Raw genomic sequence first — 115,343 nt, 5'->3', positions numbered from 1 at the left:
GACCACCGAAGACGAACGAGACGAGGAAGCCCAGGGCGAACACCATCGGCGTTTCGAAGGTGATGGATCCACGCCACATCGTGCCGATCCAGTTGAAGATCTTCACACCCGTCGGGACCGCGATGAGCATCGTCATGAGCGCGAAGAACGGCAGCAGGACGGCACCCGTGACGTACATGTGGTGAGCCCAGACCGAGACCGACAGCGCGGCGATCGCGATCGTCGCGTAGACGAGCGTCTTGTAGCCGAAGATCGGCTTGCGACTGAAGACCGGGAAGATCTCCGACACGATGCCGAAGAACGGCAGCGCGATGATGTACACCTCGGGGTGCCCGAAGAACCAGAACAGGTGCTGCCAGAGGAGGACGCCACCGTTGGCCGGGTCGTAGATGTGGGCGCCGAGGATGCGGTCGGCCGCCGCAGCGAAGATCGCTGCCGCCAGAACCGGGAAGGCCATCAGGATCAGGATGCTGGTGACCAGCGTGTTCCAGCTGAAGATCGACATGCGCCACATCGTCATACCGGGCGCACGCATCGTCATGATCGTGGTGATGAAGTTGACACCACCGAGGATCGTGCCGAAACCGCTCATGCCGAGGCCCAGCATCCAGAGGTCACCACCGGCACCCGGGCTGAAGCTCTCGCTCGCCAGCGGCTGGTAGGCGAACCACCCGAACGCGGCGGCACCCTGCGGGGTGAGGAAGCCGGCGACGGCGATGGTCGACCCGAACGTGAAGAGCCAGAAGGCGAAGGCGTTCAGACGCGGGAACGCGACGTCGGGCGCTCCGATCTGCAGCGGCAGCAGCACGTTGGCGAAACCGGCGAACAGCGGCGTCGCGAACATGAGCAGCATGATCGTGCCGTGCATCGTGAACAGCTGGTTGTACTGCTCCTTCGTCGGCACCACCTGCATGCCCGGCTCGAAGAGCTCGGCGCGGATGATCAGCGCCATCACGCCGCCGAGCATGAAGAACAGGACCGACGCGATCAGGTACATGTACCCGATGGTCTTGTGGTCGGTGGAGGTGATCCACTTCACCACGATGTTGCCCTTGTGCTCGACGCGCGAGCGGCTCAGCAGCGCCGCCTGGCGAGGGGGAAGGGTCTGTGCCGGAGGCGTGATGGTGGCCATCAGTTGTTCTCTCCCTCGGCGGCAGGTGCGCCGGTGCCCGGTGCGTTCTGCTGACGGTCAAGGACGTCATCGATGTCGCCGGTCTGGCCCTTGGCCTCGAGCGACGCGATGTACGACTGGTATTCGGACTCGGAGACGACCTTCACGTTGAAGAGCATCATCGAGTGGTACTGGCCGCAGAGCTCGGCGCACTTGCCGACGTACTCGCCCTCCTTGGTGGGGACGAACGACCAGTAGTTGTCACGGCCCGGGATCATGTCCTTCTTGTAGAGGAAGTCCACGATCCAGAACGAGTGGATGACGTCGCGCGACTCGAGCTGCAGCGTCACCTTCTTGTCGACCGGCAGCACCAGCTCGGGGAGCTCGTTGGTGATGTTGCCCTGGGCGTCGGTCTGCGCCTGGACACCCATGGTCCAGACGGACTCTTCGGTGTCGTTGCAGTCGGAGCCGTTGTACTGGAAGTCCCAGGCCCATTGCTTGCCGATCGCGGTGATGCAGACATCGGGGGTCTCGTGCTGTTTCTCGATGATCGTCTGGTCGCGGGCGGTGAACGCGAAGAAGCCGAGCACCAGGATGACCGGCGCGATCGTGAAGAACATCTCGATCGGCATGTTGTAGCGCAGCTGCACCGGCAGCCCTGACTGGCCCTTGCGGCGCCGGTAGGCGATCGCGGCCCAGCCCATGAGGGCCCAGGTGATGACGCCGACGGCGAGGACGACGATCCACGACGTGGTCCAGAGGCCGGCGATCATCGACGTGCGGTTCGTCGCCTGGCCGCCCTCCTCATCGAAGCCGGGGAGGAAGCCGTTCGCTGTCGTGGGGCTGCAGCCCGCCAGCGCGACCGCGGAGGCGATCGTGAGCGGGAGAGCTACCCAACGGAGTCGGCGGTTGACGCGCACGGTGCACCTTTCGGGGACATGAAGGTCAGACTCATGCCAGTCTAGGGCAACCTCTTACAAAGTTCCGGCCATCCGCTCAGGATGCCGGGACCGATGGAGGCGACCCGGGATGGATCAGTGGAAGCTGTCGCCGCAGGCGCAGCTGCCGGCGGCGTTGGGGTTGTCGATCGTGAAGCCCTGCTCTGAGATCGTGTCCTTGAAATCGATCTTCGCGCCGTCGAGGTAGGGCACCGACATGTCGTCGACGATGACCTCGACGCCGTCGAAGTCGACCGTCTTGTCGCCGTCGAGATAGCGCTCGTCGAAGTACAGCTGATAGATCAGACCCGAGCAACCGCCCGGCTGGACGGCGACGCGGAGCCGGAGGTCGTCACGGTTCTCCTGCGACAGCAGGCTCTTCACCTTCTCGGCAGCGGCCTCGGTGAGGGCGACGCCGTGGGCGGGAACGGTCTCGGTGGACTGCGTGGCGATGTCGGTCATGACTCTCCCCATGGTCGGGCCGCCAGTGCTCTTGAGGAACGGGGGCGGCGTGTTCTCTCGATTCTACGTCCCGGTGCGCCTCTCGGCCCGGCGACGCGGGTGATCGTGCCGCCGTTCAGTCGGAGGCGTCGAGCGAGGCGAGCAGCAGCGCCTCGGTCACCAGGGCGTTGCGGAACGTCTCGACGTGCAGCGACTCGTTGGGGCTGTGGGCCCGGGCGTGCGGGTCCTCGACACCGGTCACGAGGATCTCGGCCCCCGGGAACTCCCGCACGAGGTCGGCGATGAAGGGGATCGACCCTCCCACGCCGATGTCGACCGGAGTGCGGCCGTACCCGCTCTCGAGGGCGGCGCGCGCCGCTTCGACGGCGGGGCCGGACGTGTCGACGAGGAACGGGTCGCCGAAATCGACGTCGCGGAAGGTCAGCCGCGCCCCGAACGGCGCATGGCTGCGGAGGTGCGCCTCGATCGCGGCGAACGCGTCGGCGGCGGCCTGCCCCGGGGCGACCCGGGTGCTGATCACGACCGAGACCTTCGGTGTCAGCGTGTTGGACGCGTTCCGGACGCTCGGGGCGTCGATGCCGGTGATCGTGATCGACGGCTTGTTCCAGATGCGGCTGAGGATCTCGTCGCGCCCGATCGGCGACACCCCCTCGGGAAGGCCCGCCTCGCTGCGGAGGGTCTCCTCCGAGTACGGCGGGGTGGCGGCAACCCGGGATTCCAGTCCGGCGACGGCGACGGCACCGTCCTCGTCCCAGAGGGTCGCGAGAAGGGTGACCGCCGCGAGCATCGCGTCAGGCACGGCGCCACCGAACATGCCCGAGTGGGAAGCGTGCTCGAGCGTCTCGATGTCGAGGGTGAAGCGGGCATTGCCGCGCAGCGACACCGTCAGGGCGGGCGTCTCGGAATCCCAGTTGCCGGAATCGGCGACGACGATCACGTCGGCGCGGAGCGCATCCGCGTTGTCGCTGAGGAACTGGGCGAAGGATGCCGACCCGGCCTCCTCCTCCCCCTCGAAGAAGAGGTTGACGCCGAGGTCGAAGTCCGTGCCCACGGCGTCGACGAGCGCGCGCAACGCCCCGATGTGGGCCATGATGCCGGCCTTGTCGTCGGCCGCGCCGCGACCGTAGATCCGGCCGTCGCGCAGAGTCGGCTCGAAGGGCGGCGACTCCCACAGGGACTCGTCCCCGACGGGCTGCACGTCGTGGTGGGCGTAGAGGAGGATCGTCGGGCGACCGTTGCGGGCGGGGCGCGTCGCCAGCACCGCCGGCATCCCCTCCTCCCCCGTCTCGGGGACGACGGCGGTCGCGATCTCGACGCGTTCGAAGATGCCGAGGCCCTCGACGAGCGTCTTCACGGCCTCGGCGCTGCGCTGCACCTCGGCCCGGTCGAACCCGGGGAACGCGATCGAGGGGATGCGGACGAGCGAGCCCAGGTCGGCGAGGGCGGCGGGCACCTGGGTAAGGGCCGCTTCGCGCACCGCAGCGGACCGGGTGGTGTCGGAAGTCATGCGGGTAATCTTATGTCGCACGCCTTTTTCGCCGATTCCGAGGAACCGCCCCGTGGCAAAGACACCGCCCCCCGCCGACACCGCCCCCGACGCCCCCACCGGCGCGGGGAAGAACCGCCCGACGCCCACGCGCGCCGAGCAGGAAGCGGCGCGCAAGCGGCCCCTCGTCGCGAACACGAAGGAGGCGCGCGCCCGCGCCAAGGCCGAGCTCGCCGCCCAGCGCGAAAAGGCCCGGATCGGCATGGCCAACGGCGACGAGCGTTACCTCACGCCCCGCGACCGCGGGCCGCAGCGGCGGTTCGCCCGCGACTACACGGATGCGGGCTGGCACTTCGGCGAGCTCGTCATGCCGCTGCTGGTGATCGTCATCCTCTTCGCCCTGGTCCCGAACACCGCCGTCGTCTTCTACGCCTACATCGGCCTCTGGGCCTACCTCCTCTTCGTCGTCGCCGACATGATCATGCTCTCGCGCAAGGTCAAGAAGCTCGCCGCCGCGAAGTGGGGCGACCGCCGCGAGAAGGGCCTCGGCTGGTACGCGGCGATGCGCTCGGTGCAGATGCGGTTCATGCGTCTGCCCAAGCCCCAGGTCAAGCGCGGCGAGTACCCGAGCTGAGTCCGAGATCCGCAACGGGCCCGCACCGATAGGTGCGGGCCCGTTCTCGTGCGGGGCGGATGCCGAAGCTCAGCGCACCAGGCCGCGGTTGATCTCGCGCGCCCAGAGGGGGCCGCGGTACACGAACGCGCTGTAGCCCTGCACCAGGTCGGCACCGGCCGCGAGCCGCTCGCGGACGTCGGCCGCCGTCTCCACTCCCCCGGCGGCGATGACGCAGAAGTCGGCGGGGACGGCGGCACGGACCCGGCGGAGCACCTCGAGCGAACGCTCGTGCAACGGCGCGCCGGAGAGCCCGCCGGCGCCCATGGCCTCGACACGTGCGGCATCCGTCGTGAGGCCCGTCCGGGCGATCGTCGTGTTGGTCGCGACGATGCCCGCCAGCCCCGTGTCGACGGCGAGGGCCGAGATGCCGTCGATCTCGTCGTCGGTGAGGTCGGGGGCGATCTTCACGAGGAGCGGGGTGCCGCCGGCGGCATCCTTCACCGCTGACAGCAGCGGACGGAGCGTCTCGACGGCCTGCAGGCCGCGGAGCCCGGGCGTGTTCGGGGACGACACGTTCACGACGAGGTAGTCGGCGACCGGGGCGACGAGGCGCGTGCTGGCGACGTAATCGGCCGTCGCGTCGGCGACGTCCACGACGCGCGACTTGCCGATGTTCGCGCCGAGCACCGGACGCTTCGTGCGACGGCGCATGCGCGCGAGGCGGCCCGCCACGACGGCCGCGCCCTCGTTGTTGAACCCCATGCGGTTGATCAGCGCACGATCGGCGGGCAGCCGGAACAGCCGCGGCTTCGGGTTGCCGTCCTGCGGGATCGCGGTGACCGTGCCCACCTCGATGTGGCCGAATCCCAGCGTGTGCAGGCCGAGCGCTCCGATGGCGTTCTTGTCGAAGCCGGCGGCGACGCCGAAGGGCGAGTCGAAGACGAGACCGAGGGCCTCGGTGCGCAGCTGCGGGGCCGGGCGGGTGAGGGCGCGGGCGATCCACGAGAACGGCGGCACCGCGGCGACACGGATGACGACCATCCCGAGGTGGTGGGCCGTCTCGGGGTCCAGGCGGCGGAGGACGAGGTCGAAGAGGAGTCGGTACATCGGCTCCCAGCCTAGGGCGAGGGGCGCACCCCCGTGATCAGGCCTCTTCGCGCTGGGCCCGCTGCGCGTGATCCGCCCGCAGCAGCGCGATCGCCTCGTCGAAGTCGTCGAGGGTCTCGAACGCCTGGTAGACGCTCGCGAAACGCAGGTAGGCGATCTCATCGAGCTCGCGCAGGGGCCCGAGGATCGCGAGTCCGATCTCGTTCGTGTCGATCTGCGAGACACCGGTCTGACGGACCGCCTCCTCGACGGCCTGCGCCAGCATCGCGAGATCCGCCTCGGTGACGGGACGGCCCTGACACGCCTTGCGGACGCCCGACATGACCTTCTCGCGACTGAACGACTCGATCACGCCGGACCGCTTGATGACGTTCAGGCTCGCCGTCTCGATCGTCGAGAACCGACCGCCGCACTCGGGGCACTGACGACGGCGACGGATGCTGAGCCCGTCGTCGCTCGTGCGGGAGTCGATGACACGGGAATCGGAGTGACGGCAGAACGGGCAGTGCATGGCGGCATCCAGCCTACGCGTCGAAGCGCGCCGTGACGGCTTCACCGTGCGCGGGCAGGACCTCGGCGTTCGCGAGCGTGACGATGTCGTCGTGGACCGCCTTCAGTGCGTCACGGTCGTACACGATCACCTGCTGCGGACGCAGGAAGGTGGATGCCGACAGTCCCGACGCATAGCGCGCCTGACCTCCCGTGGGCAGCACGTGATTGCTGCCGGCGAGGTAGTCGCCGAGGCTCACCGGGGTCCACGCGCCGACGAACACGGCACCGGCGTTGACGTACTCCTCAGGGCGCGGGTCGCGCAGGTGCAGCTCGAGGTGCTCGGGAGCGTAGGCGTTGCTGAACGCCGTCGCCGTGGCGATGTCGTCGACGAGCACGACGGCGGACTGCGGCCCCGACAACGCCTGCGCGACGCGGGCGGCGTGGTGCGTCGCGGCTGCGCGCTTCTCGACCTGGACCACGACCGCCTCCGCGAGCGCCGCGGAGTCGGTGACGAGGACGGCCGCCGCCTGCTCGTCGTGCTCGGCCTGGCTCACGAGGTCGGCGGCCACCAGCCGGGCGTCCGCTGACTCGTCCGCGACGATGAGGATCTCGGTCGCGCCGGCTTCGGAGTCCGTGCCGACCATGCCGGCCACGACGCGCTTCGCCAGCGCGACGAAGTTGTTGCCGGGGCCCGAGATGACGTCGACCGGGTCGAGACCGAGGGCCGGGACACCGTGGGCGTAGGCGCCGATCGCCCCCGCGCCGCCCATCGCGTACACCTCGGTGATGCCGAGGAGGCGAGCCGCGGCGAGGATGACGGGGTGGACCCGGCCGCCGTGGTCGCGCTGCGGCGGCGAGGCGAGGGCGACCTGTGCGACGCCGGCCACCTGCGCGGGGACGACGTTCATCACGACGCTCGACGGGTAGACCGCCTTGCCGCCGGGGACGTAGACACCGGCCCGCCGCACGGGTCGCCAGTGCTGCTCGACGCGGGCACCGGGACCGATGTCCGTCACGACGGATGCCGGGACCTGCGCGGCTGAGGCGCGCCGGACCCGGTCGATCGCGTTCTCGAGCGCCCGACGGATCGCCGGGTCGAGGGCGTCGAGCGCCTCCTCGAGGTGCGCGGCCGGGACGCGGACGTCGTGACCTTCCACGCCGTCGAAGCGGGCGGCCTGTTCGCGCAGCGACGCCTCCCCCCGCTCCGCGACGTCCGCGACGACGGCGGCCGCCGTCGCCAGCGCCTCGTCGCGGGCAGCGGTGGCCCGGGGGACGGCAGCGAGGAGGTCAGCCGGAGTGACGGCGCGACCCCGGAGGTCGATCGTGCGAAGCATCCCTCCAGGGTACCGGCGCGTCAGCCCCGGGTGACGCCCGAGACGTCGGTGAGGTAGCCGATCCGACCGTCCTCGTGGCGCACGACGAACGAGTCGCCGCGGTCCTCGATGACGAGGGCCCAGGCGGTCGGGCCGATGCGGAACAGGGGCGCGCCGTTCTCGTCGACGACGTCCCGTTCGACGGGTGCGAGCGCCCAGAACGCCTGCTGCGCCGAGGCCGGAGCCGGTGCCGGCTCGTCGTCGTCGATCGGGTCGCCGAGCGGTGCCGGATCGGGGTCGACGGACGGGGCCGCCATCGTGAAGCGGGCGTCCGAGATCGGACGGGCGACGACCGGGCGGGCACCGCGGGCGACGCGGTGCGAGACCGTCTCGCTGCGGTGCAGGAAGTCCTCGTGGAACGGCGGGATGAAGGGGGCGACGACCGTGAGGGCGACACCCGCGGCCATCAGGATCACCTCGACCCAGACGACCCAGCTGCTCAGCCAGACACCCGTCGCGGCGCCGCGGGCGATGTTGATCCAGAGCCAGCTGAGCCAGAGCACCGCCGAGACCGAGAAGGCGACGGAGGCGAACTGGTCGATACCCAGGGAACCGACCCGGCGGATGCCGGTGGGCGAGAAGCGACGCAGGACGATGAGGAACACCGCGGCCGTCGGCACGCCGATGGCGAGGATCCAGTCGATGCCCGAGCCCCAGACGTTCCCGCCGCCGAGGAGCTGCGTGTACGGGCCGTCGCTGTAGAGCGGGAAGAACGAGAAGAGGAAGGCGAGCACCCAGACGCCCAGCAGCGACACCTCGCGCAGCGAGAACGGGCCGATCCCGTACTGCGGCGGGACGTGGCCCGCCTCGGGAGCGTGGTCGACATCGGCAGGGGCGGCCTCGACGTGCGACGCAGGGGCCTCGGCGGCCGCCGGGGCGTCGTCCACGGGGGCGGATGCCTCGGCTGCCGGCGCGTCGGCTGCGGCCGGCGCGGAGGACGCCGCATCCGTCCCGAAATCGTACGCCTCGGTCTCACTGTCGACGCGGGACGCGTCGTACACCGCGGTCTCGGGCTCCCGGACGACGGTGATGTCGAGGTCCTCGACGGTGCCCCCCGTCTCGTCGGGCGTTTCGGGGGTCGGCTTCTGGTCGGTCACGATGCTCCTTCCGCACAGCGCCGGGGGGGGCGCCGCCTGCGATCCTACCCCGCGGGCTGTGGGCGACTCAGCCGAGACACTGGGGTCCCAGCAGACCCTTCAACTCGCCGTAGAGGTCGACCGTCACGCCCACCTGCGCGGGCACCTCGAAAACCTTCGCGACGCCGCCGCGGTGGAGCTTCAGGGTCACCTCGGTGCTGCCCGGATGCCGGTCGAGGACGGCGGCGAGCTGACCGATCGTCGTCTCGGTCGCCCGGTGCTCGGGGAGCAGGAGGACGAGCGGGCCGGCGGCATCCACCGATCCGAGGTCGGGGACGAACGCGGACTGCCCGTGGAGGTTGCGCCCGTCGTCGCGCTGCGAGACGCGTCCGCGCACGACGAGGATCGAGTCGGCCTGCAGCATCGACTGGAACTCGGTGTACGTCTTGCCCATGAACATGACGGTCACCTCGCCGTCGAAGTCCTCGACGGTGATCATGCCGTACGGATTGCCGCTCTGCTTCGCGACGCGGTGCTGCACGCTGGTGACCAGGCCCGCGATCGTGACGATGTCGCCGTCGGAGATGTCCTCGGAGACGAGCAGGTCGTGGATCGAGGTCGACGCGTGTTTGGCGAGCGGGATCTCGAGCCCGGCGAGCGGGTGGTCCGACACGTAGAGCCCGAGCATCTCGCGCTCGAAGGCGAGCTTGTCCTTCTTGGTCCACTCGGGACGCTCGGGGACGCGAGCGACCTGCTGCGGCTCGTCGTCGCCCCACAGGCTGTCGAAGTCGAAGCCGACCTCGCCGTTGGCCTCGCGCCGTTTGTCGAGCACGGCCTGCTCGGTGGCGTCCTCGTGGATCTCCATGAGCGCGCGCCGCGTCGACCCGAGCGAGTCGAACGCGCCGGCCTTGATGAGGGACTCCACCGTGCGCTTGTTGGCGACGTGGGCGGGGACCTTCGCCAGGAAGTCGTGGAAGCTCGTGTAGGGGCCGTCGGCCCGCGCCGCGACGATGCCGTCGACGACGTTGCTGCCGACGTTGCGGACGGCGCCCAGACCGAAACGTATGTCCTCACCGACGGCCGCGAAGTAGCGGATGGACTCCCCCACGTCGGGCGGGAGGACGCGGATTCCCATGCGGCGGCACTCGTTGAGGTACACCGCCATCTTGTCCTTCGAGTCGCCCACGCTCGTCAGGAGGGCGGCCATGTACTCGGCCGGATAGTGGGCCTTCAGGTACGCGGTCCAGTAGGAGACCAGGCCGTACGCCGCGGAGTGGGCTTTGTTGAAGGCGTAGTCGGAGAACGGCAGCAGGATGTCCCAGAGGGCCTTGATCGCTGCCTCGCCGAAGCCGCGTTCCTTCATGCCGCCCGAGAAGCCCTCGTACTGCTTGTCGAGCTCGGACTTCTTCTTCTTTCCCATCGCGCGGCGCAGGATGTCCGCCTGACCGAGCGAGAAGCCGGCCACCTTCTGCGCGATGGCCATGACCTGCTCCTGATAGATGATCAGGCCGTAGGTCGTGTCGAGGATCTCGCGCAGCGGCTCTTCGAGCTCGGGGTGGATGGGCGTGATCGGCTGCACGCCGTTCTTGCGGAGTGCGTAGTTGGTGTGCGAGTTCGCGCCCATCGGACCCGGTCGGTACAGCGCGATGACGGCCGAGATGTCCTCGAAGTTGTCGGGCTTCATGAGGCGCAGGAGCGAGCGCATCGGGCCGCCGTCGAGCTGGAAGACGCCGAGCGTGTCGCCGCGGCTGAGCAGGTCGTACGCGGCGCGGTCGTCGAGTTCGAGGTGCTCGAGGTCGAGTTCCTCGCCGCGGTTGCTGCGGATGTTGTCGAGGGCGTCCGAGATGATCGTGAGGTTGCGGAGCCCCAGGAAGTCCATCTTGATGAGCCCGAGGGTCTCGCACGACGGGTAGTCGAACTGCGTGACGATCTGGCCGTCCTGCTCGCGGCGCATGATCGGGATGATGTCGATCAGCGGTTCGCTCGACATGATGACACCGGCCGCGTGGACACCCCACTGCCGCTTCAGGCCCTCGAGGCCGATCGCGCGGTCGAAGACGGTCTTCGCCTCGGGATCGGTGTCGATGAGCGAGCGGAACTCGCTCGCCTCCTTGTACCGCGGATGCTTCGGGTCGAACATGCCGCCGAGCTCCATGTCCTTGCCCATGACGGGCGGCGGCATGGCCTTGGTGAGCCGCTCGCCCATGGAGAAGGGGAAGCCGAGGACACGACCGGCATCCTTCAGCGCCTGCTTCGACTTGATCGTGCCGTACGTGACGATCTGCGCGACGCGCTCGGAGCCGTACTTCTCGGTCACGTAGTCGATGACCTCGCCACGGCGACGGTCGTCGAAGTCGACGTCGAAGTCGGGCATCGAGACGCGGTCGGGGTTGAGGAACCGTTCGAAGATCAGACCGTGCTCGAGCGGGTCGAGGTCGGTGATGCGCATGGCGTACGCGACCATCGAACCGGCACCGGAACCGCGGCCGGGACCGACGCGGATGCCGTTGTCCTTGGCCCAGTTGATGAAGTCGGCGACGACGAGGAAGTACCCCGGGAAACCCATCTGGAGGATGATGCCGGTCTCGTACTCCGCCTGCTTGCGCACCCGGTCGGGGATGCCGTCGGGGTACCGGTAGTGGAGGCCGGCCTCGACCTCCTTGATCAGCCAGCTGTCCTCGGTCTCGCCCTCGGGCACCGGGAAGCGCGGCATGTAGTTGGCGGAGGTGTTGAACTCGACCTCGCAGCGCTCGGCGATGAGGAGCGTGTTGTCGCAGGCCTCGGGATGGTCGCGGAAGAGCTGACGCATCTCCTGGGCCGTCTTGATGTAGTACCCGTCGCCGTCGAACTTGAAACGGTTCGGGTCGTCGAGGGTCGAGCCGGACTGCACGCAGAGGAGGGCGGCGTGCGCGTCGGCCTCGTGCTGATGCGTGTAGTGCGAGTCGTTGGTCGCGACGAGCGGGATGCCGAGGTCCTTCGAGAGCCGGATGAGGTCGGTCATGACCCGACGCTCGATCGACAGCCCGTGGTCCATGATCTCGGCGAAGTAGTTCTCCTTGCCGAAGATGTCCTGGAACTCGGCGGCCGCGGCACGGGCCGCCTCGTACTGCCCGAGACGCAGGCGGGTCTGCACCTCGCCGGACGGGCAGCCGGTCGTGGCGATCAGTCCCTTGCCGTAGGTCTGCAGCAGCTCGCGGTCCATGCGCGGCTTGAAGTAGTAGCCCTCGATGCTCGAGAGCGAACTGAGCCGGAAGAGGTTGTGCATCCCCTCCGTGCTCTGGCTCCACATCGTCATGTGGGTGTAGGCACCGGAACCCGAGACGTCGTCGCTCTTCTGGTCGGGCGAGCCCCAGGCGACGCGGGACTTGTCGCTGCGGTGGGTGCCCGGGGTGACGTAGGCCTCGAGACCGATGATCGGCTTGACGCCGGCGGACTGTGCGGCACGGTAGAACTCGAAGGCCGCAAACGTGTTGCCGTGGTCGGTGACGGCGATCGCCGGCATCCCGTACTCGGCTGCCGCCTGCGTCATCGCGCCGATCTTCGCGGCCCCGTCGAGCATCGAGTATTCGCTGTGCACGTGCAGATGGACGAAGGAATCGGATGCCACGGATCGAGTCTACGTTCCGGGTCCGACACGGGACCTAGGCTGGTCGGCATGGCCACTCCCGAGTTCGTCCTCGCGCTCCGCGAGAAGATCGGCACCGCTCCCCTCCCCCTCGTCGGCGTCACCGCGATCGTCTTCCGTGACGAGAAGGTGCTCATCGGACGGCGAGCGGACAACGGCTCGTGGCAGCCCGTCTCGGGCATCGTCGACCCCGGCGAGGAGCCCGCCGACGCGGCCGTCCGCGAGTGTCGCGAGGAGGCGGGGATCGTCGTCCGAGCGACCCGCCTGGCCGCCGTGCAGCAGATCCCACGCATCGAGTACGCCAACGGCGACCAGGTCGACTACCTCGACCTCGTCTTCCGCTGCGACTGGGTCTCGGGCGAGCCGCATCCCGCCGACGGAGAACTCACCGACGTCGGGTGGTTCGGGCTCGGCGAGCTGGTCGACGTCGATCAGACCCACGTCCGGAAGATCGCGCTCGCGATCGCGGAGGACGACCCCGCGAGCTTCGCCGGCGGCCGCTGACCGTCAGCGCAGATCGAACAGGCTTCGGGTGCCGACCTAGGCCATCGTGAGGTCGACCTTCTCGCCCCTGTCGTCGACGGGGTACCCCCGATCGCCGGCGCACCCTGCGACCTCGCGAACTCCACCACGCCCGCCAGCAGGGCGTGGGAGATACCCTTCCCGCGACGCCCCGGGGCGGCCCCTCCGCCTCGAGGTCCCGCACCCGCGCGCCGCGTGCCGGACCGGAGAGCGGCCGATGCTCGGGACCCGGAAGCCGGTAGGTGAGGCACCAGCAGACGTTGGCGTCGGGACGCTTCGGTGCCACCATCTTCGCGACGTCGTCGAAGGAGGTGGCGGGGGGGACGTCGACGGTCACGACAGCGGGATGCCGCGAGCCGCCGACGTCCGCACCCCCTTCCGCCGAGTCGGCTCACCCGTGGTCGCGCAGCACCTCGAGAGCGTGGGCGAGGTCCGCCGGGTAGTCCGAGCGGAACGTCGACCAATCCCCCCTCGCGGGGTGGGCGAACGACAGTTCGTGGGCGTGGAGCCACTGCCGCGTCAGGCCCAGGCGCTGCGCGAGCGTCGGGTCGCCTCCGTAGAGGGGATCGCCGACGCACGGATGACGGTGGGCGGCCATGTGGACGCGGATCTGGTGCGTGCGCCCGGTCTCGAGGTGCACCTCGAGCAGCGAGGCACGGGGGAATGCCTCGAGCGTCTCGTAGTGCGTCACCGAGTCCTTGCCGTCGGGCGTGACCGCGAACTTCCACGAGTGGCTGGGGTGACGGCCGATGGGCGCGTCGATGGTCCCCACCAGCGGGTCGGGGTGGCCCTGCACGACCGTGTGGTAGATCTTGTCGACCTCGCGTTCCTTGAACGCCCGCTTCAACGCGGTGTAGGAGCGCTCGGTCTTCGCGACGACCATCAGGCCGCTCGTGCCCACGTCCAGGCGGTGCACGACGCCCTGACGCTCGGGTGCGCCGGAGGTCGCGATGCGGAACCCGGCGGCGGCGAGGGCGCCGACGACCGTCGGACCCTCCCATCCCAGCGAGGGGTGCGCGGCGACACCGGCGGGCTTGTCGACGACGACGATCTCGTCGTCGTCGTGGACGATGCCGAGGTCGGGTACCGCGATGGGGACGATCTCGGGACCCCGCTTGTCCTCCCAGTCGACCTGCAGCCAGCCCCCGGCGACGAGCTTGTCCGCTTTGCCGACGGTGCGCCCGTCGAGTTCGACTCCCCCACCCTCGGCGACCTCGGCAGCGAACGTGCGTGAGAAGCCGAGCAGCTTGGCCAGCGCGGCGTCGACCCGGGTGCCGTCGAGGCCGTCCGGGACGGGGAGGCTACGGCTGGGCATGGGGATCGGCGGATGCCGGCTGATCCTCGTCGTCCGCCGTCGCCGCGGCATCCTTCTCCCGCGACCCGTCGAAACGGACGCCGAGCAGGACCAGGATCGCGACGGCGAGCATCATCGTGACGATGAAGGAGTCGGCGACGTTGTAGATGGCCGACGGGAAGCCCAGCCAGAGCCACGGCGTGTGGATGAAGTCGACGACGTGTCCGACGAGGAACCCGGGTGCGCGGAACAGTCGGTCACCCAGGTTGCCGAGGATGCCGCCGAGCAGCAGCCCAAGGACGATGGCCCACGCCCGCGACCGCACGCGGGTCACGGCGAGGACGATGATCGTGACGGCCGCGGCGGCGAGCACGAGGGTGAAGACCCAGGTGACGCCCTCCCCGAGCGAGAAGGCCGCGCCGGGGTTGAAGGTCAGGTAGAGCTGGAGGAAGTCCCCAAGCACCGGGACGGCCTGCCGCTCGGGCAGGTTCTCGAGAGCGAGGAACTTCGTGAACTGATCAGCGGCCAGCACCAGCACCGCGAGGATCGCGATGGTGGTGCCGGCCGCTGCGGCGCGCAGTGTCGTCCGCGACGCGGACGTTCGGCTCGACAACGTGCGAGCGGTCAGGACGCGGGGATGGGCGTCGAGCCCGAGGTGCCGGCGACGTCGAGATCGCGCAGCTTCTCCTCGATGAAGCCGCGCAGCTGGACGCGGTAGTCGCGCTCGAACTGACGCAGCTCGCTGATGCGACCCTCGAGGGTGCCGCGCTCGCTCTCGAGGCGGGTGAGCTCGTCCTTGGCCTTGGTGCGGGCCTCGTTGAGGATGGCGTCGGCCTCGGCCTGCGCCTCGGAGATGAGCTTCTCCTTCTGCGCCTTGCCCTCGGCGACGTGCTCGTCGTGCAGGCGCTGCGCCAGCTCGATGATGCCGGCGGACGCGGCCGCAGGAGCGGTCGCTCCGGCTGCGGGGGTCTCGGCGACGGGCTCGGCCGGAGCCGGGGCCTCCCCGACGACCTCTTCCTCGGCGGCGGGGGCGGCGGCCTCCGGAGCGGGGGTCTCGCCGGACTCGTACGCGGCGAGCTTCGCCTTCAGCTCCTCGTTCTCGGCGATCGTCTTGCGCCACTCGACGACGATCTCGTCGAGGAAGTCATCGACCTCGTCCGGGTCGAAACCCTCCTTGAAACGAACATGCTGGAACTGCTTGGTGACGACGTCTTCGGGAGTCAAAGGCATGTGTCTTTCCTCTTTCGGGGCTCAGGAAGCGGGCCGGTCAAAGAAGACCCGCGAGGCGCGAGCCGTACCCCGACAGCATAGTCCGCGGCTGTCGTGGGTGCGACGACGACGACCTCACACGCGGCTCAGCACCTGCGTGACGGACAGGAGCACGAAGCAGCACAGCATCGTGATCGGGAAGGCGAGATCGAGCGCGATGGGACCGATGCGCAGCGGCGGGATGAAGCGGCGGAGGAACTTCAGCGGCGGGTCGGTCACGGTGAACACGACCTCGGCGAAGACGAGCCAGCCGCCGCGCGGACGCCACTCCCGGTTGAACATCGGGATGTACTCCAACACCAGACGTGCCAGGAGGAACAGCACGTAGATGAGCAGGAGCGCGTTGAGGATCCCGGCGATGAGGCCGATGGCCGACACGACGTCAGTGCGTGAAGGGGGCGGAGTCGGCGTCGCCCTGGGCGATCGCCCCCTCGCCGGATACCGCGACGTTCTCGGGCGAGAGCAGGAAGACCTTGCTCGTCACGCGCTCGATACGGCCGTACAGACCCAGCGAGAGTCCGCTCGCGAAGTCGATGAGGCGGCGGGCGTCCGCATCGCTCATCTGCGAGAGGTTGATGATGATGGGGATGCCGTCGCGGAAGTTCTCGGCGATCATCTGCGCGTCGCGGTACTGCTTCGGGTGCACCGTGACGATCTCGCTCACGGTGGCCGGTGCGGGCTGACGCACGACGGCCGGACGGTGGATGGGCGTCACCGGGGCGGTCTTGTTCTCGACCTGCTTCTCCCGGCTCTCGCGGCGGGGAGCCGGCTCCTCGTAGACCTCTTCCTCATCGGCGAGGCCCAGGTACACCATGGTCTTCTTGAGCGGGTTCGACATCGCATCCTCCGTATTGCTCGTCTGTGATGAGGCTAACCGTGCAGGGGCCTCGGGCCTGTGATTGCCGAACCGATGCGCAGGTGTGTCGCACCCGCGGCGATCGCCTCGGCGAAGTCGCCGGTCATTCCGGCGGAGATCCAGTCGGCATCCGGCACCACACGGCGCAGCCGTGCGGCATGATCCGCGAGCCGGGCGAAGGCCGCGGCGGGGTCCTCGTCGAGCGGGGCGACGGCCATCACGCCCCGCAACCGCAGCGAGGCGCAGGATGCGGCGACGTGCTCGGCGAGCTCCTCGACACCCGACGGCTGGACTCCCCCGCGACCGGGGTCGTCGGTGAGGTTGACCTGGATGAGGACGTCGAGCACGCTCTCGTCGCCTTCGGCGCGGGCGCCGTGGAGCGCGTCGGCGAGCCGCGCGCGGTCAAGGGAGTGCACCGCGTCGGCATCCCGACGCACCGCTTTCGCCTTGTTCGTCTGCGCCTGGCCGATGAAGTGCCAGCGCAGCGCCGGGCCGTCGTAGTCGGCGCGTTTGGCGCTGAGTTCCTGCTGCCGGTTCTCGCCGACGTCGGTGACGCCGAGGGCAGCGAGACCCTGCACGAGCTCGACGGGGTGGAACTTCGTGACGACGATCCGCGTGATCGTCGCGGGATCGCGGCCCGCCGACCGAGCGGCATCCGAGATGCGCGCGTCGATGTCGGCGAGCCGCGAACGAAGATCCACGACGGCGTTACTTCAGGAAGTCGGGGATGTCGAGGTCGTCATCGCCGAAGGCCGAGTCGTAGTCGCTCGACGACGACGCGGGCGCCGACACCGACACCGACTCGCGTCCGCTGTTCTCCGCCGCGGCGAGGTCGCGCGCGACCGTGTCGGCGGGCAGCGGCGGCAGCACGGGAGCGGATGCCGGGCGGCTGGCCGTGATCGGCTCGACCTTCACCTGGGGCTCGCCGCCGTCGAAGCCGGCCGCGATGACCGTGACCCGGACCTCGTCGCCCAGGGTGTCGTCGATGACGGTACCGAAGATGATGTTGGCCTCGGGGTGCGCGGCCTCCTTGACGAGCTGCGCGGCGTCGTTGATCTCGAAGATGCCGAGGTTCGAACCACCCTGGATCGACAGCAGCACGCCGTGCGCGCCCTCGATCGACGCCTCGAGCAGCGGCGACTCGACGGCCAGTTCGGCGGCCTTGATCGCACGGTCGGCGCCGCGGGCCGAGCCGATGCCCATGAGCGCGGAGCCCGCGCCCTGCATGACCGACTTGACGTCGGCGAAGTCGAGGTTGATGAGACCGGGCGTCGTGATGAGGTCGGTGATGCCCTGCACACCGGCGAGCAGCACCTGGTCGGCCGTGGCGAAGGCCTCGATCATCGAGATGCCGCGGTCGCTGATCTCGAGCAGGCGGTCGTTCGGCACCACGATGAGGGTGTCGACCTCTTCCTTGAGCTTCGAGACGCCCGCCTCGGCCTGCGTCTGGCGACGACGGCCCTCGAAGGAGAAGGGCTTGGTCACGACACCGATGGTGAGGGCGCCGATCGACTTCGCGATCCGCGCGACGACCGGGGCGCCACCGGTACCCGTACCGCCGCCCTCGCCGGCCGTGACGAAGACCATGTCGGCACCCGCGAGGGCCTCCTCGATCTCCTCGGCGTGGTCCTCGGCGGCACGACGGCCGACCTCGGGGTCGGCGCCCGCGCCGAGACCGCGCGTGAGCTCGCGGCCCACGTCGAGCTTGATGTCGGCGTCGCTCATCAGCAGCGCCTGGGCGTCCGTGTTGACGGCGATGAACTCGACGCCGCGAAGGCCGAGCTCGATCATGCGGTTGACGGCGTTGACACCGCCACCACCCACGCCAACGACCTTGATCACAGCAAGGTAGTTCTGGTTCTGGCTCACGCCGGCCTCCGTATCGTCCTGAACCTCGAGTGCAAACCTTCAACCTCAACCAGAGGTTTAAAGAATTGCCGAGTATGCAATTCCCGATTCCGAACGTAGGCGGCGCAGCGCCGCTCAGCCGCAGCGTCGTGGGCGTGTCGCGCGATCTGATTCCGCGTCAGCGGATGACGACCGCGTCCGGCGACGAGATGTCGTACTCGTCGACCTCGGACGGCGGCTTCGCGGTCATCGCGGCCTGCAGGACGCGAGCCTTCTCGACGGGGTCGGCGGAGCTCCCCCACACGACCTCCGCCCCCTCGATCGTAAGGGTGACATCGTCGGGTGTCGTCGCCGCCATCGCCGTCACCTGCGTGCGCAGGTCGGCCGGGAGCGAGCGGTAGACGGCCCCCACGGCGCGGAACGCGCGCGACCCGGCGCCGCCGGTCGCCTCGATCACCGGGTACCCCTCGGGCGCCTTTTCGCTGGTGGAGAGGACGACGCCGGCCGCATCGACGAGCGAGAATCCGCCGCGCGTCGACACCACCCCCACGGGGGTGCGTTCGATGATCTGGACGACGAGCTCCTGCGGCGGACGCGCTTCAATGGAGTAGCTCTCGACGAGCGGGAACCCGACCAGCGCGGCCTTGACGGCGCTGGAGTCGACAAGGGCGAGAGGGGTGCCCTTCTCCCCCGCGAGCGCCTGCTCGACGGCACCGCGGTCAAGCCGATCGGTGCCCAGGACGGTGATCTTCGAGACGGCGAACAACGGGCTGTAGGCGGTCGCCACGGCGCCGAGCCCGACGAGCACGACGGCGGCGAGCGACGCCAGCCACGCGTAGCGACGCCGCCGCTGACGGACGGTGAAGCGTCGGACCTCGCGGCGGAGGGCACGCCGGCGGGCGCGGGCCGCCGCCCAGACGTCGCGCAGACCGAGCGGGCGGTCGCCCTCGGCATCCGGAGTCCGTTCGCCGGGCTCCACGTCGTCGACCTCGACCACCGGCTGAGCGAACGGGACGAGGCGGCCCGGCCGCGAGGGCTCGATGACCTCGGTGACCTGCTCCGGCGCTGGTTCGGGATCGTGCACGGGCTGTTCCGCCCGAGGCCGCGGGACGGGCTCCGACTGCGGAGCCGCCGTCGGGGCGGATCGACGTGCCGGCGGCGTCGTCGGCAGGGGGGACGGCCGCCGCACGGTCAGTCCTGCCCGAGGGCGTCGAGGACCTGCGGGATGATGCGGTACACGTCACCGCAGCCGAGGGTGATGACGTAGTCGCCGGGACGGGCGATGGATGCCGTGTACTCGGCCGCCTGCTGCCAGTCCGCCACGAAGCGCACCCGGTCCTGATCGGCGAAGGCACCGCTGACGAGGGCGCCGGTCACCCCGGGGACGGGATCCTCGCGGGCGCCGTAGACGTCGAGGACGACCGCGTGGTCGGCGCGGGATTCGAGGACCTCCGCGAACTCGCGGTACATGGCCTGCGTGCGGGAGTAGGTGTGGGGCTGGTGGACGGCGATGATGCGTCCCTCCCCGACGACGGTGCGCGCCGCGCCGAGGGCGGCGTCGACCTCGGTCGGGTGGTGCGCGTAGTCGTCGTAGACCGACACGCCCGCGCGGACGCCGTGCAGCTCGAACCGGCGGATGGTGCCGCCGAACTGCTCGACCGCGCGCAGCGCCGGCTCGAGCTCGTATCCGAGGGTGAGGAGGACGGCGACCGCGCCGGCCGCGTTGACCGCGTTGTGCGCCCCGGGGACGCTCAGGGCGCCCGACGCCGAGCGTCCGTCGTGGTGGAGGGTGAAGGAGACCGGGCCCTCGGTGACGATGTCGCTCACGCGGACGTCCGCCTCGGCGGCCGTGCCGAAGGTGACCACGGTGCGGTGCGACAGCGACGCGGCGACCTCGCGGGCGCCGGGGTCGTCGGAGGAGATGACGACGGCCTGGGATGCGGCATCCGCGAATCGGACGAAACCCTCGTAGAAGGCCTCGCGCGACCCCCAGTGGTCGAGGTGGTCGGGGTCGACGTTCGTGATGAGGGCGACCGCGGTGTCGTACAGCAGGAACGAGCCGTCGGACTCGTCGGCCTCGATGACGAACAGGTCGTCGGAGCCGGTGCCGCTCGAGACGCCGAGGGAGGCGATGACGCCGCCGTTGACGAACGTCGGGTCGGCGCCGATCGCGCGCAGGCCCGTGACGATCATTCCGGTCGAGGTGGTCTTGCCGTGCGCGCCGGCGACGCTCACCAGGCGGCGACCGCCGACCAGCCAGTGCAGCGCCTGCGAGCGGTGCAGCACGGGCACGCCCCGCTCCTTCGCACGCAGGTACTCCGGGTTCTCGGGCCAGATGGCGCCCGTGAACACGACCGCATCCACGTCGTCGGGGAGATTCGTCGCGTCGTGGCCGACGTGGACCTCCGCGCCGCGCGCCGCGAGCGCCTGCATGGCCGCGCTGTCGGAGCGGTCGGAACCCGACACGCGGATGCCGCGATCGAGGAACATACCGGCGAGGCCCGACATCCCGGACCCGCCGATCCCGATGAAGTGGGCGGCGGTGATGTCCGCGGGGATGGGGAGCGTGAGATCGGGGCGAATCATGGCCCGACAAGTCTAGGTCGGGGTGGGCGGCGGGGACGCCGCGGCGCGCTGTGCCGGGCTGCTCAGCGGGCGAGCGCGCGGTCGATCAGTCCGACGACGTTCTCACTCCCCGAACGGGTGCCGACCTGCGCCGCGGCGGCGCGCATGCGCTCGAGCGACGCCGCATCGGACAGGAGCGGCACGACGGTCGAACGGATGCGGTCCCCGGTCAGCTCGGCATCGGGGATCAGCACCGCCGCCCCCGCCGCGACCGCGGAAGCGGCGTTGAGGGCCTGCTCGCCGTTGCCGACCGCGTAGGGGACGTAGACGGCCGGGATTCCGAGCGCGCTGAGCTCGCTCACGGTTGCCGCCCCCGACCGCGAGACGACGGCGTCGGCGAGGGCGAACGCGAGGTCCATGCGATCGATGTAGGGCACGATCCGGTAGGACGGGTCGTCAGGGTCGGCGATGTCGTTGCGCTCCCCCGCGGCGTGCAGGATCTGCCACCCCGCCGCGACCACGTCCTGCCACGCATCGGCGAACGCCCGGTTGAGCCGCACCGCCCCGAGCGACCCGCCGAAGACGAGGAGGACCGGCCGGCCGGCATCCATCCCGAAGGCCGCAGCCGCCTCCTCGCGCAGCGCGCCGCGGTCGAGGTTCACGATCTCGGGGCGCAGCGGCATCCCGACGACCTCGGCACCGCGCAGCGGCGTTCCCTCGAAGGCGACACCGGATGCCGCGGCCCCCCGCGCGCCGAGCACGTTGGCGAGCCCCGGCTTGGCGTTCGCCTCGTGGACGACCACGGGGATGCGGGCGCGGCGGGCGGCGACGTAGGCGGGCGCCGAGGCGTACCCGCCGAAGCCGACGACGACGTCGACGGCGCGCTCGCGGATGTGGTGCCGGACCTGGCGCACGGCGCGGGCGAACCGTGCCGGGAATCGGAGCGCCGCGGCATCCGGTCGACGCGGGAAGGGGACCTTGTCGACGAACAGCAGCTCGTATCCCCGCTGCGGGACCAGTCGGGCTTCGAGGCCCTCACGGGTGCCGAGGACGAGGACGGTCGCGCCCGGATCACGGGCCATCAGGGTGTCGGCGACGGCGAGCAGCGGATTGACGTGGCCCGCGGTGCCACCGCCGGCCAGGAGGTACGTGGTCACCGGATCGAGCCTACCGGCGGGTCGGAGCGGTGCCCGGCACCGAGGTGGGCAGCGTCCGCGCGAAGGCGAGGAGCACCCCGCACGCCATCAGCACCGAGACGAGCGACGTGCCGCCCTGCGACATGAACGGCAGCGGCACACCCAGCACCGGGAACACCCGCAGCACGACCCCGATGTTGATGAGGGCCTGACCGACGATCCAGACGGTGATACCGCCGGCGGCGATGCGGATGAAGGGGTCGTGGGTCTTGCGGATGACGTGGAAGGCGCCGACCGCGAACAGCGTGAACAGCGCGAGCACGACGATGCACCCGATGAGGCCGAGTTCCTCGCCCACGATCGCGAAGATGTAGTCGTGGGATGCCGCGGGCAGCCACGCGTACTTCTCCCGCGAGTTCCCGAGGCCGAGACCGAAGACACCGCCGCTGGCGAGGCCCCAGATCCCGTGGAGAGGCTGGTAACAGCCGTCGTAGTAGTCGTCGATGCAGTTCGGGTCGAGGAAGCTCGTGATGCGCGCCATGCGGTTCGCACTCGTGAGCGCCAGGACAGCGACGACGACGGCGGCGGCGACGACCGGGATGATGAACACCCGGAGCTTCACTCCGGAGAAGAACAACGCCCCCAGCAGGATCAGCACGAGGATCATCGCCGTACCGAGGTCCTTACCTGCCAGCACTGAGCCGATGACCATGATCGAGACCGGGACGACCGGGATGAAGACGTGACGCCACAGGCCGAGGAGGGTGTGCTTGCGATAGAGGACGTACCCGAGCCAGAGCGCGAAGGCCAGCTTCAGGAACTCCGACGGCTGCGCCTGGACACCTGCGATCGAGATCCAGTTGCGGTTCCCGTCGAAGTCGTAACCGAGCCCGGTGAACACGAGCAGCTGGAACGCCTGAGCGAGGCCCAGCGCGATCCACGAGATCCGCTTCCAGAAGAGCACCGGCAAGCGACTGAACACGAACATCAGCGGCACGCCGAGGATCGCGAACATGGCCTGCCGCATGACGGTCTGGAAGGGCCCGCCCTCGCCGGACGTGGCCATCGTCGCCGACAGCACCATGACGAGTCCGAAGATCGTGAGGATCAGCGCCGTCGAGGCGATGAGCAGGAACTCGCTCGGGACCGGCGCGAAGACCTTGCCGAGGGCGACGCGCGCCGTGAAGGCGGAGGAGCCGCGGTCAGCCGGATCCGACGGGGCCGGACGGTCGGTCGTGGTCGTCACCGGCGTCCTTTCCCATCCGTGCGTTCACCGCGTCGGCGAAGCGCCGGCCGCGATCCGAGTACGAGGCGAACTGGTCGAACGATGCCGCAGCCGGAGCGAGGAGGACCACGTCTCCGTCCTGCGCGACGTCTGACGCCAACGCGACGACCTCGGTCATGACGTCCTCAGTCTGAGCGTGATCGACCTCGAACAGCGGCACCGCCGGCGCGTGTCGCGCGAATGCCGCGACGATCGTGGACCGTTCGACGCCGATGACGATCGCGGCCTTCACCCTGGGACCGCGCGCGGCGACGAGGTCGTCGATGTCGACGCCCTTCAGCAGCCCGCCGAGGACCCAGACCGCGCCGGGGTACGCCTGGAGGGAGGATGCCGCGGCGTGCGGATTCGTCGCCTTGGAGTCGTCGATCCAGGTGACACCATCGGCGACGCCCACGACCTCGATCCGGTGCGGGTCGAGGCGGAAGCCACGGAGAGCGTCGCGGATCGCCGCGGGCGGGACGTCGAGGGACCGGGCGAGCGCGGCGGCAGCGAGGATGTTCGCAACGACGTGCGGAGCGGCGAGCCCGGCGTCGGCGAGCTCCGCCACGGTCGTGAGCTCGAGCGCGTTGGTGCGCCGCTCCTCGAGGAACGCACGGTCGACGAGGATGCCGTCCACGACGCCGAGATCACTCGGCCCCGGGACGCCGAGATCGAAGCCGATGGCGCGGCATCCTTCGATCACCTCCGCGTCCTCGACCATCTCGCGGGTCGCAACGTCGCTCTTGTTGTAAACGCAGGCGACCCGGGTGAGCTGGTAGACGACGGCTTTCGCGTCGCGGTACGCGTCGAAGGAACCGTGCCATTCGAGATGGTCGGCGGCGAGGTTCAGGCAGACGCTGGCGTACGGCGAGACGCGGTCATCGCCGTCCTGCAGACCGAGGTACCAGAGCTGGTGGCTCGAGACCTCGATGACGAGCACGTCGAACCCGGCCGGGTCGCGCACCGCGTCGAGCACCGGGACGCCGATGTTGCCGCACGGCGCTGCCCGCAGGCCGCCGGCGACGAGCATCGTGGCCGTCAGTTGCGTCGTGGTGGTCTTGCCGTTCGTCCCCGTGATGAGCACCCAGTCCGCGGGCGACCCGTCGGCGCGCAGCACCTTGTCGCGGACGCGCCAGGCGAGCTCGATGTCGCCCCAGACGGCGACACCCGCCTCGCGGGCCCACGTGACGACGGGGTGGTGCGGCGGGAATCCGGGCGAGGCCACGACGACGTCGGGACGGTGCGCCGTGAGCTCCTCGGGGACGGTGTCGAGCGGGCCCTGCCACATCCGCGCCCCGATGACGGGAACCAGTCGGGCGTACTCCTCGGCGGCGTCCTCGGTCACCACCAGGACGTCGGCGCCGAGCTCGGCGAGCGTGTCGGCGACGGAGAATCCCGTCATCGACAACCCGAGGACGACGACCCGGAGCCCCGACCAGTCGGCGTGCCAGCTCGTCAGCCGGCTGAGGTCGGCGGTCATACGGCGGCCAGCCAGCCGACGTAGAAGAGGGCGACACCGAAGATCGCGAAGATGCCGGCGATGACCCACATCCGGACGACGATCGTGATCTCGGGCCACCCGCGCATCTCGAGATGGTGGTGGAACGGGCTCATGAGGAAGAGGCGTTTGCCACCGGTCGCCTTGAAGTAATACCGCTGCAGGATCACCGAGGCCGGGGCGATGATGAAGACGCCCGCGAGGATGACCGAGAGGATCTCGGTGCGGCTGAGGACGGCCATCGCGACGATCACACCGCCGATCGCCATCGAGCCCGTGTCGCCCATGAACAGCTTCGCCTTGGGCGCGTTCCACCAGAGGAAGCCGACCAGGGCTCCGACGAAGGATGCCGCGACGATCGTCAGGCCCATCGGGTCGCGGGTGTCGTAGCAGGCGGCGGTGTACTCGGTGGCGAGCGCGGCGGAGTGGCAGCGCTGCTGCAGCTGCCAGAACGTGACCAAGCTGTACGCCGAGACGGTGAAGATCCCCGCACCGGTCGCCAGACCGTCGAGGCCGTCGGTGAGGTTCGACGCGTTGGACCATGCCACCGACATGAACGAGATCCACAGAAGGTAGAGGATCCAGCCCGCAACCGCCCCGAGCGCCATGAAGGAGAGCGTCGGGATGTCGCGGAAGAAGGAGATGTAGGCGGAGCCCGGGGTCTCGCCGTACTGGTTCGGGAAGTTCAGTGCCATGACGCCGAACGGGACGGCGACGGCCACCTGTCCGACGATCTTGCGCCAACCCGAGAGCCCGAGGCTGCGCTGCGACCGGACCTTCATGTAATCGTCGATGAAGCCGATGATGCCGAGACCCACCATCATCCAGAGGACGAGCAGGCCGGACACGGTGGGTTCCGTGCCCCCCGTGTAGCTGCCGACGAAGAAGCCCACCATCGTCCCCACGATGAAGACGATGCCGCCCATCGTGGGCGTCCCGCGCTTGGTGTGGTGGCTCGGGTTGTTGATGTCCTCCGGCGTGCGGATGACCTGGCCCCACCCGATCTTCCGGAAGACCCGGATGAACAAGGGCGTGAGGAACAGGGTGAATGCCAGCGAGATCGTCGCAGCGGCCAGCAGGGATCTCACGAGAACGATTCTCCCAGACGATCGCCCAGGAACCTGAGCCCCGCCGCGTTCGAGGACTTCACGAGAACCCGGTCGCCGTCGCGGAGCTCGGTCATCAGGTAGTCGTAGGCCTCATCGGCGGTCTCGAAGAACACGGCCTCACCGTCCCAGGAGCCTTCGCTGATGGCGGCGAGGTACAGGCGCCGGGCGGCGGAACCGACCACGACGATGCGCTCGTAGCGGAGGCGGACGGCCTGGAGTCCGATGCGGTCGTGCTCCTCCCCCGCCTGCTCACCGAGTTCGGTCATCGCCCCGAGGACGGCGACCTTGCGCTGCCCGGGTGCGGCGATCTGCGCGACGGTACGGAGGGCTGCGGCCATGGAGTCCGGGCTGGCGTTGTAGGCGTCGTTGATGACACGCACGCGCTCGCTCCCGAGCGGCTGCATCCGCCAGCGCTCGGCGATCTCGACCGTGCCGATCCGTTCGATGGCATCGGCGGGGTCCACCCCCAGCAGTTGGGCGACGGTGATGGCGGCCAGCGCGTTCATGACGTGGTGCTCACCCAGCACCCGCAGGTGCAGCGGCAGGCGCCGACCGTCGACGAGGATCGTCGCGGTCGTGCCGGATGCCGTGACGTCGACGTCCTCGGCGCGCACGTCGGCCGACGGGCCCCGCCCGAACCAGCGGACGGCGACGGCGCGCTCCTCGGCGACGGCGGCCATCGCCGCGACGCGGGCGTCGTCGGCGTTGAGGACGGCCGTGCCGCCGGGACGGAGCGCCTGGACGAGTTCGGTCTTCGCCTTCTGCGTCGCCTCGACACCGCCGAACCCGCCGGCGTGGGCGAGGCCCACCATCAGGACGGCACCGATGTCGGGCGTGATGAGCCCGGCCAGTTCGGCGATGCGGCCGGGACGGGACGCCCCGAGCTCGCTCACCAGGAAGCGGGTATCTTCCGTGACGCGCAGCATCGTCACCGGAGCGCCGACCTCGTTGTTGAACGACGCCCGGGGGGCGACGGTGGGGGCTTCGTCCTGCAGGATGCGGGCGAGCAGGTTCTTCGTCGTCGTCTTGCCGTTCGACCCGGTGATCCCCACCACCTGCAGGCCTCCGTGCGCGCGGACGCGGGCGACCACCTCACGGGCGAGGGCGCCGAGGGCGGCGACGGCGTCGGGCACCACGATCTGCGAGACCGGCGCGCCGACGGGGCGCTGCACGATCGCGAGGGACGCCCCCGCCGTGACGGCGGCGTCGACGAACAGGTGGCCGTCGGTCGCGTCGCCGGGCTTGGCGACGAAGACGGAGCCGGGCCCCATCTCGCGGGAATCGGTGTCGACCGTGCCCGAGACGACGGTCTCCGGGGTGTCGGTGCCGTGGAGCTGAAGGGTGCCGCCGACGGCGTGCGTCACCTCGGCGAGCGTCATCCGGATCATGCTGGGGTGTCTCCTCGTGCGCTCGGGTTCAGCCTGTGACGGGCAGGAGGGGGGTCTCCGAGCCCGACGGCATGACGCGGTAGTGCGTGAGCACCTGCGCCATCGCCTTCTTGAACACCGAGCGGTTGGCCGACGACATCCGCTGCTTCTTGGGCTCGTCGAAGACCGTCAGGACAACATACTTCGGATCCTCGGCGGGAGCGAAGCCGACGAGGGACGTGAAGTACAGGTTCGGCTTGTATCCGCCCTTGCCGTCGGAGATCTGCGCCGTACCGGTCTTGCCGCCCATCCGGTAGCCGGGGAGGGCGATGTCGTCGGCGAGCGTCCCCTGCGCGAAGACGTTCTCGAGCATGAGCGAGACCTCGTCGGCGGTCTCCTTCTTGATGACCTGCTCAGGGGCGGCGAGCTTCGGCTCGACGACGGTGCCGTCGGGCTTCGTGCAGGACTCGACGAGCGATGCCGGCATCCGCAGACCGTGGTTGGCGAACGTCTGGTACGCGCTGGCGACCTGGACGGCGGTGACGGTGAAGGCCTGCCCGAAGGTGGTCGCGTAATTCGTCTGGTTGTCCCACGTGTCCGCGGGGGCGATCGTCGTCTTCGGCTCACCCGACCAGTCCAGACCGGTCGGCTGACCGGCGCCGAACTTGGTCAGGTACTCGTACCGCGTCTGCGGGTCGACCATGCCGCCGAATTGCGACATCGCGACGTTCGACGAGGTGACCAGACCGCCGTTGAGCGTCAGGTTCTCGGTCGCGTGGTTCTCGGAGTCGTTGACGACCGCGCCGTTGTCGAACACCATCCGGTCGGGCACCCTGACCGTCGATTCCGGCGTCACGCCGGCCTGCTCGATCGCCGTCGCCGCAGTGACCGGCTTGAAGGTGGAACCCGGCTCGAAGGAGAACCGGAGCAGCCGCGATCCGCGGTCCTCAGGCTCGCTGGCGCCGGGATCGTTCGGGTCGACCGTGGGGGTCTCCGCGAGCGCGCGGATCTTGCCCGTCGCGACCTCCATCACGATGATCCCGCCCCAGTCCGCCTGGTAGCGCGAGGTCTCCTCGGCGATGAGCTGCTGCATGTACCACTGCAGGTCGGCGTCGATCGTGAGGGCGAGGGTGCCGCCGTTCTTCGCCGGCTGCTCGACCGCCGTTCCGGGGATGACCACCCCGTCGGCGCCCTTCTGATAGCGGATGCTGCCGTCGGTGGGTGCGAGGCAGGAGTTCTGGAGCGACTCGACACCCTCGAGGGGCTTGCCGTCGGAACCGACGAAACCGAGGATGTTGCCCGCGACCGCACCGTTCGGGTACGAACGCGAGGCGATCGGTTCGAACGAGATGAACGGGATCTGCAGATCGGCGAGCTGGCGGAACTCCGCCGTCGAGACGAACTTCTTCACGTACTCGAACTGGTCGGCCGGGTCCTTCGCGAACGCATCGTCGGCGATGGCCTGGACCTCGGCGGCATCCTGACCCGTCACCTCGGCGATCTGCGCGGCGATCTCGGGCCACGTCACCAGCACCGTCTTGTCGTTCTCGTCCTTGACGAGCGAGCCGTTCTCGTCCCGCAGGGACATCCCCTTCTCGGCGAGCTTCGGGTTCACGACGACGTGATAGCGCAGCAGGCTCGTCGCGAGCGGAACGCCGTTCGTGTCGACGATCGTTCCGCGCGCACCCTCGAGTTTCGAGGTGACCCGCATCCCCTTGCTGAAGGCGTCGCCGACGTGCTGGCTCGCATTGACGATCTGGATGTCGACCAGGCGGACGACGAAGGAGACCAGGACCACCAGGACGACGGCGAGGGCGACGACGGTGCGACGGCGCGGGCCTCGGGTTGCTCGTGTCGTCATGTTCTCAGTGTGTGCTGGGGGTCGGCAGTCCGTCGGTGATCGAGGGGGGTGTTGGCGTATTGGCCAGCAGATCCTCGTCGATGGACACACCCGAGTCCAGGCTCGCCTCGGGGTCCGTCACGAGCGGGACACCCGCGACGAGGGCGTTCGAGACCGCCGCCCGCGACAGCGCCTCGATCGACGAGGCATCCGATGCGCCCTTCTGCGGACCGAGTGTCGCGCCGTCGCTCAAGCGCAGGTAGTTGGGCTCGCCGCCGGCGACCAGGCCGAGGGCGGCGGCGTTGGCGGCGAGGAACTGCGGCGAGCTGAGCCCCGCGATCTCCTCCTCGAGGATCTGCTTCTGGTAGTTCGCGTCCCGCTGCTGCGCCGTGAGGTCCTTGACCTCGTAGGCACCCTGCGTCGTGACGATCGACAGCCCCATCTGCACACCGGCGATGGCGAGGGCGCCGGCGACCGCGACGAGGCCGAACACGAGCCGCGGACGGCGTCGCGGCTGCGGCGCGATGCCGACGCCGGGGCGACCCAGCGGACGGAGGACCGGTGCCGCCGAACCGAGGACGACCTCATCGCCTGCGCTGTCGATGGCAGTGGTGGCCAGGGCCGGAACGGTCATGACGCCTCCCTCACTCGCTCTGCCGCACGCAGACGCACCGGTGTGGCGCGCGGGTTGCGGGACTTCTCTTCGTCTGATGCCACTTCGGCGCCCTTGGTGAGGAGGCGGAAGCGGGGGGCGTGCTCGGGTGGTTCGATCGGCAGGCCCGCCGGCGCCGTGGACCGCGTCGCCTCGGCGAACACCCGCTTGACGAGGCGGTCCTCGAGGGACTGGTACGACATGACGACGATGCGACCGCCGACGGGCAGGATGCCGAGGGCCTCGGGCAGGGCGCGTTCGAGCACCGCGAGCTCGCCGTTGACCTCGATGCGCAGCGCCTGGAACACACGCTTGGCGGGGTGACCGCTGCGCTCGCGCTGCACGGCCACCGGCGTCGCGGCGATGAGGATCTCGACGAGGCGGGCGGACCGGTCGATGGGCGCCTCCTCGCGCGCGGCGATGATGGCTCGGGCGTACCGGCCGGCGAGCTTCTCCTCGCCGTACCGCTCGAAGATCCGGCGGAGGTCGCCCTCACCGTAGGTGGCGACGATGTCGGCCGCCGTGGTCGCGGCGGTCTGGTCCATCCGCATGTCGAGCGGGGCATCCTTCGCGTAGGCGAACCCGCGGTCCGCCTCGTCGAGCTGGAGGGAGGACACCCCCAGGTCGAACAGGATGCCGTCGACCGTCGTCGCTCCGGCGCTGCGCACCGCGTCGGCGATGTCGTCGTACACGGTGTGGACGAGGGTCACGCGGTCCCCGAACCGGGCGAGCCGCTCCCCCGCGATCCGAAGGGCGTCGGTGTCGCGGTCGAGGCCGATCAGCCGCACCTGGGGGAAGCGCTCGAGGAGCGCTTCGGAGTGGCCGCCCATGCCCTCGGTGGCGTCGACGACGACGGCGCCGTCGCGCTGGAGCGCGGGTGCGAGCAGCTCGACGCAGCGGTCGAGGAGGACGGGGGTGTGGATGTCGTCGTAGGCCATGGTGCGTTCGGTTCTGCAGAGGCCCTCGGCCCCGATCCCCATCCGCTCCGACCTGGCGCCGGGGAAGTGCGTCAGGGCGAGCGGCTGGGAGTCGCGGTCGAGGATCAGAAGAGTCCCGGGATCACCTCCTGCTCCATGTCCGAGTACGTGTCTTCGTTGCTGTCCGCGTAGGCGTTCCAGGCATCGGCGTTCCAGATCTCGGCGTGCGCGCCGACACCCGTCACGACCAGTTCGCGCTCCAGAGCCGCGTAGGTCCGAAGGTGCGGCGGGATCGTGATCCGGTTCTGCGAATCGGGCTTCTCCGCACTCGCGCCGGAGAGGAACATGCGCTGGAAGTCGCGCGCCTGCTTGTTGGTCAAGGGGGCTTCGCGGATGCGCTCGTACACCCGCTCGAACTCCGCCGAGCTGAAGACGTAAAGGCAGCGCTCCTGGCCGCGGGTGATCACGACGCCGGGGCCGAGGTCGTCGCGAAACTTCGCCGGCAGGATGACCCGACCTTTGTCGTCCAGCTTCGGGGTGTGGGTGCCCAACAACATCGCTCGGTCACCCCCTTCGTCCGGCCCGCTCCAGGATGACGCCACTTTACTCCACTTTCCTCCACTCCGCGACAGATTCCCGCCCCGATGCGCTCTCGTCTGCGCTCATCGGGGTCGGCCACGCCGAGCGCCCCCGCCCGGGCACCCTGCGAGGGCACAAAAAAAGCACCGACCCGGAGGTCGGTGCTTCAGAAGTGGAGGGGTGTGGAGGAACTCAGATCATCGATCGTCGTTGCGTCGATCCCACCGGTCGTTCATGCGGTCCATGAAGGAGGCGGATGCCGGCGCCTTCGCGGCGCGCGGCTTGCGCGACCCCGTCGCGGCCCGGGCGGCAGCGGCACCCTTAGCCGGGGTGAAGGCGAGGACGACACCGCCCACCATCACGACAAAGGCGATGACGCCGATGACGACGAGGGATGTGGCCACGCCGACGACGAGCCCGGCGATGCCGAGGAGGACGATGACGGACCCGTAGACGATGTTGCGATAGCTGAGGGGGGCCGCGCCCCGGTCCGCGCTGACAACATCGGCGTCGTTGCGCATGAGATGGCGTTCCATCTCGTCCAGCAGACGCTGCTCCTGCTCTGACAGTGGCATGCATCCCCCTCGGGTCGGTCCATCAAGTGTACGCGTGCGCGCGATCACTAGGCTAGGCCCGTGTCCTCTTCCCCCGACCCGATCGTGGCCGTTTCCCAGCGAGTCGAGAGGTTCCTGCAGGCGCAGCGCGATGCGGTCGCGGATTTCGGCGAGGAAGCCCGGTCGTTCGTGGATTCCGGCGCCGCCGCCGCCACCGGTGGGAAGGGCTTTCGCGCCCGCTTCTGCCTCGCCGGATGGCGCGCGGTGGCCACGGCCGAGGCGCCCGCGCCCGGCCACGTGCCGGAGGTCGTGACCGCGGCATCCGCGGCATTGGAGGTCTTCCACGCCGCCGCCCTCGTGCACGACGACGTCATCGACCGTTCCGACACCCGCCGAGGGCGCCCCGCCGCCCACCGCGCCTGGGAGGCGGCGCACCGCGCAGGTCGCTGGGCGGGCGACGCGGCGGGCTTCGGCACGTCGGCGGCCATCCTCCTGGGCGACCTCCTGGTGGCGTGGAGCGACGACCTCCTCGAAGAGGGCCTGCTGGCCGCCGAACCGAGCGCCGCCGCCCGCGCGCGCGCCGAGTTCGCCCGCATGCGCCGGGAGGTCACCGTCGGTCAGTTCCTCGACATCGCCGAGGAGGCGGTCCACGTCGTCGCACCCGTCGACACGCACCCCGACCGCGCCCTGCGCGTGGCGTCGCTGAAGTCCGCGCGCTACAGCGTGCAGCATCCTCTCCAGCTCGGCGCGGTGCTCGCAGGCGCGGACGACGACCAGTACGCCGCCCTCGCCGCGTTCGGTCACCCCGTCGGCCTCGCCTTCCAGCTGCGGGACGACGTGCTCGGCGTCTTCGGCGACACGACCGTCACGGGCAAGCCCGTCGGAGACGACCTGCGCGAAGGCAAGCGGACGCTCCTCGTCGCCTACACCCGGGCCGCCCTGGCACCGGGGGCCCTCGCCGTCTTCGACGAGCTGATCGGCGACCGGGACCTGACGCCCGAACAGGTGTCGCACCTGCAGCAGACCATCGTCGACACCGGTGCGCTCGCGCGCGTCGAGGATCGGATCGCGGGATGGGCGGCCGAGGCCGACCGCGCCCTCCGCGGCGCACGCCTGGGGCACGCAGCCGTCAGCGAACTCCGCGACCTGGCGCGTGCGGCGACCGTTCGCACCGCCTGAGCGACGACCGCCTCGGCGTCAGACCCCGCGAGGGGTCAGGCCAAGGTCTGCGCGACGCGACGGACCTCGCTCTTGCGGCCCTGTCGGAGGGCATCGATCGGAGCGACGCCGATCGAGTCCTCGGGCGCCAGCAGCCAGTCGATCGCCTCGTCATCCGAGAACCCCGCGTCCTGCAGGACGATGATCGTCCCCCGGAGTGCGGAGATCGGCGCTCCGTCCACGAGGAAGACGGAGGGGACGCGGGGCGCCCCGAATCGCCGCGACGCGATCAGCTGGTGCTCGTCGAGCATCCGGCGCACGCGTCCGAGGGGTTCGCCGGTCAGCTCGACCAGCTCGGGAAGACTCAGCCAATCAGTGGACACGGTCTCGTCAGAACTCACCCCTCCACTATCGCATCCGCGCCGACGCGGCGTTCATCACACAAGTCACATGCGCCTCATCAATTGACACCAGCAACACGGCCGTGACACGGTTCTGCGGGGGGATCGACGAGCTGGGACCGAACGAAGGAACACCTGTGCGCCGTAACGACCTCCTGTCCACCGCCCTGCGCGACAAGCGCACCCCTGCCGTCATCGGCTCGATAGCACTCTCGATGTCGCTCCTGCCGATGGACGCCGCACAGGCCGAAGAGCTCCGGCGGAACACCCCGGAACCCGTCACGGCCAGATCCGCGACCGAGTCCGCCACCGCGGCCACCGTCGTCGGCAGCCCGGCGGCGCGGAAGGCCGTGAAGACCCACGTCGTCGCCCGGGGCGACACGGTCAGCGCCATCGCCGCGGCGAACGGCGTACGCACCGCCGACGTCCTGGCCTGGAACGGCCTGGGCTGGCGGTCGATCATCCGACCCGGTGACGTCCTCCGTCTCGGACCGAAGAGCTCGGGGCGGGATGCCGGGCGCACACCGGCAGCGGCGGCTCCGGCATCCACCTACACGGTGAAGCGGGGCGACACCCTCTGGTCCATCGCCACCCGCCACGGCATGGGCGTCGCCGCCCTCGCTCGGGCCAACGGACTGGGATCGTCGACGATGATCCACCCGGGGCAGAAGCTGACGATCAGGTCGGTGGCCGCCACTCCTGCCGCCGCCTCCCGCCCCAGCGCACCCCGACCCGAGAAGGCCGGCCCCGTGCACGAGGTGTCCGCGGGCGAGACGCTCTGGGCGATCGCGCAGCGCAGCGGTGTCAGCCTCGGGCGACTGCTCGCCGCCAACGGCCTGGACGAGGGCTCGATCATCTATCCGGGACAGAAGCTCCGCATCCCGACCGCCGCGGCGCCCTCCCCCGCCTCGAGTGGCGCGGCTTCCGTCGCCCTGGACGCCGAGCAGATCGCCAACGTCAAGACGATCATCGCGGTCGGACGCGAGCGCGGCGTCTCGCGCGACGGCATCGCGATCGCCCTGGCCACGGCGATGGTGGAGTCCTGGATCCGCAACCTCGACGGCGGCGACCGCGACTCGGTCGGCCTCTTCCAGCAGCGCCCGAGCGCGGGCTGGGGCTCGGTGGCCGAGATCCGCGACCCGCGACGGTCCGCGGCGGCGTTCTACGGCGGCTCCGCAGACCCCAACGGCGACCGGACCCGCGGCCTGCTCGACATCGAGGGGTGGGAGGACATGGCCTTCGGCGACGCGGCCCAGGCCGTGCAGATCTCCGCCTACCCCGAACGGTACGGACCCTGGGAGGCGCAGGCGTACCGCTGGCTCGAGACGTACGGGTGATTTCGTCGGCCGACCGGCTCCGGGGGTGAGGCGTTACCCGGGCTCGCAGGGTCCGCTCCGTAGACTTCTGACGTGAACGCCACCCCGCAGACCGACCCGCTGATCGGCCGCCTGGTCGACAGCCGGTACCGGGTCCGCGGGCGCATCGCCCGAGGCGGCATGGCCACCGTGTACGTCGCGACGGACCTGAGGCTCGAGCGGCGCGTCGCGCTCAAGGTGATGCACGGCCACCTCTCCGACGACACCGTCTTCCAGAACCGCTTCATCCAGGAAGCACGGTCGGCCGCGCGGCTCGCCGACCCCCACGTCGTCAACGTCTTCGATCAGGGCCAGGACGGCGAGATGGCCTATCTCGTCATGGAGTACCTCCCCGGGATCACGCTGCGCGAGCTGCTGCGCGAGCAGAGGCGCCTCACGCTTCCTCAGACGATCACGATCATGGATGCGATCCTGTCGGGTCTCTCGGCGGCGCACCGCGCGGGGATCGTGCACCGCGACGTGAAACCCGAGAACGTCCTGCTCGCCGAAGACGGCCGGATCAAGATCGGCGATTTCGGCCTTGCCCGCGCGTCGAGTGCGAACACCGCCACCGGACAGATGCTGCTCGGGACGATCGCCTACTTGGCGCCCGAGCTGGTGACGCGGGGGACGGCGGACGCCCGCAGCGACATCTACGCGCTCGGCATCATGCTTTACGAGATGCTCGCGGGCGAACAGCCCTACAAGGGCGAGCAGCCGATGCAGATCGCCTACCAGCACGCGACCCACTCGGTTCCGCGCCCGAGCGTGAAGAACCCCGCCGTGCCGGAGCAGCTCGATGAGCTCGTGCTGTGGGCCACCGAGCGCTCGCCCGAGGACCGTCCGAACGACGCGCGCGAGATGCTCGACCGCCTGCGCGAGATCGAGAAGCAGCTGGGCGTGTTCCCGCAGGTGGTGCGCTCCACCCCCACCGGGACGAAGGTCGTCGTCGACGACTCGCTCGACTCCGACGAGGTGACCCGCGTCATGCCCGGCACGTTCACGGCACCGAGCGTCACGACGGAGGTCGACAACGCCACCCGCCTGCGGCGACGCACGCACCGCAACGCGGTCAAGGGCGGTTGGCTGCTCGCCGTGGTCCTCGTGCTGGCCGCCGGTGCCGGCCTGGCCGGATGGTGGTTCGGCAGCGGTCCCGGTTCACTCGTCGCCGTCCCGACGGTGGTCGGGATGAGTTTCGACGACGCCGAGGACCTGCTGGCCGAGAACACCCTCGTCGCGCGCCGCAGTGACGTCCACAGCCTGGAGGTCCCCGCCGGGGAGGCGATCGGGACGGACCCCGGCACCGGCGAGTTCGTCGACCGCGACTCCCCGGTGACGGTGCAGATCTCCGCCGGTCCCGCCACCGCCGAGTTGCCGGCCCTGCAGGATCGGGCGCGCGCCGAGGCCGAGTCGCTCCTGGCGGAGAACAACATCACGGTCGCCGAGACCAAGAACTACTTCACGAGCTTCGCCGCGGACCGGGTCGTTCGCGTCTACGTCACTCAGGCGGGAACGCCGGATCCGGTCGAATGCACCGAGGGCTGCTCGGTCCTTCAGGGCTCGACGGCGGAACTCCGCGTCTCGCTCGGCCCGCTCCCCGACGTCGCCGGAACGCCGGCGGACGAGGCCGCGAAGACCCTCCGAGACGTGGGGATGGAGGTCGAGGAGACCCGCGAGTACAGCAACGACGTCGCCGACGACCTCGTCATCCGCGTCGCCGATCGACCGGGCGGCGGCTCCTGGCAGCAGGGCGAGAAGCTGACGCTGGTCGTCTCCGACGGCCCGCGCCCCGTCGAGGTGCCCAACGTCGTCGGCGAGACGGTGCGCACCGCCGTCGACCGGTTGCAGTCGGCCGGCTTCAAGGTCAACCCGAACATCGAGGACCTCGAGCTCCCGCTCGGCGGACGCTACTGGGACGTCTACCGGGTGCAGGCCATGACGCCGGACGGCGGGACGCTGCAGCGCCCCGGGACGACCGTCAGCCTCACACCGCAATTCCAGCCCTTCGGCTGATCCCCGGCATCCGTTCTTCGCCAACGACGAGGGCCCGGCGGTCGATCACCGCCGGCCCCTCGTGTCGCCTCGTCAGCGGTTGCCGAGCTCCTCGGCGACGAGGAAGGCGAGCTCGAGCGACTGCATGTGGTTCAGGCGCGGGTCGCACAGCGACTCGTAACGCGTCGCGAGGGTCGCCTCGTCGATCATCTCGGAACCGCCCAGGCACTCGGTCACGTCGTCGCCCGTGAGCTCGACGTGGATGCCGCCCGGGAACGTACCGACCGCGCGATGCGCCTCGAAGAAGCCGCGGACCTCGTCGACGACGTCGTCGAAGCGACGCGTCTTGTAGCCGGTCGGCGTCGTGATCCCGTTGCCGTGCATCGGGTCGGTCACCCAGAGCGGCGTGGCACCGGCATCCTTCACCGCCTCCAGCAGCGGCGGGAGGGCGTCGCGGATCTTGCCGGCGCCCATCCGCGTGATGAAGGTGAGCCGCCCCGGCTCGCGCTCGGGGTCGAGCTTGTCGATGAGGGCCAAGGCGGTCTCGGGCGACGTGCTCGGTCCGAGCTTGACGCCGATGGGGTTGCGGATCTTCGAGAAGTAGTCGACGTGGGCGCCGTCGAGGTCGCGGGTGCGCTCCCCGATCCACAGGAAGTGCGCCGACGTGTTGTACGGCGTGTCCGTGCGCGAGTCGATGCGCGTCATCGGGTGCTCGTAGTCCATCAGCAGACCCTCGTGACCGGTGTAGAACTCCACGCCGCGCAGCTCGTCGAAGTTCGCCCCCGCGGCCTCCATGAACTTGATGGCCCGGTCGATCTCGCCCGCGAGACGCTCGTAACGCTGGTTCGCGGGGTTCTTCGCGAAGCCCTGATTCCAGCTGTGCACCTCGCGGAGGTCCGCGAACCCGCCCTGCGTGAAGGCGCGGATGAGATTCAGCGTCGACGCCGCGGTGTGGTACCCCTTCAGGAGCCGCTGCGGGTCGGCGGTGCGCGAGGCCTCGGTGAAGTCGTAGCCGTTGACGATGTCGCCGCGGTACGCGGGCAGGGTGACGTCGCCGCGCGTCTCGGTGTCGCTCGAGCGCGGCTTGGCGAACTGACCCGCCATGCGCCCCATCTTCACGACCGGCATCGATGCGCCGTAGGTGAGGACGACCGCCATCTGCAGGACCGTCTTGATGCGGTTGCGGATCTGCTGTGCCGTGGCACCCGCGAAGGTCTCGGCGCAGTCGCCGCCCTGCAGCAGGAAAGCCTGGCCCGCGGCGGCGTTCGCCAGGCGGGCGCGGAGGTTGTCGACCTCGCCGGCGAAGACGAGGGGCGGAAGGGTCGCGATCTCGGCGGAGACGGCGGCGACCGCATCCGCGTCGGGCCACAACGGCTGCTGCTTGATCGGGAGCGAGCGCCAGTGGTCGAGAGGAGTGGGCATCCGCCAATTCTAGCGGCGGCGGACGGCGCCCCCGGCCGTGTGACGGGGGGCCGCGACGGCGCAGCGAGAGCTCAGGACGCGGATGCCGGGCGCCGGTGCTTCACGGTGGAGGCGTAGACGTCCTCGTACTTCTGCTCCCCCATGCGCTGAAGGGCCACCATGATCTCGTCGGTCACCGAGCGCAGGACGAAGCGGTCGGACTCCATGCCGTGGAAGCGGCTGAAGTCGAGGGGCTCGCCGATGACCATGCCGACCCGCCCGACCCGCGGGATCGACCGGCCGATCGGCATGACGTCGTCGGTGCCGATCATGACGACCGGGATCACCGGGACGCGCGCCGTCAGCGCCATCCGCGCGAGGCCCGTCCGACCGCGGTACAGCTTGCCGTCGGGGCTGCGGGTGCCCTCGGGGTAGATCCCGAGCAGGTCGCCGCGACCGAGCACCTGGAGTCCGGTGTTCAGGGATGCCTCGGAGGCCTTGCCGCCCGTGCGGTCGATCGGGATCTGGCCGGTGCCCTGCATGAAGACGCGGGTGGCCCAGCCCTTCAGCCCCTTGCCCGTGAAGTAGTCGCTCTTGGCGAGGAAGGACATCGGCCTGTCGATCATCAGCGGCAGGAAGATCGAGTCGCTGACCGACAGGTGGTTGCTGGCGATGATGGCGGCCCCGGTCGCCGGGATGTTGCTCCGACCCACGATCCACGGACGGAAGATCGCCTTCACGATCGGTCCGATGATGAGGTACTTCAGGACCCAGTAGACCATCTCAGACCCGGCCTCCTGCGAGGTCGGCGACGCCGATCAGGCCGGCGTCGTTGCCGAGGGTGGCGATGGCGAAGGATGCGACCGGCCGCTCGCCGTAGCCCGGCAGCGCCGTCGCGTAGGCCTCGCGCACCGGGTGGAGGAGCCGCTCCCCCAGGTCGGCGACACCGCCGCCGATGACGAACAGGGCCGGGTCGAGGACGGCCTGGAAGCCGCCGCACGCCTCACCGAGGGCCGTCGCGACGCGGTGGACCGCCTCGAGGGCGCCGGCGTCGCCGTCCGCGATGAGTCGCTCCATGGCCGCTGCCGGCACGATCCCGTCGGCGGTCCGCGCGGCGGCGAGGCCCGCGCCGAGGGCGCCGGATGCGGCGATGTCCGCCGCTTCGCGCTGCAGGGCACGCCCCGACGCGTACTGCTCGAGGCATCCGTTCTGACCGCAGCCGCAGGGGCGGCCGCCGCGCTCGAAGCGGATGTGGCCGAGCTCGCCGCCGATGCCGTTGCCGCCGACGAGCAGCTCGCCGTCGATGATCGCCGCGCCGCCCACGCCCGTGCCGAGGGTGATCATCACCATGTCGCGGACGTCCCGACCGGCACCGAAGCGGAACTCGCCCCACCCGGCCGCGTTGGCATCGTTCTCGAGGGTGACGGGACGTCCGATGCGTCGCTCCAGCTCGTCGCGGAGCGGCTCGTCGGTCCAGTCGATGTTCGGGGCGTGCAGGATGACGGACCGGCTCGCATCGATGAAGCCGGCCGCGGCCACGCCCACGGCGTGCACCACCCGGTCGGTGACGAGGTCGTCCACCATGGCGGCGACGGCGTCCGCCAGCGCGTGGGGATCGGCGGGGGTGGGGACACGGCGCCGGTCGACGATCGTGCCGTCCGGGTCGACGATGCCTCCCGCGATCTTGGTTCCACCGATGTCGATGCCGACGTTGAGCACACCACTCCCCTCCGCGCGTGCGGGCGCACGGCATCCGTGAGTCTAACGGGGTGCGACGGGCCGCCGCGGCCGTGGGATCGAGGCTCACGATGGCCTAGACTCGGTCGCACCTGACGCCACCCGGTACCGAAGGAGTTGCCGCCCATGAGCGCCGTACAATTCGACGTCCCCGCCATCGTGCCCGCCGACCCGACCGCGAACACCTCGGACATCCTCGTCGAGCGGGTGAAGGCGACGCCGTCGCTGGCCCTGTTCGCCGTCCCGGACGGGGACGGATGGCGAGACGTGACCGCAGCGGAGTTCCACCGCGAGGTGATCGCGCTCGCGAAGGGATTCGCGGCCAGCGGCATCCAGCCCGGCGACAAGGTCGCCTTCCTTGCACGGACGACCTACGACTGGACCCTCGTCGACTTCGCGCTCTTCTTCGCAGGAGCCGTCATGGTGCCGGTCTACGAGACCAGCTCCGCGTCGCAGATCAACTGGATCCTCGCCGACTCGGGCGCCGTCGCGATGGTGGTCGAGAACGCGACCCACGCCGAGCGTGTCGCCGAGATCCGCTCGGAGGTCCCGCTCGTGCGCGAGGTGTGGACGATGGGCACCGGGGACCTCGACAGCCTGCGCGCACGGGGCACCGAGATCACCGACGACGAGATCGAGCGCCGCCGTTCGCTGGCCAACGCCGACGACATCGCGACCCTCATCTACACGTCGGGGTCGACCGGCCGGCCCAAGGGCTGCGTCCTCACCCACAAGAACTTCGTCGAGCTCTCCCGCAACTCCGCCAAGGCGCTCCACGAGGTCGTCGAGCAGCCCGGGGCCGCGACCCTCCTCTTCCTCCCCCTCGCGCACGTGTTCGCACGGTTCATCTCGATCCTCAACATCCACGCCGGGGTGAAGACGGGCCACGAGCCCGACACGACGAAGCTGCTCGCCGGACTCGGCTCGTTCAAGCCGACGTACCTGCTCGCGGTGCCGCGTGTGTTCGAGAAGGTCTACAACTCGGCCGAGCAGAAGGCGGAGGCGGGCGGCAAGGGCAAGATCTTCCGGGCCGCGGCGGCCGTCGCCGTCGAGCACTCCCGCCGCCTGCAGGACGGCGAGAAGATCCCGCTCGGGATGAAGATCAAGTTCGCGCTCTTCGACCGCCTCGTCTACAGCAAGCTGCGCACTGCGATGGGCGGGCGTGTGACGCACGCCGTCTCGGGATCGGCGCCACTCGGGCCGCGCCTCGGTCACTTCTTCCACAGCCTCGGCGTGCAGATCCTCGAAGGCTACGGGCTCACCGAGACCACCGCGCCGGCGACCGTGAACCTCGCCACGAAGTCCAAGATCGGCACGGTGGGCCCCGCGCTCCCCGGCGTCGGCGTCCGGCTGGGCGAGGACGGCGAGATCGAGGTCCGCGGCATCAACGTCTTCAAGGAGTACTGGCGCAACCCTGAGGCGACCGCGGAGGCCTTCCACGACGGCTGGTTCCGCACGGGCGACATCGGGACCTTCGACTCCGAGGGCTACCTCACCATCACGGGGCGCAAGAAGGAGATCATCGTGACGGCCGGCGGTAAGAACGTCGCCCCCGCCGTCCTCGAGGACCCCATCCGCGCGAACCCCATCGTCGGACAGGTGGTCGTCGTGGGCGACCAGAAGCCGTTCATCGGCGCCCTCATCACGCTCGACCGCGAGATGCTGCCGACCTGGATGTCCAACAACGGACTCGCCGCCGACATGCCCATGTCGCAGGTGATCACGCACCCGAAGGTGCTCGCCGAGGTGCAGTCCGCGGTGGACCGCGCCAACAAGGCGGTCTCGCGCGCGGAGTCGATCCGCAAGTTCGTGATCCTCGACACCGAGTGGACCGAGGCATCCGGTCACCTGACGCCGAAGATGAGCATCAAGCGGAACGTGATCCTCTCGGACTTCGCCGACGACATCGAGGAGCTGTATCAGGCGAACGTGTCCACCACGAACATCTCCCTCGGGAACTGACCCGCACCCCCTCACATGACGAAGGGCCCCGGCGATCCGGGGCCCTTCGTCATGTGCGCGTCAGAACCAGTCGGACTCGCGCACTTCGCGCATCGCCTGGCGCCGGACGTCCTTCGGCAGGCGGTCGAGGTACAGCATCCCGTCGAGGTGGTCGCATTCGTGCTGCAGCGCCTGTGCGAGCAGCCCCTCCCCCTCGATGACGAGCTCGTCACCGTGCAGGTCGATGCCGGTGACTCGCGCCCAGGGGTGGCGGAGGGCGTCGTGCCAGAGACCGGGGACCGAGAGGCATCCCTCCCCCGTCGGCACCGGATCGCCCGCGACCTCGAGGGTGGGGTTCAGGATGTACCCGATGACGCCGTCGACGTTGTAGCTGAAGGCGCGGACGCCGACGCCGATCTGCGGCGCCGCGACGCCGGCACGACCCGGTTCGGCGACGGAGTCGACCAAGTCCGACACCAGGCTGACGACGCCCTCGTCGATGTCCTCGATGGGGGCGCACACCGACCGCAGGACGGGGTCGCCGAACAGGCGGATGGGACGGACCGCCATCAGCGCACCGTTCCCGCCGCGCGCAGCCCCTCGACGACGACGGCCGCCAGCTCGCGGGCGGCGAGGCGCGTCGCGCCGGCCAGCTCGCGGAACGAGATCGGACCGCCGGTCGCGATGTGCGCGTCGTACGGAATGGTCACGACCGCGCGCACGCGGCTGCGGAAGTGGGATTCGAGCTCGCTCGGCTTGATGAGGCTCGCCCCCGGCCGGGAGGTGTTGAGCACGACCACCGCGTTGCGGGCGAGCTCGCCGTACCCGTTCGTCTCGAGCCACGACAGCGTCTCGGAGGCCAGCTTGGCCTCGTCGACGCTGCGTCCGGCGACGATGAGGATCTGGTCGGCGAGCTCGAGGGTCGCGTCCATGACGGAGTGCACGATGCCGGTGCCGCTGTCGGTGAGGACGATCGAGTAGTAGTGGGCGGCGATGGCGGCGACGTCGTGGTAATCGCGGTCGCTGAACGCCTCGGACAGGTGCGGGTCAGCATCGGAGGCCAGGATGTCGAGGCGCGTCTCGTCCCGCGCGACGATCCCGGAGAGGTCGTTGAACCCGGTCACGTCGGCGCGCGCACGGACGAGGTCGCGCACGGTCTTGCCGCTCGTGCGCTCGATCCGCTCGGCGAGGGTGCCGCGGTCGGGGTTCGCGTCGACGGCGATGATGCGGTCCTCGCGCGCGTCGGCGAGGGCCATCCCGAGCAGAGTGGTGACACTCGTCTTCCCGACGCCGCCCTTGCGCGAGAGCACGGGCACGAACTTCGCTCCGCCGGTGAGCGGCGCGGTGATGCGGCGGTCGAGCTCCTTGCGTGCGCGGACCTTCGGGCTCTCCGCGAGGAGGACCCGACGGAAGCTCGCGGCGTAGACGAGACGCTGCCAGGCGCCTTCGGGCTCGGGCGCGGCGACGCGGGACCGGTCGATGAGCCGATCGGCGGTGAGCAGGTCCGGGCTCTCGCGGTCGGCCGAGAGCTGGTCGAGACGGCGGGACTGCAGGGGTTCTTCGTCGACGCGGACCCCGCGCACACGCTCGAGGGCGTGCTTGTCGGCTCCCGCGGGATGGTGGATCGCACGCCGGGTCACCCCCGTCGCCGGCGGGACCGTCGCCGGGACGACCTCCGCGTCGACGATGTCGTCCTGGGTGTCGGCTGTCGGGGCAGGAGACTCGTCCTCGGGCCGCGATGCGGAGACGACGGATGCCTCGTCGTGGCCGTCGTCCGAGGTCCGCTCGGCCTCGTCATTCCCGACCGGGGCGATGTCGTCGTCGTCGACGTAGTCGTCGTCATCGTCCGCGAGCGCCGGGAGCGTCAGGTCGATCTGGGCCGTCGTCCCGTCGACGATGCCGATGCCGGTCGTCTCGAGGTTGTCGGTGCGCTCCAGCACACCGTTGTCGACGTCCTCGGACATCTCGTTGTCGCGCTCACGCATCACGGGGGTCACTCCTGGTGGATCTGGGGCCTCGCAAAGCCCGACGCACCAGGTTAGTCCGCGGGACGGACGACGAGCAAAAGGTCACCCGCCTCCACCTGCGCGGTGGGGGCGATGACGATGCGCTCGACGACGCCGTCGATGGGGGCGGTGATGGCCGCCTCCATCTTCATCGCCTCGATGGATGCCACGGGCTCCCCCGCGCGCACCTTCGCGCCCTCGTCGGCCTTCACGGTGACGACACCCGAGAACGGTGCGGCGACCTGACCCGGCTTCGACGTGTCGGCCTTCTCGGCCTGGCGGGCCTCGACGGCGACCGAGCGATCGCGGACGGTGACCGGGCGCAGCTGACCGTTCAGGGTCGCCATGACCGTCCGCATCCCCTTGTCATCGACCTCGCCGATCGCCTCAAGACCGACGTAGAGCTGCACGCCCCGCTCGATCTCGACCACATGCTCCTGGCCCGGCTTCATCCCGTACAGGTAATCGATGGTGTCGAGGACGCTGAGGTCGCCGAACGTGTCACGGACCTCATGGAACGCCTTCGTCGGAGCGGGGAAGAGCAGCCGGTTGAGCTTCTCGCGTCGCGTCGCCGAGTCCGCGTCGAGAGCCGCGGCATCCTCTGCGGAGATGTCGGTCACGCCCACCTTCACGGAGCGTCCCGCGAGCACCTTCGACCGGAAGGGCTCCGGCCAGCCGCCGGGCAGGTCGCCGAGCTCGCCGGCCATGAAGCCGACGACCGAGTCCGGCACGTCGTACTTCTCCGGGTTCGCTTCGAAGTCAGCCGGGTCGGCCTTCACGGCCGCGAGGTGCAGGGCGAGGTCGCCCACGACCTTCGACGAGGGCGTGACCTTCGGGACCCGGCCGAGGATCCGGTTGGCCGCGGCGTACATGTCCTCGATGAGCTCGAAGTCCTCCGACAGCCCGAGGGCGATCGCCTGCTGACGCAGGTTCGAGAGCTGGCCGCCGGGGATCTCGTGGTGGTAGACGCGCCCGGTGGGGCCGGGCAGACCCGACTCGAACGGTGCGTAGAGGTTGCGGACCGCCTCCCAGTACGGCTCGAGGTCCGAGACCGCCTGCAGGTCGAGTCCGGTGTCGCGCTCCGTGTCCGCCAGCGCGGCGACCAGCGCCGACAGCGAGGGCTGGCTCGTCGTGCCCGACATCGGCGCGGCGGCCGCGTCGACGGCATCCGCTCCGGCCGCACTGGCCGCGAGGAGTGTCGCCAGCTGACCGCCGGCCGTGTCGTGGGTGTGCACGTGGACCGGCAGGTCGAAGCGCTCCCGCAGGGCCGACACGAGCCGCGCCGCGGCAGCCGGACGCAGCAGCCCCGCCATGTCCTTGATCGCGAGGATGTGGGCGCCGGCATCCACGACCTGCTCCGCGAGGCGCAGGTAGTAGTCGAGCGTGTACAGGTCCTCGGCGGGGTCGAGCAGGTTGCCGGTGTAGCAGATCGCCGCCTCGGCGACGGCGGTGCCGGTGGCGAGGACCGCCTCGATCGCGGGCCGCATCTGACTGACGTCGTTGAGCGCGTCGAAGATGCGGAAGATGTCGACACCGGATGCCGCGGCCTCCGCGACGAACGCATCCGTGACCTTCGTCGGGTACGGCGTGTAGCCGACAGTGTTGCGACCGCGCAGGAGCATCTGGATCGCGACGTTCGGCAGGGCGGAGCGGAGCGCGTCGAGACGCTCCCACGGGTCCTCGCCGAGGAAGCGGAGGGCGACGTCGTAGGTCGCACCTCCCCACGCCTCGACCGACAGCAGCTGCGGGGTCAGCCGGGCGACGTGCGGGGCGACGCGGACGAGGTCCTTCGTGCGCACGCGGGTCGCGAGCAGGGACTGGTGTGCGTCGCGGAAGGTCGTCTCCGTGACGGCGAGTCCGTCCTGCGCGCGGAGCGCCTCGGCGAAGCCCTTCGGGCCGAGCTCGAGCAGACGCTGCCGCGACCCGGGGGCAGGGGCTGCATTCAGGTCGACGACCGGCAGCTTCGCGGCGGGGTCCGTGTGGACGGGGCTGTCGCCGTTCGGGCGGTTGACCGTCACGTCCGCGAGCCAGGACACGATCTTGGAGCCACGGTCCTTCGACTCACGACCCTGCACGAGCTCGGGCCGCTCGTCGATGAACGCCGTGCTCAGGTCGCCGGCGGCGAAGGCCGGGTCGTCGAGCACCCGCTGCAGGAACGGGATGTTCGTCGACACACCGCGGATGCGGAACTCCGCCAGCGCGCGACGGGAGCGGACGACCGCGGCCTCGAAGTCGCGCCCCCGGCACGTCAGCTTGGCCAGCATGGAGTCGAAGTGCGGGCTGATCTGCGAGCCGGCCGCGGTCGTCCCGCCGTCCAGACGGATGCCGGCACCGCCCGGCGAGCGGTAGGTCGTGATCTTGCCGGTGTCGGGGCGGAAGCCGTGCGCGGGATCCTCCGTCGTGATGCGGCACTGCAGGGCGGCGCCGCGCAGGTGGATCTGCTCCTGGCGCAGGCCCAGGTCCTCGAGGGTCGCGCCCGCGGCGATGCGCATCTGCGACTGCACGAGGTCGACGTCGGTGACCTCTTCGGTAACGGTGTGCTCGACCTGGATGCGGGGGTTCATCTCGATGAAGACGACCTCGCCCGCGCGGGGACCGGCGGTCTCGAGGAGGAACTCGACGGTTCCCGCGTTCACGTACGAGATGGACTTCGCGAACGCGACGGCGTACGCGTAGAGGTCGCGGCGGATCTCGTCCGAGAGGCCCGGCGCGGGTGCGATCTCGACCACCTTCTGGTGGCGACGCTGCACCGAGCAGTCGCGCTCGAACAGGTGGACCGTGTTCCCCGCCGCATCCGCGAGGATCTGCACCTCGACGTGACGCGGCCGCTGCACGGCCTGCTCGAGGAAGACACGCGGATCCCCGAACGCGCTCCCCGCCTCGCGCATCGCCTCCGACAGCGCGGGCGGGAGGGCGTCGGGGTGCTCGACCCGCCGCATCCCGCGACCGCCGCCGCCGGCGACGGCCTTCACGAAGATCGGGAAGCCGATATCGGATGCCTGCGCGACCAGCGCGTCGATGTCGTCCGACGCCTCCGTCGAACGCAGCACCGGCACACCCGCGGCGATCGCGTGCTGCTTGGCGGTGACCTTGTTGCCGGCCATCTCGAGCACCGTCGAGGACGGACCGATGAAGGCGATCCCATGGTCGGCGGCCTTCGCGGACAGCTCGGGATTCTCCGACAGGAATCCGTAGCCCGGGTAGATCGCATCGGCGCCGCTCTCGAGCGCGACGCGGATGATCTCGTCGACGTCGAGGTACGCGCGGACGGGGTGGCCCACCTCGCCGATCTGGTACGCCTCGTCGGCTTTCAGCCGGTGCAGCGAGTAGCGGTCTTCATACGGGAAGACGGCGACCGTCCGCGCCCCGAGCTCATACGCGGCGCGGAATGCGCGGATGGCGATCTCTCCGCGATTGGCGACCAGAATCTTGCGAAACATGCTCTTCACCTCACTGGGTGCGGGGCCACTCCGTCGGGGCCGCCGAGGTACGGGCTGAGTACCCTCACAGCCTAGGGGACGGTAACGTGGTCGCTTGTGCACGTACTCTCCGTCAGCTCCCTCAAAGGTGGCGTCGGCAAGACGACCGTGACCCTGGGCCTCGCCTCCGCGGCGTTCGCGCGCGGGGTGCGGACCCTTGTCGTCGACCTGGACCCGCAGTCCGACGTGTCGACGGGCATGGACATCCAGGTGGCGGGTCGGCTCAACGTCGCCGACGTCCTCGCCAACCCCAAGGAGAAGGTGGTCCGTCAGGCCATCACCTCGAGCGGCTGGGCGAAGGTGCACCCCGGCACGATCGACGTCATGATCGGCAGCCCCTCCGCGATCAACTTCGACGGTCCGCACCCGAGCGTCCGCGACGTGTGGAAGCTCGAGGAGGCCCTCGCGACCATCGAGGCCGACTACGACCTGGTGCTCATCGACTGCGCGCCATCGCTGAACGCCCTCACGCGCACCGCGTGGGCGGCATCCGACCGCGTCGTCGTCGTGACCGAGCCGGGTCTCTTCTCCGTCGCGGCAGCGGACCGTGCGCTCCGCGCGATCGAGGAGATCCGCCGCGGCCTGTCCCCCCGCCTGCAGCCCCTCGGCATCGTCGTCAACCGCGTCCGTCCGCAGTCCATCGAGCACCAGTTCCGCATCAAGGAACTGCGCGACATGTTCGGGCCGCTCGTGCTGACCCCCCAGCTCCCCGAGCGCACCTCCCTGCAGCAGGCGCAGGGTGCGGCGAAGCCGCTGCACATCTGGCCCGGCGACTCCGCGCAGGAACTCGCCGCCGACTTCGATTCGCTGCTCGACCGGATCGTCCGCACGGGTCGCATCCCCGTCTCGGGCGCCGCCTCCCCCGCCTGACCGTCCGGCACCCGGGCGCGCGAGAGCATCCTCCGCGCGTGCGGGAATGCGGCGTGCGTCAGGCGGAGCGCGCGGCCCGACGAGCAGCCAGCTCGTCGACCTGTTCCGGCTGCTGGGCCTCGAAGTCGACCAGGGTGGTCTCGACCTCGCGGAGGACCTTGCCGACGGCGATGCCGAAGACGCCCTGCCCGCGGCTGACGAGGTCGATGACCTCGTCGTTGGAGGTGCAGAGGTACACCGACGCACCGTCGCTCATGAGAGTCGTCCCCGCAAGATCGCGGATACCCGCCGCGCGCAGCTGATCGACGGCGATGCGGATCTGCTGGAGCGAGATCCCCGTGTCGAGGAGCCGCTTCACGAGCTTCAGAACGAGGATGTCGCGGAACCCGTAGAGCCGCTGCGATCCCGAACCGCTCGCGCCGCGGACCGTGGGCTCGACGAGCTCGGTACGGGCCCAGTAGTCGAGCTGCCGGTAGGTGATGCCGGCAGCCCGTGCCGCCTGGGCTCCGCGGTAACCGACTTCGTCGTCCATCTCGGGGAGGCCGTCGGTGAACAGGAGTTCGGTCGAGAACTTCTGCTCGCCCAGCGCATCGTGCGCGGTCATCGGGGCCTCCTGCGGGTGATCGGTGATTCCACGCTAGAGGACCGAGGTGCCTCCGGCAACGACATCCGACTCGCCGCGTCCGGCGTGTCGCGGACGGTCACGGGGTCAGACGATCGAGCGCTGCGGCGACGAACACCTGTCGGATCTCTTCAAGTCGACGGGCCAGTTCGGGCGCGATCTCGTTGGCCTTCGCTCGGGAACCGGCATCCGCGCGGCGCAGCAGCGGGGCGATGGCGCTCTCGATGAGCGACACCTCGCGCTCGGCGCTCTGCCGGATGGTGCGGATGTGGCGGGGCTGGATCCCGTGCGCGTCGAGCGCGACGAGGGAACGGAGCACGCCGAGCGCACGCTCGTCGAACGAGTCGGAGGGCGCGATGAGACCGGCGGACACCGCTTCGTTCAGCAGCGTCGCCGAGGCGCCGGCGGTGCTGAGGAGCTCGTCACGACGGTAGCGACGCGAGGTCTGGACGATGGATGCCGGCGGGACGGGCGCCACGTCGTCGCCGTGTTCCTCGAGGTACTCGCGGATCCGCGCCAACGGGATGCCGAAATCACGCTGCATGCTGAGGGCCGTGCGCAGCCGCTCCACGTCGGCGGCGGAGAACTTGCGGTACCCGGACTCGGTGCGGACGGGCGTGACGATCCCCTGCACCTCGAGGAAGCGGAGCTTGCTCGCGGTGAGGGCGGGGAACTCCGGGCTCAAACGGGCGAGGACCTGGCCGATGCTCAAGGACCCCGAGGACGCAGCTCGTCCCCGGGTGGCGGCGGCCGGGCTCACGCGCCGATCGCCCGCTCTGCCGGAGCGACGAAGAAGTTGAGGCGGAACTTGCCGACGCGCACCTCGGCCCCGTCGGTGAGGGTCGCGCGGTCGACACGCTCGCCGTTGACGTAGGTGCCGTTGAGCGAGCGCTGGTCGATCAACTCGAACGTGGCGCCCGTGCGGGTGATTTCCGCGTGACGCCGGGAGACGGTCACATCGTCGAAGAAGATGTCGGCCTCGGGGTGGCGGCCCACGGTCGTCACGTCGGTGTCGAGCAGGTACCGCGCGCCCGCCGTCGGCCCAGACCGGACGATGAGGAGCGCGGCACGCGCCGGGAGGGCGTTGATCGCCTCGACCTCGGCGGCCGTCAACTCGGTGCCGAAGGGCACGAAGGAGAGGTCCGAGTCGTGCCCGAACGTCTGCGTCGAATCCACAAGACGCGGGTGCGCCGACGTCTCGGCACCCCGATGGATGTCGCCGCCCGGTCGCTGATTCTCGTCCACGATGTCCTCCTTCTCCCACAGTAACCGATCGCTCCCGCTCACGGTGGCCGGGTCCACGCCGAGGCGACATGGTAGCGGGCCCGTGGCGCAGACGACAGGGCCGGGGAGCGGCGGCATGCGTTCGATTAGCGTCGCCACCATGTCGACGTCCACGAACCCCCGCATGCGCCGTCGCGGTGGCGCGATCGCCGCCGCAGCGGTCGCCGCCGCGCTGCTGCTCGCTCCCGCCTCCCCCGCCGCGGCCCACGACGAGTTGCTCAGCTCCGATCCGGCCGCCGACGCCGTCCTCGGAACCACCCCGGAGGAGATCTCGCTGACGTTCAGTGCGACGCCCTCGACGGAGTCGGGTGCGACGGTCGTGGCGGTCTACGACGAATCGTGCCGTTCGCTGGCCGCCGGGGATCCCGAGGTCGCGGACAACGTCGTCACCCAGGCGGTCGACGGACCGGTCGAGGGGGCGGTCCTCGTCCAGTGGCGGATCGTCTCGAGCGACGGGCATCCTCTCTCGGATCAGTTCACGTTCTCGGTGGGTGAGGACGGGAAGGTCGCGGCGGTCGAGGAGTGCGGCGAATCGGCCGGCGAGCAGGCGGAAGGGTCGTCGGAAGGGTTCAACGCGGTCCCCTACGCGGTGGGCGGAGGCATCATCTTCCTCGCCGTCGGCGTCGTGATCGCGGTCGCGATCGTCCGCGGTCGACGGGGCGAGACGAAGGAGTGAGGCCACCGGCAGCGGACTAGGCTGGACGCATGCCTCACTACGACGTCGTCATCCTCGGTGCCGGCCCCGGCGGCTATGTCGCGGCCGTCCGCTCCGCACAGCTCGGACTGTCCACCGCCATCATCGAAGAGAAGTACTGGGGCGGTGTCTGCCTCAACGTCGGGTGCATCCCCTCCAAGGCGCTCCTGAAGAACGCGGACCTCGCGCACACCTTCACCCACAAGGCCGACCTCTTCGGCATCAGCGGTGACGTGAACTTCGACTTCGGCACCGCATGGGACCGCAGCCGCAAGGTCGCCGAGACCCACGTCAAGGGCATCCACTTCCTCATGAAGAAGAACAAGGTGACCGAGTACCAGGGTCGCGGCTCGTTCATCGACGCGAAGTCCATCGAGGTCACGAAGGAGGACGGCTCGAAGGAGACCGTCACGGCCGACAACGTGATCATCTCGACCGGCTCGACCGTGCGTCTGCTGCCGGGTGTCACCCTCAGCGAGAACGTCGTCACCTACGAGGAGCAGATCCTCACGCGCGACCTGCCGAACTCGATCGTCATCGTCGGTGCCGGCGCGATCGGCATGGAGTTCGCCTTCGTGATGAGCAACTACGGCGTCAAGGTCACGATCATCGAGTTCCTCGACCGCGCTCTCCCCAACGAGGACGTCGAGGTCTCGAAGGAGATCCAGCGGCAGTACAAGAAGTACGGCATCGAGATCCTCACCTCGACCAAGGTCGAGTCCGTCGTCGACTCGGGCGACAAGGTCACCGTGTCGTACTCCGCGAACTCCGACGGCGCGAAGGGCCAGATCGAGGCGGACAAGGTCCTCATGTCGATCGGATTCGCCCCGCGTGTCGAGGGCTTCGGGCTCGAGAACACCGGTGTCAAGCTCACCGACCGCGGTGCCATCGAGATCGACGACTACATGCGCACGAACGTCGACGGCGTCTACGCCATCGGCGACGTGACCGCCAAGCTGCAGCTCGCGCACGTCGCCGAGGCGCAGGGCGTCGTCGCCGCCGAGACGATCGGCAAGGCGGAGACGCAGACGCTCGGGGACTACCGCAACATGCCGCGTGCGACGTTCTGCTCGCCGCAGGTGGCCTCGTTCGGCCTCACGGAGCAGCAGGCGCGCGACGCCGGCTACGACGTCAAGGTCGCGAAGTTCCCCTTCTCGGCCAACGGCAAGGCCAACGGCCTGGGCGAGCCGGTCGGGTTCGTGAAGCTGATCGCGGATGCCGAGCACCTCGAACTGCTCGGTGGCCACCTCATCGGCCCCGACGTGTCGGAGCTCCTGCCCGAGTTGACGCTCGCGCAGAAGTGGGACCTCACCGCCCTCGAGGCCGCGCGGAACGTGCACACGCACCCGACGCTGTCCGAGGGCCTGCAGGAGGCCTTCCACGGCCTCGCCGGCCACATGATCAACCTCTGATCAGACAGGGAAGACCTATCGGAACGCATGGGTCTTCAGTAACCTGACCATCACGACTGACGCCGCCCCGAACGAAGCCGGGGGCGGCGTCAGTGCGTTGCGGCCTGCGCGAGTCAGAGACCGAGGGCGCGTTCGAGCTTGGAGCCCGACCCCGACACCTCTCCCCCGACGGCGCGGACGAGCTCGTCCGCCGCGGCGAAGAGCGCGTCGCGGGCCGCGGCATCCGTCGGCGCGGCCGGACCGAGCTCGAGCTCCCACTCGCGCCAGGACGTCTCGACACCCCGGCGGACGTCGGTGGCGGTGACCCTGTCGTCGACGAACTCCGCGAGGAGATTCCCCTCCGCATCGAGGAGCGCATACGCGGTGCGGGCGTTGCGGATGCGCGCGAGCGGCGCGAACGGGGGCGATGCGACAGGGGCGAGGACATCCTCGATCGCCGCGGGCACCACGATGGCATCGGAGCCCGCGGCATCCAGCGGCCAGCGCGACTCCGCCTTGCCTTCCGGCGTCACGCGCTTGATGTGCCAGCCTTCGTCCGGTCCGCCGCTCCGACGACGCAGCGCGACCCGCGCGCGCCCGAGCGCGCCGTCCGCGGTGTCGAGGTAGTGCGCGTCGAGGTCGCGCGGCTCCGGCGGGCCGACGGCGGCGACGCCGGGAAGCCTGGCCCAATCGGGCAATGGCGTCCCGGCGTCGACGTCGTAGGTGCGCTCGATCTCGAGCGAGTGCTCCGGCTCAGTCGTCAAGGGTCGAACGGTCGTCACGCTCGTCGGCGGACGGGTCGATGTCGTCCTGCGCGGCGACGAAACGGAAGTCGGCGGACGTCGGTCCGTCGCCCTCCCCGGTGTTCTCGTCGGCGCCCGCGCGCTCGTAGGTGATCTGCGTCTCGCTGTAGGGCAGGATCAGTCGATCCGTGTCCTCCTCGAGCGGGATGACCTGGCCGTCGAGCGGGCCGCCGTGAAGTCGTGCGATTGCCATGATGTACCTCCGACACCGACTTTAGCCCGGCACCCCACCGGCACCGCCGCGCCTTGTCAGCCCGCCGACGCGGTGATATCCGCGGAGGTCAGACGAGCGGCGGCGTGTGCCAGATGCGGTCGATGTAATCGCGCATGGACCGGTCGGACGAGAAGAACCCGCATCGCGCGACGTTGAGGATCGCGGCTCGGGTCCAGGCATCCCGATCCGCGTACAGTTCGTCGACCCGCTTCTGCGCCGCGACGTAGTCGGTGTAGTCCGCGAGGGCCATGAACGGGTCGTGGTGGATCAGGTTGGACACGACCGGTTCGAACACCGACGCATCGCCGCCCGAGAACGCCCCCGAGGAGATGAGGTCGAGCGCCCGCGACAGGTTCTCGTCGGCGCGGACGAAGTCGATCGGGTGGTAGCCGCGCGTCTGCAGGTCGGCGACCTCCGGCTCGGACATCCCGAACAGGAAGAAGTTCTCGTCACCGACGAGCTCGCGGATCTCGACGTTCGCGCCGTCGTCCGTCCCGATCGTGAGTGCGCCGTTGAGGGCGAACTTCATGTTGCCGGTGCCCGACGCCTCCTTGCCGGCCAGCGAGATCTGCTCGGAGAGGTCGGCCGCGGGGACGACCCGCTCGGCGAGGGTGACGTTGTAGTTGGGCGGGAACAGGACCGCGAGGCGCCCCTCGACCCGCGGGTCGGAGTTGACGACGCTGCCGACGGCGTTGATGAGGTGGATGATGCGCTTGGCCATCGCGTAGCCGGGAGCGGCCTTGGCGCCGAACACGAAGGTGCGGGGGGTGACCTGGTCGGGTGTGACGCGGCCCGAGGCGATGGCGTCGTACTCCGTGATGATGTGGAGGAGCTTGAGCGTCTGGCGCTTGTACTCGTGCAGGCGCTTCACCATGACGTCGAGCAGATGGTCGTCGGCCACGGCGAACCCGTCGCGGTCGGCGAGGGTGCGGGCGAGCACGCGCTTGTTGGACGCCTTCACCGCGCGGAACGCGGCGTGGAAGGCGGTGTCGTCGGCGTAGTCCTCGAGCTCGCGCAGCCGGTCGAGGTCGGTGAGCCAGCCCGGTCCGATCGTGTCGGTGATGAGGCGCGACAGTCCGGGGTTGGCGAGACGGATGAACCGGCGCGGCGTGACCCCGTTCGTGACGTTCGTGAACTTGCCGGGGAAGAACTCGTCGAAGTCCGGCAGCACCTTCTCGCGCAGCAGCTGCGAGTGCAGCTCGGCGACGCCGTTGACCTTGGACCCGGCGACCGTGGCGAGGTACGCCATCCGCACGGAGCCGTCGGGCGAGATGATCGACATCCGCCGGACGCGGTCCTCGTCATCGCCGAAGCGCTCGCGCACCTCTTCGAGGAACTCGTCGTTGATCCGGTAGATGATCTCGAGGTGCCGCGGCAGCAGGCGCCCCAGCAGGTCGGCCGGCCACACCTCGAGCGCCTCGGGCAGCAGGGTGTGGCACGTGTAGGCGAAGCACTGCCGGGTGATCTGCCAAGCGGCATCCCATTCGAGCTTCTTCTCGTCGACGAGGACGCGCATCAACTCGGGGACACCGATGACGGGGTGGGTGTCGTTGAGCTGGAAGACGACCCGATCGGGCAGCTTCGCGAGGTCGAAGTCGCTCGGCAGGATGAGGTTCACGAAATCGCTGATGGATGCCGCGACGAAGAAGTACTGCTGCTGCAGGCGCAGCTCCTTGCCCTGCGGGGTGGAGTCCTCGGGGTAGAGCACCTTCGAGATGTTCTCGGCGTAGGTCTGCGCGCGCACGGCCTCCTGATAGTCGCCCGCGTTGAAGACGCGCAGGTCGAAACCCTGGGTGGCCTGTGCGCTCCACAGGCGCAGCGTGTTGACGCGGCCGTTGTGGTAGCCCGGGACCATGTAGTTGTACGGCACGGCGAGGACGTTCCACGACGGCACCCAACGCGTGCGCGTGACGCCCTCGTCGTCGTACTGCTCGGTGTGGCCGCCGAACGAGATGGTCTGCGCGGCTTCGGGGTGGGGGAACTCCCACGGCGAGCCGAGCGCGAGCCACGAGTCGGCCTGCTCGACCTGCTGTCCGTCGACGAAGGTCTGACGGAAGATGCCGTACTCGTACCGGATGCCGTAACCGATGCTCGGCACGCCGAGCGTCGCGAGCGAGTCGATGAAGCAGGCCGCGAGGCGGCCGAGACCGCCATTGCCGAGTCCCGGCTCGACCTCGAGCGCGCGGACGTCCTCCAGGTCGAGACCGCATGCGACGAGGGCCTCGGCCGCGATGTCGGTGAGGCCCGTCGCGAGCAGGTTGTTGTCGAGCTGCCGACCGAGCAGGTATTCCGCCGAGAGGTAGGCGACGCCCTTGGCCTGGGTCGACCGCTGCCGACGCACGTCCTCGAGCCACCGCGCCATGAGGTAGTCGCGCACGGTGGCGGCGAGCGCGAAGTAGCGATCGTTGGCCGTCGAGGTCGACAGGGCCACGCCGCGGCCGTTGTTGAGATTGCGCAGGTACTGCGTCACGAACCCGTCGACGGTGGGCTCGGGCGACTGCACGGGCGCGAGGGCGATCGGGTGGGTCGGCTGAAGTCGCGGGTTCTTCACGGTACGAAGGTACACACCCGGACTGTGCGCATCGAGTGGATGCGCCAGAGTTCACACAGCGGTGACGACGCGGTGACGAAGGAGCCCGTCAGTCCGCGGAACGCTCGGCCGCCAGCGCTTCGCGCGCGGCCTGCAGCTCGTCGGCCGCCGCCTTCACCTGATCCTCGGCGGTCTGGACGCGGCGCTCGATCAGCGTCGTCGCGCCGTGCACGCGACGGACGCGGTCCTCGCTCTCGAGCGTGGCCGCCACGATGTACGCCGAGGCGATGAGGATGACCTGGCACGACAGGTTGATCCACAGCAGCAGCGCGATGAGCGAGGCGAAGGTGGCGAGCAGCGGGTTGGAGCCGGCGCCCCCGACGAACAGGCTCGACAGCTGCTGCAGCACGGTCAGTCCGAAACCGCCCAGCAGAGCCCCGGTCCAGAGCGCCCGCGCGGGCGCGCGCACACCCGAGAGCGTGCGGAACAGGAGCGCGACGACCGCCGTGTCGAGGACGAAGGTGACGAGGATGCCGACCGCGGCACTCAGGCCGACCGTCACCGGGCTGTCGGCGGAGACGCCCAGGACGTCGGCGACCAGACCGACGCCCGCGGTGCCGAGGACGGTCGCGGCCGCTGCGGCGGCCAGCCCGACCCCGATGGCGACGGCCAGGACGAGATTGCGGCCGAGGACGATGATGAACAGGGTGTCGTCGTGGACCTTGTCGGCGATCACCCGCAGCGAGGTGCGCAGCGACCCGATCGCACCGATCGCCGCGAGGACGAGACCCACGAGGGAGAACACGCCGGTGAGCGAGAACGCGATCGGTTGACCGAGGTCCTTCGTGTCGATGACGCCGCCCTCGCCCACGAGACCGGGGATCACGCCGTCGACCGCGTCGATGAGACTCTGCCAGGCCTGCGGGTTGCCCGACAGCCAGAGCGCTGCGACGGAGAAGCCGAGCAGGACTCCGGCGAACACGCTGAAGAGCGTGCGATAGGTCACGCTGTCGGCCAGGAGGGGACCGCGCCGCTCGCTGTAGCGGAGGTAAGCCCGCACGATCCGCCATGACAGCGCGCGGGCGATCAGGCGCGGGACGAGCGGGGTCTTCGTGCGATCGGCCATGTTCTCACGGTAGCGAGGCGGACGCACCGGCCCCGCTCCCCTTGCATCGTCGAGGCGGATCTGGCACGCACCGCCCGCGACGTCACAGGCCGAGACGGTCCGCCACGTCGGCGCCGAGGAGGATGCCGGTCCAGGCGCCCAGCAGCATCCACGGTCCGAAGGCGACGGCGGTGCGCCGGGAGGCGCGTCGGGTCGCGAGCAGCAGCGCGCCGTACACGCCGCCGAAGACGAACCCGGCCACGGCCCCGACGGCGAGCGCGTACCACCCCGCCCACCCGAGCGCCATACCGAGGACGCCGGCGAGTTTCACGTCTCCCCCGCCCATCCCGCCCCCTGCCGCGCGCAGCACGAGGTAGAAGACGAACAGCGCGGCGCCTCCGACGGCGGCGCGCAGGAGGGACGACCACGGGGCTCCGGCGAGGCACGCAACGAGCAGCAGCCCGCCGAGCACGGGGTAGCCGGGGAGCACCCACGCGTTGGGCAGCCGGTGCGTGCGGACGTCGATGACCGCGAGGACGACCGTGGCGACGGCCAGCCAGGCGTAGGCGAGGACGACCGCGACGATCGCGACCGGGTCCGAGAGTGCGGCCCAGGGCACGGACACGGCTCAGCCGTCCTGGACGTCGAGACGGACGGAGACCGTGTCGCCCTCGGAGATCCCCTCGCGCTCGCGGACCGAGCGCTTGAGCGGCAGGACGTACCCCCCGCGCGCCGCGTCGGGGAAGATCGAGGTCCGCCAGGACGACGACCCGACCGTCACCCCCACGGGGATGGATCCGAATCCCCGCCCGGGTCGCGGTACCTCGCGGATGTCCGCACTCACCTCCGCCGGGAGGGGGATGAAGTACCAGTCGTCCCTCCGCGACTCCCAGCGGAACAGCACCCCGGAGGCCTCGACGATCATGCCCTCACGGTAGCGATGTCGCACGCACGGCGGCGCGCGGCATCCCCACCCCGATCACCACTGCGGGTGGATGTCCGCGCGGAGCCGGCGGTCGTACACGTCGACGACGGCGGCCGCGAACGTGTCGAGGACGGCGGGGTCGATCGCGCCGGCGTCGGCGTTGCTCTGCGCCTGCGCCGTCGTGCGCGCGCCCGGGATGACGGAGGTGACGCCTGGACGGGACGCGATCCAGGCGAGGGATGCCGCCGGCAGTGACACGCCGTCGGGCAGCGCCGCGCTGAGCTCATCCACCGCGACGAGCCCCGTCTCGAAGTCGACGCCCGAGAACGTCTCACCGCGGTCGAACGCCTCGCCGTGCCGGTTGAAGGTGCGGTGGTCGTTCGCCGCGAACGAGGTCGACGCGCTGTAACGCCCGCTGAGGAGGCCCGAGGCGAGCGGCACCCGGGCGAAGATCGCCACGCCGGCGGCCTCGGCGGCCGGCAGCACCTCGTCGAGCGGCTTCAGCCGGAACGGGTTGAAGATGATCTGCACGTTGGTCACCCCGGGCCGCGAGATCGCGGAGAGGGCCTGCGCGCAGGTCTCGACCGAGACGCCGTACGCGGCGATCGCACCGCTGTCGACGAGGGCGTCGAGGGCGTCGTAGGTCTCGTCGGCGTCGATCACCGCCGACGGCGGGCAGTGCAGCTGCACGAGATCGAGCGTGTCGACGCCGAGGTTGCGCCGTGACCGGTCGGTCCACGCGCGGAAGTTCTCGGGGGTGTAGTTCTCGGGTTCCTGCGCGAGGCGCCGCCCCATCTTGGTCGCCACGGTCACGCCGTGGCCCGGGTGCGACGCCAGGAAGCGGCCGATGAGGGTCTCGCTGCGACCGTCGCCGTAGACGTCGGCGGTGTCGAACAGGGTGACGCCGGCCTCGACGGAGACGGCGAGGACGTCGAGCGCATCGGCTTCGGAGACGTCCCCCCAGTCGGCACCGAGTTGCCATGTGCCGAGGCCGATGGCGGAGACGGAACGGCCGGTGGAGGCGAGAGGTCGCTGCTGCATGGGGCTCACCCTACTTCGCCGCGGGGACCTCCGGGCCGGGTGCCGTCATGTCGCCGACCGCGGCGGCGAGGTGCGACAGCACGGTCGCGACCGCCGGCACCCCGGCGGCCCCGCGGGCCGAGACCGCGTGCAGGTCGCGCCGGTCCCCCGACGCCAGCGGGCGGGTGATCACGCCGGCGACGAGGGGGAAGGACGCCACCGCGAGCCGCGGCAGCGTCGCGACGCCCACACCCTGCGCGACCAGCTGTTCGACGGCGGCGACGTTGTCGGTCTCGAAACGGATGCGGGGCGCGAATCCCGCGCGTTCGCAGGAGTCCAGCAGGTGGCTGCGGCACCGCGGGCATCCCGCGATCCAATCGTCGTCGGCGAGCGCCCTGAGGTCGACGACCTCCTCGGTGCTGCGGGCGTGCCCGTCGGGCAGCACGAGGAGGAGGTCTTCGGCGCCGATGCGGCGGGCGTCGAGCCCCCGGATGCTGTCGCCGTGCGCGTCGGTGCCGTCGCCCGGGTGGCTGAAGGTCAACGCGACGTCGGCCCGGTCGGCGCGGACGGCGGCGACCGCCTCGGGCGGTTCCGCCTCGACGTACGTCAGCGAGAGACCCGGGTCGGATGCGGCGAGCCGGCGCATGAGGCGCGGGAGGATCGTCGGCGAAGCGGAGGGGAACCCGACGAGCCGCACCGTGCCGATCCGGCCGCCGCCGAGGTCGGCGAGCTCACCGGCCACCGCGCCGAGCGCCGTCGTGATCGACGTGGCGTGGCGGGCGAGGATGCGCCCGGCCTCGGTGAGCCGCATCCGCCGTCCCACCCGTTCCACGACCGCCATCCCCAACCGCGTCTCGAGGCGGCGGATCTGCTGGCTCACGGCGGGCTGGCTGTACCCGAGTGCGGTCGCGGCGGCCGTCACGGACCCCGTGTCCCCCACCGCCTTGACGATGCGGAGCTCGGCGACGGAGAGGTCGGGGACGGGTTGCGGCATCCAGACATATAACGCCATGTCATGCAGTCGATGCAATACCTGCCATGGTGCACTCGATCGCGGATCGCGACGATGGAGTCATGGCCCTCTCCCCCGCCGACGTCCGCGACGCGTTCCCCGACGCGCGAGGATACGTCGCGGCCTGCACCGCCGGCATCCCACCCCTCGCCAGCCGCGACGCGGTGCGCGCCGACCTCGACGCGTGGCCCGACCCGATCCGGTACGCCGCGAGCGCCGAGCGGTGCCGCGCATCTTTCGCGCGACTGGTCGGGGTGGACCCCGCCGCCGTAGCGCTCGGCGCGCAGACCTCGGCGATGGTGAGCCTCCTCGCGGCCTCGCTGCCCGACGGTGCCGTCGTCCTGTGCCCCGAGGGCGAGTTCTCGTCGCTCGTCCTCCCGTTCGTCCACGCCGGTCGGGGCATCACCGTGCGGACGGCGCCGCTCGATGCGCTCGCCGACGCGGTCGACGCGGCGACGACCCTCGTGGCCTTCTCGATCGTGCAGTCCGCGACGGGTGCCGTCGCCGACGCCGACGCGATCGTCGCGGCGGCGCGGCGCCACCGTGCGCGCACGCTCTGCGACGCGACGCAGGCCGTCGGGTGGATGCCGGTGGCCGCCGGGGCCTTCGATGCGCTGGTCTGCCACGCCTACAAGTGGCTGTGCGCGCCCCGCGGCGTCGCGTTCCTCGCGCTCCGCGAGGACTTCGCCGCGACGATCGGTCCGCGCCAGGCGGGCTGGTACGCGGGCGCGGACCCGTGGGCGTCGTGCTACGGCACGGACGCGACCCTGGCGGCATCCGCTCGACGGTTCGACGTCTCGCCCGCGTGGCAGGCGTTCACGGGGGCCGAGCCGGCACTCGCCCTCTTCGCAGGAGCGGACCCGCGGGCGCTGAGCGACGAGGTCACGGGCCTCGCGGCCGCGCTGCGGGAGCGGCTCGACCTGCCGGCTCCGGCGCGGGCGACGCCGATCGTGACCTGGCGGGACGAGAGCGGTGCGGACATCGGCCGGCTGCGCGCCGCGGGGATCGTCGCGTCGAGCCGCGCCGGCAACGCGCGCGTCGCGCTGCATGTCTTCAACGACGAGCGCGACGTCGAGGACATCGCCCGCGCGCTGGATCGCTGACGGACCTCACTCGCGGCCGGTGCGCAACTCGATCGCGATCTGGGCGGCGTCGATCACCGCGAGTTCGTGCGCGAGCACGTCCGCATCGAAGGTGCCGGTGTCGCGCGCGTCGAGCAGCGCGCGGCGCTGGACGTCGATCTCGGCGAGGCGGTAGTCGCTCTCGACCTGGAACGCCCGGGCACGGTCGAGGTCGGCCGAGCGGTCCGGAGCGGGGACGTCGGCCGCGCGCTCGCGGAGGAGCTCGAGGATGTGCCGCCGCTCCTCCTTCTCGCGCTCGCGCGACTCGTCGGCCGAACCAGCGGGGGTGAGCGCGTCGACGAGCGGCGCGACCGAGGCGCCCTGCCCGACGAGGGAGACGACGGCGACGGCGAAGGCGATGAGGACGAGCACGGAGCGCAGCGGGGTGTCCTCGGGGAGCGTCTGCGCCGCAGCGAGCGTGATGGCGCCCCGCATCCCCGCCCAGACGACGAGGGTGCCCTCGCGCCATCCGAGCGGCGCCTTCTGGAAGTAGCGGATGTCGGCGAGTCCGCGCGTCACGCGCGGACCGAAGCGGCGCACGGTTCCCCGCGAGACGCGCCGGCCGCGGCGGGCGAACGCATCGACGAGCTGCGCCTCGCCCTCCTCGGTCTCGAGGCGCTGCGCGATCGTCTCGAGGCGGGGCTGGAGGCGGCGGACGCGACGCGCGCTCATCGACAGCAGCGCGAGCAACGGTGCCACGTACGCGGCCCGCACGATCACCGTCAGGAGCCACGCGCCGGCCGCGATGAGGAGAGCGGGCGCGATGCCCTCGTGCGCCTCCTCGACGTCGGTGAGGATCGAGGTCAGCTGCAGACCCATGAAGAGGAACACGAACCCCTCGAGGATCAGCTCGACCGTGCGCCAGTTCTGCGCGTCGGACAGCCGATTGCGCGCCGAGAAGACGCGCGGACCGCCCACTCCGGTGATGATGCCGGCGACGACGGCGGCGACGAGGCCCGAGGCGCCGAGGAGTTCCGCCGGGACGGCCGCGAGGAACGGCACGGTGAACGAGAGGACCGTGTTGACGGTCGGGTCGGTCGCGCGCTTGCGCACCGTCAGGTTGAGCCAGCCGAGCACCGCACCGATCAGGACCGCGACGACGACGGCGTAGGCGAAGGTGCCGACGGCACCCCAGAAGGAGAAGGATGCGGCGGCCGCGGCGACCGCGGTGCGCAGCAGCACGAGCGCCGTCGCGTCGTTGAGCAGGCTCTCTCCCTCGAGGATCGCGACGACCCGCTTGGACACGGGCGTGCGTTTGATGATCGAGGTCGCGACGGCGTCGGTGGGGCTCACAATGGCGCCGAGGGCGACTCCCCACGCGAAACCGAGATCGGGGATCGCGATCATGAAGAAGAGGCCCAGGGCGAGGGCGGTGCCGATGACGAGGAAGACCGACAGCCCGGCGATGGCGCCGAACTCACGTCGGAAGTGCATCGCCGGCATCGAGACCGCTGCCGAGTACAGCAGCGGGGGCAGGATGCCGAGCAGGATCCACTCCGGGTCGAGGACGAAGTCGTCGAACATCGGGAGGAAGCTGCCGCCGACGCCCACGGCGACCATCAGGATCGGCGCGGCGATACCCGCCCACCGGCCGATCACCGTCGTCGACGCGACGACCAGGAGCGCGACCACCAGGCCGAGAAGAGTCTCGATCACAGGGAAAGCCTGTCAGAGGACCTCAGGCGACGGCGATCAGTACGCCGTGGGTCCGCCGACACCGCGTCAGCGGGATGCGGTGTCGGAATGCGCGGGGGTCACGAGGGGTTGCGCCCGGTATGAAGGCGATCGTCTACAGCTCCCCGGGCGCATCCGACGTCCTGTCCCTCGTCGACCGCGAGGTCGCGGATCCCGGTCCCGGTGAGGTGCGGGTCCGCGTCGCGGTCTCGGGGGTGAACCCGACCGACTGGAAGTCCCGCTCCGGCGGCACCCAGCGAGCCTCCTTCGCCGAGACCGTCCCGAACCAGGACGGCGCCGGCGTCGTCGACGCCCTCGGCGAGGGAGTAGACGACCTCGCGGTCGGCGACCGCGTGTGGGTGCACCTCGCGCAGCACCAGCGCCCCACGGGCACCGCGCAGGAGTACACGGTCGTCCCGGCATCCCGCGCCGTCCGCCTTCCGGAGGGCATCGACTTCGCCACCGCGGCCAGTCTCGGCGTGCCGGCCGTGACCGCGCACCGCGCGTTGACGGTGCACGAGGACGGACCCGCTCGGCTGTCGCCCGGCGCGCTCGCCGGACGCACCGTTCTCGTGCAGGGCGGCGCCGGCGCCGTCGCCCACGCCGCGATCCAGCTCGCCCGCTGGGCGGGTGCGACCGTCCTCACCACGGTGAGCTCCGATGCGAAGGCGCAGCTCGCGCGCGCGGCCGGCGCGCATCACGTCATCGACTACACGCGGGAGGACGTGGCGGCGCGGGTGCGGGACATCGCCCCCGAGGGCGTCGACCAGATCGTCGAGGTGTCGCTGGCGACCAACGCCGCTCTCGACGCCGAGATCGCCGCCGGGCACGCCGTCATCGCGTTCTACGCCGACGACAACGGCGACACGTTCAGCATGCCGATCCGGCCCACCTTCGCGAAAAACATCCGGGTCCAGGGCGTCCTGCTCTACACGGTCGGCGAACCCGCGCTCGATGCCGCCGTCGCCGACATCACGCGCGCCCTCGAGGACGGCGCCCTGCCCGTCGGCGAGGAGGCGGGCCTGCCGCTGACGTGGTTCCCGCTGGCGGAGACCGCAGCCGCCCACGACGCGGTCGAAGCCGCGACCGTGGGCAAGGTCCTGATCCGCGTCGCCGACCTGTGATCGACCGGATGCCGCGGGTCGCCCAGCGCCTCAGCCCGCGGCATCCGTCCCGTCATCGACACGCGCCGCAGCGATGTGGCTGATGGGGCGCCAGACGAGCACCAGGGTCACCGCCGCACCCGCGAAGGCGAACCACCACGGCGCCGTCAGCCCCCAGAACTGGGCGATCACCCCGCCGATCGCCTGACCGATGACGAGCCCGCCGAAGACGCCCACAATGTTGACCGACGCGATCCGGCCCTGGAGCTCGTGCGGGACGAGTCGTTGGCGGACCGTCGTGGAGATCGTCCCCCAGACGAAGGCGTACGCGCCGAAGGCGATCATGATGACGAAGGCGACGGCGCCCGACGTCGTCAGGGCGAAGGCGAGGTGCATCGCGACCTCGGCGCTGAGACAGACGCGCATGAGGGTCGCGAACGAGAACCGGCGCTCGAGCCAGCCGAAGCTGACGGTGGACAGCAGGCCCCCGATGGCCGACGCGGTCGTGAGCGCACCGTATCCGACCGGCCCCATCTGAAGATGCTCGGTCGCGTACAGCACGAGCACGCCCCAAGGGGCTGCCCACGTGATGTTGAACGTGAGGATGATGATGACGAGGGTGCGCACCGGAGGGTTCCGCCACAGCCACCGGATCCCCTCGACGATGTCGGTGTGGACGGCGGTGCGCCCTCCGTCGCTCTCACGGGCGGGGACTCGGGTGCGGGCGATGCGCGAGATGAGCACGACGGCGAGCGCAACGCAGATCGCCTGCACGGCGAACGGCCAGAACGAGCCGAGCGCGAAGAAGAAGGCGCCCAGCGGCGGTCCGCCGAACTGGTTCGCGACCAGGAAGCCGGCCTGGAGCCGTGCGTTGCCGATGCCCAGATCCTTCTTCTTGACCATCATCGGCAGGAGCGTGCTGCTCGTGGTGTCGACGAACACCTCGGCGCACCCGTAGACGAAGGCCACCGCGAGCACGATCCAGATGCTCGCCATGCCCGTGATCAAGAACGCACACAGCGCCACGAGGACGAGAGCCCGGACGCCGTTGGCGCACATGATCAGCACGCGACGGTCGACCCGGTCGGCGATCGCTCCCGCGTGGAGGCCGAAGAGCAGCCACGGAAGGAACTGCATGACGGCGCCGGATGCCACGAGCACCGGCGAATCCGTCATCGAGGCGATCAGCAGAGGGGATGCCGCGAGCGCGATCCCATCGCCGATGTTGCTCGTCCACGACGACGCCAGGAGCCAGCGGAAGTCACGTCCCAGGCGCCGGGGCGCGACCCACTCTCCGATTTCCACCGAAAGAGCTTACGTGGGGCGACGCGCGGCGGATGATGCGACATCTCCTCGATGGAGCGGACCGATCCGATGACCATGGCAGAGTCATCGCGCGCTTGACACTTCTCGAAGCCGTCGGCTGTCCGGCTCGCCTTCCCAACGATCACGTCGGTCGGTTCCGATCACGCTTGGGCCACGATGTCGGGGTTCGACTCGATGAGCTCGGCCTGCTCGGTCCACGACAGGCCCACGATGCTGAGCACGACTCGCGCGATGGCTGACGGACCACTCTCCGCGTCCAGGCGAGTCTGGCGCAGAGTGGCTCGGGCTGTCTCTTCGATGAGCATGGCGAGGACTTCGGGCGAGACGTCTCTTCGGAAGGCCCCCGCTGCCGTGCCGGTATCTGTGAGCTCGCGGATACGTCGTCGAAGGGGCGCGAGCGAACGGACTGTCTCTGCGACATGGGCTTCACTAAGGGCGATATTGGCGGCGGCGCGCACTGCTGAAGCTTCGCGCCAAAGGCGCACGGCGAGGCGGGCCAGAGCGACGCGCGGGTCGGTGTCGTCGATGACGTCGGCGATCGCATTGAACCGCTCAGCGCCGAGCGCGATGACCTCTTTCAGCAGGGTCTCCCGGTCGGGGAAGTGGCCGTAGAGAGCCCGTCGCGACAGGCCGGCTGCTTGCGCGATGGTGTCGAGGGATGCCTGTGGATTCTCTGCGAGCACGGCCTGCGCAGCGTGCAGAAGTGCGTTGTGGTTGGTTGTGGCGTCACTTCTGCGCTCGCGGGTAGGAACCGAGTCCGGCCGGGCGGGAGACTCTTGCGTGGACATGATCACCTCTCGCGGACACTCACATGAGCTTGGTTGATTCAAGCGCCTCCGACATGCCCCGGTTGTATGCGATCAGGGGCCGCCGCAGCACCAGGCCGAGCAGCAAGGCCGGGACGATGAAGAGGGCGAGGAGGAGAAGCGAGATCCAGAAGTCCGCCGCGTAGACGCCGGCAATCGCCGACCGCATGGCCTGGATCGCATAGGTGGCTGGCAAGAACGGGCTGATGCTCTGGAACCAATCCGGCAGCAGCTGGAGAGGGTACGCGCCGCCGGATCCGGAGATCTGGATGACGAGGAGGAGCACGCACAGCGCCTTTCCAGCATTGCCGAACGTGACGACCGCGGTGTAGACGATGAGGGTGAAGACGAGGGAAGTCAGCCATCCGGCGAGGACCATGAGCAGTGGGTGTGCTGGCTCGATGCGGACGAACAGGATGAGCCCGAGGGTGAGGAGTGTGCTCTGGGCGAGGCCGACGAGTCCGAAGATGCCATATCGTCCGAGGTACTTCTGGGTCGTCGTGAGTGCTGGGGCGCCAGGAAGCGTGTTGTGGTTGACGTCGACCCGGATGGTGACTGTCATCAGCAACGCTCCGACCCAGAGCGCGAGGATGGTGTAGAGGGGCGCCATAGCAGCGCCGAAGCCGGCGACGGGGAATACCGCCGTGCGGTCGACCCGGACGGGTTCTGCCAGTGAGGCGGCGAGAACGCCGGGGTCGCCTCCGATGATGTCGCGGAGCTCGCTGAGATCACCGGTGTCAGCTGCGGTTCCGAGCGCCCGATCGAGGTCGCCGAATCGGTCGGCCAGTTCGTCCAGTGAGGTGGATATCCCGCTGGCGACGGTCTTGCCGCGATCGATGGCCGTCAGCACGGAGTCCGCTGAACCGGACAAGCTGGCGGATACGCCGGCGAGGTCACTACGCACGACTGAGACGTCCGAGTCGAGGCGCGAGAGCGTCGACGACAGGAGATCCAGTTGCGGCTTCAGATCGTCGGTGTACGCGCTCTGCGCTTTCTGTACAGCAGTCTTCGCTTCGGCGATCGCGACGAGGATCTCCTGGTGGGAGTCCTGAGCGGAAGCGTTGTCCCCCTGAACGTCCGTTGCAGCTTCCGCGAGGCGATCGTGGACGGCCTGCTGTCGGGCGATCGCGTCATCGAGAACGGCGATGACGGTGTCGAGGGCGCCTTCCGCGGCTGCGGGGAGCGTGGGCCGGACCTCAGTGTCGAGGGTGTCGCGGATGGTGTTGTATCGGTCGATCTGATCTTGGACTCGTGCCGCGATGTCGGTGAGCACCGTCACGCGGTCGCCATTGAGACGATCGATGTCCGCGTAGAGGTCGTCGATGCGATCGCCCACCGCGTTGTAGCTCTTGGTGGTCGCAGACAGTGCGTCGGAGACTCCCCCCGTGGCGTTACGCAGGGCGGAGGCGACGGAGTCGACCGCATCGCGCCCGCTGCCGGCAGCGCCGGCGGCGTCGTTGAACACACCTCCTGCGGCGTCGACGAGTTGGGAGGCGCTGTTCACCAGGGGGATGCTGGAGTCGAAGAGGGCGGAGAACATGTCGGCGGTCTGCGCACCGGCACGCAGTTGCGTCGACAGACCGGACACACGCGCCTGGAGCCGGGCGAGCGCAGCCTGGGTGTCGTCGTCGGTGAGGTAGTCGGAGAGGGAGGAGAGCAGCCCGAGCGCGATCTCGCTGAGGGTTTGGGTGAACGTCTCGGAGATCTGCGCAGACACGCCGTCGGCGCCCTGGCCGGTGATCTTCGGAGCGAGGGCGTTCTTCTTCTCGTTGGTATAGAGCGCGATGTCGGTGTGCTCCGCACCGTCGACGTAGAAGGTCATCATGTCGCTACTGAAGGACGGCGGAAGCACGATCGCGGCGTAGTAGGCACCCGACTTGGTGCCGTCGATTGCGTCGTCTTCCGTCGTGACGACCCAGTCGAGGTCATCGTTGGCGCGCAGCGCGGACAAGACCTGTTCGCCGACGTCGATCCGGAGGGGAACCAGATCGCTTTCGTAGCCGGTGTCGGTGCTGGCGACGGCGACCTTCAAGTTCCTGGTGTTCGCGAAAGGATCCCAGCTGGCGATCACGTTGAACCAGGTGAACAGTGACGGGATGACGACGAGGCCGAAGATGACGATGCACGCCATCACATTCCGTGTCGCGTGACGCACGTCTCGCGCGACCAGCCGCAGGATGACCCTCACGACTGCTCCCCCTTCCCCGCAGCGCGGTCGTCCTCCTGCTGAGCTACGCCTTCGCTCTCCTCCGCTTCGGCGGGCTCGACCCGGCTCGCCGCCTTCTTCGTCGTCTCGGGCGTGTCGACGTCCCGCTGGGCGGAGTCGTCAGCCTCGAGCGACGCGTCGGCTTCGGGCGCATCCTGGAACCACTTCGCCACGACATCATCCGCGTCGTCACTGATGTGCTCATCCGCATCACCAGTGGCAGCGACGTCAGCGGAGTGACTCTCGTCGAGAGAATCACCGGAGCTGAGGTCCTGCGCGAGCAAATGCTGTGCGCCGGGAACGGACTGGCGTGCCGTGCGCGACTCCGTGGAGGCGACGGCGGCGTGCGCATCCGCGCCCCCGGCGAGGACCGCCTGACGCAGGTCGGCGTCATCAAGCCCGGCGATCTCTCCGGCTTGCGCGAAGCTCCATCTGATGTACTCGATGGCGACAAGGAATCCGATGATCAGAAGGCACCAGAGGGTTCCGATACCCAGCAGCAGCGCCTTGGCGTCCGCGAATGTCAGAGCTACCGCGGAGACCAGTGCAAGTCCCGCCAGTCCGACGATCAGCGTCGCCCGCAGCAGCACGGGGTAACGGTGAGTGAACGGGTGCGCTCGGCGGGTGAGCTCGACCCGGTATGCACGGCGATTCGAGAGCGCGCGGATGATCTCTCTCAGCCGGTAGCCCGAACCGGCGACCTGGACGTTCTCACCGATCAGCAGGTCGGTCGCGGCCACCTCGCGGTTGAACAGAATGTGGAAGCTGGCGAGCCTGCCCCGCAGGACCAGTCCGAAGAGGAATGCGATGGCGACGAAGACGGCGAGTGTCCCGAGGAACCGCCAGTAGTGGCCGCCGTAGAACCCCGCGATCGTCTCCCGCATTGCGTCGATGCCGTAAGAGAACGGCAGCAGCGGATAGATCGCGCGGAAGAAGTCGGGCATCAGCTCGATCGGGTACAACCCCGACGCGCCCGGGATCTGCATGACTACGAGCAGAATGCACAGACCTCTCCCGACGTGCCCGAAACCGACACAGAGCGCGTAGATGATGCTCACGTACGCCAAGGCGATCAGCACAGCGGTCCCCACGAAGGCGACGGCGCTCACGGTCTGCACGCCGATGATGAGGTTGCCGATCGACACCACCAGCGCCTGCCCGACGGCGAGCAGCGCGAACAGGCCGAAGCGTCCCAGGTAGGCCTCTCGGACCGTGACTCCCTCGACGCCTTCCGTATCGACCTCGATCTTGAAGATCACCATCAGCACGAACGCGCCGATCCAGAGGGACAGGTTCGTGAACAACGCCGCCATCGCAGACCCGTAGGAGGACACCGGGAACATCGTCTGCTCCTCGACAGCGACCGGCGATGCGATGAAACGGGCGATGTCGTCCGGGTTCAGTCCGGTGATCGTGCCGAGAGCACCCCACTCCGCCGCGGCGGCGACCGCTTCGATATCGGTACGAGCCGCCTGCAGATTCGACTCGATGCTCGTGATGTCGGCATCGAAACTGTCGAGCGCCGTCGAGGTGGATGCCAGCTGCGAATCCGCGCTGCGCAGCACATCCCCGACCTGAGTGAGGACCTGTCTCTGCGAGGCAACCGCGGCCGAAAATTCTCCCGCACTCGAGGACAGCCGCGCCATCGCACTGTTCAGCGCCGGAAGGTTCTCGGTCAGCACCGTCCGCAGATCAGATGCCGCAGTCTGTGTACCCTGGGCCGCCTCGTCGAGGGCATCCGAAGCCGCCTGCAGCCCCTCGACGGCGTCTGAAGTGCCGGTGCTCAACTGCGACAGGTCCGCGACGAGTTGCTGATCTGCAGCGTTCCGCTCCTGCAGTGCCTCGATCACCCCGGACAGACGCTGCGCCGTGTCAGGATCCAGGTCGGCGTCATCGAGCAAAGCCTGCACCTGTGCGATCGCGGCCTCGTTCGCCTCGAGGACGGTCTCGACGTCGCCGATCGCCGTGTCCACCCGTTGCCGTGCAGAAGTCAGAGCTTCCGTCACCTGACTGACCGAGGAGTTCGCGGAGGCAGAGGCCTCCGCGAACAGCGACGTGCCTGTGAGGTACGCGGCCGTCGCGGCATCGGCGAACTCGATCACCTGGTCCTGTGCTTCGGCGATGATCGACTGTGCTTCCCCGGCGGCCTTCTGAACGTCCGCCAGCGTCGAATCGACATCCGTGAGCGTGTCGCGGGCATCGGACAGCGTCACTCGGGAAGCGGCGATCCGATTCTGGAGGTCAGTGATGCTGTCCCGCGCCGATGCCAGCGACTGCGAAGTGCTGTCGAAGGCGTTCAGCGCGTTGTCTTTCGCCGTCAGCAACTGCGACTCTGCGTCGTCCCCCGCGTCCCGCACCGCGTCTGTCGCGGCCTCGGCGACTTGTTCGGTGAAGGCAGCCGTGATCTGCCGATCGAGCTGGGACGCGCCGACGTCAGTGATCTTCGGCGCGATCGCGCTGGCCTTCTCGTTGACGTAGTACTGCAGCGCCGGCTGGGTGAACTCTCCGCTGGTGATGCTGAGGAGATCCTCACTGAAGTCTGCAGGGATGACGATGGCCGCGTACACGTCGCCGCGCTTGACCTCCTCCATGGCCTCCTGCTCGCCCATGAAGACCCAGCCGAGCTGATCATTCTCCTCAAGCTGCTTGCGGACCTGATCACCCACGTTCAGCGAGCCGGTGAGGTCCGAGGATGCACCCTCATCGAGATTGGCCACCGCGACGTCGATGTTCTCGGTGTTCGCGTACGGGTCCCAGAACGCGTTGATGTTGAACCACGCGTACAACGCCGGAGTGATCAGCACGCCGATCACGATGATCCATGTCTTCCGGACACGGATCAGTCGGGTGACGTCCCTCCTGAAAATCCGCCAGCTCATCCGCACCTCGCAAGCATACGCAATTTGCACAGCTCTGTGCACGTTACCGACGAAACGTCTCGCCGACCATCTGCGCGGGGCCTCCTTGCCGTCTGCAAAAAACTGAGTACGCTCATTCATGTGAACGGGTTGTGCCAGCCTTCAGAGCTTGGACGAGCTTCGGGCGTCGGGGAGATGGAACGCCGCCGCGAGCAGAACATGCGACTCAAGCGGGAGCGGATCTTTCGCGTCGCGTCTGATTTCTTGCGCGCGCGGGGATTCTCCGCGGTGACGACGCAGGAGGTGTCCGCGGCGGCCGGAGTCGCGGCGGGCACACTCTTCCGCTACGCCGCGACGAAGAGTGAGTTGCTGCTCATGGTCTACAACGAGGCACTCCGGTCGTCGATAGCTGACGGCGCCGCGCGTGCGGCGTTGATGGCGGATCCTGCCGATGCGGTATTCACTCGCCTGCGCCCGCTCGTCGCCGCCGCTGCCCGAGAGCCGGAGAACAGTGCTGCGTACCAGCGCGAGCTGCTGTTCGGCCCTCATGAGGCGAAGTTCCGGGCCGAGGGCATGGCTTTGATCCTCGCGCTCGAGGCATCGCTGTCTGACACGTTGCGCCGTGCCGCGCCGACCCTCAGCGACGGGGAGGCACGGGTCGCAGGGTCGGCGCTGTTCGCCGTCACTCACCTCGCGATCGCCCGGATGACGGCTTCCGGCATCCCCGAGGCTGACGCGATCGACGACCTCAGACGTCAGGTCACCCACATCGTGACCGGCGCGCTGCAACACACCCCGGCGGCCCAATCGGCCGCGCGAGAAGAAATGAAGGAGACAGAACAATGAGCAACATCACACATGTGACCGTCCTGGGGACAGGGGTCCTCGGTAGCCAGATCGCATTTCAGACCGCCTTCAGCGGCTTCCAGGTCGTCGCGTATGACATCAGCGACGACGTGATCGCGGCAGCCAAGGCGCGTTTCGATGCTCTCGTCACCGCCTACAAGGAGGACGGAGTCGCAGGAGCGTCCGAGGGAAAGGCCGACGAGGCGCTGAGCCGCGTCCGCTTCTCCTCCGACCTCGCCGAGGCGGTCGCGGACGCGGATCTGGTCATCGAGGCGATCCCCGAGGTGCTGTCCATCAAGCAGGACACCTACCGCAAGCTCGGCGAGCTCGCACCTGAGAAGACCATCTTCGCGACCAACTCGTCGACACTCCTGCCCAGCGACCTCAAAGACTCCACCGGACGCCCCGCCAAGTTCCTCGCGCTGCACTTCGCGAACCGGATCTGGAAGTTCAATACCGCCGAGGTGATGGGCACCGCCGACACCGATCCGGCCGTCTTCGACGAGGTCGTGGCCTTCGCAGGCGACATCGGCATGGTTCCGATTCCCGTGCACAAGGAGAAGTCCGGCTATGTGCTCAACTCGCTGCTGGTGCCGTTCCTCAACGCCGGGTTCACACTCGCCGCGGGCGGATACGCCGAACCAAAGGACATCGACAACGTGTGGCGGATCGGCACGGGAGCGCCGATGGGCCCCTTCCAGATCACCGACATCATCGGCCTGACTACGCCGTACAACATCCTCGCCCACGGCGGAGAGAAGGATCAGACGCTCGCGGCCTGGCTCAAGAGCGAGTACATCGACCACGGCAAGCTCGGCGTCGCCACCGGCGAGGGCTTCTATACCTACAACTGACCCCCCAGCCGCAGCAGAACGAGCACTCCACGAGAGGACGTCGGAGCCCGACCCATCACCTCACCCTTGGTGTCCGGCACACCGGGTCAGACTCCGGTCGATGTCGTCACCTCCGTGGCGGTACCCGTGCACTGCGCGAGCCGGTCGGGTGAGGGTTTGCCCCATTCCGCACCGACGACCGCGTCCGCATCCGCGGACACCAACGCGTTGATCATCGTCTGCAACAGGGAGCGCATCAGATCAGGCGACGCGTCGGTCAAGGCTTCAGCGAGGACGCTCGCAGGGTCGACAATATGAGGAGCGGTCATCGTGATGATGCCTTTCGAGTGGAGGTAGGAGACTTCTCGAAGGATCACACGGTGACCGCGCCTACGTCGCGAAGGACGAGCCGGCCACGCCACGCCACGCCACGCGGCACTATTACCTCATCGCGGTGGGGCAACTTCGCACGATCGAGAGAATCCTGACCTATCGCAACGATGCGGCGCACGGGTGGTTCGAACGAGTGTCGCGTGAGGACGCCACCTGGACTCTGCACGAGGCGCGGAGGTTGGCTCGAGACCTCGTGAGAGCAACGTAGTATCCGCTACGGCCGCTTCGGCCCGCACCCACGGCCCCCACTTGCCGGCACTGCGCGTCTAGGGATCCAGGTTCACGACGAGGCACCGCTGCCGGGCAGTACCCGGAACGGGATGCACAGTCGAACGCCGCGCGGGGGCGAGGCCGATAGTCCTGCTATCCCTCTTGAGTATCTCTAGGTGGTCTCGCGTACGACGAGGTGCGCGTCGGTCTCTGGGCCGGCGTGCGGCGGAGCGGATCCGGTCGCGGCGCTCAGAGCAAGTTCGGCGAGGAATCGGCCGAGGCCCGCATTGTCGACGCGCACTGTCGATAGTGCGGGGGCGAGGAGACGCGCGAGCGGGGTGTCGTCGTGGACGACGATCGCCAGCTGTTCGGGAACGGCGATGTCTGACCGGAGCGCGGCGCCCAGGAGGAGTGCGGCGATGTCGTCGTTGTAGGCCACCACGCCGTCGACGCCTTGGTCTATCCATTCGCGCAGCAGTTCCAGCGCGTTCATCTCGCTGAAGGTGGCATCAGCAACGAACCCGGAGCCGGCCTGGTTCGACAGTATCTTCCGCGCGAGTTCGCGCCGCTGTGCGACGAGGTCCGCGACGCGGGGATCAGGGGACGCTGCGAAGGCGAGCTGTCGACATCCTCGCTCGAGGAGGTGGTTGACCTGCAGGCGTGGCCCGTCCGCGAATCCGAGATCCCCGACGGCGCCATCCTCGCCTGCGGGTACTGGCGGAATGATCTGCTGCACACCGCTGCCACGGATCTCGGCGAGCTGTTCTCGAGTGAACGGCGCCATGCCCATCACAACGTCCGGACGGAGGGTCTCCCACAGCGGCCGGGCCTGCCCGCCCGGGCGCGGCGTCGTGGTGACGAGCGAGTAGCCGGCCTCATCCAGCGCGAGAGACGCCTCGTCGAGGTGAGAGCGCATGCTGTAGTCCGTTCTCGCCTGGACCTGTGCCGGTGAGATGTGCCCTGGGCCCCAAGCGTTGCACAGGACATCCCGATCGGGCGAGAGCGGTCAGAGCCGGTCCAGGATGAACTGCACCCGCTCCTCGGCGCTGAGGACCGGAACCCGCACGACCGGCAAGGGCAGCGCTTCGTACACCTGGGTCAGCAGTTCGTGGATGCGCTGCTGGGCGGCGGTGTCCTCGGTGCGGGCGTAGTCCGCGGCCAGGGGCAGCAGGTCGAGGATGAACGTCGTGCGGTAGTCGACGTGCTCGAGCGCGGTGAGCAGGGCGGGGTCGGGCTCGAGATCGAGGAAGCGGTAGTAGGCGAGGGAGTCGGGGACGGCCCGGTCGAGGAACACGGTGGCGTCCGGTCGAGGGCAGCTTCCTCCGCGAGCTGCATGTCCAGGACGCCGCGCTGGAACTGCCGCTGCTTCGCCCGGACCTCCTCGACGGTGCGGCCGGCGATGCGCTGCAGGTCGAGATAGTGCCGGGCATGCTCGATGGTGGTGGTGTAGCCGCGGTCCCGCAGCAGGTTCACGGTGGTGGTCTTGCCCGAGCTGGGCCCGCCGGTGATGACGTACCAGTTGGTCACGTTCGCCCTTTCGCTCTGCCCGCTCCGGGAATATCCTCTTCACGAAGTACCTTATACCGCTAGAGGGTATACGATCGACGTCGGAGGTGGCTGAGATGGCACACGGATACGTGGATGACAAGCAGGCGCTGCTGGCGCGGTTGCGTCGGGCGGAGGGGCAGGTGCGCGGGATCGCGCGGATGGTCGACGAGGACGTGTACTGCATCGACATCCTGACCCAGGTCTCGGCGGCGACGAAGGCGCTGGAGTCGGTCGCGCTGACGCTGCTGGAGGACCATCTCGGGCATTGCGTCGCGCAGGCGACCGCGCAGGGCGGCCCGGTCGCGGAGGAGAAGCTCCGCGAGGCGAACGCCGCGATCGCGCGGCTGGTCCGCTCCTAGAACGTTCACACCACACGCATCGACACGCTCACGAAAGGAGCACAACATGACCGGACAAGGATTCCAGGACCTCGGCCTGCAGGCGACGAACGGCGGTGGCTGCGCCTGTTGCGCCCCCACCTCCCACGCCGCCACGGCCAACACCACCGCCTCCGCGACGGCGCAACCGGCATCGGGCGAGGTGTCGGCGCAATTCCTGGTGGAGGGGATGACGTGCTCGCACTGCGTGCGCAGTGTCACCGAGGAGGTCTCCGCGATCGACGGGGTCTCCGGCGTCGAGGTCGACCTGCACGCCGGCGGCGTTTCCACGGTGACCGTGTCCAGCACCGCCCCGGTGGACGCGGAGCGAGTGCGGGAGGCGGTCGAGGAGGCCGGGTACAGCCTCGCCGCAGCCTCATGAGCACGCTGGACGTCGATCTCGACATCACCGGGATGACCTGCGCGTCGTGCGCGACGCGGGTCGAGCGGAAGCTGAACAAGCTGCCCGGGGTGGAGGCGACGGTCAACTTCGCCACCGAGAAGGCCCGCGTGCACTCGGAGGCCCCGGTGCCGGTGGAGGAGCTGATCGCGGCGGTCGAGCAGGCGGGGTACGGAGCGAGCCTCCCAGCCCCGCCTGTGCCCGACACGGCTGAGCAGACCATCCCGCGGGACGATGAGCTGGCGTCGCTGCGGCAGCGGCTGATCGTCTCGGCGGTGCTGGCGGTGCCGGTCGCGGTGCTGTCGATGATCCCCGCCCTGCAGTTCACCTACTGGCAGTGGCTCACGCTCACCCTGGCCGCGCCGGTGGTGGTGTGGGGGGCGTGGCCGTTCCACCGCGCCGCGGCGATCAATGCCCGGCACGGGGCGGCGACGATGGACACTCTGATCAGCGTCGGGGTGCTGGCCGCGTTCGGCTGGTCGCTGTACGCGCTGTTCTTCGGCGGTGCGGGGATGCCGGGAATGCGGATGAGCGTCACCTTCGTCGGCACCCCGCAGGCCGGTGGCCACGAGGTGTACCTGGAGGTCGCCGCGCTGGTGACCGTGTTCATCCTCCTCGGCCGCTACCTCGAGGTTCGTGCCAAGCGGCAGTCCGGCGAGGCCCTGCGCGCCCTGCTGGAGCTCGGCGCCAAGGACGCAGTGATCCTCCGCGAAGGCACTGAGCAGCGCGTCCCCGTCGCACAGCTCGTTCCGGGTGATGTCGTGGTCGTGCGGCCGGGTGAGAAGATCCCCGCCGACGGCCTCGTCACCGAGGGAATGTCCGCGGTGGACGAGTCGATGCTGACCGGCGAGTCCGTGCCGGTCGAAGTCGCCCCCGGCTCCCGCGTGATCGGCGCGACTGTGAACACCGGCGGGCGCCTGCTCGTGCAGATCACCCGCGTCGGCGCCGACACCGAGCTGGCCCGGATGGCGCGGCTGGTCGAGGAGGCGCAGACCGGCAAGGCCCAGGTGCAGCGCCTCGCCGACCGGGTGTCGGCCGTCTTCGTCCCCATCGTCATTGTCCTCGCCCTGGCCGCGTTCGCCGGGTGGCTGATCGCGGGGGCGCCCTTGGAGGTCGCCTTCACCGCCGCGGTGACCACCCTGATCATCGCCTGTCCGTGCGCGCTGGGGCTGGCGACGCCGACCGCTCTGCTGGTCGGCACCGGCCGCGGCGCCCAGCTGGGCATCCTCATCCGCGGACCCCAGGTGCTGGAGCAGACCCGCCGCATCGACACCGTCGTCCTCGACAAGACCGGCACCATCACGGCCGGCACCATGACCGTCACCGGCGTCCACCCCGCACCCGGCGCCGACCGAGCCGAGCTGATCCGGGTCGCCGCGGCGCTCGAGCACGGCTCTGAGCACCCCATCGGCCGCGCGATCACCGCCGCCGCGGATGGCCCGGTGGATGCGGTGGAGTCGTTCGCCGCCGAGTCAGGGCAGGGCGTGCAGGGCATCGTCGACGGCCGCATGGTCGCCGCCGGCCGCGCCACCTGGATCACCGGGCAATGGGCGATCGCGATCCCCGACGATCTCGCCGGGACGATCGCGGCCGACGAGGCCGCGGGCGCGACCGTGACCGTGGTGGCGTGGGACGGGCAGGCGCGCGGCGCGATCAGCGTCGCCGACACCATCAAGCCCACCAGCAGTGAGGCGATCGCCCGGCTGCGGCAGCTCGGGCTGACCCCGATCCTGCTCACCGGCGACAACCCCGGCGCCGCCCGCACCATCGCCGACGACGCCGGCATCGACGACGTCCGCGCCGGAGTCACCCCGCAGGGCAAGCTCGACACCATCCGGGAGCTGCAGGCATCCGGCCGGGTGGTCGCGATGGTGGGCGACGGCGTGAACGACGCCGCCGCCCTCGCCCAAGCGGACCTCGGCATCGCGATGGGCACCGGCACCGACGCGGCCATCACCGCCGCGGACCTGACCATCGTCTCTGGCGACCTGCTCCTGGTCCCGGACGCGATCCGGCTCGCCCGCCGCACCCTGGGCACCCTCAAGGGCAACCTGTTCTGGGCGTTCGCGTACAACGTCGCCGCGATCCCGGTCGCGATGCTCGCCCTGCTCAACCCCATCCTTGCCGCCGCCGCGATGGCGTTCAGCAGCGTGTTCGTGGTCACCAACAGCCTCCGACTGCGCCGCTTCCGCCACCTGCCCGCCCCGACGCCCACCGTCCCGACGCCCCGCCGCGACACCACCCCCGTCCACGCCTGACACCCACGCAAGGAGACCGCCATGACGCACGACCGCGACCACACCGGCCACGACGCCGCCGCGCACGATCACGGGTCCCACGAGCATCATCACCACGAGCCCCCGGCCGGAGCCACCAACCTCGTCACCTGCCCGGTCATGCCCGGCAACCAGGTCGACCCGGCATGGGCCGAGAAGCGCGGCCTGTTCCGCGACTACGAAGGCACCCGGTACTGGTTCTGCTGCCCCGAGTGCGGGCCGCTGTTTGACGCCGACCCCGCCCGCTACGCCAACGCCGCCTGACCCACGACGGCAGGGAAAGGGGGCGCGGGATGGATACAGCGGTCGGGCTGGTGCAGGCCTACCTGCGGGTGAACGGGTACTTCACCGTCGCCGAGTACCCGGTGCTGGACGCGACCGGTCCGGACGGGCCGCGCACCGTCACCGACCTGGACATCCTCGCGATCCGACTGCACCACATCCGCGGCGACGACCCCGACCCGGCCCTCGGCGCCCGCCCCGGGGCGCCGGACATGATCGTCGGCGAGGTCAAGGAGGGCGCCCCGAAGCTGAACCCCGCGATGCGCGACCCCGCGGTGCTGGAGGCCGCGTTCGCCCGGTTCGGCTGCTGCACCCCCGCCGACGCGCCCGCGCTCGTCCAGGAGCTGCTGACGGCCGGGCAGGTCCTCGCCCCGGAGGGCCACCTGATCCGCACGGTCGCGTTCGGCAACACCGCCCGCCCCAATCTGTCCCGCTCCTGGCACACCGTCCCCCTCGAGCACATCCTCGACTACCTCCGCGATCACCTCGCCCGCAACTGGGCCGTCGTCGGTCGCACCCAGATCAAGGACGACACCCTCGGGCTGCTGGCTCTGATGGAGAAGGCCCACCGCGCCGGAACGGGCCGCCGATGAGCCGGCTGCCGCGCACCGGTCCCCATCCGGGACCATCGCCCCTGGCCAGGCATCGGTCGGGCGACCAGCCTGGGCAGGACCGCCGTGCGCCCGATCGGCGCCGGTGGGGATCCAGGCACACCAGGGTACGCTGGACGCGGGAAGGAGGTCGGCGGTGAACCACATCCGAACCCTGGTGCACGCCCCATCCGGGCTGCACCGGCTGCTGCTGACCTTCGCGACCGCGCTCCTGCTGATCGCCGGCCTGCTGGCCATGCACACCCTCACCGGCAGGCTCACCAGCGGGCGCGCCGACACCCCCGCAGCGGCCTCCGAAGCCGCCCATGCCGCGCCTGCCTCTGACCTGGGCGGCACCGTCGCGACCGGGAGCATGCTCGAGGACACCATCGGGACAGGCCCCGAGGCTTCGGGCGGGCACTGTGAGGGCGACTGCGACGGCTCGGGCGGAATGCCGGACCATTCGATGCTGATGATGGCGTGCGTGCTGGCGCTGTTGGCCGCCACCATCGTGCTGCTCGCCCCGGCGCTGCTGGCCCGCCTGCGCACCGCCCTCGCCCTGCTGCGCCTGCACGGGCGGAATGTGCTCACCGCGTTACCGCACCCCCGACCACCTTCCCTCATCGTCCTGTCGATCAGTCGAACCTGATTCCCCGCCCTCCCGTCACCGCTGTGCCGGGAGATGCTGCGCCGTGCCCGCATACGGCACGGGAATCGACTCACCATTCGACCGACTAGACAAGGACACCCACCCGTGCGCATCCGCATTCGCGCGCTGAGCACCGGCGCGCTCGCCGCTGCGCTCGTGCTCGCCGGCTGCGCCCCCACCGACGGATCCATGCCCGGGATGGACCACGGCCCCGGCGGCATGACCGGCAGCACCCCCGCCCCCTCCGGGCAGGCATCGTTCAACTCCGCTGACGAGATGTTCGTCACGATGATGATCCCGCACCACGAACAGGCCATCGAGATGGCCGATCAGATTCTGGCCGAGGAGGGCATCGACGAGCGGGTCGTGACCCTCGCCGAGCAGATCAAAGCCGCCCAAGGCCCCGAGATCCAGACCATGAAGGGCTGGCTCGAGGACTGGGGAATCCCCTACGACGACTCCATGTCCGACATGGGCGGGATGGGCGGCATGGACCACGGCGACGGGATGATGTCCGACGACGACATGGCCGCCCTGGACGCCGCCACCGGGGTCGAGGCGACCCGGCTGTTCCTCGAGGGCATGATCGGCCACCACCAGGGCGCCGTCACGATGGCCCAGATGGTGCTGGACAACGGGGAGAACCCGGACGTGGCCGCGCTCGCCCAGCAGATCATCGACGGACAGACCGCCGAGATCACCACCATGCAGGACATCCTCGCCACCCTCTGACCCGAACCCCTCGGGCGGGGCCGACCACCCCGGACCTGGCCCCGCCCGAGGCCCGGCGATCCGCCCGGCGCATCCGTCCTGACCGACAGCGTCGACCCGTCGAAAGGCCCGTCATGACTTCCCGGACTCTGGCCGCGTGCTTCGTGGGCATCATCCTCGCCCTGATCATCCTGTCCGCGGCGACCATTCTCTTCATCCAGGCGATCGCATGAGCAGCAACGCCACCACGATCACGGCCGCTGCCGTCGCCGCTGCTGCGGGCCTGCTGCTGACCGACTGCACCTCCACGCCGACCGCCACCTCGGCACCCGCCCCGGATACCGGTCTCGGTCATGTGCACGGCATCGTCGACCTCGGCGGGAGCACCGTGCTGCTGGGCGCCCACGCAGGCCTCTACACCCTCACCGACACCGGCGACCTCTCCGGCCCCCTGGGAGGCGCGGACTTCGACGCGATGGGCCTGACCGCCGACGGCGACGTCCTCTACGCCTCCGGGCACCCGGGACCGAACACCCCGGCGGAGCTCGGCGAGCACAACCCGGGACTCATCCGAAGCACCGACGCCGGGACCACCTGGGAGCCGGTCGCGTTCACCGGGCAGGAGGACTTCCACGTCCTCACCGCCGGAGACGGTGCGATCCACGGGATCGGGTCCAGCTCGATCACCATCCGCACCAGCACCGACGGCGGGACCACCTGGATCGACGGCGCCGAGCTCCCCGCCGCCGACCTGACCGTCACCACCGACGGCACCCTCTACGCCGCGACGCGGCAGGGCCTGCAGGAGAGCCGGGATGCGGGCGCCACCTTCGACCTCGTCGCGGATGCGCCGCCGCTCTACCTGGTGGAGGCGGACTCCACGGGCGGGCTGGTCGGCGTCGACACCGACGGCACCCTCTGGCGACTCACCGGCACCGGATCCTGGGACAGCGTCGGTGCCGCCACGGGCACCGTCCAGGCGCTCGGGAACGCAGATGGGGCGGTCGTGCTCGTCGACGACCGCGGCATCGTCTGGATCCACGGCACCGAGACCACCGTCGTCCTCCCGGCGGGGACCGCACAGTGACCACTATCGTCATGACCACATTCGGCGGTCTCGGCCGCGAACCTCGAGGAGACCGACCATGAGCACCGCACCGGCCCGCTGGGCATACCGCACCACCGCCGTCACCCCGGAACGACTGGAGGAGGTGGATGCGTGGTGGCGGGCGGCGAACTACCTGAGCATCGGGCAGATCTACCTGCTCGACAACCCGCTGCTGCGCGACCCGCTCACCGCGGAGCACATCAAGCCTCGACTACTGGGGCACTGGGGCACCACCCCGGGCCTGAACTTCCTGTACGCCCACCTCAACCGGGCGATCACCGACCGGGATCTGAACACCCTGTACGTGACCGGGCCGGGGCACGGCGGGCCGGGCATGGTGGCCAACGCCTACCTGGACGGCACCTACACGGAGCTGTACCCGCGGATCGACCGCACCGAGGAGGGGCTCAAGGCGCTGTTCCGGCAGTTCTCCTTCCCCGGCGGCATCCCCTCGCACGCGTCCCCGGACACGCCCGGGTCGATCAACGAGGGCGGCGAGCTCGGCTATTCCCTCGTCCACGCCTACGGCGCCGCGTTCGACAACCCGGACCTGCTGGTCGCGTGCGTGATCGGCGACGGGGAGGCCGAGACCGGGCCGCTGGCGACCGCGTGGCACGGCAACAAGTTCCTCAACCCAGCCGCGGACGGGGTGGTGCTACCGATCCTGCACCTGAACGGGTACAAGATCGCCAACCCGACGGTGCTGTCCCGCATCCCCGAGGACGAGCTGGTCGCGCTGCTGCGCGGCTACGGCCACGAACCGTTCGTGGTCACCGTCGGCTTCGACGGCGAGGACCCGCGGGAGTCCCACGCCCGGTTCGCCGGCGTGCTGGACGAGGTGCTGGACCGGATCGCGGACATCAAGACCGCCGCGGCGGCCGGCACCCTGGAAGGCCGGCCGGCGTGGCCAGCGATCGTGCTGCGCAGCCCGAAAGGCTGGACCTGCCCGCCGGTGATCGACGGGCTCCCCGTGGAGGGCACCTGGCGGTCCCACCAGGTGCCGCTCGCCGAGGTCCGCGACACCCCCGAGCACCTGCAGCTCCTCCAGGACTGGCTGGCCTCCTACCGGCCCGACGAGCTCTTCGACGCCGCCGGCGCCCCGTTCCCCGCCACGGTCGCCGCCGCCCCGGCCGGAGCGCGGCGGATGAGCGCTAACCCGGTCGCGAACGGCGGGCAGCTGACCGTCCCGCTGCGCCTGGGCGACTTCCGCGACCACGCCCACCCGGTCGACCCCGAGGCGCGAGGCACGGGAACGGCGGAGGCGACCCGGATGCTCGGCGAATGGCTCGCCGACGTGATCCGGCGCAACCCGGACAACTTCCGCATCTTCGGCCCCGACGAGACCGCCTCCAACCGGCTCGCCCCGCCCGTGTTCGAGGCCACCGGCAAGCAGTGGAACGCGACCGTGCTGCCGGTGGACGAGCATCTGGCGCCGACCGGGCGGGTGATGGAGGTGCTCAGCGAGCACCAGTGCCAGGGCTGGCTCGAAGGGTACGTCCTCACCGGCCGGCACGGCCTGTTCAACTGCTACGAGGCGTTCACGCACATCGTCGACTCGATGTTCAACCAGCACGCCAAATGGCTCGAAGCCGCCAGCGAGGTGCCCTGGCGGGAACCGGTGCCGAGCTTCAACTACCTGCTCTCCAGCCACGTCTGGCGGCAGGACCACAACGGGTTCAGCCACCAGGACCCCGGGTTCATCGACCTCGCCCTGAACAAGAGCCCCGACATCGTCCGCGTCTACCTCCCGTTCGACGCGAACACGCTGCTGTCCACCTACGACCACTGCCTGCGCTCCACCGGCTACATCAACGTCGTCGTCGCCGGAAAGCAGCCCGCCCCGCAGTGGCTCACCATGGACGAGGCGATCGAGCACTGCACCCGGGGCCTGGGCATCCTGCCCTGGGCCGGCACCGAGACCGAGGGCGCCGAGCCGGACGTGGTGCTCGCCGCCGCCGGCGACGTGCCCACCCTCGAGGTGCTCGCCGCGGCCGCGTTGCTGCGCGAGCACATCCCTGACCTGTCCGTGCGGGTCGTGAACGTGGTCGACCTGACCCGTCTGCAATCCGAGGACCAGCACCCGCACGGCCTGCCGGACCGGGAGTTCGACGCGATCTTCACCCCCGACAAGCCGGTGATCTTCGCCTACCACGGCTACCCGTGGCTGATCCACCGTCTCACCTACAAGCGCGCCGGGCACCAGAACCTGCACGTCCACGGCTTCGTGGAGAAGGGCACCACCACGACCCCGTTCGACATGGTCATGCTCAACGACCTCGACCGATACCGGCTCGCGATCGACGTCCTCGACCACGTCCCGGGCCTTGCCGCGACCCACGCGCAGCTGCGGCAGGAACTCGTCGACGCCCGCCTGCGCGCCCGCGCCCACACCCGCGAGCACGGCACCGACATCCCCGCCGTCGCCGACTGGCGCTGGCCCCACCCCGACACCGACCCGAACCGCCCCTCCACCGCGAAGGAAATCCGATGACCGACACCAAGACCGTGACCCTGCAGGTCAGCGGCATGATCCGCGCGACCTCCAAGAACGTCACCGAAGCCCACCTCGCCCGCCAGCCGGGCGTCCTGTCCGTCGACGCGAACCCGGTCTCCCAGACCGCGACCGTCACCTACGACCCGCAGACCACCTCGGTCGCGCACCTGCAGCAGTGGGTGATCGAATGCGGCTACCACTGCGCCGGGCAGTCCGTCCCGGACCACATCTGCGACCCCGCCCACGAACCCCACGAGCACGCCGACCACCACGACCACGCCGAGCACGATGCCCACGCCGAGCATGACGCGCACGACGGCTATCAGGAGCACGCCGAGCACGAGGGACGCGCGGTCTCCACCGGTCATGACACCCCGGCGGGGCACGAGCACCCGCACCCGGCAGCGGACCACGCTGACCACTCCGCAGTGGACGCCGGTGAGCATGCCGGTCACGCTCCGGCCACCGAGGGTGGGCACGATCACGGGGCTCAGCCGGCCGGCCGCAGCGCGCAGGATGTGATGGGCCACGGCGGGCATCACGGCGGCATGTCGATGGACGCGATGATCCGGGACATGCGCAACCGGTTCCTGGTCGCGTTGATCCTGTCGATCCCGATCACCTTGTGGTCCCCGATCGGCCGGGAGGTGCTCGGCTTCGAGGTGCCGGCCCCGTTCGGGCTGCGCGACGACGTGTTCATGCTGATCGTGTCGCTGCCGGTGATCTTCTACTCGGCCTGGATCTTCTTCGACGGCGCCTACCGAGCCCTGCGGGCCCGCACCCTCGACATGATGGTGCTGGTCGCGGTCGGCGTCGGCGCCGGCTGGATCTACAGCCTGATCATCACCCTCACCGGCGGCGGCGAGGTCTTCTACGAGGCGGCGACCGTGCTGGCCACCTTCGTGCTCCTCGGCCACTGGGTCGAGATGCGCGCCAGGGGCGGCGCGAACGACGCCATCCGACGGCTGCTGGAGCTCGCTCCCGCCCGCGCGGTCGTCCTCCGCGACGGCGAGGAGGTCGAAATCCCCACCTCCGATGTCGTCCCCGGGGACCTCATGCTCATCCGCCCCGGCGCGAAGGTCCCCACCGACGGCGTCGTCGAGGACGGCGAGTCCGAGATCGACGAGTCGATGGTCACTGGCGAGTCCATGCCGGTCGAGAAGGCGCCCGGCTCGGAGGTGATCGGCGCGACCGTGAATACCGTCGGCACCCTCCGGGTGCGCGCCACGAAGGTTGGCGCCGACACGGCGCTGGCGCAGATCGTGAAGCTGGTGCAGGAGGCGCAGAACTCCAAGGCCCCTGGGCAGCGTCTCGCAGACCGGGCCGCGTTCTGGCTCGTCCTGCTCGCCCTCGTCGGAGGCACTCTGACCTTCCTGGTGTGGTTCCTCGCCGGGGCGGATGTGCCGATGGCGATCCTGTTCGCGATCACCGTCGTCGTCATCACCTGCCCCGACGCCCTCGGGCTCGCCACCCCGACCGCGATCATGGTCGGCACCGGCCTGGGCGCCAAGCGTGGTGTCCTGTTCAAGAACGCCACCGGCATCGAGACCGCCGCGCACATCGACACCGTCGTGCTGGACAAGACCGGCACTCTCACCAAGGGCGAGCCCGAGGTCACCGACTACATCCCCATCGGCATGGACGACCTCGAGCTACTCGCCCTCGCCGCGGCGCTCGAGCGGGAGTCGGAGCACCCGCTGGCCAAGGCGATCGTCACATACGCCGAGAGCCGGAACATCCCGCGTCGCACCGCGTCCGCGTTCCGCAACGTCACCGGGCAGGGCGCGATCGCCACCGTCGAGGGAAGGCAGGTGGTGCTCGGCAACGCCCGGCTGATGGCAGCGCAGGGCATCGACACCGGCCCGGTCGTCTCGCAGCAGCAGGCCCTCGCAGACGGCGGCCGCACCGCGATCATGTTCGCCGTCGACGGGCAGATCGCCGGCGTGATCGCCCTCGCCGACGCCCCCCGCGACACCGCGAAAGCCGCGATCGACGCACTCCACGAGCAGGGCATCGAGGTGGCGATGCTCACCGGCGACAACAAGCCCACCGCCGAGCGCATCGCCTCGCTGCTGGGCATCGACACCGTGATCGCCGACGTGCTCCCCGAGGACAAGTCCGCCAAGATCGCCGAGCTCCAGGCATCCGGCAAGAAGGTCGCGATGGTCGGCGACGGCGTCAACGACGCCCCCGCCCTCGCCCAGGCGGACCTCGGCATCGCGATCGGCGCCGGCACCGACGTCGCCATCGAGACCGCAGACGTCGTCCTGATGCGCTCCGACCCGCTCGATGTCGCGATCGCGCTGAAGATCGGGAAGGGCACGCTGCGGAAGATGCGGCAGAACCTCGGCTGGGCCATCGGCTACAACGCCGCCGCCCTCCCCATCGCCGCCGGCGTGTTCTACCCCGCGTTCGGGATCATGCTCACCCCCGAGATCGCCGCCATCAGCATGTCTGGCTCCAGCGTGATCGTCGCCGTCAACGCGCTCCTGCTCAAGCGGCTCCGGCTGCCCGCCCAGCAGGCCCCCGCGGCCCCGGCAGAGGCGAGCAGCCTCGCCCCGGCGTCGACGCCCGGCGGCGCCTCATGACCGGACGCGAGGCGCCGCGATGACTCCGCGGTCGGCAGAGCACGGGACTCACCACCTCGATGCCGTCTACGACGCGGTGCTGTTCGACATGGACGGCGTGGTCACGAACACCGCCGCGATCCATGCCGCCGCGTGGAAGCAGCTGTTCGACGAGGTGCTGCGAGACCCGCGTGTGCAGGTGGACGACCCCGAGACGACTTTCGACCCGGCCGCCGACTACCGCCGCTATGTGGACGGGCGAACCCGCGAGGACGGGGTATCGGCGTACCTGACGACCCGTGGGATCGCCCTGGACGCCGGAGATCCCGACGACCCACCAACGGCGTGGACGATCGCGGGGCTCGCGGCGCGCAAGAACGAGCTGTTCCTGGCGGAGCTGGGCACCCGTGGGCTGCGCGTCTATCCGGGCACCGCGGCGCTGCTGCATCGCCTGCGGGACGCGGCCGTGCCGGTCGGGCTGGTCACCGCGAGCCGGAACGCGCAGCAGATGCTCGCCGCCGCAGGACTGGCCGGCTGCTTCGACACCGTGGTGGACGGCCGGATCGCGCTCACGCATCACCTGAAAGGCAAGCCGGATCCCGCCATGTTCGTCGAGGCGGCCCGGCGACTGGGTGTCGCCGCGGCCCGCACCGCGGTCGTCGAGGACTCGGTCGCCGGCGTAGCTGCCGCGAGGCGCGGAGGCTTCGGCTTCGTCGTCGGCATCGACCGCGCCGGAGCGCGGGAGCAGCTCGAGGCCGCGGGCGCCGACCTCGTCCTGGCCGATGTCGCCGAGCTCGACCTGGGCGTCTCCACCACGGATCCGTGGCAGCTGGTCTACGACGGCTTCGACCCCGCGCACGAAGGGCACCGGGAGGCGCTCACCGCGCTGGGGAACGGCTACCTGGCCACCCGTGGCGCCCGGCCCGAGCACCACGACGACGGCATCCACTATCCCGGCACCTACCTCGCCGGCGTGTACAACCGACTGGCGAGCACCATCCACGGGCGCGAGCTCGAGGAGGAGCATCTCGTCAACACGCCCAACTGGCTTCCGGTGGACCTCCGCATCGGAGACGGGCCGTGGCTGTCCACCGGCCAGGTCGTGACGCACAGCGAACGACGCGAGCTCGACCTGCGCCGCGGCCTGGTCGTCCGCCGCGCGGTCCTCACCGCCCCGAACGGGGATCGACTCGACTTCGTGCAGACGACGTTCACCTCCCTGGACGAACCTCACCTTGCCGTGCTGGAAACCACGCTCACCGCCCCCGACTGGAGCGGCACGGTCACCCTTCGCGCCGGGATCGACGCCGGCGTGCGCAACAGCAACGTGGCCGCGTACCTCGGATCGGACGCCACCCACCTCACGCAGCCGACGTTCCGCCACGTCGGCGACACCACCCTCTGCGAGGTGCGGACCCGACAGAGCCGGGTCCACATCGCCACCGCCGTCCGCACGACCCTCACCGGAACCGACAGCGCGACCGATCACCGCATCGACACGCCATCGCAGCCCACCCGGGAGCTGCGCATCCCTCTGGAGCAGGGTCGACCGGTCACCCTCACCAAGACGGCCGCGATCTACACCTCCCACGATCGGGCCATCAGCGAGCCGGGTGGTGCCGCCCTGACCCTGCTCACCGAACGCGGTGGCGACGTCGAGGCGCTGCGGGAACGCCACGCGGGTGCGTGGCGGCGACTCTGGGAACGCTTCGCGGTCACTCTGGACGCCGACACGCACAGCCGACTCATCCTGAACCTGCACGTCTTCCACCTGCTCCAGACCCTCTCGCCGCACACCGTCGAGCTCGACGCCGGGGTGCCCGCCCGCGGCCTGCACGGCGAGGGGTATCGGGGGCACGTCTTCTGGGACGAGGTGTTCGTCCTGCCCGTGATCGCTCTGCGCACGCCCGAGATCAGCCGGGCGCTGATCGACTACCGCTGGCGGCGACTGGACGCCGCCCGCGCCGCGGCGACCGCCGCCGGACTCCGCGGAGCCCTCTTCCCCTGGCAGAGCGGCAGCGACGGTCGTGAGGAGACGCCCGAGGCGCTCTACAACCCGCGCTCCGGTCGGTGGATGCCGGACAACTCCCACCGTCAACGCCACGTCGGCCTCGCCATCGCCTACAACGCCTGGCAGCACTACCAGGCCACCGGCGACCTCGACTGGCTCGCCGAACGCGGCGGCGAGCTCATCATCGAGGTCACCCGCCTGTTCGCCTCGCTCGCCGAGCACGACACTGCCACCAACCGCTTCCACATCGCCGGGGTGATGGGACCCGACGAGTTCCACGACGGCGCCCCGGACGCTCCCGGCAGCGGCCTGCGCGACAACACGTACACCAACGTCCTCGCCTCGTGGGTCGCCACGCGAGCGGCCCGGACACTCGCCCTGCTCCACGGGCACCGCGGCGAGGGCCTCCGCGACCGGCTCCGCGTCACCGACGAGGAGATCGCGGGATGGGCCCGGCTCAGCACACGACTGGCGGTGGGGTTCCACCGCGACGGCATCCTCACCCAGTTCGACGGCTACGAGAGCCTGCAGGAGCTGGACTGGGACCACTACCGCGAGGAGTACGGGAACATCGGCCGGCTCGATCTCATCCTCGAGTCCGAGAACGACAGCACCAACCGGTACAAGCTCGCCAAGCAGCCCGACGTCGTCATGCTGGTCTACCTGCTCGGTCACGACGGGCTCCGGGCGCAACTCGCCACGCTCGGCTACCCGTTCTCCGAGCAGGACCTGACCCGCACGGTCGAGTACTACCTCGCCCGCACCGCCAACGGGTCGACGCTCAGCCGAGTCGTGAACGCCTCCGTCCTGGCCGGCATCGACCCGTCCCGCTCCTGGATCGCGTTCCGCGAGGCGCTGATCGCCGATCTCGACGACTCCCAGGGCGGCACCACCCGCGAAGGGATCCACCTCGGCGCGATGGCCGGCACCATCGACCTGCCCGTCCGCTCCTTCGCCGGCATGGCCCTCGGTGACGACGAGCTCGTCTTCGCCCCCCGACTGCCGCCGAACCTCACCCGGGTCGGGTTCCAGATCCGATACCGCGGCCACCTCGTCGACGTGATGCTCCGTGACCGCAGCCTGGAGCTTCGCGTGCACGCCGGCTCAGCACCCGCGATCCACGTGCGCGTCGGCGCGGTCGCCGTGCCGCTCTCGGCCGGACAGACCAAGACGTTCGCGATCGGCCCGGGCACCTCGGCCCGCGACGCGACCAACCGCGAAGGAGGCCTCGACTGATGAGCACGCATCGGAGCCGGTATCGGCGCATCGCCACCATCCTCGAGCACCACGGACTCGGGCTCGGCCTCGGGCTGCTCGGACTGGAGAAGTGGATTCCCTTCAACAAAGGCGTTCTCGGGCATGCGCGCCGGGACGAGCCCTACACCAGTCCGGAACACCTCCGACTCGCCCTCGAGGAGCTCGGACCGACCTTCATCAAACTCGGCCAGCTGCTGTCCACCCGCAACGACCTGCTGCCCGCCGCTTACCTCGCCGAGTTGGTCAAGCTTCAGGACGCCGCGCCGCCCGAGGCCTGGGAGCCGATGAAGGCGGTGATCCGCGAGGAGCTCGGCGCGGACCCCGAACAGCTCTTCGCACAGTTCGACCCGCAACCGCTGGCCGCCGCGTCGATCGGGCAGGCATACGCCGCGACCCTTCACGACGGCACCCAGGTCGTCGTGAAGGTCCGCCGACCCGGCGCGGTCGCCCAGATCCACGAAGACCTGGAGATCCTGCAGAACCTCGCCGAGCGCGCCGACAAGCGGTGGGATGCCGCCCGCCAGTACAACCTGCCGGGCATCGTCGAGGAGTTCTCCCGCACGCTGCGCGCCGAGCTCGACTATCTGCAGGAGGGCCGGAACGCGGAGCGGTTCGCCGCCGACTTCGCCGACTCACCCGACGTCGCCGTCCCTCAGGTGTTCTGGGAGACGACCACGTCACGCGTGCTGACCCTGGAACGGATGCACGGCATCCGAGTCGACGACCTGCCCGCCCTGGACGCGGCCGGCATCGACCGGAACCAGCTGGCCAGGCGAGGCGCAGACCTCATCCTCACCATGGTGTTCGAGAACCGCTTCTTCCACGCCGACCCGCACCCGGGCAACCTGTTCATCCAAACCGACGGATCCATCGCCCTCATCGACTTCGGCATGGTCGGCCAACTCGACGAAGAGGTCACCGAGCAGCTCTCCGACGTGCTGCTCGCCGTCACCCGCGGAGACTCCAACGCGCTCGCCACCGCCCTGCTCGCGCTCTCGATCACCAAGAACACCTCCGACCGCGGCGAGCTCGGCCGCTCCCTGGACGTCTTCGTGTCGCGGTATCTCGGACGCCCCCTGTCCGACATTAACCTCAGCCACCTGCTCGGAGAGCTGCTCGCCCTGCTGCGACACCACCACCTCCAGCTGCCGCAGCAGATCGCTCTGCTGTTCAAGGTCCTGATGATGGGCGAGGCACTGGCGGCACGGCTCGACCCCGAGTTCGAGATGCTGCAGGCGCTCACCCCCTTCTCGGAGCGGATCGTGCAGCGACAGTTCTCCCTCCCCGCCCTGGCGAAACGCTGGGCACAGGCATCCGCGGATGCCGGAGCACTGCTGCTCGAGCTGCCCGGAACACTCAAGCAGCTCCGGCGGGTGCTGGAGAACGGCGGCCTCGAGGTGCACCTGCGCGCGGCCGAACTGGAACCGCTCGTGGGACGGGCTGAACGGATCGGCAATCGCCTGATCGCCGGCATGATCACCGCCGCCCTGATCAACGGCATCGGCGAACTCGTCAGCGGGAACACGAGATGGCGCTCGCGGGAAGGCGTCATGATCGGCGCCGGCGCGAGCGTGGTCACCGCACTCGGCGGCTACCTGCTCTGGACCACGCGGCGACGGCGATGACCGCCGCGGCTCCCATCCCTCATCAGAAAGGCACGCACATGAACACCATTCGAGTCGGCGTCAACGGCTACGGCGTCATCGGCAAGCGCGTCGCCGACGCGGTCCTGCTGCAGTCGGACATGGACCTGGTCGGCGTCGCGGACATCGCCACCGACTGGCGGATCAAGTCCGCAGCGAACCGCCTGCCCGTGTTCGCCTCCACCATCGAGGCGCAGCAGGCCATGCGGGGCGCCGACGTGCCCGCACAGGGAGTGCTCGACGACCTTCTCGCGCAGTGCGACGTCGTCGTCGACACCACCCCCAAGCATGTGGCAGCGGGAAACCTGGAGCGCTACCGCGCCCTCGGCGTCAAGGCAGTGCTCCAAGGCGGCGAGTCCCACTCCACCACCGGCCACTCCTTCGTCGCCCAAGCCAACTACGCCAGCGCCATCGGCAGGGACAGCACCCGGGTGGTCTCCTGCAACACCACCAGCATCGTGCGGATCCTCGGCGCGCTGGATGCGGCCGGACTCCTGCTGCGCGCCCGCGGGGTGCTCATCCGCCGCGCCACCGACCCGTGGGAATCGCACCTCGGCGGGATCATGAACACGATGGTCCCAGAACCGACCATCCCCTCTCATCAGGGCCCCGACGCACAGACCGTGCTCCCCGGACTCGATGTCGTCACCATCGCCGCCAAAGGCGCCCACACGCAGACCCACAGCCACTACTGGACGCTGCAACTGACCCGGGAGGCGACCCGCGACGAGGTGCTGGACGCCCTGCGCGCCGCGCCCCGCATCGCGTTCATCCGGATGTCCGACGGCCTGGTCGCCCTCAACTCCACCGTCGAGCTGATGCGCGATCTCGGCCGCCCCCGGGGAGACATGTGGGAGGTCGCCGTGTGGGAGGACCTGGTCACCGTGAACGGCAGCGAGGCCTACCTCGCCTACCAGGTCTACAACGAGGCCATCGTCGTGCCCGAGACGATCGACGCGATCCGCGCGCTGACGGGCACCGTCCCCGACGCCGCGACCTCGATCCGCCTCACCGACGAGAGCCTCGGCATGCGCCAGGACTTCCTCACACCGGCGGAGGAGCCCGACCATGACCGGTGACCACCAACCGCCCGCCGACCATCCCGGCGAAGGCGACCCGCGGCGACGGATGCCTGTGACGGCGTGGCTGATCATCGGGATCTCCGTGCTCGGGATCGCGATCGACCTGTTCATCGACCACCTTCCCCACGTCGTCGCAGTGCTGCCCTACGTCGCGATCATCGGCATGGCCGCCATGCACCTGTTCGGCCACCGCCACCACACCGGCGCCCACGACTCGAATCATCGACGCCACGGGGGCGACAGCGGGACCGACACGCGAGAGTCGTCGTGAACACCGTCGTCCGCCCCCTCGCGGACGCCAGCCGGCACGGGCACCCCCGACCGCTGCGGATGCTGTGGGTCACGCTCGCCTGGGGGTCGTGCTTCGTCGCGATCACCGTCGGCCTGCAAGACGCCCCGCCGCTGTGGCTCGCCGCACTGAGAGCCCTCATCGCCGGGGTCGCGCTCGCAACCGTCGCCGGCATCCAGCGGGCACCTCTTCCCCGCGACCCGAAGACATGGGCACTGATCGGCTGCCTCGGACTGGTGAACATCGCCCTGGCATTCGCGACGATGTTCGTCGCCGCGACCGGACTGTCGACCGGGATCGCCTCGGTGCTCGCCAACGCGCAGCCAATCCTGATCCTGCTGCCCGCGTGGTGGCTCTACCGCGAGCGTCCCACCCCCGCCGCGATCGCCGCGATCGGCCTGGGCTTCACCGGCCTACTCATCATCGTCCTTCCCTCCGGGCTCGGCACCGGAGCGTGGCTCTCACTGACCTCCGCCGCCGCGATCACCGCCGGCACCCTTATCGGCCGGATCGTGCACGCAGACGTCCGAGTCGTGGCGGCAGCTCAGCTGCTCATCGGAGGTGCGATCCTCGCCGACACCGCAGCCGTCACAGAAGGGCCGCCCACGATCGACTGGAACATCCGGTTCATCCTCACCCTGCTGTTCCTATCACTGGTCGGCACCGCCGCCACCACGGTCGCCTGGTTCACCGAGATCGGACGTGCCCGGCTCGACCTCCTCGCCGCGTGGACGCTGCTCGTGCCGGTCTTCGGGATCCTGCTGTCGCTGCTGATCCTGCGCGAGGACCCGGGCCTGTGGGGCTGGATCGGGACCGTGATCGTGCTGATCGCAATGGCGTTGCTCGCCATCGGATCCAGGCGCTCAGAGCCCTCGGCCGTCACGGCAACCGGCAATCGTGCCCCACCAGCCTCCGCCGATCATGCGACGTCCGACCCGGACGGCCTCCCTGACGAAAACCACGGCCCGCGCTCCCGGCCGGAAAGGAAACAACGATGAACCCGTCGCCCGCCCCACGCCCCCGCTTCCTCCTAACTCGGCGAGGGTTCCTCGGCGTCAGCATTGGCGCCGTCGCGACGGTCGCGCTGGCATCCTGCGCGCCGGCGGCGAACTGGGTGCAGCCCGACGGCGCCCAGGTCCAAGGCGCCGAGCGGCGCCGCGGCGGCACCGGGAAGGTCACCACCGCGACCCTCACCGCCGCCCCGACCGTGCTGGACCTAGCCGGGGCGACCGCGCCGACCTGGGCGTTCGGGTCTGTTCCGGCGCCCGTGATCCGTCTCGGCGCCGGAGACACTCTGAAGGCCACCGTCCGGAACCAGCTCGAGGCGGACACCTCCGTGCACTGGCACGGGCTCGCGCTGCGCAACGACATGGACGGCGTCCCGCCGGTCACCCAGCAGCCCATCAAGGCCGGGGCCAGTTTCGACTACGAGTTCATCGCGCCCGATCCCGGCACCTACTGGTTCCACCCCCACGTCGGGGTGCAGCTGGACCGTGGCCTGTACGGGGCGCTGATCGTCGAGGACCCCGCCGAGCCCGGCGGGTACGAGGACGAGTGGGTCATCATCCTCGACGACTGGCTCGACGGCGTCACCGCCACCCCCGACGACGTCCTTGACGAGCTGTCCGCCGGGATGGGCGACATGGGCGGGATGGGCGACATGTTCATGCGGATGGGGAACACCCTCATGGGCGCCACCTCCGACCTGCTCGGCGGCGACGCCGGCGACGTCTACTATCCCCTCTACCTCGTCAACGGGAAGCCCCCCGCCGACCCGACCCAGTTCACCGGGCGGGCCGGCGAGAAGGTGCGGCTGCGGATCATCAACGTCGGCAGCGACACCGCGTTCCGCCTCGCCATCGGCGGTCACACGCTCACCATCACCCATACCGACGGATTCCCCGTGGAACCGGTCGAAGTCGACAGCATCCTCATCGGCATGGGCGAACGCTACGACGCGATCATTACCCTGGATGACGGCGCGTTCCCCCTCATCGCTCAGGCCGAGGGCAAACGCGATCGCGGTTTCGCCGTCATCCGCACCGGCAGCGCCGCGGCAGCACCGACGGCCGATGTGAGCATCCCGGAGCTCACTAGCAGCCGGATCGGGACCGCGCAGCTGCTGACGTCAGATAGCAGCGTTGCGCTGTCCTCACGGCAGCCTGATCGGACCGTGGCGATCACTCTCACCGGAGGTATGGCCGAATACGACTGGGGCATCGACGGGCGACGGTTCGATATGAATCAGCCCCTCGACGGCGCGCACGAGATCCGCGAAGGCGAACGAGTCCGGTTCACGATCACTAATGACACCGAGATGTGGCACCCATTCCATCTACATGGTCACACCTACCAGCATGAAGGTGGCGGCCCGCGGAAAGACACGTCGATCATCCTGCCCAAGCAGACCCTCACCGTCGACTTCGACGCTGACAACCCAGGTCTCTGGGTCGCCCACTGCCACAACATCTACCACGCCGAAACCGGCATGACCACTGTCATCGGCTATCGGGCGTGACCACGGCGCAACCTTCCGGAGGCCACGGAACTGGTCGTGTCGATGAACGCGTGACGGCGCCATTGATCGGACGGGATGCGGTCCCACCCCTGCGGGATCGTGACGATACCGGCCGCGGCTACGTTATTGGCCGGCCGGCCGGTCCGCCGTCGTCGGCGGTGGAGAGCGTGCGCGCCGAACGCATCCACCGCGCCGTGTTTGGGCACGCCAAGATCGTCCACGTCCTCGAGGGCGCCGCACACATTGAGACAGCCACAGGCATTCACGAGTTGACACCGGGCTACGCGATGGCTCTCGGGGCCGGCATGTGGTGCTCAGTGCGCTTAGACCCGACTGTGCGGCTATGGACGCTCTACTTCGACAAGTCCTTCCTCCGCTCCCACATGCGATGGGTGCTCGCCGACACCACGCGCGCGGCGCGGGGGCGGTGAAGTTCCGTATCTCCGGGACGAGCAGGTCGTCCTTCAGCTGCCGCGCCGAGGCGGGCGGGTCTTCGCGGTCCGATAGCCGCGGGAGGTAAGGAACCCTCGCACCACGTCCCTGAGGACACGGCAGATGAGCTCGACCCCGAACTGAGCCCGGTGCATGTCGATGAACCGGATCATCTCCTCGAGGGGCGGTCGAGCTCCTTCGCGAAAAACACGCTCGCAGCCCGCAGGATCTCGTTCGCCTTCCGCCGCTCCGCGTTCTCACGCTTGAGTCGCGCGTTCTCCTCCGCGACATCGGTCGGGACGCCGGGACGCTTCCCCGCGTCGACTTCGCGCCGGCGATGCCACACTCTGAGCGTCTCCGGGCTCATGCCGAGCATCCCGGCCACGTGCCGCACGGCGGCCATCAGGTTTGGATGCGAGGGCACTGTCTCCTCCACCATCCGCAACGCCTTCTCCCGCATCTCGGGCGAGCATCTCTGATTCATCGGTTCCATCCTTGCTTGGAGAACGGAACGAAACCCAGGGCGATTCACACCTCCGGAAACGGGGACCTCACCATCCCTCGCCCAGGCAGAACGCACCCGCCTCAAGTGACCACGTCAGATTCCTCAGTCTCCGAAGTCGCGTCAACGCGCATGCGAACCTGAAACCGAGCCTGCTCGCATCACCCGCCGAAGAGATACCGGCACCCCCAAGCTCAACGAACGATGTGGCGCGCCCGAAAACGGGCGCGCCACGTCGCATTTGAGCGTTCCGGTTCACCACGCGTTCTCCAGAATGACAGCAAAGCGAAACGCGGCACGAAAAAGGAGATGGGCGCTGGCGCGAAGCCAGTGCCCATCTCCTTTTTCGACTGTTCTGCAATCAGTTTTGCCAACAGCCCACCGGTCGGGATGACAGGATTTGAACCTGCGACCCCTTGACCCCCAGTCAAGTGCGCTACCAAGCTGCGCCACATCCCGGTCCGTTGCCCTCGCGGACAACTCCCCTATCCTAGCCGGTCCGCAGCCCCGCCGCGAACCGCCACGGGGTTCCGCGTGTCCGAGCACGGGACTACTCTGCCCGGATGACGCACATCACGATCGAACCGGCGCGGGCCGATCGCTTCGCCGACGCCGAGCACGCCCTCACGGGCGGCGGCGACGGAGCGGATTGCTGGTGCCAGTGGTGGATGCTCGCGCCTAAGGACTTCGACACCACCTCGCACGCGGAGCGGCGCGAACGACTGCGGATGGACCTCACCGCCGCGGTCCCCTCGGCCCTCATCGCCTACGTCGACGGCGAGGCGGCCGGATGGGTCAAGGTCGCTCCTCGCCCTGACCAGCCGCGACTCGCGCGCACACGCAACGTCCAGCAGTCCCGCGAGCCCATGAACGACCCATCGGTCTGGGCGATCACCTGCTTCGTCGTCCGCACAGAGCACCGCTCGAAGGGAATCGCGTCGAAACTGCTCGACGCCGCCGTCGAGCATGCTCGAGCACATGGCGCCCGCGTCGTCGAGGGCTACCCGCTCGACACGGAGATCAAGCGGTTCTCGAGCAACGCGTTCTATCACGGGACGCTCTCCGCATTCCTCGGCGCGGGCTTCACCGAGACCGCTCGCCCCGGCGCCGCTCGGCCGATCGTGGCGAAGGCCCTCACGTGACGCGGGTCACCCTCGCCCGAGGCGACATCACGCGCCAGCATGTCGACGCCGTCGTCAACGCCGCCAACCGGGCGATGCGCGGCGGGGGCGGCGTCGACGGTGCCATCCACCGTGCGGGCGGACCCAGTATTCTCGCCGACTGCATCGCACGTTTCCCTCACGGCCTCGCCACGGGGGATGCCGGGTGGACGACGGCCGGCGACCTGCCCGCCCGCTGGGTGATCCATGTCGTCGGCCCGAACCACACCGCCGGCGAACGCGACCGCTCCCTCCTGACGTCCTGCTATCGACGGGCGCTTGAGGTCGCCGACGACCTCGGGGCGACGACCGTCGCCTTCCCGCTCATCAGTGCCGGGATCTACGGCTGGCCCCTCGACGACGCCGTCGACGCCGCTGTCTCGACCCTGCAGGACACGCCGTCGCAGGTCGCCGAGGCACGCATCGTCGCCTACGACCAGGCCATGTTCGGCCGCGTCGAACGGCGGCTCGCGGCATCCTGACCCGCCTACGATGGATCCCGCGACCGGGAGGGGGATGACATGGCGGATGCCGTCCGTGTGGACTCCTGGCTGTGGGCCGTCCGCGTCTACAAGACCCGCTCCGCGGCGACGACCGCCTGTCGCGCCGGACACGTCCGCGTCAACGGCGAGAAGGCGAAAGCGGCACAGCAGGTGCGTCCCGGCGATGAGCTGCGCGTGCGGATCGCCGGCTTCGACCGCATCCTCGTCGTGCGCCAGACGATCACCAAGCGCGTCGGCGCTCCGCTCGCCGCCGTCGCCGCCGAGGACCGCACCCCCGAGCGCGAACCCGTCGCCCAGATCGCCGTCCGCGACCGCGGCGCCGGCCGCCCCACCAAGCGCGAGCGTCGCGACATCGAGCGGCTACGCGGCCGCTGACCCCGCGCGGCGACGGGAGAGCGTGCGGCGGGCGACGGCATCCGCTCCGCCGAGGACGATCGCGGTCACCGCGTAGACCGCCAGGTCCCTCGGGTCGAAGGACGTGCCGAGCGCGAGGACGATCGGCGGGAACTCCGCCGCCCACCGGAGCGGCAGTCCCGTCAGCTGGAAGAGTTCGACGGCGACGCTCCAGACGAGCACGACACCAGCGGTCGCCCAGGACGGCCACCGCGGGACGAGCAGCACCAGCCCGCCCCAGATCGCGACCACGTAGAGGGCGTCGCCCGCGATGTCGGATGCCGCGCCGTCCGGCGCCGCCAGATGCACGACGAGTCCCGACACGACGGCGACGACGGCGACGCCGAGCCCGATCAGCCGTCTCACGACGGCAGCTGCCCGCGCAGCCAGGAGACGGAGTGCACGGTCCCGCCGACGCCGGTCACCCGCTCCGCGAGACCGCGATCGCTCGTCACCACGACCGCTCGCTCGCCGCGTGACACGGCCTCCGCTGTGCACTCGACGATCCGATCGTCGCCGGAGCCCGGCGCCCGGACCACCTCGACACGGCCGTGGCCGTCGGGCGCGGATCGCGCCGCCCCCTCGAGGACGGCGACCACGCGCGGGAACCACCGGTCCCCGCCGAGCCCGATCTCGGCCGCGGCCACACCGTCGTCCGCGACGCGCTCGAGGCCGGCGATGAGGCGCCCCGCGGCGCCGGCACGGTCGCGCCACCACCCGTCGGGCGTCGATCCGACGACGTTCGCCGCATCGACGATCAGCGCGACCCGGGTCGACAGCGCGGCGCGCAGCTCGGGCCAGGATCCCGCGAACCCCGGATGCAGCGGCATGTCGTCCACGCGGTCGACCGCCACCCACTCCAGGGCGTAGCTCTCGGGGTCCGCGATGACCGGCTCGAACGGGCGCACGACCACCGCGACGAGGGTCGTGTACGACCAGACACCACGATCGAGGACACTCGTGAAGAGGGGGCGCAGGGCGTCGCCGGGCACGCCGGCCTCTTCCTGCGACTCGCGGATCGCGGCATCCGTCGCGCTCTCACCCTCGTGGCGTGCTCCCCCGGGAATCCCCCACGTCCCGCCGAAGTGGCTCCACGACACCCGGTGCTGCAGCAGGATGCCGCGCTCCGGGTCGTGTGCGAGCAGTCCCGCCGCTCCGAATCGGCCCCAGTACTTCTCCCCACTGTCGGCGATCACCCACGCGTCGCCGGGATCGCGCGGCCCGAGCGGGCGACGCGGCTCACCGGGATCGGGCGGGCGGATGGTCACCCGACCAGCCTCTCACGCAGCGCGCCGCGCGGCGCGGCATCCGTCACCGGCCGACGCACGCAGACGAGGAGATGACGGTTTCCGAGGACCGATCCGGACGGATGCCTCCTCGGGACGCGTCATCTCCTCGCGAAGCGACGCCAAGCGACCGTGAAGCGACGGCGCTCAGCGCTGGCGACGCTCGCGCACCCGCATGTTCGTGACGATCGGGGTGCCCTCGAAACCGAAGATCTCGCGCAGGCGTCGCTGGATGAACCGGCGGTAGCCCGGGTCGAGGAACCCGGTCGTGAACAGCACGAATGTCGGCGGACGGGTCGAGGCCTGCGTCCCGAACAGGATGCGGGGCTGCTTGCCGCCGCGCAGCGGGTGCGGGTGCTCGGCGATGAGTTCGGCGAGGAACGCGTTGAACTTGCCGGTCGGGATGCGCTGATCCCACGACTCGAGCGCGGTCTCGAGGGCCGGGACCAGCTTGTCGAGGTGGCGGCCGGTGCGCGCCGACAGGTTGACGCGCGGCGCCCACGTGACGTGTGCGAGGTCCTGCTCGATCTCGCGCTCGAGGTACCGGCGACGGTCGGCGTTGTCCATGTCGTCGTCGTTCAGGCGGTCCCACTTGTTGAAGGCGAGGACGAGCGCGCGGCCGGACTCGAGCACCAGGTCGATGATATTGAGGTCCTGCACGCTGATCGACTCGGTCACGTCGAGAACGACGACGGCGACCTCGGCCTTCTCGAGCGCCGCGCTCGTGCGCAGCGACGCGTAGAAGTCGGCGCCCTGCTGCAGGTGCACGCGACGACGGATGCCGGCGGTGTCGACGAGGCGCCACAGCTTGCCGCCGAGCTCCACGACCTCGTCGACGGGGTCGCGGGTGGTGCCGGCGAGATCGTTGACGACGACGCGCTCCTCCCCCGAGGCTTTGTTCAGCAGCGAGGACTTGCCGACGTTCGGGCGGCCGAGGATCGCGACCCGGCGCGGTCCGCCGAGCTCGTTCTTCGCAACGGCCGAGATCTCGGGGAGCACCTTCATGACCTCGTCGAGGAGGTCCGCGACGCCGCGGCCGTGGATGGCCGAGACGGGGTGCGGCTCACCGAGGCCGAGGTTCCAGAGCGCTGCAGCCTCGGGCTCCTGGCGGGCGTCGTCGATCTTGTTGGCCACGAGGAAGACCGGCTTGTCGGTCTTGCGGAGCAGCCGGACGACCTGCTCGTCGGTCGCGGTCGCGCCCACCATGGCGTCGACGACGAACATCACGACGTCGCACAGCTCGATCGCGACCTCGGCCTGCGCGGCGACGGAACGATCGATGCCCTTCGCATCGGGCTCCCACCCGCCGGTGTCGACGAGGGTGAACCGGCGGTCCATCCACTCGGCCTTGTAGCTGACGCGGTCGCGGGTGACACCCGGCGTGTCCTCGACGACGGCCTCGCGGCGGCCGAGGATGCGGTTCACGAGCGCCGACTTGCCGACGTTCGGCCGCCCGACGATCGCGACCACCGGCAGCGCCGGCAGCATCTCGACGACCTCGCCGCCGGCGGTGAAACCGGCGAGCAGGTCGTCGTCCTCCTCGTCGAGGTCGTAGTCGGCCAGCGACGCGCGCAGGGCTGCGGCTCGCTGCTCGGCGAGTTCCTCGTCGAGGCCCGCGAGCTTCTCCTCGATCTGGTCGGGGCCGCCTTCGTATTCGTCTTCGGCGCTCATCGTGAGCCTTCCGTTCCCGACCGCACGACGGCCAGGACGGCGTCGACGGTCTGTGCGAAGTCCAGGTCGGTCGAGTCGACGACCGTCACGCCGGGGGCGGCGGTGAGGAAGTCGACGACCTGGGAGTCGGATGCGTCACGCTTGTGCAGCGCGGCGGCGACAGCCGCGGCATCCTCTGTGGTCAGTTCGGCGCTGCGCCGCGCGGCGCGCACCTCGGGGGCGGCGGTCAGCAGGATCCGCACCGGGGCGTCCGGGGCGACGACCGTCGTGATGTCGCGGCCCTCGACGATGACGCCGGGGCGGCCGGACTCGGCCACGAGCCGCCGGAACAGGACGTTGACCTGCTCGCGGATGACCGGCACCCGCGCGACACCGCTGACGGCGGAGCTGACGCGCGGTTCGCGGATCGCCTCGGTCACCGAGGCCTGCCCCACGCGCACCCAGTAATCATCCGGGTCGAGCGAGATCGCGTAGTCGAAGTCGCCGGCGGCGTCCACGACGGCCGCGGCGTCCGACGTGTCGGCGCCGTGCTCGAGGACATGCCACGCGAGCGCGCGGTAGGCCGCCCCCGTGTCGAGGTAGCCGTAGCCGAGCCGCCGCGCGGCTTCCTTCGACACGCTGGACTTGCCGCTGCCGGCGGGTCCGTCGATGGCGATCGTGATCGGGTCAGTCATTGAGGCTCGCAATCTTCCACCCGCGCGCCGCGAGTCCGTCGGTGGCGACGGTCACGGCGGACGGGACGACACTGATCTCGCCGAGGCCGAACTGGGCGCCGGGCGAGTGCTCGAGACGGAAGTCCTCGACGTTGACGTCGAGTTCGCCGAGGTCGCCGAACAGGCGCCCCAACTGGCCGGGGGTGTCGTCGACCATGACGACGACCGTCTCGAAACGGCGGTTCTGACCGTGCTTGCCGGGGAGCCGCTCGACGCCTTCGTTGCCGCGACGGATCGTGTCGGCGACCGCGCGGCGCGCGCCGGGCGCATCGGGGTCGCGGAGCGCACGGGCGACTCCGGCCAGGTCGGCGGCGAGGGCGTCGAGCACCTCGACGACGGGGTCGGCGTTCGCGCCGAGGATCTGCACCCACAATTCGGGGGCGGATGCCGCGATACGGGTGGTGTCGCGCACTCCCTGCCCGGCCAGGCGCAGCGAGGCGTCCTCGGCCCCGACGAACCGGCCGGCGAGGAGGGATGCCACGAGCTGCGGCACGTGCGAGACGAGGGCGACCGAGCGGTCGTGCTCCTCGGGGGTCATCTCGATGAGGCTGGCACCGAGGTCGAGGGCGAGCCCCTCCACGACGGCAAGGTCGCGCGCGGAGGTCTCCTCGTCGCGGCAGATGACCCACGGGCGACCGAAGAAGATGTCGGCGCGAGCGGCGATCGCGCCGCCCCGTTCGCGTCCGGCCATCGGGTGGGAGCCGATGTAGCGCGAGAGGTCGACACCGCGCTCCCGGAGCGTCAGCAGCGGTTCGAGCTTGACGCTCGCGACATCGGTGACGACCGCGTCGGGGAAGGCGCCGAGCTCGCGCTCGATGACGTCGGCCGTCACATCGGGCGGCACCGCCACGACGACGAGATCCGGACGGTCGTCGTCGCGCGCCAGCCGGCCGGCGCCGTAATCGACGGCGAGGCGCAGCTGGGCGGGCGAGGCGTCCGCGAGGACGACGTCGACGCCGAGGGCTCGCAGCGCGTGCCCGATACTCGAGCCCAGCAGGCCCGCACCGACGATGCGGACGAGACCGCTCGTGCGGACCGCGCGGGCGCGCGCGTCGATGGCGTCGGTCACAACTGCTCCTGAGTGGGATCCCCGGGCGGGGTGTCCGCCTGGCGCGCGAGAGTCAACAGCGCACCACGCTCCACTGTAGTCAACTCGCGTGCCCGTCCCGCTGGGAGCGTGCCCAGGTGCAACGGACCGAACTGGCGGCGGACGAGCTCCTGCACCGGGTGGCCGACCGCGGCCATCATGCGGCGGACGATGCGGTTGCGCCCCGAGTGCAGGGTCAGCTCGACGAGGCTCGTGTCGCCGCTCGCGTCGAGCAGCCGGGCCTTGTCGGCGGCGATCGGGCCGTCCTCCAGATCGATCCCCTTCGTCAGCTGCGCGATCGTCTGCGGCAGCACGCGGCCGGTGACCTTCGCGATGTAGACCTTCGTGACGCCGAAGGAGGGGTGCGCGAGGACGTGGGCGAGCTCGCCGTCGTTGGTGAGGACGAGCAGGCCGCTCGTCTCGGCATCCAACCGCCCCACGTTGTAGAGGCGCTCGGGCCAGTCCTTCGTGAAGCGCCGGAGGTCGGGGCGACCCTGGTCGTCCTTCATGGAGGAGACGACACCGGTCGGCTTGTTGAGGATGACGTAGCGCTTGCTCGTGTCGAGCTGTACCGCGGTCCCGTCGACGTCGACCAGGTCGTGCGCGGGGTCGATGCGCGAGCCCAGTTCGGTCACGACGACGCCGTTGACCCGCACCCGGCCCTCGACGATGTACTGCTCGCAGACGCGCCGCGAGGCGACGCCCGCGCCAGCGAGCACCTTCTGCAGCCGGACCCGGTTCTCGTCGGACTGGTCGTTCATCGGATGGTCTCTCCTTCGAATCCCGCGGAGCCGTCGTCCAGCAGCGGGGAGATGGGGGGCAGCTCGTCGAGGGAGTTGATCCCCAGGTGTCCGAGCAGCGCGTCGGTGGTGCGGTAGTTGATGGCGCCCGTCTCGGGGTCGGTGAACGCCTCGGTGATGAGGCCGCGCGCGAGGAGCGTCCGGACGACGGAGTCGACGTTCACCGCGCGGATCGAGGCGACCTGGCTGCGCGACACGGGCTGCTTGTAGGCGATGACGGCGAGGGTCTCGAGCGCGGCCTGCGACAGCCGCGACGGCGCCTGACCGTTGACGAACTCGGCGACCAGGTCGTCGTGCTCCTCGCGGACGTAGAAGCGCCAGCCCCCGCCGACCTCGCGCAGCTCGAAGCCGCGGCGCGGCCCCGACCGTCCGCCGTCGTAGTCGGCGACGAGCTCCTCGATCGCTCGGCGGACCGCGGCGACGGGCGCACCGACGGCCGCCGCAAGCGAGACGAGGCTCTGCGGCTCGTCGATGATCATGAGGATCGCCTCGAGACGCCGCGCGATGTCGGCGGGCTCCTGCGAACGGGGCGGCGCCTCGGCCTCGGCGGCGTCGACGCCGGCGGTGTCATCGGTCATAGTCGGCTCCCAGGGTGGCGAGGTTCTCTTCGGACCACCGCTCGGCGGTCCAGCGCAGGGTCAGCTCCCCCAGCGGCTCGAGCTGCTCGAACGAGAGCGCGGCGTGGCGGTAGAGCTCGAGGACGGCGATGAAGCGCGCGACGACGACACCGGTCTGCGTCACCCCGGCGACGAGGTCGCGGAAGTTGAGCTGGCCCGCGTCGCGCAGAAGCGTCACCACGACGGCGGCCTGCTCGCGGATCGACACGAGTGGCGCGTGCAGGTGGTCGAGGCCGACGTGCGGGATCTCCTTCGGCGCGAAGGCGAGCATGGCGATGGCGGCGAAGTCCTCGGGCGAGAGCGTCCAGACGAGTTCGGGAACCGCCCGGCGGTGCTTCTCGTCGAGGCGCACGGCACGCGTGTGACGTTTGCCCTCGCGCTCGAGGCAGCGCGCGAACCACGCCGACACCTCCTTGAATGCGCGGTACTGCAGCAGACGCGCGAACAGCAGGTCGCGCGCCTCGAGGAGAGCGACCGATTCGGCATCCACCAGTTCGCCCTGCGGCAGCAGCCCCGCAACCTTCATGTCGAGCAGCGTCGCCGCGACGACGAGGAACTCGGATGCCTGGTCGAGCTCGGCGTCGTCGTCGAGGCCCTTCAGGTAGGAGATGAACTCGTCGGTCACTTTGCTGAGCGAGACCTCGGTGATGTCGAGCTCGTGCTTCGAGATCAGGGTCAGCAGCAGGTCGAAGGGACCGTCGAAGTTGCCGAGGGAGACGCGGAACCGGTCGCCGCCGGTCTCGGTCGTGTCCGCCTCGGAAGGCGCGGCGTCGGCGTCCGGGACGTCCTCAGGCGACGGCGCCACGGGCGACCAGCTCCCGCGCGAGGCGCAGGTACGCCTGGGCGGCGGAGTGCTCGGGAGCGAACTTCGTGATCGGCACACCGGCGACCGAGGCGTCGGGGAACTTCACTGTGCGGCCGATCACCGTCTCGAGCACGTCGTCGCCGAACGCATCGACGACCCGCTCGAGGACCTCGCGCGAGTGCAGCGTGCGAGGGTCGTACATCGTGGCGAGCACGCCGTCGAGCTGGATGGCGGGGTTCAGCCGGTCACGCACCTTGTCGATGGTCTCGATGAGCAGTGCGACGCCGCGGAGCGCGAAGAACTCGCACTCGAGCGGGATGAGGACGCCGTGGCTCGCGGTCAGGGCGTTGACCGTCAGCAGCCCGAGCGAAGGCTGGCAGTCGATGAGGATGACGTCGTAATCCCCCGCGACCTTGCGCAGGACGCGGGCGAGGATCGTCTCGCGGGCGACCTCGTTGACGAGGTGCACTTCGGCGGCCGACAGGTCGATGTTGGCGGGGAGGATGTCGAGGCCGTCGACGGACGTCGAGACGATGACCTCGTTCGGGTCGCGCTTCGGGTCGAGCAGCAGGTCGTAGATCGTCGCGGTCTCGTGCGTCTGCACGCCGAGCCCGGCCGACAGCGCGCCCTGCGGGTCGAAGTCGACCGCCAGCACGCGGCGACCGTACGACGCGAGACCGGCCGCCAGGTTGATGGTGGTCGTCGTCTTGCCGACGCCGCCCTTCTGGTTGCACAGCGAGATGATGCGCGCGGGCCCGTGGCCGTCGAGCTTCGGAGGGGTCGGGAAGCCGTGGTACGGACGTCCCGTCGGCCCCATCGGGGTGTCGGTCGCCGAACCCGCCGCCGTCGATGCGCCGGTGGCCTCCGCCGTGCTCCGCTTGCTCGCCACTGATCTCCTGCCTTCGCCGTGCTCACCCGAGTCTAGTCACCGCCGCGGCCCCGACGAGGGAGCGACTCCCCCGCAGTGCCCGCCCCGGGTTCAGCGGGCGCGCGGATGCGACGTGAGGTACACGTCGCGCAGCGCGTCCACCGTGACGTGGGTGTAGATCTGCGTCGTCGCGACGGAGGCGTGACCGAGCAGCTCCTGCACGACGCGGACGTCAGCCCCGCCCTGCAGCAGGTGGGTCGCGAACGAGTGGCGCAGCGTGTGCGGTGAGACGTGGGCCGTGATGTTCGCGCGTTCCGCCGCCTGCTGGATCACGAGCCACGCGCTCTGCCGCGACAGGGGCGCGCCGCGCGCGCCCAGGAACGCCCGCGGCGTCGCCCGGCCGCGTCGGGAGAGCTCGGGTCGAGCCCGGGTCAGGTACGCGTCGACCGAGGCCCGCGCGTAGGAGCCGACCGGCACGACCCGTTCCTTCGACCCCTTGCCGCGCACCCGCAGCACGTCACCGTGCCGGAGGTCGTCGACGTCGAGATCGACGATCTCCGACACCCGTGCGCCGGTCGCATACAGGAGTTCGAGCAGCGCCCGGTCGCGGAGCCCGATGAGCTCGCCCGGTGCGGCGTCCTCGGGCGCGGGGCCGGCGGCATCCAACAGCCGGATCACGTCGTCGACCGGCAGCGCCTTCGGCAGGCGCATCGGCGCCTTCGGGGGGCGCAGCCGGCTCGTCGGATCCTCCGTCGCGATCCCCTCGCGGGCGAGGAAACGATGGAAGCTGCGGACGGCGGACTGCAGACGGGCGAGCGAGGTGGAGGCCGGGGGCGGATCGGATGCCGCCCGCTCGGCCGCGAACCTCGTGACGAGCTCGGTCGTCACGCCGTCGGTGTCGACGACGTCATGACTCCCGAGCCAGTCGAGGTAACCCGCGAGGTCACGCCGGTAGGCGGCCACCGTGTGTGCGGACAGCCCCCGCTCGATCGTGATGTGCCGGAGGAACGCGTCGACGGCGCGCGCGAGCCTCACGGGGTCTCAGGCCTGCGGTCGATCCGCGCCCACGGGGCGCGAGCGTCCGGGCCAGGGGGCATCCGGCGCACCGAGCGTCGTCCAGTCGCGCGCGCGGCCGGCAGCGGCGGCGAGGGCGGCGACGACGAGCGACGGGTTCTGCAGCCGGCGCGCGAGGACCGCGTCCACGACCTCGTCAAGGGGCACCCACCGCACCTCGATGTCGGCTTCCTCCTCCGTGCGGGCGAACGCCTCGGGAGCGTCCGCGAGACCGCGGGCGAGGTAGATGCGGATCGCCTCGTCGCTCCCGCCGGGGCTCGTGAAGAAGTCGGACAGCACGTTCCACTGCTGAGCGGTGAGATCGGCCTCCTCGGCGAGCTCGCGCTTGGCCGCTTCGAGGGGGTCCTCCCCCGGCACGTCGAGGAGGCCCGCCGGGATCTCCCAGTCGCGGAAGCCGACGGGATGCCGGTACTGCCGGATCAGCAGCACACGGCCCTCCTCGTCGAGAGCCAGCACGGCGACCGCGCCGGTGTGGTCGACATACTCCCGCACGATCGTCCCGTCGCCGTAGGTGAACTCGTCGCGGCGCAGGTTCCAGACGCGGCCCTCATAGACCGTGTCGCTGCGGGTCACCGTGACGGCGACGGCGTCGTCCTGCAAGGCGGCGGCATCCGTCACGGGTCAGTCCTCGTTCTCGACGTCGAACAGCTCGCTCGCGCGGTGCCGCTCGAGAGCCGCGGCGATGAGGCCGCGGAACAGCGGGTTGGCCTCGGTCGGACGCGAGCGGAGCTCGGGGTGCGCCTGGGTCGCGATGTAGTACGGGTGCACGTCCCGCGGCAGCTCGACGTACTCGACGAGGTCGAGGTCGGGGTTGAGGCCCGAGAACCACAGGCCCGCATCCGCGATCTGCCGGCGATAGGCGTTGTTGACCTCGTAGCGGTGGCGGTGACGCTCAGTGGCGCGGTTCGAGCCGTACAGCTCGGCCGCGAGCGATCCTTCGGCCAGCGTGGCCTCGTACAGGCCGAGGCGCATGGTGCCGCCCATGTCGCCGCGGTCGAGGATGTCGACCTGCTCGGCCATCGTTGCGATGACCGGGTGCGGGGTCTCGGGGTCGAACTCGCTCGACGAGGCGCCCTCGATGCCGGCGACGTGGCGGGCGTACTCGATCACCATGCACTGCAGGCCGAGGCAGATGCCGAGCGTCGGCAGGCCCTGCTCGCGGGCGAACTTCAGGGCGCCCAGCTTGCCCTCGATGCCGCGGATGCCGAAGCCGCCGGGGATCACGATGCCGTCGACGGCCGACAGGGCCTTCGCGGCGCCTTCGGGCGTCTCGCACAGGTCGGACGGGATCCACACGATCTGGACCTTCGTCTCCTGCGCGAAGCCGCCGGCCTTGAGCGCCTCGGTGACCGAGAGGTAGGCGTCCGGCAGATCGATGTACTTGCCGACGAGCCCGACGGTGACCTCGTGCTTCGGGTTGTGGACGGCGTTCAGGACCTTGTTCCAGCGGGTCCAGTCGATGTCGCCCGCCTTCGCGCCGAGGCCGAGGCGACGGACGATGTAGGCGTCGAGGCCCTGATCGCTCAGCGTCGAGGGGATGTCGTAGATGCTCGGCAGGTCGACGGTGTTGATGACCGCGTCCTCGTCGACGTCGCACATGAGCGCGATCTTGCGCTTGTTGGACTCCGTCACCGGGCGGTCGCTGCGCAGGACTAGCGCATCGGGCTGGATGCCGATGGAGCGCAGCATCGCGACCGAGTGCTGCGTGGGCTTGGTCTTCTGCTCCCCCGAGGCGCCCATGAAGGGCACGAGCGAGACGTGCACGAAGAAGACGTTGTCGCGGCCGAGCTCGTGGCGGATCTGCCGCGCCGACTCGATGAACGGCTGCGACTCGATGTCACCGACGGTGCCGCCGACCTCGGTGATGATGACGTCGGGGCGGGGCTCTTCGCTCGCCTGCAGCCGCATCCGGCGCTTGATCTCGTCGGAGATGTGCGGGATGACCTGGACGGTGTCGCCGAGGTACTCGCCGCGGCGCTCCTTGGCGATGACCTCGGAGTAGATCTGACCGGTCGTGACGTTGGCCGCCTGGCTCAGCTCGATGTCGAGGAAGCGCTCGTAGTGGCCGATGTCGAGGTCGGTTTCGGCGCCGTCGTCGGTGACGAAGACCTCACCGTGCTGGAACGGGTTCATCGTCCCCGGGTCGACGTTCAGGTACGGGTCGAGCTTCTGCATGACGACGCGCAGGCCGCGAGCGGTGAGCAGATTGCCGAGGCTGGCGGCGGTCAGGCCCTTGCCGAGAGACGAAACGACACCACCCGTCACGAAGATGTGCTTGGTGATGTCGTTGTTTTTGCGTCCCGCGCCCGAAGAGTCCGTCACGGGCTTTCACTCTATCAGCCCCGTCGGGTGCCCCGCCCGGAGTGCGAGCGGGTGTCGCTCAGCGGGCGCGGCCGAGCGCGAGGAGTTCGCGCGCGTGGTCGAGCGCGACCTCCGAGTCGGCCATGCCCGAGAGCAGCCGCGCCATCTCGGCCGCCCGTTCCTCGCCCTCGAGCCGCCGCACGCTCGACGCGGTCACCGACCCGTCGTTGGCCTTGACGACCGAGAGGTGGTTGCCGGCGAACGCGGCGACCTGGGCGAGGTGGGTGACGGCGATCACCTGGCTCGTCTCCGCGAGCTTCGCGAGCCGCCGGCCGACCTCGATCGCCGCAGCGCCGCCGATGCCGGCATCCACCTCGTCGAAGACGAACGTCGGAACGGGGTCGGTCGCGGCGATGACGACCTCGATGGCCAGCATGACCCGGCTGAGTTCGCCGCCCGACGCGCCGCGCGCGACGGGGCGGGGCGACGCGCCCGGATGCGGCGCGAGCTGGATCGTGACGACGTCGCGACCGTGCGCGGCCTCGGGGCCGGGCTCGACGGCGACGGTCACGGTGGCGTCGGGCAGGGCGAGGTGACGGAGCTCGTCGGTGACCGCCTCCCCCAGACGGGATGCCGCCGCTCGCCGCGCGTCGGTCAGCTCCGTCGCGCGCGCGTCGAGCTCATCGCGCAGCCGGTCCCGTTCGGCCGTCAGCCGGTCGATGCGGTCGCCGTCGTCGTCGAGCTCGGCCAGGCGCGCAGAGCCGGAGGCGAGCAGTTCGAGAGCAGCCTCGAGCGAGCCGTGCACGCGGACGAGCCCGTTCATGGCCGCCCGGCGCTCCTCGACGGCCGCGAGTTCGTGGGGGCCGCCCTCGTCGAGGTCGGCGAGGTAGCCGCTCAGCTCACCCGCGACGTCGGCGACGCGGTAGCCGAGCTCCTCGATGACGGCGGCGTGAGCGCGCAGCGCCTCGTCGGACCCGGCCGCGCGCTCGAGCGCGCGACGCGCCTCGGCGAGCAGCCCCTGCACGTCGGGCAGATCGTCTTCGTTCGACAGCGCGGCGTGCGCCGTCGCCGCCGCCAGCCGCAGCTCCTCGGCGTTGGCGAGGCGCTCGGCGCGCTGCGCGAGCTCCGTGTCCTCACCGGGCTGGGGGTCGACCGCCTCGATGTCCGCGATCGCCGCGCGCAACTCCTCCGCCTCGTGGACGCGGGCGTCCTGTTCGGTCGTGAGGGTCTCGAGGTCAGCGGCGGCGGTGCGCCAGGCATCCCACACCGCGCGGTAGCGCCCCTGCGCCTCGGCGACCGGAGCGCCGCCGAACCGGTCGAGCGCCTCGCGCTGCGCCGCGGCCGACGTGAGCCGCAGCTGATCGGACTGACCGTGGACGACGACGAGCTGGTCTGCGAGGTCGGCGAGCACGCCGGCCGGAGCGGTGCGGCCGCCGACGGTCGCGCGGCTGCGGCCCTCGCTCGAGAGCGTGCGTCCGAGGTAGAGCTCGGCGCGGCCGTCCCCGAGGGGTTCGATGTCGCCCCCGGCATCCCGCACCCGTTCGACGACGGGCCCGTCCTCGGGCACGATCCACACGCCGTCGACCGCGGCTTGCTCGGCACCGGCGCGGACCGCGCCGGAATCGGCCCGCTGGCCGAGCAGCAGGCCGAGACCCGTGACGACCATCGTTTTGCCGGCGCCCGTCTCACCGGTGATCGCGGTGAAGCCGGGACCGATCGGCAGGGTCGCCCCCGCGATGACCCCGAGGTCGCGGAGGCGGATCTGCTCGATCACGGCGTCGCCTCCGTGGCACCCCGCCAGCCCGCGACGGGCAGCTGGAACTTGCGGACGAGCCGATCGGTGAAGACCGACGGATGCAGTCGCGCGAGGCGCACGGGTCGCGTGGACCGTCGCACCACGACCCGCGCTCCCGGCGGCAGGTCGTGCGAGCGGCGGCCGTCGCTCCACAGCACGGCGCGGCCCTGGTTGCGCTCGAGGACGTCGATCGACACGGAGGTCTCGGGTCCCAGCACGACCGGCCGCGCGAACAGCGCGTGCGCCGACAGCGGCACGAGGCACAGCGCCTGCACCGACGGCCAGACGACGGGTCCGCCGGCCGAGAAGTTGTACGCCGTCGAGCCCGTCGGAGTCGCGACGACGACGCCGTCGCAGCCGAACGACGACAGCGGACGACCGTCGATCTCGATCATCACCTCGAGCATCCGCTCCCGGGATGCCTTCTCCACCGTCGCCTCGTTGAGCGCCCAGGTCCGGTACACGACGGCGTCCTGCGCGTCGCGCACCTCGACCGACAGCGTCATCCGCTCGTGGATCTCGTAATCGCGCGCGAGCGCACGACCGATCGCCTCGTCGATGTCGTCCGCCTCGAGTTCGGCGAGGAAGCCGACGTGCCCCATGTTGACGCCCAGGATCGGGACGGATGCCGCGCGCACCAGCTCGGCCGCGCGCAGGATCGTGCCGTCGCCGCCCAGGACGATCGCGACCTCGATGTCGGTGACGTCGACGCCGCCCTCGCCGAGGATCGCCGTGTCGAGGTCGCCGAGGACCACCGCGAGTTCCGGATCGTCGCCGGGGAGGACAGGCTGCAGACCGGCCTCGTGCACGGCGGCGACGACGCGCCGCGCCCCCTCGACGGTGTTCTCCCGCAGCGCGTGCGCCACCACGAGGATGTTGCGCGTCGCGTCGGTCATGCGGCTCCCGCCAGTCGGTTCACGGTGTCCAACCATTGTGTCGGATTCGCGTCGTCGGTCGTCCCGGGACGCAGGTGGATGAGGAACTCCCGATTGCCGTGGGTGCCCGCGATCGGCGACGCGATGACGCCGTGCGTGCCGAGGCCGGCGTCCCACGCCGACCAGAGGACGGTCGCGACGGCATCTGCTCGGCGCCCGGCATCCGTCACCAGTCCTTCCCGCACGCCCGTGCGGCCGACCTCGAACTGGGGCTTCACGAGCAGGACGAGATCGGCGTCCGCCGCGCAGACCGCCGCCGCAGCCGGCAGGACGTGAGTGAGGGAGATGAACGAGAGGTCGCCCGTGACGAGCGAGGGGACGTCGGCGGCGCCGGCCGCCTCGGCAAGCGACGCGGCGGTCATGTGCCGGACGTTGAACCCCTCGACCGCGACGACCTCGGGAAGGGCGGCGATGTCGGCGGCGAGCTGTCCGTGCCCGACGTCGACGGCCAGCACGCGGACGGCGCCCCGCTCGACGAGCACCTGCGTGAATCCGCCCGTCGACGCTCCCATGTCGAGCGCGACGCGGCCCCGCGGGTCGACCGCGAACGCGTCGAGCGCCGCGATCAGCTTGTGCGCGGCGCGACTGACGTAGTGATCGGATGCCGCGACCTCGATCAGCTGATCGTCACCGACCTTCACCGACGACTTCACGACCGGCTGACCGTCGACGCTCACGAGTCCGGCGTCGATGAGCTGCGCCGCGTGCGTGCGCGAGCGTGCGAGTCCGCGGGCGGCGACGGCCGCGTCGAGACGGGTCGTCATGCGTGGGTGTCGCGCGGGCCCGACTCGAGGCGCTTGGCCAACTCGTCGTGCAGGAGCGCGTAGGCGGCGGCCCGTTCGGCGAGGGGCTGATCCTCGATGACCTCGAGCGTCGAGAGCAGGTCTTCGCGGCGGACCGGACCGTCAGCGGCATCCATCGACATGCGTCCCACCCTACGCGGCGCGACGGCTGCCGCGGGCGGGCGCGCTCAGCGGCGGTGGAACGGGTCGGCGTAGAGCTGTTCGGGCACCCGGAAGCCGTAGATCGCGCGGCCGGTGTTCCAGATCGCCGCGGCACCGGCACGGACGAGATCGATCGGACGATCCCCCGCGGACAGGATGTGGATGTCCGGGCCGTCGATGCGGACCGACGCGCCGCCGACCGTCGTGACGTCGCCCTTGACGATCGTCTCGGGGTACGGCTCGTGCAGCTCCCGGAGGTCCCCCACGATGAACGTCGGTCGCGACACGGTCGGTGCGGCGAGCACGTGCTTCGGCCGATCGATGCCGGTCAGGACCAGCACGGAGTCGATCCCCGCCGCCTGCGCGCCGGCGATGTCGGTGTCGAGCCGGTCCCCGATGAAGAGCGGATGCCGCGCCCCGAATCGCGCGACGGCCTCGTCGAAGATCGGCCGTTCGGGCTTGCCGGCGACCGTCGCGAGCCGACCGACGGCGGTGTGGACGGCCGAGACCAGGGTTCCGTTGCCCGGGGCGATACCTCGGGCCTGCGGGATGGTCCAGTCCGTGTTGGTCGCGATCCACGGGATCCCGCCCTGGTCCTCGGGGAGGGCGAGCGCGTAGGCCGCTTCGGCGAGCTGAGCCCAGCCGACCTCCGGGGCGAATCCCTGCACGACGGCCGCGGGCCGGTCGTCGGCGCTGCGGGTGACGGTGAACCCGGCCTTCTCGAGTTCGTACACGAGACCGTCGCCGCCGACCACGAGAACAGTCGCGCCCTCCGGCACGCGGTCGCGCAGCAGCCGGACAGCCGCTTGGGGGCTCGTCACGACCTCGTGGGGCTGCGTCTCGAGACCGAGCCCGGTGAGGTGCCCGGCGACGACGCTGTCGCGTCGCGACGCGTTGTTGGTGATGTAGCCGAGGGGACGGTCCGCCCGGGCCCGCGTCAGACTCTCGACGGCGTGCGGAATCGCACCGTCACCGGCGTAGACGACGCCGTCGAGGTCGGCGAGGATCAGGTCGACGCCGTTGAGCGGCGTCGGACGAGAGCGCGAGAACAGCCCCATCAGGCGCGCTCCCCCGGGCCGTCCTCCTGACCGGATGCCACATCGCCGGCCGGCTCATCGGTCTCGGTCTCGTCGATTTCGGCCGGCCCATCGGTCTCGATCTCGTCGATCTCGTCGATCTCGATGGTCTCGGAGTCGGCGTCGATCTCGCCGAGAGCCGCGGCGGCGACGTCGGCCCGCTGCTGCCACTGGGCAGCTTCGTCGTCACGACCGAGCTCCTCGAGCACGGCTGCGCGTGCGGCGAAGAGGCCCGGGCTCCACGGGTAGGCGGTGTCGGGGTCGAGTTCGGGGATGTCCAACTCCTGCAGCGCCCGCTCGGGTTCACCGAGGTCGAGGCGCGCTCCGGACATTGCGATCGCGAGCTCGACGCGGACCTCGGTCGGCAGGCTTGCGCGATCGACCGCGCGTCCCACTTCGAGCGCGCGGTCCGGCCGACCGACGCCACGCTCGCTGTCGACCATGAGGGCGATCTGGTCGTCGCGACCCGAGATCCGTCGGAACGTCCGCAGCTCGCGGAGCGCGAGGGCGAAGTCGCCCACGGCGTAGGCCGTGATCGCGACGGTCTCGCGGACGACGGCGATGCGGCCGGCGCTTCGGGATGCCGCGAGGGCGTGCTCGTGTGCGAGCGCAGGATCCTCGTCGATCAGACGCGCGGCCATCGCGAGGTGCCGGGCGACCTGTTCGGCGTTGTCCTTGCTCAAGGTCTTCAGCTCGTTGCGCGCGGCACCGTTGAGGTCGCGGGCCGTCACGTGCTCGGGGACGACCGGTCCGGCGGGGACGTTCCGGCGGTCCGAACCCTGCGGCGGGCGCGAGGCGCGACGGTCGCCGTCACGCCCCTCGAAGGGGCGACGGTCGCCGTCACGGCGCGGGTACGAGGGTCGGTCTCCGTCGCGGCGCGGGTACGAGGGCCGCGCGCCGTCGCGCTTCGGGTACGAGGGACGGTCCCCTTCGCGGCGCGGGTACGACGGCAGGTCACCGTCACGCTTCTCGTACGGACGGCGCTCCCCGTCGCGCTTCGGGTACGAAGGCCGGTCACCATCACGGCGCGGATACGGCGGCCGGTCACCGTCGCGCTTCTCGTACGAACGACGCTCCCCATCACGCTTCGGGTACGAAGGCCGGTCACCTTCACGGCGCGGGTACGACGGCCGATCGCCGTCACGCTTCTCGAACGGACGACGCTCACCATCGCGCTTCGGGTACGAAGGCCGGTCACCTTCACGGCGCGGGTACGACGGCCGATCGCCGTCACGCTTCTCGAACGGACGACGCTCACCATCGCGCTTCGGGTACGAGGGCCGGTCACCTTCACGGCGCGGGTACGACGGCCGATCGCCGTCACGCTTCTCGTACGGACGACGCTCACCGTCACGCTTCGGATACGACGGACGATCTCCATCACGCTTCTCGTACGGACGACGCTCACCATCGCGCTGCGGGTACGAAGGACGGCCACCATCACGACGGGGGTACGACGGACGGCCCCCGTCCCGCTTCTCGTACGGACGACGCTCGCCGTCACGACGCTCGGGTGCGCGACGCTCGCGATCGGTGGGCTCCGACCGCCCGCGATCCCGCGGTCGCTCGTCTCGCGATCGCGAGGAAGCAGGCGTGAACTTCCGCTTACCGCCCGACCGTCCAGGGCGCTCTTCGTCCGTCATCTTCTCTGTCCTCCCACGTACGCGTTAACGAGAAATGGCCACCCAACTCTGGGTGGCCATTTCA

At 70.1% G+C, this 115,343-nt stretch carries 106 protein-coding genes, 1 tRNA gene and 2 pseudogenes (1 of these 109 running past the window's edge); 34 read left to right on the top strand and 75 right to left on the bottom strand.

All coding sequences use genetic code 11. The annotated features are described in order from the left end of the window. From ctaD to Q9S36_RS00530, 4 genes are all read right to left on the bottom strand, one after another. Nucleotides 1-1,132, bottom strand: the 5' portion of a protein-coding gene (gene ctaD / locus Q9S36_RS00545) for a cytochrome c oxidase subunit I (protein WP_311283543.1). Its footprint begins 611 nt before the window's first position; the window shows 1,132 of its 1,743 coding nt (coding positions 1-1,132); the start codon lies at nt 1,130-1,132; its stop codon lies beyond the left edge, outside the window. Then, on the bottom strand, nt 1,132-2,031 hold the full coding sequence (gene coxB / locus Q9S36_RS00540) for a cytochrome c oxidase subunit II (RefSeq protein WP_217531297.1): 900 nt from the start codon (nt 2,029-2,031) through the stop codon (nt 1,132-1,134). The genes ctaD and coxB overlap by 1 nt, the downstream gene beginning before the upstream one ends. Nucleotides 2,032-2,145: 114 nt before the next feature. Then, nucleotides 2,146-2,511, bottom strand: coding sequence for an iron-sulfur cluster insertion protein ErpA (erpA, locus tag Q9S36_RS00535; protein WP_064002321.1), 366 nt, complete (start codon nt 2,509-2,511; stop codon nt 2,146-2,148). Between the two features lie 115 nt (nt 2,512-2,626). Continuing rightward, nucleotides 2,627-4,018 carry a dipeptidase gene (locus Q9S36_RS00530; protein ID WP_217531296.1) on the bottom strand — a complete coding sequence of 464 codons (1,392 nt, stop codon included), beginning with the start codon at nt 4,016-4,018 and terminating at the stop codon, nt 2,627-2,629. Between the two features lie 52 nt (nt 4,019-4,070). Here Q9S36_RS00530 and Q9S36_RS00525 point away from each other — a divergent pair, with 52 nt between their 5' ends. Beyond that, complete coding sequence (locus tag Q9S36_RS00525; RefSeq protein ID WP_217531295.1) at nt 4,071-4,631, top strand: DUF3043 domain-containing protein; 561 nt, start codon at nt 4,071-4,073, stop codon at nt 4,629-4,631. Between the two features lie 69 nt (nt 4,632-4,700). Here Q9S36_RS00525 and Q9S36_RS00520 read toward each other — a convergent pair whose 3' ends face one another. The 5 genes from Q9S36_RS00520 to dnaE form a co-directional block, all read right to left on the bottom strand. Further along, nucleotides 4,701-5,720 carry a quinone-dependent dihydroorotate dehydrogenase gene (locus tag Q9S36_RS00520; protein ID WP_311283542.1) on the bottom strand — a complete coding sequence of 340 codons (1,020 nt, stop codon included), beginning with the start codon at nt 5,718-5,720 and terminating at the stop codon, nt 4,701-4,703. 37 nt (nt 5,721-5,757) lie between these two features. After that, nucleotides 5,758-6,231: a transcriptional regulator NrdR gene (gene nrdR, locus Q9S36_RS00515; protein WP_311283541.1), complete on the bottom strand. Its 474-nt coding sequence runs from the start codon at nt 6,229-6,231 to the stop codon at nt 5,758-5,760. Between the two features lie 13 nt (nt 6,232-6,244). After that, nucleotides 6,245-7,546 carry a histidinol dehydrogenase gene (hisD, locus tag Q9S36_RS00510; protein WP_311283540.1) on the bottom strand — a complete coding sequence of 434 codons (1,302 nt, stop codon included), beginning with the start codon at nt 7,544-7,546 and terminating at the stop codon, nt 6,245-6,247. A gap of 20 nt (nt 7,547-7,566) precedes the next feature. Then, the gene (locus tag Q9S36_RS00505) at nt 7,567-8,682 is read right to left on the bottom strand and encodes a hypothetical protein (protein WP_311283539.1); all 1,116 of its coding nucleotides are present in this window, start codon (nt 8,680-8,682) and stop codon (nt 7,567-7,569) included. Nucleotides 8,683-8,749: 67 nt separating this feature from the next. Continuing rightward, nucleotides 8,750-12,268: a DNA polymerase III subunit alpha gene (gene dnaE, locus Q9S36_RS00500; RefSeq protein WP_217531291.1), complete on the bottom strand. Its 3,519-nt coding sequence runs from the start codon at nt 12,266-12,268 to the stop codon at nt 8,750-8,752. 48 nt (nt 12,269-12,316) lie between these two features. Between dnaE and Q9S36_RS00495 the strand changes: the two genes are divergently transcribed. After that, a complete protein-coding gene (locus tag Q9S36_RS00495) occupies nt 12,317-12,790 on the top strand; it encodes an NUDIX domain-containing protein (RefSeq protein WP_217531290.1) in 474 nt (157 codons plus the stop codon). Nucleotides 12,791-13,199: 409 nt separating this feature from the next. Here the strand turns inward: Q9S36_RS00495 and Q9S36_RS00485 are convergent, their stop codons facing one another. From Q9S36_RS00485 to Q9S36_RS00395, 19 genes are all read right to left on the bottom strand, one after another. Further along, nucleotides 13,200-14,123 (bottom strand): RluA family pseudouridine synthase, encoded by a 924-nt coding sequence (locus Q9S36_RS00485; protein WP_311283537.1) that lies wholly within the window; start codon nt 14,121-14,123, stop codon nt 13,200-13,202. Continuing rightward, nucleotides 14,110-14,715, bottom strand: a complete 606-nt coding sequence (gene lspA / locus Q9S36_RS00480) for a signal peptidase II (RefSeq protein WP_311283536.1) — start codon at nt 14,713-14,715, stop codon at nt 14,110-14,112. The genes Q9S36_RS00485 and lspA overlap by 14 nt, the downstream gene beginning before the upstream one ends. Before the next feature lie 11 nt (nt 14,716-14,726). Beyond that, complete coding sequence (locus tag Q9S36_RS00475; protein ID WP_311283535.1) at nt 14,727-15,332, bottom strand: DivIVA domain-containing protein; 606 nt, start codon at nt 15,330-15,332, stop codon at nt 14,727-14,729. Nucleotides 15,333-15,446: 114 nt separating this feature from the next. After that, a complete protein-coding gene (locus Q9S36_RS00470) occupies nt 15,447-15,749 on the bottom strand; it encodes a YggT family protein (protein WP_311283533.1) in 303 nt (100 codons plus the stop codon). Nucleotides 15,750-15,753: 4 nt separating this feature from the next. Then, on the bottom strand, nt 15,754-16,209 hold the full coding sequence (locus Q9S36_RS00465) for a cell division protein SepF (protein WP_064002335.1): 456 nt from the start codon (nt 16,207-16,209) through the stop codon (nt 15,754-15,756). A gap of 32 nt (nt 16,210-16,241) precedes the next feature. Then, nucleotides 16,242-16,928, bottom strand: coding sequence for a YggS family pyridoxal phosphate-dependent enzyme (locus tag Q9S36_RS00460; protein ID WP_311283532.1), 687 nt, complete (start codon nt 16,926-16,928; stop codon nt 16,242-16,244). A gap of 7 nt (nt 16,929-16,935) precedes the next feature. Continuing rightward, complete coding sequence (gene ftsZ / locus Q9S36_RS00455; protein WP_064002337.1) at nt 16,936-18,096, bottom strand: cell division protein FtsZ; 1,161 nt, start codon at nt 18,094-18,096, stop codon at nt 16,936-16,938. A 157-nt stretch (nt 18,097-18,253) separates the two neighbouring features. Next, a complete protein-coding gene (locus tag Q9S36_RS00450; RefSeq protein ID WP_396653709.1) occupies nt 18,254-19,264 on the bottom strand; it encodes a cell division protein FtsQ/DivIB in 1,011 nt (336 codons plus the stop codon). Between the two features lie 2 nt (nt 19,265-19,266). Next, nucleotides 19,267-20,661 carry a UDP-N-acetylmuramate--L-alanine ligase gene (murC, locus tag Q9S36_RS00445; RefSeq protein WP_311283530.1) on the bottom strand — a complete coding sequence of 465 codons (1,395 nt, stop codon included), beginning with the start codon at nt 20,659-20,661 and terminating at the stop codon, nt 19,267-19,269. A 62-nt stretch (nt 20,662-20,723) separates the two neighbouring features. Further along, entirely contained in the window at nt 20,724-21,797 is a 1,074-nt protein-coding gene (locus Q9S36_RS00440) for a UDP-N-acetylglucosamine--N-acetylmuramyl-(pentapeptide) pyrophosphoryl-undecaprenol N-acetylglucosamine transferase (RefSeq protein ID WP_311283529.1), read from the bottom strand. A gap of 10 nt (nt 21,798-21,807) precedes the next feature. After that, nucleotides 21,808-23,022 carry a putative lipid II flippase FtsW gene (gene ftsW, locus Q9S36_RS00435; RefSeq protein ID WP_311283528.1) on the bottom strand — a complete coding sequence of 405 codons (1,215 nt, stop codon included), beginning with the start codon at nt 23,020-23,022 and terminating at the stop codon, nt 21,808-21,810. Further along, complete coding sequence (gene murD, locus Q9S36_RS00430; protein ID WP_311283527.1) at nt 22,979-24,520, bottom strand: UDP-N-acetylmuramoyl-L-alanine--D-glutamate ligase; 1,542 nt, start codon at nt 24,518-24,520, stop codon at nt 22,979-22,981. Before murD ends, ftsW begins: the two co-directional genes overlap by 44 nt. Further along, complete coding sequence (mraY, locus tag Q9S36_RS00425; protein ID WP_064002343.1) at nt 24,517-25,626, bottom strand: phospho-N-acetylmuramoyl-pentapeptide-transferase; 1,110 nt, start codon at nt 25,624-25,626, stop codon at nt 24,517-24,519. Before mraY ends, murD begins: the two co-directional genes overlap by 4 nt. Further along, a complete protein-coding gene (murF, locus tag Q9S36_RS00420) occupies nt 25,623-27,035 on the bottom strand; it encodes a UDP-N-acetylmuramoyl-tripeptide--D-alanyl-D-alanine ligase (RefSeq protein WP_311283526.1) in 1,413 nt (470 codons plus the stop codon). Before murF ends, mraY begins: the two co-directional genes overlap by 4 nt. A 28-nt stretch (nt 27,036-27,063) precedes the next feature. Next, a complete protein-coding gene (locus Q9S36_RS00415) occupies nt 27,064-28,875 on the bottom strand; it encodes a penicillin-binding protein 2 (protein WP_311283525.1) in 1,812 nt (603 codons plus the stop codon). A 4-nt stretch (nt 28,876-28,879) separates the two neighbouring features. Next, on the bottom strand, nt 28,880-29,488 hold the full coding sequence (locus Q9S36_RS00410; RefSeq protein WP_311283524.1) for a hypothetical protein: 609 nt from the start codon (nt 29,486-29,488) through the stop codon (nt 28,880-28,882). Next, complete coding sequence (rsmH, locus tag Q9S36_RS00405; protein ID WP_396653708.1) at nt 29,485-30,486, bottom strand: 16S rRNA (cytosine(1402)-N(4))-methyltransferase RsmH; 1,002 nt, start codon at nt 30,484-30,486, stop codon at nt 29,485-29,487. Before rsmH ends, Q9S36_RS00410 begins: the two co-directional genes overlap by 4 nt. A 62-nt stretch (nt 30,487-30,548) precedes the next feature. After that, nucleotides 30,549-30,980: a division/cell wall cluster transcriptional repressor MraZ gene (gene mraZ / locus Q9S36_RS00400; RefSeq protein WP_064002348.1), complete on the bottom strand. Its 432-nt coding sequence runs from the start codon at nt 30,978-30,980 to the stop codon at nt 30,549-30,551. A 219-nt stretch (nt 30,981-31,199) separates the two neighbouring features. Further along, nucleotides 31,200-31,577, bottom strand: coding sequence for a DUF3040 domain-containing protein (locus Q9S36_RS00395; protein ID WP_217531274.1), 378 nt, complete (start codon nt 31,575-31,577; stop codon nt 31,200-31,202). A gap of 60 nt (nt 31,578-31,637) precedes the next feature. On the opposite strand from Q9S36_RS00395, the gene Q9S36_RS00390 reads away from it, so the two are divergent. Beyond that, the gene (locus Q9S36_RS00390) at nt 31,638-32,735 is read left to right on the top strand and encodes a polyprenyl synthetase family protein (protein WP_311283522.1); all 1,098 of its coding nucleotides are present in this window, start codon (nt 31,638-31,640) and stop codon (nt 32,733-32,735) included. A gap of 35 nt (nt 32,736-32,770) precedes the next feature. Here Q9S36_RS00390 and Q9S36_RS00385 read toward each other — a convergent pair whose 3' ends face one another. Further along, nucleotides 32,771-33,097: an Rv2175c family DNA-binding protein gene (locus Q9S36_RS00385; RefSeq protein WP_311284434.1), complete on the bottom strand. Its 327-nt coding sequence runs from the start codon at nt 33,095-33,097 to the stop codon at nt 32,771-32,773. Nucleotides 33,098-33,252: 155 nt separating this feature from the next. Between Q9S36_RS00385 and Q9S36_RS00380 the strand changes: the two genes are divergently transcribed. Together Q9S36_RS00380 and pknB are read left to right on the top strand one after the other, a co-directional pair. Then, nucleotides 33,253-34,452 (top strand): LysM peptidoglycan-binding domain-containing protein, encoded by a 1,200-nt coding sequence (locus Q9S36_RS00380; RefSeq protein ID WP_311283521.1) that lies wholly within the window; start codon nt 33,253-33,255, stop codon nt 34,450-34,452. Nucleotides 34,453-34,524: 72 nt separating this feature from the next. Further along, complete coding sequence (gene pknB / locus Q9S36_RS00375) at nt 34,525-36,483, top strand: Stk1 family PASTA domain-containing Ser/Thr kinase (protein ID WP_311283519.1); 1,959 nt, start codon at nt 34,525-34,527, stop codon at nt 36,481-36,483. Nucleotides 36,484-36,555: 72 nt separating this feature from the next. Here pknB and Q9S36_RS00370 read toward each other — a convergent pair whose 3' ends face one another. The 3 genes from Q9S36_RS00370 to Q9S36_RS00360 all read right to left on the bottom strand — a co-directional run bounded on the left by Q9S36_RS00370 (nt 36,556) and on the right by Q9S36_RS00360 (nt 39,582). Then, a complete protein-coding gene (locus Q9S36_RS00370; protein WP_064002353.1) occupies nt 36,556-37,884 on the bottom strand; it encodes a class II 3-deoxy-7-phosphoheptulonate synthase in 1,329 nt (442 codons plus the stop codon). 71 nt (nt 37,885-37,955) lie between these two features. After that, nucleotides 37,956-38,645: a lysophospholipid acyltransferase family protein gene (locus tag Q9S36_RS00365; RefSeq protein ID WP_311283518.1), complete on the bottom strand. Its 690-nt coding sequence runs from the start codon at nt 38,643-38,645 to the stop codon at nt 37,956-37,958. 1 nt (nt 38,646) lies between these two features. Continuing rightward, complete coding sequence (locus Q9S36_RS00360) at nt 38,647-39,582, bottom strand: ROK family glucokinase (protein WP_217531271.1); 936 nt, start codon at nt 39,580-39,582, stop codon at nt 38,647-38,649. Nucleotides 39,583-39,726: 144 nt separating this feature from the next. On the opposite strand from Q9S36_RS00360, the gene Q9S36_RS00355 reads away from it, so the two are divergent. Then, nucleotides 39,727-41,562: an AMP-dependent synthetase/ligase gene (locus Q9S36_RS00355; protein WP_311283517.1), complete on the top strand. Its 1,836-nt coding sequence runs from the start codon at nt 39,727-39,729 to the stop codon at nt 41,560-41,562. A 60-nt stretch (nt 41,563-41,622) separates the two neighbouring features. On the opposite strand, the gene Q9S36_RS00350 is transcribed toward Q9S36_RS00355, so the two are convergent. From Q9S36_RS00350 to Q9S36_RS00340, 3 genes are read right to left on the bottom strand one after another with little or no spacing between them, the layout of a single operon-like run. Continuing rightward, nucleotides 41,623-42,111, bottom strand: a complete 489-nt coding sequence (locus Q9S36_RS00350; RefSeq protein WP_253034333.1) for a peptide deformylase — start codon at nt 42,109-42,111, stop codon at nt 41,623-41,625. Continuing rightward, a complete protein-coding gene (locus Q9S36_RS00345; RefSeq protein WP_311283516.1) occupies nt 42,111-43,526 on the bottom strand; it encodes a MinD/ParA family protein in 1,416 nt (471 codons plus the stop codon). Before Q9S36_RS00345 ends, Q9S36_RS00350 begins: the two co-directional genes overlap by 1 nt. Nucleotides 43,527-43,579: 53 nt before the next feature. Next, a complete protein-coding gene (locus Q9S36_RS00340; RefSeq protein ID WP_311283515.1) occupies nt 43,580-46,987 on the bottom strand; it encodes a pyruvate carboxylase in 3,408 nt (1,135 codons plus the stop codon). Nucleotides 46,988-47,083: 96 nt separating this feature from the next. Here Q9S36_RS00340 and Q9S36_RS00335 point away from each other — a divergent pair, with 96 nt between their 5' ends. Next, complete coding sequence (locus Q9S36_RS00335; RefSeq protein WP_064002359.1) at nt 47,084-47,896, top strand: ParA family protein; 813 nt, start codon at nt 47,084-47,086, stop codon at nt 47,894-47,896. Nucleotides 47,897-47,954: 58 nt separating this feature from the next. Here Q9S36_RS00335 and Q9S36_RS00330 read toward each other — a convergent pair whose 3' ends face one another. From Q9S36_RS00330 to Q9S36_RS00320, 3 genes are all read right to left on the bottom strand, one after another. Further along, nucleotides 47,955-48,500, bottom strand: coding sequence for a MerR family transcriptional regulator (locus Q9S36_RS00330; RefSeq protein ID WP_064002360.1), 546 nt, complete (start codon nt 48,498-48,500; stop codon nt 47,955-47,957). 97 nt (nt 48,501-48,597) lie between these two features. Then, on the bottom strand, nt 48,598-49,230 hold the full coding sequence (locus Q9S36_RS00325; RefSeq protein WP_064002361.1) for a MerR family transcriptional regulator: 633 nt from the start codon (nt 49,228-49,230) through the stop codon (nt 48,598-48,600). Between the two features lie 44 nt (nt 49,231-49,274). Next, nucleotides 49,275-49,763, bottom strand: coding sequence for an FHA domain-containing protein (locus Q9S36_RS00320; protein WP_253034336.1), 489 nt, complete (start codon nt 49,761-49,763; stop codon nt 49,275-49,277). A gap of 139 nt (nt 49,764-49,902) precedes the next feature. Between Q9S36_RS00320 and Q9S36_RS00315 the strand changes: the two genes are divergently transcribed. Further along, a complete protein-coding gene (locus Q9S36_RS00315) occupies nt 49,903-50,478 on the top strand; it encodes a copper resistance protein CopC (RefSeq protein WP_311283513.1) in 576 nt (191 codons plus the stop codon). Between the two features lie 29 nt (nt 50,479-50,507). Next, complete coding sequence (gene lpdA / locus Q9S36_RS00310; RefSeq protein ID WP_253034337.1) at nt 50,508-51,908, top strand: dihydrolipoyl dehydrogenase; 1,401 nt, start codon at nt 50,508-50,510, stop codon at nt 51,906-51,908. 113 nt (nt 51,909-52,021) lie between these two features. On the opposite strand, the gene Q9S36_RS00305 is transcribed toward lpdA, so the two are convergent. The 8 genes from Q9S36_RS00305 to Q9S36_RS00270 all read right to left on the bottom strand — a co-directional run bounded on the left by Q9S36_RS00305 (nt 52,022) and on the right by Q9S36_RS00270 (nt 59,478). Beyond that, complete coding sequence (locus tag Q9S36_RS00305) at nt 52,022-52,651, bottom strand: CYTH domain-containing protein (RefSeq protein ID WP_311283512.1); 630 nt, start codon at nt 52,649-52,651, stop codon at nt 52,022-52,024. Beyond that, a complete protein-coding gene (locus Q9S36_RS00300) occupies nt 52,641-52,883 on the bottom strand; it encodes a response regulator (protein WP_253034339.1) in 243 nt (80 codons plus the stop codon). Before Q9S36_RS00300 ends, Q9S36_RS00305 begins: the two co-directional genes overlap by 11 nt. Before the next feature lie 88 nt (nt 52,884-52,971). Next, complete coding sequence (locus Q9S36_RS00295) at nt 52,972-55,455, bottom strand: glycogen/starch/alpha-glucan phosphorylase (protein ID WP_311283511.1); 2,484 nt, start codon at nt 55,453-55,455, stop codon at nt 52,972-52,974. Between the two features lie 88 nt (nt 55,456-55,543). Beyond that, on the bottom strand, nt 55,544-56,560 hold the full coding sequence (locus Q9S36_RS00290) for a YihY/virulence factor BrkB family protein (RefSeq protein ID WP_311283510.1): 1,017 nt from the start codon (nt 56,558-56,560) through the stop codon (nt 55,544-55,546). 82 nt (nt 56,561-56,642) lie between these two features. Then, nucleotides 56,643-57,164, bottom strand: a complete 522-nt coding sequence (locus Q9S36_RS00285) for an A24 family peptidase (protein WP_311283509.1) — start codon at nt 57,162-57,164, stop codon at nt 56,643-56,645. A 3-nt stretch (nt 57,165-57,167) separates the two neighbouring features. Continuing rightward, nucleotides 57,168-57,464, bottom strand: a complete 297-nt coding sequence (locus Q9S36_RS00280) for a DUF1905 domain-containing protein (protein WP_311283508.1) — start codon at nt 57,462-57,464, stop codon at nt 57,168-57,170. Nucleotides 57,465-57,518: 54 nt separating this feature from the next. Further along, on the bottom strand, nt 57,519-58,505 hold the full coding sequence (locus Q9S36_RS00275; RefSeq protein WP_311283507.1) for an aldo/keto reductase: 987 nt from the start codon (nt 58,503-58,505) through the stop codon (nt 57,519-57,521). A 10-nt stretch (nt 58,506-58,515) separates the two neighbouring features. Further along, a complete protein-coding gene (locus Q9S36_RS00270; RefSeq protein WP_396653719.1) occupies nt 58,516-59,478 on the bottom strand; it encodes a LysR family transcriptional regulator in 963 nt (320 codons plus the stop codon). An 80-nt stretch (nt 59,479-59,558) separates the two neighbouring features. Between Q9S36_RS00270 and Q9S36_RS00265 the strand changes: the two genes are divergently transcribed. Further along, a complete protein-coding gene (locus tag Q9S36_RS00265; protein ID WP_311283505.1) occupies nt 59,559-60,599 on the top strand; it encodes an aminotransferase class V-fold PLP-dependent enzyme in 1,041 nt (346 codons plus the stop codon). Nucleotides 60,600-60,605: 6 nt separating this feature from the next. Here the strand turns inward: Q9S36_RS00265 and Q9S36_RS00260 are convergent, their stop codons facing one another. Next, a complete protein-coding gene (locus Q9S36_RS00260; protein WP_311283504.1) occupies nt 60,606-62,273 on the bottom strand; it encodes a sodium:proton antiporter in 1,668 nt (555 codons plus the stop codon). Between the two features lie 119 nt (nt 62,274-62,392). On the opposite strand from Q9S36_RS00260, the gene Q9S36_RS00255 reads away from it, so the two are divergent. Next, nucleotides 62,393-63,415, top strand: a complete 1,023-nt coding sequence (locus tag Q9S36_RS00255; RefSeq protein ID WP_311283503.1) for an NADPH:quinone reductase — start codon at nt 62,393-62,395, stop codon at nt 63,413-63,415. A gap of 30 nt (nt 63,416-63,445) precedes the next feature. Here the strand turns inward: Q9S36_RS00255 and Q9S36_RS00250 are convergent, their stop codons facing one another. The 4 genes from Q9S36_RS00250 to Q9S36_RS00235 all read right to left on the bottom strand — a co-directional run bounded on the left by Q9S36_RS00250 (nt 63,446) and on the right by Q9S36_RS00235 (nt 70,611). Further along, nucleotides 63,446-64,699, bottom strand: coding sequence for an MFS transporter (locus Q9S36_RS00250; protein ID WP_311283502.1), 1,254 nt, complete (start codon nt 64,697-64,699; stop codon nt 63,446-63,448). A 161-nt stretch (nt 64,700-64,860) separates the two neighbouring features. Next, entirely contained in the window at nt 64,861-65,508 is a 648-nt protein-coding gene (locus tag Q9S36_RS00245; protein WP_311283501.1) for a TetR family transcriptional regulator, read from the bottom strand. 19 nt (nt 65,509-65,527) lie between these two features. Then, nucleotides 65,528-67,714: a YhgE/Pip domain-containing protein gene (locus tag Q9S36_RS00240; RefSeq protein ID WP_311283500.1), complete on the bottom strand. Its 2,187-nt coding sequence runs from the start codon at nt 67,712-67,714 to the stop codon at nt 65,528-65,530. After that, nucleotides 67,711-70,611: a YhgE/Pip family protein gene (locus tag Q9S36_RS00235; RefSeq protein ID WP_311284432.1), complete on the bottom strand. Its 2,901-nt coding sequence runs from the start codon at nt 70,609-70,611 to the stop codon at nt 67,711-67,713. Before Q9S36_RS00235 ends, Q9S36_RS00240 begins: the two co-directional genes overlap by 4 nt. Nucleotides 70,612-70,785: 174 nt before the next feature. Here Q9S36_RS00235 and Q9S36_RS00230 point away from each other — a divergent pair, with 174 nt between their 5' ends. Further along, on the top strand, nt 70,786-71,436 hold the full coding sequence (locus Q9S36_RS00230) for a TetR family transcriptional regulator (protein WP_311283499.1): 651 nt from the start codon (nt 70,786-70,788) through the stop codon (nt 71,434-71,436). Further along, complete coding sequence (locus Q9S36_RS00225) at nt 71,433-72,290, top strand: 3-hydroxyacyl-CoA dehydrogenase (protein ID WP_253034354.1); 858 nt, start codon at nt 71,433-71,435, stop codon at nt 72,288-72,290. Before Q9S36_RS00230 ends, Q9S36_RS00225 begins: the two co-directional genes overlap by 4 nt. Nucleotides 72,291-72,404: 114 nt before the next feature. Here the strand turns inward: Q9S36_RS00225 and Q9S36_RS00220 are convergent. From Q9S36_RS00220 to Q9S36_RS51590, 4 genes and pseudogenes are all read right to left on the bottom strand, one after another. Continuing rightward, nucleotides 72,405-72,598 (bottom strand): annotated as a pseudogene (locus Q9S36_RS00220) (transposase); the annotation flags it as partial. A 446-nt stretch (nt 72,599-73,044) separates the two neighbouring features. Then, nucleotides 73,045-73,788 carry a substrate-binding domain-containing protein gene (locus Q9S36_RS00215; RefSeq protein WP_311283498.1) on the bottom strand — a complete coding sequence of 248 codons (744 nt, stop codon included), beginning with the start codon at nt 73,786-73,788 and terminating at the stop codon, nt 73,045-73,047. Nucleotides 73,789-73,878: 90 nt separating this feature from the next. Continuing rightward, on the bottom strand, nt 73,879-74,166 hold the full coding sequence (locus Q9S36_RS51595; RefSeq protein ID WP_396653707.1) for an AAA family ATPase: 288 nt from the start codon (nt 74,164-74,166) through the stop codon (nt 73,879-73,881). Nucleotides 74,167-74,237: 71 nt separating this feature from the next. Beyond that, nucleotides 74,238-74,345, bottom strand: a pseudogene (locus tag Q9S36_RS51590) (hypothetical protein); the annotation flags it as partial. 149 nt (nt 74,346-74,494) lie between these two features. Here Q9S36_RS51590 and Q9S36_RS00205 point away from each other — a divergent pair. From Q9S36_RS00205 to Q9S36_RS00125, 17 genes are all read left to right on the top strand, one after another. Beyond that, nucleotides 74,495-74,779: a metal-sensitive transcriptional regulator gene (locus tag Q9S36_RS00205; protein WP_033107649.1), complete on the top strand. Its 285-nt coding sequence runs from the start codon at nt 74,495-74,497 to the stop codon at nt 74,777-74,779. Between the two features lie 46 nt (nt 74,780-74,825). Further along, nucleotides 74,826-75,179, top strand: coding sequence for a heavy-metal-associated domain-containing protein (locus Q9S36_RS00200; protein WP_021010665.1), 354 nt, complete (start codon nt 74,826-74,828; stop codon nt 75,177-75,179). After that, complete coding sequence (locus tag Q9S36_RS00195) at nt 75,176-77,455, top strand: heavy metal translocating P-type ATPase (protein ID WP_311283497.1); 2,280 nt, start codon at nt 75,176-75,178, stop codon at nt 77,453-77,455. The genes Q9S36_RS00200 and Q9S36_RS00195 overlap by 4 nt, the downstream gene beginning before the upstream one ends. A gap of 21 nt (nt 77,456-77,476) precedes the next feature. Further along, complete coding sequence (locus tag Q9S36_RS00190) at nt 77,477-77,737, top strand: YHS domain-containing protein (protein WP_042378564.1); 261 nt, start codon at nt 77,477-77,479, stop codon at nt 77,735-77,737. A 29-nt stretch (nt 77,738-77,766) separates the two neighbouring features. Beyond that, nucleotides 77,767-78,348 (top strand): hypothetical protein, encoded by a 582-nt coding sequence (locus Q9S36_RS00185; RefSeq protein ID WP_042378563.1) that lies wholly within the window; start codon nt 77,767-77,769, stop codon nt 78,346-78,348. Between the two features lie 154 nt (nt 78,349-78,502). Continuing rightward, complete coding sequence (locus Q9S36_RS00180; protein WP_311283496.1) at nt 78,503-78,994, top strand: DUF6153 family protein; 492 nt, start codon at nt 78,503-78,505, stop codon at nt 78,992-78,994. A 105-nt stretch (nt 78,995-79,099) separates the two neighbouring features. Then, nucleotides 79,100-79,726, top strand: a complete 627-nt coding sequence (locus tag Q9S36_RS00175) for a DUF305 domain-containing protein (RefSeq protein ID WP_311283495.1) — start codon at nt 79,100-79,102, stop codon at nt 79,724-79,726. Between the two features lie 208 nt (nt 79,727-79,934). Next, nucleotides 79,935-80,792 (top strand): hypothetical protein, encoded by an 858-nt coding sequence (locus tag Q9S36_RS00170; protein WP_311283494.1) that lies wholly within the window; start codon nt 79,935-79,937, stop codon nt 80,790-80,792. 58 nt (nt 80,793-80,850) lie between these two features. Then, entirely contained in the window at nt 80,851-83,304 is a 2,454-nt protein-coding gene (locus tag Q9S36_RS00165; RefSeq protein WP_311283493.1) for a phosphoketolase family protein, read from the top strand. Beyond that, a complete protein-coding gene (locus tag Q9S36_RS00160) occupies nt 83,301-85,895 on the top strand; it encodes a heavy metal translocating P-type ATPase (protein ID WP_311283492.1) in 2,595 nt (864 codons plus the stop codon). Before Q9S36_RS00165 ends, Q9S36_RS00160 begins: the two co-directional genes overlap by 4 nt. A 19-nt stretch (nt 85,896-85,914) precedes the next feature. Further along, the gene (locus tag Q9S36_RS00155; protein ID WP_311283491.1) at nt 85,915-89,121 is read left to right on the top strand and encodes an HAD-IA family hydrolase; all 3,207 of its coding nucleotides are present in this window, start codon (nt 85,915-85,917) and stop codon (nt 89,119-89,121) included. Next, complete coding sequence (locus Q9S36_RS00150) at nt 89,121-90,767, top strand: AarF/ABC1/UbiB kinase family protein (protein ID WP_311283490.1); 1,647 nt, start codon at nt 89,121-89,123, stop codon at nt 90,765-90,767. Before Q9S36_RS00155 ends, Q9S36_RS00150 begins: the two co-directional genes overlap by 1 nt. A gap of 38 nt (nt 90,768-90,805) precedes the next feature. Next, nucleotides 90,806-91,864: a type II glyceraldehyde-3-phosphate dehydrogenase gene (locus tag Q9S36_RS00145; protein WP_033107657.1), complete on the top strand. Its 1,059-nt coding sequence runs from the start codon at nt 90,806-90,808 to the stop codon at nt 91,862-91,864. Continuing rightward, nucleotides 91,854-92,138, top strand: a complete 285-nt coding sequence (locus tag Q9S36_RS00140) for a DUF2933 domain-containing protein (protein ID WP_311283489.1) — start codon at nt 91,854-91,856, stop codon at nt 92,136-92,138. Before Q9S36_RS00145 ends, Q9S36_RS00140 begins: the two co-directional genes overlap by 11 nt. Continuing rightward, complete coding sequence (locus Q9S36_RS00135; protein ID WP_311283488.1) at nt 92,135-93,154, top strand: DMT family transporter; 1,020 nt, start codon at nt 92,135-92,137, stop codon at nt 93,152-93,154. Before Q9S36_RS00140 ends, Q9S36_RS00135 begins: the two co-directional genes overlap by 4 nt. Further along, a complete protein-coding gene (locus tag Q9S36_RS00130; protein ID WP_311283487.1) occupies nt 93,151-94,674 on the top strand; it encodes a multicopper oxidase family protein in 1,524 nt (507 codons plus the stop codon). The genes Q9S36_RS00135 and Q9S36_RS00130 overlap by 4 nt, the downstream gene beginning before the upstream one ends. Then, complete coding sequence (locus tag Q9S36_RS00125) at nt 94,671-95,105, top strand: hypothetical protein (RefSeq protein WP_311283486.1); 435 nt, start codon at nt 94,671-94,673, stop codon at nt 95,103-95,105. The genes Q9S36_RS00130 and Q9S36_RS00125 overlap by 4 nt, the downstream gene beginning before the upstream one ends. Before the next feature lie 170 nt (nt 95,106-95,275). Here Q9S36_RS00125 and Q9S36_RS00120 read toward each other — a convergent pair whose 3' ends face one another. Then, on the bottom strand, nt 95,276-95,566 hold the full coding sequence (locus tag Q9S36_RS00120; protein WP_311283485.1) for a transposase: 291 nt from the start codon (nt 95,564-95,566) through the stop codon (nt 95,276-95,278). Nucleotides 95,567-95,993: 427 nt separating this feature from the next. After that, nucleotides 95,994-96,067, bottom strand: a tRNA-Pro gene (locus tag Q9S36_RS00115). Between the two features lie 104 nt (nt 96,068-96,171). On the opposite strand from Q9S36_RS00115, the gene Q9S36_RS00110 reads away from it, so the two are divergent. From Q9S36_RS00110 to Q9S36_RS00100, 3 genes are read left to right on the top strand one after another with little or no spacing between them, the layout of a single operon-like run. Next, nucleotides 96,172-96,750, top strand: a complete 579-nt coding sequence (locus tag Q9S36_RS00110; RefSeq protein ID WP_311283484.1) for a GNAT family N-acetyltransferase — start codon at nt 96,172-96,174, stop codon at nt 96,748-96,750. Further along, nucleotides 96,747-97,250, top strand: coding sequence for an O-acetyl-ADP-ribose deacetylase (locus Q9S36_RS00105; protein WP_311283483.1), 504 nt, complete (start codon nt 96,747-96,749; stop codon nt 97,248-97,250). Before Q9S36_RS00110 ends, Q9S36_RS00105 begins: the two co-directional genes overlap by 4 nt. A gap of 39 nt (nt 97,251-97,289) precedes the next feature. After that, nucleotides 97,290-97,646, top strand: coding sequence for an RNA-binding S4 domain-containing protein (locus tag Q9S36_RS00100; protein ID WP_064002377.1), 357 nt, complete (start codon nt 97,290-97,292; stop codon nt 97,644-97,646). Here the strand turns inward: Q9S36_RS00100 and Q9S36_RS00095 are convergent. From Q9S36_RS00095 to Q9S36_RS00010, 18 genes are all read right to left on the bottom strand, one after another. Continuing rightward, nucleotides 97,632-98,030: a DUF2809 domain-containing protein gene (locus Q9S36_RS00095; protein ID WP_311283482.1), complete on the bottom strand. Its 399-nt coding sequence runs from the start codon at nt 98,028-98,030 to the stop codon at nt 97,632-97,634. The genes Q9S36_RS00100 and Q9S36_RS00095 overlap by 15 nt on opposite strands. Next, nucleotides 98,027-98,932 (bottom strand): NUDIX hydrolase, encoded by a 906-nt coding sequence (locus Q9S36_RS00090; protein ID WP_311283481.1) that lies wholly within the window; start codon nt 98,930-98,932, stop codon nt 98,027-98,029. The genes Q9S36_RS00095 and Q9S36_RS00090 overlap by 4 nt, the downstream gene beginning before the upstream one ends. Before the next feature lie 165 nt (nt 98,933-99,097). Next, nucleotides 99,098-100,621, bottom strand: a complete 1,524-nt coding sequence (der, locus tag Q9S36_RS00085; RefSeq protein WP_311283480.1) for a ribosome biogenesis GTPase Der — start codon at nt 100,619-100,621, stop codon at nt 99,098-99,100. Further along, nucleotides 100,618-101,295 (bottom strand): (d)CMP kinase, encoded by a 678-nt coding sequence (cmk, locus tag Q9S36_RS00080; protein ID WP_253034386.1) that lies wholly within the window; start codon nt 101,293-101,295, stop codon nt 100,618-100,620. The genes der and cmk overlap by 4 nt, the downstream gene beginning before the upstream one ends. Beyond that, complete coding sequence (locus tag Q9S36_RS00075; protein WP_064002381.1) at nt 101,288-102,403, bottom strand: prephenate dehydrogenase; 1,116 nt, start codon at nt 102,401-102,403, stop codon at nt 101,288-101,290. Before Q9S36_RS00075 ends, cmk begins: the two co-directional genes overlap by 8 nt. Continuing rightward, nucleotides 102,400-103,182: a pseudouridine synthase gene (locus Q9S36_RS00070; protein WP_217528247.1), complete on the bottom strand. Its 783-nt coding sequence runs from the start codon at nt 103,180-103,182 to the stop codon at nt 102,400-102,402. Before Q9S36_RS00070 ends, Q9S36_RS00075 begins: the two co-directional genes overlap by 4 nt. Continuing rightward, on the bottom strand, nt 103,179-103,799 hold the full coding sequence (scpB, locus tag Q9S36_RS00065) for an SMC-Scp complex subunit ScpB (protein ID WP_253034387.1): 621 nt from the start codon (nt 103,797-103,799) through the stop codon (nt 103,179-103,181). Before scpB ends, Q9S36_RS00070 begins: the two co-directional genes overlap by 4 nt. Further along, nucleotides 103,789-104,643, bottom strand: coding sequence for a ScpA family protein (locus tag Q9S36_RS00060; protein WP_253034388.1), 855 nt, complete (start codon nt 104,641-104,643; stop codon nt 103,789-103,791). Before Q9S36_RS00060 ends, scpB begins: the two co-directional genes overlap by 11 nt. Further along, complete coding sequence (locus Q9S36_RS00055; protein WP_064002506.1) at nt 104,627-105,460, bottom strand: ParA family protein; 834 nt, start codon at nt 105,458-105,460, stop codon at nt 104,627-104,629. Before Q9S36_RS00055 ends, Q9S36_RS00060 begins: the two co-directional genes overlap by 17 nt. Nucleotides 105,461-105,622: 162 nt before the next feature. Next, the gene (gene xerD / locus Q9S36_RS00050; protein WP_253034389.1) at nt 105,623-106,546 is read right to left on the bottom strand and encodes a site-specific tyrosine recombinase XerD; all 924 of its coding nucleotides are present in this window, start codon (nt 106,544-106,546) and stop codon (nt 105,623-105,625) included. A gap of 6 nt (nt 106,547-106,552) precedes the next feature. Beyond that, nucleotides 106,553-107,203 (bottom strand): NUDIX hydrolase, encoded by a 651-nt coding sequence (locus tag Q9S36_RS00045; RefSeq protein WP_253034390.1) that lies wholly within the window; start codon nt 107,201-107,203, stop codon nt 106,553-106,555. 3 nt (nt 107,204-107,206) lie between these two features. Continuing rightward, nucleotides 107,207-108,907 (bottom strand): CTP synthase, encoded by a 1,701-nt coding sequence (locus tag Q9S36_RS00040; protein WP_253034391.1) that lies wholly within the window; start codon nt 108,905-108,907, stop codon nt 107,207-107,209. Between the two features lie 58 nt (nt 108,908-108,965). Beyond that, a complete protein-coding gene (gene recN / locus Q9S36_RS00035) occupies nt 108,966-110,660 on the bottom strand; it encodes a DNA repair protein RecN (protein WP_253034392.1) in 1,695 nt (564 codons plus the stop codon). Then, nucleotides 110,657-111,577, bottom strand: a complete 921-nt coding sequence (locus Q9S36_RS00030; protein ID WP_253034393.1) for an NAD kinase — start codon at nt 111,575-111,577, stop codon at nt 110,657-110,659. Before Q9S36_RS00030 ends, recN begins: the two co-directional genes overlap by 4 nt. Beyond that, entirely contained in the window at nt 111,574-112,380 is an 807-nt protein-coding gene (locus tag Q9S36_RS00025) for a TlyA family RNA methyltransferase (protein WP_311283479.1), read from the bottom strand. Before Q9S36_RS00025 ends, Q9S36_RS00030 begins: the two co-directional genes overlap by 4 nt. Continuing rightward, entirely contained in the window at nt 112,377-112,541 is a 165-nt protein-coding gene (locus tag Q9S36_RS00020) for a hypothetical protein (protein WP_157532573.1), read from the bottom strand. The genes Q9S36_RS00025 and Q9S36_RS00020 overlap by 4 nt, the downstream gene beginning before the upstream one ends. A 45-nt stretch (nt 112,542-112,586) precedes the next feature. Next, entirely contained in the window at nt 112,587-113,618 is a 1,032-nt protein-coding gene (locus Q9S36_RS00015) for an HAD-IIA family hydrolase (RefSeq protein ID WP_253034395.1), read from the bottom strand. After that, nucleotides 113,618-114,367, bottom strand: coding sequence for a hypothetical protein (locus Q9S36_RS00010; protein ID WP_311283478.1), 750 nt, complete (start codon nt 114,365-114,367; stop codon nt 113,618-113,620). Before Q9S36_RS00010 ends, Q9S36_RS00015 begins: the two co-directional genes overlap by 1 nt. Here Q9S36_RS00010 and Q9S36_RS00005 point away from each other — a divergent pair. Continuing rightward, nucleotides 114,368-115,343: hypothetical protein (locus tag Q9S36_RS00005; RefSeq protein WP_311283477.1), on the top strand; the 976-nt coding region annotated here is incomplete at its 3' end.

Source organism: Microbacterium sp. ARD31, from assembly GCF_031844425.1.
Note: the sequence above shows the minus strand (reverse complement) of the source record. Positions and strands in the feature narration are given on the sequence as shown.

Excerpts from the sequence above, each read along its gene's own strand:
- erpA (WP_064002321.1), bottom strand. The coding sequence starts at position 2,511 with ATGACCGACATCGCCACGCAGTCCACCGAGACCGTTCCCGCCCACGGC.
- Q9S36_RS00530 (WP_217531296.1), bottom strand. The coding sequence starts at position 4,018 with ATGACTTCCGACACCACCCGGTCCGCTGCGGTGCGCGAAGCGGCCCTT.
- Q9S36_RS00520 (WP_311283542.1), bottom strand. The coding sequence starts at position 5,720 with ATGTACCGACTCCTCTTCGACCTCGTCCTCCGCCGCCTGGACCCCGAG.
- nrdR (WP_311283541.1), bottom strand. The coding sequence starts at position 6,231 with ATGCACTGCCCGTTCTGCCGTCACTCCGATTCCCGTGTCATCGACTCC.
- hisD (WP_311283540.1), bottom strand. The coding sequence starts at position 7,546 with ATGCTTCGCACGATCGACCTCCGGGGTCGCGCCGTCACTCCGGCTGAC.
- Q9S36_RS00495 (WP_217531290.1), top strand. The coding sequence starts at position 12,317 with ATGGCCACTCCCGAGTTCGTCCTCGCGCTCCGCGAGAAGATCGGCACC.
- Q9S36_RS00485 (WP_311283537.1), bottom strand. The coding sequence starts at position 14,123 with ATGCCCAGCCGTAGCCTCCCCGTCCCGGACGGCCTCGACGGCACCCGG.
- Q9S36_RS00475 (WP_311283535.1), bottom strand. The coding sequence starts at position 15,332 with ATGCCTTTGACTCCCGAAGACGTCGTCACCAAGCAGTTCCAGCATGTT.
- Q9S36_RS00465 (WP_064002335.1), bottom strand. The coding sequence starts at position 16,209 with ATGTCGAACCCGCTCAAGAAGACCATGGTGTACCTGGGCCTCGCCGAT.
- murC (WP_311283530.1), bottom strand. The coding sequence starts at position 20,661 with ATGATTCGCCCCGATCTCACGCTCCCCATCCCCGCGGACATCACCGCC.
- murD (WP_311283527.1), bottom strand. The coding sequence starts at position 24,520 with ATGACCGCCGACCTCAGCCGGCTGACGAGCTGGCACGCCGACTGGTCG.
- murF (WP_311283526.1), bottom strand. The coding sequence starts at position 27,035 with ATGATCCGGATGACGCTCGCCGAGGTGACGCACGCCGTCGGCGGCACC.
- Q9S36_RS00415 (WP_311283525.1), bottom strand. The coding sequence starts at position 28,875 with ATGACGACACGAGCAACCCGAGGCCCGCGCCGTCGCACCGTCGTCGCC.
- Q9S36_RS00410 (WP_311283524.1), bottom strand. The coding sequence starts at position 29,488 with ATGACCGTTCCGGCCCTGGCCACCACTGCCATCGACAGCGCAGGCGAT.
- rsmH (WP_396653708.1), bottom strand. The coding sequence starts at position 30,486 with ATGGGGATCGGGGCCGAGGGCCTCTGCAGAACCGAACGCACCATGGCC.
- mraZ (WP_064002348.1), bottom strand. The coding sequence starts at position 30,980 with ATGTTGTTGGGCACCCACACCCCGAAGCTGGACGACAAAGGTCGGGTC.
- Q9S36_RS00395 (WP_217531274.1), bottom strand. The coding sequence starts at position 31,577 with ATGCCACTGTCAGAGCAGGAGCAGCGTCTGCTGGACGAGATGGAACGC.
- Q9S36_RS00370 (WP_064002353.1), bottom strand. The coding sequence starts at position 37,884 with ATGCCCACTCCTCTCGACCACTGGCGCTCGCTCCCGATCAAGCAGCAG.
- Q9S36_RS00365 (WP_311283518.1), bottom strand. The coding sequence starts at position 38,645 with ATGGTCTACTGGGTCCTGAAGTACCTCATCATCGGACCGATCGTGAAG.
- Q9S36_RS00355 (WP_311283517.1), top strand. The coding sequence starts at position 39,727 with ATGAGCGCCGTACAATTCGACGTCCCCGCCATCGTGCCCGCCGACCCG.
- Q9S36_RS00350 (WP_253034333.1), bottom strand. The coding sequence starts at position 42,111 with ATGGCGGTCCGTCCCATCCGCCTGTTCGGCGACCCCGTCCTGCGGTCG.
- Q9S36_RS00345 (WP_311283516.1), bottom strand. The coding sequence starts at position 43,526 with ATGCGTGAGCGCGACAACGAGATGTCCGAGGACGTCGACAACGGTGTG.
- Q9S36_RS00340 (WP_311283515.1), bottom strand. The coding sequence starts at position 46,987 with ATGTTTCGCAAGATTCTGGTCGCCAATCGCGGAGAGATCGCCATCCGC.
- Q9S36_RS00330 (WP_064002360.1), bottom strand. The coding sequence starts at position 48,500 with ATGACCGCGCACGATGCGCTGGGCGAGCAGAAGTTCTCGACCGAACTC.
- Q9S36_RS00315 (WP_311283513.1), top strand. The coding sequence starts at position 49,903 with ATGTCGACGTCCACGAACCCCCGCATGCGCCGTCGCGGTGGCGCGATC.
- lpdA (WP_253034337.1), top strand. The coding sequence starts at position 50,508 with ATGCCTCACTACGACGTCGTCATCCTCGGTGCCGGCCCCGGCGGCTAT.
- Q9S36_RS00300 (WP_253034339.1), bottom strand. The coding sequence starts at position 52,883 with ATGGCAATCGCACGACTTCACGGCGGCCCGCTCGACGGCCAGGTCATC.
- Q9S36_RS00290 (WP_311283510.1), bottom strand. The coding sequence starts at position 56,560 with ATGGCCGATCGCACGAAGACCCCGCTCGTCCCGCGCCTGATCGCCCGC.
- Q9S36_RS00280 (WP_311283508.1), bottom strand. The coding sequence starts at position 57,464 with ATGATCGTCGAGGCCTCCGGGGTGCTGTTCCGCTGGGAGTCGCGGAGG.
- Q9S36_RS00275 (WP_311283507.1), bottom strand. The coding sequence starts at position 58,505 with ATGCAGCAGCGACCTCTCGCCTCCACCGGCCGTTCCGTCTCCGCCATC.
- Q9S36_RS00270 (WP_396653719.1), bottom strand. The coding sequence starts at position 59,478 with ATGCCGCAACCCGTCCCCGACCTCTCCGTCGCCGAGCTCCGCATCGTC.
- Q9S36_RS00265 (WP_311283505.1), top strand. The coding sequence starts at position 59,559 with ATGGCCCTCTCCCCCGCCGACGTCCGCGACGCGTTCCCCGACGCGCGA.
- Q9S36_RS00255 (WP_311283503.1), top strand. The coding sequence starts at position 62,393 with ATGAAGGCGATCGTCTACAGCTCCCCGGGCGCATCCGACGTCCTGTCC.
- Q9S36_RS00245 (WP_311283501.1), bottom strand. The coding sequence starts at position 65,508 with ATGTCCACGCAAGAGTCTCCCGCCCGGCCGGACTCGGTTCCTACCCGC.
- Q9S36_RS00235 (WP_311284432.1), bottom strand. The coding sequence starts at position 70,611 with ATGAGCTGGCGGATTTTCAGGAGGGACGTCACCCGACTGATCCGTGTC.
- Q9S36_RS00230 (WP_311283499.1), top strand. The coding sequence starts at position 70,786 with ATGGAACGCCGCCGCGAGCAGAACATGCGACTCAAGCGGGAGCGGATC.
- Q9S36_RS00225 (WP_253034354.1), top strand. The coding sequence starts at position 71,433 with ATGAGCAACATCACACATGTGACCGTCCTGGGGACAGGGGTCCTCGGT.
- Q9S36_RS00215 (WP_311283498.1), bottom strand. The coding sequence starts at position 73,788 with ATGCGCTCTCACCTCGACGAGGCGTCTCTCGCGCTGGATGAGGCCGGC.
- Q9S36_RS00205 (WP_033107649.1), top strand. The coding sequence starts at position 74,495 with ATGGCACACGGATACGTGGATGACAAGCAGGCGCTGCTGGCGCGGTTG.
- Q9S36_RS00200 (WP_021010665.1), top strand. The coding sequence starts at position 74,826 with ATGACCGGACAAGGATTCCAGGACCTCGGCCTGCAGGCGACGAACGGC.
- Q9S36_RS00195 (WP_311283497.1), top strand. The coding sequence starts at position 75,176 with ATGAGCACGCTGGACGTCGATCTCGACATCACCGGGATGACCTGCGCG.
- Q9S36_RS00190 (WP_042378564.1), top strand. The coding sequence starts at position 77,477 with ATGACGCACGACCGCGACCACACCGGCCACGACGCCGCCGCGCACGAT.
- Q9S36_RS00185 (WP_042378563.1), top strand. The coding sequence starts at position 77,767 with ATGGATACAGCGGTCGGGCTGGTGCAGGCCTACCTGCGGGTGAACGGG.
- Q9S36_RS00170 (WP_311283494.1), top strand. The coding sequence starts at position 79,935 with ATGAGCAGCAACGCCACCACGATCACGGCCGCTGCCGTCGCCGCTGCT.
- Q9S36_RS00165 (WP_311283493.1), top strand. The coding sequence starts at position 80,851 with ATGAGCACCGCACCGGCCCGCTGGGCATACCGCACCACCGCCGTCACC.
- Q9S36_RS00160 (WP_311283492.1), top strand. The coding sequence starts at position 83,301 with ATGACCGACACCAAGACCGTGACCCTGCAGGTCAGCGGCATGATCCGC.
- Q9S36_RS00155 (WP_311283491.1), top strand. The coding sequence starts at position 85,915 with ATGACTCCGCGGTCGGCAGAGCACGGGACTCACCACCTCGATGCCGTC.
- Q9S36_RS00150 (WP_311283490.1), top strand. The coding sequence starts at position 89,121 with ATGAGCACGCATCGGAGCCGGTATCGGCGCATCGCCACCATCCTCGAG.
- Q9S36_RS00145 (WP_033107657.1), top strand. The coding sequence starts at position 90,806 with ATGAACACCATTCGAGTCGGCGTCAACGGCTACGGCGTCATCGGCAAG.
- Q9S36_RS00140 (WP_311283489.1), top strand. The coding sequence starts at position 91,854 with ATGACCGGTGACCACCAACCGCCCGCCGACCATCCCGGCGAAGGCGAC.
- Q9S36_RS00130 (WP_311283487.1), top strand. The coding sequence starts at position 93,151 with ATGAACCCGTCGCCCGCCCCACGCCCCCGCTTCCTCCTAACTCGGCGA.
- Q9S36_RS00120 (WP_311283485.1), bottom strand. The coding sequence starts at position 95,566 with ATGCGGGAGAAGGCGTTGCGGATGGTGGAGGAGACAGTGCCCTCGCAT.
- Q9S36_RS00110 (WP_311283484.1), top strand. The coding sequence starts at position 96,172 with ATGACGCACATCACGATCGAACCGGCGCGGGCCGATCGCTTCGCCGAC.
- Q9S36_RS00100 (WP_064002377.1), top strand. The coding sequence starts at position 97,290 with ATGGCGGATGCCGTCCGTGTGGACTCCTGGCTGTGGGCCGTCCGCGTC.
- der (WP_311283480.1), bottom strand. The coding sequence starts at position 100,621 with ATGAGCGCCGAAGACGAATACGAAGGCGGCCCCGACCAGATCGAGGAG.
- cmk (WP_253034386.1), bottom strand. The coding sequence starts at position 101,295 with ATGACTGACCCGATCACGATCGCCATCGACGGACCCGCCGGCAGCGGC.
- Q9S36_RS00070 (WP_217528247.1), bottom strand. The coding sequence starts at position 103,182 with ATGAACGACCAGTCCGACGAGAACCGGGTCCGGCTGCAGAAGGTGCTC.
- scpB (WP_253034387.1), bottom strand. The coding sequence starts at position 103,799 with ATGACCGATGACACCGCCGGCGTCGACGCCGCCGAGGCCGAGGCGCCG.
- Q9S36_RS00055 (WP_064002506.1), bottom strand. The coding sequence starts at position 105,460 with ATGGGGCCGACGGGACGTCCGTACCACGGCTTCCCGACCCCTCCGAAG.
- Q9S36_RS00030 (WP_253034393.1), bottom strand. The coding sequence starts at position 111,577 with ATGACCGACGCGACGCGCAACATCCTCGTGGTGGCGCACGCGCTGCGG.
- Q9S36_RS00025 (WP_311283479.1), bottom strand. The coding sequence starts at position 112,380 with ATGACGACCCGTCTCGACGCGGCCGTCGCCGCCCGCGGACTCGCACGC.
- Q9S36_RS00020 (WP_157532573.1), bottom strand. The coding sequence starts at position 112,541 with ATGTCGATGGATGCCGCTGACGGTCCGGTCCGCCGCGAAGACCTGCTC.
- Q9S36_RS00015 (WP_253034395.1), bottom strand. The coding sequence starts at position 113,618 with ATGGGGCTGTTCTCGCGCTCTCGTCCGACGCCGCTCAACGGCGTCGAC.